Origin of the sequence: Halarchaeum nitratireducens (assembly GCF_014647155.1) — an archaeon.
Lineage (GTDB): Archaea > Halobacteriota > Halobacteria > Halobacteriales > Halobacteriaceae > Halarchaeum > Halarchaeum nitratireducens.
In genome coordinates this window covers 269,748-378,877 of record NZ_BMOQ01000003.1, presented here as the reverse complement: position 1 = coordinate 378,877, position 109,130 = coordinate 269,748, and the positions used below count along the sequence as shown (strand labels likewise).

The following is a 109,130-nucleotide window of genomic DNA, read 5'->3' as shown; positions in this document are numbered from 1 at the left end:
TGCCATGCGGACACATACCACGATGTAATGGGAGATACGAAGCGCGGTCGCGAACGGAAGGGCATGGGCAAACGCCAGCAGCGTCGCGAGCGCGAGATCTATCGAGCGCTCCGCGAGGACGACGGTCCGTCGGAGCCGTTCGTGCCCGAGGACACCGAGCTCTCCATCGGAAGCGACTAAGGGAGTCCCCGGCCGCGGCGTCCCCCGCCGCGGCCACCGTCGGTGTCGGTCGCTGGTCTGGCCATTGTTTTCGCGCGCCGGGAAGGTAGGTCCCGGCGACGCGGTCGTCGTTACGGTTCGAAGGGGTTCTCGCCGTCGCGCCACGCCCACCCGGGGAGTCGCGTCTGAACGCCCGCCGCGAGCGCCGCGTCGAGATCGTCGAGTCCCGCACGGCCCGGCGTGTCCGCGACCGCCGTCACGTCCGCGTAGTGGAACGTCGCCTCCGCGAGCAGTCGGAGGGGCTGCTCGCCGGCGATCGTCGCGGCGAGCTCGCGGCCCAACAGCTCGTCCACGACGAACCCCGGGTAGTCGCCCCGGACGTCGAGCTCGCGGAGACAGAGCGCGAGTCCGGTGACGTTGACCGCCCGATCCCCGTCGGCGAAGGCCGCGTCGATCGCGTCGCGGTAGTCGTCGGCGTCGATCCCGGGCACGTCGGTGTCGAACGCCGCACCGAGGTCCGCGCGGACGGCGTTCACGACCGGAACGACCGCGTCCGCGCGGCCGCAGAGCCGCTCGCGTTCCGCGCGGACTGTCGTCGGTGTCACGTCCATACCCCACCTCGCGCGGCGGCGACCGTCTACCTTGCGAAGGTGTTTTATAACCGCACGGGTATATAACTGGGCAAGCGGGTTTTCACGACTGCTCCCGCGGGATCCACGGGCATCTCCCGTGGGTCGACCGCACTCACTACGATGTCATCTCTCGGCCAGTCACCGAGCACGGGACGCGCGGCCGGGCCGTCTCGTCCGCGCCGCGCCGTGCCGTGACACCCCGACGAAGCCCGCCAAGTTCACTATGAGCTCCGTAGACACGCAACTCGAAGAACTACAACAGACGATCGCGGACGAAGTGCCACCGGACATCTCGGTCACCGAGGTCAAGTACGAGGGTCCCGAACTCGTCGTCTACACCCGCGACCCGAAGAAGTTCGCGGAGAACGGCGACCTCATCCGCCGACTCGCCTCCCAGCTGCGAAAGCGAATCACCGTCCGCCCCGATCCGGACGTCCTCTCTCCGCCCCGCGAGGCCCGCGGGGAGATCATGGACGTCGTCCCGGAGGACGCCGGCGTCACCGACCTCGACTTCCACGAGGACACGGGCGAAGTGGTCATCGAGGCCTCGAAGCCGGGCATGGTCATCGGCCGACACGGCTCGACCCTGCGCGAGATCACCCAGCGCGCGGGCTGGACCCCCGAGGTCGTCCGCACGCCGCCGATCGAGTCGTCCACCGTCCGGAACGTGCGGAACTTCCTGAAGACCGAGCGCGACGACCGACGCGACATCCTCGAAAAGGTCGGCCGACAGATCCACCGAGAGGAGATGTCCGACGACGAGTACGTCCGCATCACGACGCTCGGCTGCTGCCGCGAGGTCGGGCGCGCGAGCTTCATCCTCAGCACGCCCGAGACGCGCATCCTCATCGACTGCGGCGACAAGCCCGGGAGCGAGGACGAAGTGCCCTACCTCCAAGTCTCCGAGGCGCTCGGCGCCGGCGCGAACACCATCGACGCCGTCGTCCTCACCCACGCGCACCTCGATCACTCCGCCTTCATCCCGCTGCTGTTCAAATACGGCTACGACGGCCCGATCTACTGCACGGAGCCGACGCGCGATCTGATGGGCCTGCTCACGCTCGACTATCTCGACGTCGCGGCCAAGGAGGGACGAACGCCGCCCTACGACTCCGAGATGGTTCGAGAAGCCATCAAACACTGTATCACGCTCGACTACGGCGACGTGACGGACATCGCGCCGGACGTCAAGCTCACCTTCCACAACGCCGGTCACATCCTCGGGAGCGCCGTCACGCACTTCCACATCGGCGACGGCCTCTACAACGTCGCGTTCAGCGGCGACATCCACTACGAGGACACCCGCCTGTTCAACGGCGCGGTCAACGACTTCCCGCGCGTCGAGACGCTCGTCCTCGAGTCGACGTACGGCGGTCGGAACGACTACCAGACCGATCAGGAGGACTCCGAGCGCAAGCTCCTCGAAGTCATCAACGAGGCCTACGAGCGCGGGGGCAAAGTCGTCATCCCGGCGTTCGCCGTCGGGCGCTCGCAGGAGCTCATGCTCGTCCTCGAAGAGGCGATGCGCAACGACAAGATCCCGACCATGCCCATCCACCTCGACGGCATGATCTGGGAGGCCACCGCCATCCACACCACCTACCCCGAGTACCTCCGCGACGACCTCCGCGATCGGATCTTCCACGACGACGAGAACCCATTCCTCGCCGAGCAGTTCAACCACATCGACGGCGGCGAGGAGGAGCGCATGGACGTCGCCGAGGGCGAGGAGTGCATCGTCCTCTCCACGTCCGGGATGGTCACCGGCGGCCCCATCATGTCGTGGCTCGAACACCTCGGTCCGCAGGAGGACAACCAGATGATCTTCGTCGGCTACCAGGCCCAGGGGACGATGGGGCGGCGCATCCAGAGCGGGTGGGACGAGATCCCCGTCGGGGGCTCCGGGGGCCGCACCCAGCACCTCCAGCTCAACATGGACGTCGAGACCGTCGACGGCTTCTCCGGCCACGCCGACCGGCAGGGCCTCGAGAACTTCGTGCGCACGATGAACCCGCGCCCCGAGAAGGTGCTGTGCGTCCACGGCGACGAGCGCTCCACGCAGGACCTCTCGAGCGCGCTCTACCACGACTACAACATGCGGACGTTCGCGCCGAAGAACCTCGAAACGTTCCGTTTCCTCTGACTCTACCCGGCCGTTCACAGCGCCCCGGCCTCGCCGAGGCCGGAGGGCGAGCACGGCCCGACGAGACGGGCTCCGTCGGGGAGTCCATCACCGCGCGAGCGCGCGACGTTCCGGTGCACGCGAAGCCGCGTCTTCGGCGCGAGGCGACCGGCCGCCGTCAGTGGTCGGCGCCGCGTCCGCGTGCGAGAGGGCGAAGTCGCGGTTCGAGACGACGACGCCCTCTCGTCACTGCGCGAGACCACCCGTCCGGTCAGAGCGCGAGGGCGGGCGCTGGCACACGAAGGCGGTCGCGTACCAAGCTTCTTACTGCCACCACCCGGAGTGTCGATATGCGTATCGCGCTCATCGCGCACGACGAGAAGAAACCGGACCTCATCGACTTCGCGCAGAACCACGAGGAGCGACTGGCGCAGTTCGACCTCATCGGGACGGGGACGACGGGGAAGCGGATCATGGAGGAGACGAATCTGGAGGTGGAGCGCAAGGCCTCGGGACCGTACGGCGGCGACATGATGATCGGTGCGGAGGTGGCGGAGGGGACGTGCGAGGCGATCATCTTCATCCGCGACGTGCTGACCTCCCAGCCGCACGAACCGGACATCTCGGCGCTGTTGCGTATCTGCGACGTGCACGACGTCCCGCTGGCGACGAATCTCTCGTCGGCCGAACACGTCATCGACGGCCTCGCCGACGAGATCGGCGCGGACGAGTAGGAGCGGCCGCGGACGCTTAGTCGGTCGCGTCCGCGGGGTCGACGACGTCGCCGGCGTCGGGGTAGACGCCGACCTGCGCGCAGACGTCGGCCATCGGGCAGGCCTCGGGATCGTCGAGACACGCGGGTTTACGGGCGGTGCAGAAATCCCGACCGAACTGGATCATCGCCGTGTGGCCGAAGCCGCACTTCTCGGCGGGGAGCTCGCGCTCGATCGCCTCGCGGACGCCCTCGTGGTCGGCGTCAGGCGGCGCGAACCCCATCCGTCGCGCGATCCGATGGACGTGCGTGTCGACCGGGAAGACGCCGTCGCGCCCGCCGGCGAAGAGCAGGACGCAGTCGGCGGTCTTCGGCCCGACGCCCTTCATGTCGAGGAGAGCGGCGCGCACCTCGGCGTAGTCGGCCTCGCGGACGAAGCCGTCGAACGCGTCGGCGCCGCCGTACTCCGTCAGGACGCGCTCGGCGAGTCTGATGATCGTCTCCGACTTCTGGTTGTAGAGCCCGGCAGACGAGATCGTCTCGGCGAGGTCGGGCTGGTGGGCGTCCGCCAGCGCCTCGGCGAGGTCGGCGTCGCCGTCGGCGTAGCGCGCCATCAAGGAATCGTGGGCGGGCTGACTGGCCTCGTCGGACGTGTTCTGCGAGAGGACCGTGCGGACGAGGCACTCGAAGGCGTCCCGTCCGCCGTAGGTCTTCTGCCAGTAGCGCTCGCCGAGGCGGTCGACGACGCGTTCGACGAGCGGCGTGTCGGGATGGTCGCTCGCGTCGAAGGCCGCGCTCACGCCGCCGCCCGCGTCGCCCCCGGAGATGTTTCGAGTCGGCTCGTCGTCGCTCATGTGAGGAGGATAGCCGGCCGGCAGTAAAAGCGGGGCGGCCCGCGCCCGCTACGCGCCGAGGGCGTTCACGATGTCGTTCACGGCGTCGATCTCGTCCGCGAAGATCCCGTGCGGGGCGTCCGGGTAGAGACGCTCGTCGACGTCCGCCCCGAGGTCGCTGAGGACGGCGGTCGTCTCGCGGACGCGCTCTTCGGGGATATGAGGGTCGGAGTCGCTACAGCCGACGAACGCGGGCGTCCCGTCGAAGTCGCCGCCGTAGCGCTCGCGCTCGACGGTCTCGCCGATGAGGCCGCCGGAGAAGGCGGCGAGGCCGCCGTATCGGCGGGCGTCGCGCGCGGCGTACTCGGTCGTGAGACACGCTCCCTGCGAGAAGCCGAGCAGGAGGACGTCCTCGCACGCGATCCCGGCGTCCGTGAGCGTGCCGACGGCGCGCTCGACGGTGGCGAGCGCGGAGTCGAGGTGCGGCTGATTCGCTTCAGTCGGCGCGGTGAACGGATTTGGGTACCACGTCCGGTTCGCGGCCTGCGGGGCGAGGTACGCGACGTCGTCGCGCTCGAACTCCTCGGCGAGGCCGAGGACGCTCTGCGCGGTGGCACCGCGGCCGTGGATCAGCACCGCACCGACGCCGGCGTCGGCCGGGTCGGGACCCGCAGTGGCGAGTCCAGCGTCCGCGTGAGGGTCGGTGGCCGCCACCTAGAACACCCCGACGTTGAGGGCGTACTGCCAGTCGACGCCGCCGAGCGCGAGGAAGCAGAGCGCGCCGCCGGCGAGCCCGACGTTCTTCAGGAACGACGTCTGCTCGTCGCTCCGCTGGTCCTCGGGCGCGGCCCAGTAGTCGTGGATGGTGACCGCGGAGACGAGCAGGAAGACGGCGAGCGCGCCCGCCGCGAGCACCGGGAACGCGCCGACGACAATGGCGAGACCGCCGAGGACGAGCATCCCCCCGGAGACGAGGACGCCCGCCGTCGGCGCGGGGATTCCCTTCGACGCCGCGTAGCCCGCCATGTAGTCCGTCGCCCGGAAGTGGTTGAGCCCCATGTAGGCCAGCGTGAGCCCGAAGCAGAGCCGTGCGAGGAGGAAGATCTCGCCGGCAAGCGGCGTGTTCGCGATCGTCATCGCGACCCCCCGTCCGTCCGGCCGCCGATTCCGTTCCAATCCGCCGCGATGTCGTACACTGATTGCATCGTGTTACCTGATACGGTAGCGAACTACTTATTCCCCCGCGAACGTACCGGTAAGTAGGTGACATCCGTGTCAGTAGGCACCGAGATCGAGGCGGAGAACGAGGAGGCCTGTGCGGCCGTCGATTCGTTGGAGCTGATCGGCTCGCAGTGGCGACTCATCGTCCTCTACGCCCTCCAAGACGGCGAGAAGCGCTTCAACGAACTCAAACGCGCGACCGGCGCGAACGCGCGCACGCTCTCGCGCGTCCTCGACGACCTCGGTGACGCCGGACTCGTCTCCCGGCGCGTCGAGGAGGACGCGCCCGTCGCCACCTACTACGCCCTCACCGAGAAGGGCGGCGCGCTCTGCCCCGTCTTCGACGAGATCGAGGCGTGGGCGGACGAGTGGCTCTAGACGATCTTTTACTGCGAGCGCGCCTGCGGGCGCGCTCTGGCAAAAGCTCGGCCAAAAGCCCAGCGACCCACCTTCGGTGGGTCTCGGGCCTCGCGGCTTCGCCGCGAGTGAACCGCTTCGCTCGGGCTTTTCAAGCCACTCGCTCGCGGATGCTCGCCGCGTTGTTTGTCCGTCTTCGGTAGCGACACTCGATGAACAAGCCACGTGGCTAGCGTTCGGCAACCGAGCGGCTCGAGGAGTCCACGCGAGCGGAGCGAGTGTGGGCGAGCGAGAACTTTGTTCTCGCCCGGCGCCCGGAAGGTCGCCGATTCGCTCGCCGAAGGCGAGGCCGAAGAGGGTGCGAAGCACCCGACGACGGCTTTTGTCGTCAGAACGCCCCGCGTTCTGACTGAACAGTAGGAAGCCTCGCTTCCTACGGTGGCCGAGCTTTTACCAGAGCGTCCGAAGGGCGCTCGCAGTAAAAGGTCGTGGGACAGACTTTTGCTCGTCCTCTCAAATTGCGCCGGTATGGCCGAGGACGGAGCCGACGGCGAGCGAGGACTGCGCACGACGAGCGTTCACGCGGGCGCGAAACCCGATCCGGTGACCGGGGCGCGGGCGACGCCCATCTACCAGACGACGTCCTACGAGTTCGACGACGCGGAGGACGCCGCGGGGCAGTTCGCCCTGGAGAAACCGGGCCACATCTACGCGCGGTTGATGAACCCGACGGTGGACGTGTTGCAGGAGCGCCTCGCGGCGCTCGAAGGCGGGGTCGGCGCGGTGGCGACCGCCTCAGGAATGGGCGCACTCAACCTCGCGACGTTCATCCTCGCGGAGGCCGGGGACAACATCGTCTCCGCCTCGGCGCTCTACGGCGGCACGTACACGTACCTCACGCACACCGTCGAGCGCCGCGGCGTCACCACGCGGTTCGTGGACACGCTGGACGTCGAGGCGTACGCCGAGGCGATCGACGAGGACACCGCGTTCGTCCACCTGGAGACGATCGGCAACCCCGCGCTCGTCACGCCGGACATCGAGGCGATCGCCGAGGTGGCCCACGAGCACGACACGCCGCTGCTCGTCGACAATACCTTCGCCACGCCGTATCTCTGCAACCCGATCGAACACGGCGCGGACCTCGTCTGGCACTCCACGACGAAGTGGCTCCACGGCGCCGGCACCACGGTCGGCGGCGCGATCGTCGACTCGGGGAACTTCGACTGGGCGGCGCACGCGGACGACTACCCGGAGGTCGGCGCGGACAACCCCGCCTACCACGGCGTGAACTTCGCCGAGCGCTTCGGCGACGCCGCGTTCACGTACGCCGCGATCGCGCGCGGCCTCCGCGATCTGGGCAATCAGCAATCGCCCTTCGACGCGTGGCAGACCCTCCAGGGCGTCCAGACGCTCCCCCTGCGGATGGAGCGCCACTGCGAGAACGCCGCGATCGTCGCGGAGTACCTCGACGATCACGACGACGTCGCGTGGGTGAACTACCCCGGCCTCGACTCCCACGAGACCCACGAGACGGCGAGCGAGTACCTGGACGGCGGCTACGGCGGCATGATCACGTTCGGCCTCGCGGCGGGCTACGACGCCGCGCGCGCGACCGTGGAGAACGCGGAGATGGCGTCGCTGCTGGCGAACGTCGGCGACGCGAAGACGCTCATCATCCACCCGGCGAGCACGACGCACCAGCAACTCACGGAGGAAGAACAGGAGGCCGCGGGCGTCACGCCGGACATGGTGCGGCTCTCCGTCGGCATCGAGGACCCCGAGGACGTCCTCGCGGACCTCGACCGGGCCATCGAGGACGCGACGGCGTAACGCCTAGTCGACGGTGAGCGTGACCGTCGCCTCGGCGCCGTCGGCGAGCGCGCTGACGAGGCCGCGATCGATTCCCTCGGCGGCGTGCGTTGCGTCGAGGAGGATCGTCCGGTCGTCGACGTAGTCGCTCGTGCGCCCGACCATGGAGCGGTCGCTCGCGTAGGTGAGCGCGGGGTCGCCGCGTCCCGTGACGGTGTGTTCGTGCCCGCCGGCTTCGAGCGTCGCCGTGATGGTCGCGTCGGCGTCGCTCGCGGCGGCGACGAACGCCTCGTCGAAGTCGGCGGGGGCGCGATCGGCCTCCACGGCGAGGATGCAGTCGCCGGCGGGCGTGAGGTAGTCGTCGGTCGTGACTTCGAACGTGCTCGCGTGCGCGGCGGTGACGTTCCCGTGACCGGACGCGCGGACGACCTCGCGGTGCATACGCCGCGTAGCCCGCGGGGCTATTTCAGTCCGTCCGTTCGGCGCGACGGGGACCGGCGAAGGCGGTACGTACGCGTGGTGTGCTAGCTGTTTACAACACCTCAGACAGCGGAAACTTTAAGTGCGGAAACGACGTACAGTCTGGTACCAGAACGCTGCGGGCGTTCGTCAGCACCGCTCGAGAATGAACCGACGCTCTCCTTACGACGGGCAACAGGACACGACGAGCGGTCGCCGTACGCGACGCTCCGGCGGAATGGAACCGAGGATCAAACAATGGTAGAGGAAGCAACTCTCGAAGTATCCGACGCGGACGAACTGATCACCGACGAAGAGCTCCAGGAGAAGTCCAAGGGGCAGCTCATCAAGAAGGCGGGTCAGTTCCGCGACCGACGTAACGAACTCAACCAACTCGCTTCTTCGCGCGCCTCCGACCGCGACGACCTCAACGCCAAGACGCGCGAGAAGGTCGACGAGGCCCAGGAACACCGCGAGAAGCGCGACGAGCTCAACGAGCGCGTCCAAGAGCACAAGGAGCAGCGCAACGAGCTGAACGCGAAGGCCAACGAGCTCTTCGACAAGGTCGACGAGCGCAAGGGCGATCTCGAACTCGACGAGGGCAAGGACCTCGACGAGCTCAAAGAGGACATCGAGCAGCTGGAGTTCAAACAGCAGACCGAGGTCCTCTCTCCCGAGGACGAGCGCGAGCTCATCGAGAAGATCGAGAACAAGCGCGAGGAGTACCAGACGCGCAAGGAGACCCTCGAGGACAACGACGACCTCGAAGACCTCGTCGACGAGGCCGAGGAGGTCCGCGCCGAGGCCTCGAACCACCACGAGAAGGTCACGGAGCTCGCCGACGAGGCCCAGCAGCACCACAACCAGATGATCGAGGCCTATCGGGAGGCCGACGACATCCGCGACGAGGCCGACGAGATGCACGAGAGCTTCGTCGAGGCTCAGGAGTCCGCCGACGCCCACCACGAGGCGTTCGTCCGCGTCCAGAAGCGCCTGCGCGAACTCGACAAGCAGGAGGAAGAAGAGCGCAAGGACGAGCGCGCCGCGAAGCAGGAGGAGGCCCGCGAAGAGGCCGAGGAGATCTACGAGCGGTTCAAGGAGGGCGAGACGGTCGACACCGAGGACCTCCGCAAGCTCCAGAAGTCGGGCCTGCTGTAAGCCTCCGACGCCGACGCGACGTTTTCCCGTTTTTCACCCGATCGGTAGTGGCCACGCGACGCTCCGCGTAACGCTTGACGCGTGACCCGTGCGTTTAGGTGACTCGCGACCCCGAGAGGCGATATGGACACCTTCGGGAAGCGAGCCGGGCGGGCTCTCCTCGTGCTGGGAGCCGTCTTCGTCGCGCTCGTCGTCGGCTGGACCGTCTTCGTGCGGGTGCCGAGGGACGTCGCCGACCTGCTCGGCGTCCTGCTCGTCCTCGGACTCGGGGTCGTCGTCGCGCGGGCGGCCGCGCGCGTCGGTCGGCGGTGGTTCGCCGCGTACGACGTCGCGGAAGTCGCAGTCGAGGGGCCGATCAGCCGCGACGGGAGCACGGGCGGGGTGACGGGCGGCGTGGTGACGCCGCCGGCCGACGCCGTCGTCGAACAGATCGAGCGGGCGGACAACGATCGGAACGTCGAGGGCCTGCTCGTGGCGCTGAACACGCCGGGGGGCGAGATCGTGCCGAGCGACGACATCCGGCTCGCCGTAGAGCGCTTCGACGGGCCGGTCGTCGCCTACGCGACCGACCAGTGTGCGAGCGGCGGCTACTGGATCGCGTCTGCGTGCGATCGGCTGTTCGCCCGCGAGGGCAGCCTCGTCGGAAGCATCGGCGTGATCGGCTCGACGGTGAACGCGACGGAGCTCGCGGAGGAGCTCGGCGTCTCGTACGAGCGCTTCGCCGCGGGGAAGTACAAGGACGCGGGCCAGCCGCTCAAGGAGCTCGACGAGGACGACCGATCGTACCTCCAGGGGATCGTCGACGACTACTACGACGACTTCGTCGAGCGGGTCGCGGCGGGCCGCGGCCTCGATCCGGAGACCGTCCGGGAGACGGAGGCGCGCGTCTTCCTCGGCACCGAGGCGGAATCGCGCGGCCTCGTGGACGAGATCGGGACGGCGCGCGACGCCGAGGACGCGCTCGCCGACGAGCTGGGCCACGAGGTGACGGTGGAGGCGTTCCACGCGTCGCCCGGCCTGATCCGCCGGCTGCAGGGCGGCGGGCGCGCGCTCGCGCGGGCCGCGGGTGCCGGCGTCGCGGACGCGCTCGCCGGCGACGACGACGCGGGGTTCCGTCTCCGCTGACGCGCGTGCGGCGCGCGAGGCGACGATGTGAGTCTTTTTACGCGCCGCGCGCGACGGTCGAACCGTTCGATGCGTACGTTGGTCGTGTGCGTCGACCGCGCGGGTGACGTCGCCCGGTCGACGGGAGTGGCGCCGCCGGTCGTCGGCCGGGACGCCGTCGAGTCTCTGGTCCTCGACCTCGGGCGTCACGACCCCGAGGACGCGACCGTCAACTGCCTCTTGGAGGCGTTGCGGGTCGGTGCGGACGTCGAGGACGGCGACGGCGAGGCCGTCGTCGCGGTCGTTTCGGGGTCGGCGGACACCGCCGTCGGGGCGGATCGCGCGCTCGCCGCGCAGCTCGACGAGCTCGTCGCCGCGCACGACCCGGACACGGCGGTGGTCGTGATCGACACCGCGGGCGATGGGGGCGTCGTCCCCATCGTGGAGAGCCGAGTCCCCGTGGACGCCGTCGACCGCGTCGTCGTCCGGCAGGCCCGCGACATCGAGAGCACGTATTACCTCCTGAAGCAGTTCCTCGCCGACGAGGAGCTCCGCGAGAGCGTTCTCGTTCCCCTCGGGGTCGTCCTCCTCGTCTTCCCCGTCCTCCTCACGGTCACGGGGAGCCTCGCGCTCGCCATCGCCTCGATCACGGCCGTCATCGGTGCGTTCCTCCTCTACAAGGGGTTGAGCGTCGACGAGCGTCTCGGAAGCCTCTCGACGCAGGCCCGCGAGGCGCTCTACTCGGGGCGGGTCTCCATCGTCACCTACGTCATCGCGGTCGGGCTGACGCTCGTCGGGGCGTTCGCGGGCGCGCTCGGCGTCTCGGGGCTCGGCGACGCGGGCGCGTTCGTCGCCGCGATGGCGTTCGTCTATCACAGCGTGCCGTGGCTCGCGCTCGCCGCGCTCGCGGGTGCGACCGGTCGGCTCATCGACGAGTTCATCCGGGAGGAGGGGGTGCGCGCCTCCTACCTCAACCTCCCCTTCGGCGCGATCGCGGTCGGCCTCGTCGTCCGGGGGTTCAGCGCGTACTTCGTCGAGCAGGCGGGTGTCATCCCGCCCGTGCACACGCCCGCGTTCCCGCTCGTCACGGCGGGGGCCATCTCGCCCGAGGAGCGCCTCACGGCGTACGTGTTGCTCGGCGTCCTCGTCAGCCTCGTCGGCATCCGGGTGTCGAGTCGGCTCACCGCCGACGACCGCGACCGCGGCCGCGACGAGACGCCGTAGCGCGGGACCTTTAGCCGTCGGCGCGTACGGGGGCGTATGCACGACGGCGACGCGAACGGCGGAAGCGCGAGCGGCGGGGGCGCGAGCGGCGGCGAGTGGGTGGCGCTGTTCTCCGGCGGGAAGGACTCCAGCTGGGCGCTCTACGAGGCCCTGCGGGCGGACATGAACGTCACGCGCCTGCTCACGGTCCACCCGAGCGAGGACTCCTACATGTACCACGTGCCGGCGACGCGCCTCACGAGCCTCGCGGCGGAGAGCATCGGCATCGAGCACGTGAACGTCCGTCCCGACGACTTCGACGCGCCGAACGCGGTAGACGCGAGCGCGCAGGGCGACGCCGAGCTCGAACCGCTGGAGCGCGCACTGCGCGGCCTCACCGACGACTTGGAGGGGGGGCTCGCGGGCGTCACCGCGGGCGCGATCGAGAGCGAGTTCCAGACCTCGCGCATCGAGGCGATGGCCGATCGGCTCGGCTGCGAGGTGTTCGCGCCGCTCTGGGGGGAGGACCCGCGCGAGCTCGGCGAGGCGATGCTCGATGCGGGATTCGAGATCACGATCCTCCAAGTCGCCGCGTACGGCCTCGACGAATCGTGGCTCGGCCGGACGCTCGATCGGGGCGCGCTCGACGAACTCGGCGCGCTCAACGACGAGTACGGCGTCCACCCGCTCGGTGAGGGGGGCGAGTTCGAGACGTTCGTCACCGACGGCCCGCACATGGATCGTCCGATCGAATTGGCGTACGACACCGTCTGGGAGGGGAACCGCGGTCACGTCGAGATCACCGACGCGCGGCTCGCGTGATCGCCGCCCGGCGCGCTCCGTGCGCCGTCTCGTCAGTCCGGTTCTTTCGAGATCGGGGCGGTGCGGACGCCTCGGCGACGAGAAGCGTCGGTCCGGAAACCCTAACCGCCACTGCGCCGAGTACGTCGGTATGGGGGACGTCGCCGATTTCGTTCGGGACGGAGGATCGCTCCGCGATGAGTCGGAGTTCCTTCGCGTGCTCGTCGAGAACAGTTCACAGGGGATACTGACGATCGACACGGACAGCGTCGTGCTGTTCGCCAATCCGTCGATCGAGCGGATCCTCGGCTACACGCCCGAGGAGCTGATCGGGAGCTCGAAGATGACGATCATCCCCGAGCGGCTGCGCTCGGCGCACCAGAACGGGCTGGACGCGTTCGTCGAGACGGGCGAGCGGCACATCGACTGGAACGGGACGGAGCTCCCGGCGCTCCACAAGGACGGCCACGAGGTCCCCGTCTCCGTGAGCATCCGAACCCACGAGTACGACGGCGAGCGGGTGTTCACCGGAATGTTCACGGACATCACGGAGCGCAAACACCGCGAGGCGACGCTCCGCGAGCAGAAGGCGGAACTGGAGGAGTTCGCGGACGTGCTCTCGCACGACCTGCGCAATCCGCTTCAGGTGGCGAAGGCGCAACTCGCGCTCGGCCGCCACGCGGACGACACCGCGGAGCGCGAGGAGTTCTTCGACACCGTCGACGAATCGCTAGATCGGATCGACACGATCATCGAGGACATGCTGGCGCGCGCCCGCGACGAGGGGGAGGCGCGGGCACCCGACACGCTCTTACTCCACGCGATCGGGCGGGCGGCGTGGGAGACGGTGGCGACGCGGAACGCGACGCTGACGCTCCCCGATGGGGCGTGGCAGGTGCGGGCGAGTCGGAGCCGGCTTCGGCAGCTCTTCGAGAACCTCTTTCGCAACGCGGTGGAGCACGGCGGCGACGACGTGACGGTCCGCGTCGACGTGCTCGACGACGGACGGGGGTTCTACGTCGCCGACGACGGGCCGGGGTTCGACGACGACGTGAAGGCCGAGGCGGTGACGGGCGACGGGCCGATCGGCGGACACTACGGTCTCCACATCGTCGGGACGGTCGCGTCCGAGCACGGCTGGGAGATGCGACTCGCGGACGCCGCCGAGGGCGGGGCGCGGATCGAGTTCCACGACGTGATGCTGATGGAGAAGGAGTAGGCCCGCTATTCTTCGTTCGTGATGTGCGTGTGTGCGCCGACGAGCGCGCCCGAGAAGTCGATGTTCTCCAGGCGGGTGTCGCGATCGATGATGGAGTTTCGAACGTCGCACTCGTAGAGGCTGGCGTCCGGGAAGACGACAGCGCGATCGAGACTGGAGTCGACCACCTCCGCCCCGCCCATGACGTGGACGTCGTCGCCGACGATGGTGTTCTTGACGGTGGCGTCGTCCTCGACGAGCGAGTCGCCGCCGAGGGTCCACGCGACGGCGTCGAGGTAGGACTCGGGCGTCCCGATGTCGAACCACGCGCCCTCGAAGGTGTAGGCGTGGACGCCGGTGCGACCCTGCAGCCACTGGATGAACCACCCGGGCTCGTCGGGGTTCTCGCCTTCGCTGAGATACGTCTCGAAGAGCGGCACGACGTCCGCCGGGAAGGCGTAGCAGGCGATGGAGACGAGCGTGCTCTTCGGGTCGTCCGGTTTCTCTTGGAAGTCGACGACTTCGTCGCCGTCGAGGTCGACGAGTCCGTAGGACTTCGCGCGCTCGTAGCTGCCGACGTCGTACGCGGCGAGCGTCGGCGCTTCCTTCGACTCGAAGAAGTCGAGGAAGTCAGAGACGTCGAAGCTGATGAGGTTGTCGCCGGCGATGACGAGCGTGTCGTCCGCGACGTTCTCGCGCTCGAAGAGCTGCGCGAGCGCGCCGACGACGCCGAACTTCTCGTCCTCCTCGCTGGTCTCCTCCACGGAGAGCGTCGGCTTCTCGTACTCCGAGTCGGCGAGGTGGTAACGGAAGTCGTCGGCGAAGCGCTCGTTCGTCGAGACGAACACCTCGTCGATCCGGTCGTCGGCCTCCAGCTCGTCGAATATCCGATCGATGACGGTGGACTCGCCGACGGGGAGGAACATCTTCGGGCGGTTCTTGGTGATGGGCCAGAGACGCGTCGCGTACCCGCCCGCCAGCACGACGGCTTTCATACGCTCACCGATCATCGCGGTCGGTAAGTCCTTTTTGCTCCCCATCCGACAGATCACCGCTAGCGCTAAACCCCGAGACGCCCCAGGTGGGCGTATGGAGTCACGGACGACGCGCGAGCGCATCGCCGACGCGCTTCACGAGGGACCGGAGACGCCGAGTTCGCTCGCCGAGCGGTTCGAGGTGACGCCGCACGCCGCGCTCGGACACGTCGAGCACGTCGCACAGTCCGTCCGGGGCGCCCCGAACGAGGAACTGCTCGTCCGCCCACCCGAGTGCCGCGAGTGCGGTTTCACCGGGTTCGACGACCCGCTGAACCTCCCCTCGCGCTGTCCGGAGTGCAAACACGAGGGCATCGAGGAACCCGCGTTCGTCGTCGAGGACTAGAACCCGAGGCGTTCGCCGGGGTTCGTCGAGCGATCGCGCCCCGCGTGGGCCTCGCTCTCGCCGACGCGAACGAAGTCGTAGTCGCCGTCGACGAGGTGGACGGCGCCGTCGGCGACCGCGACGGCCGCCTCGTCGAGCGTCGCGCCCTCGGGCGGTCCGAAGTCGCAGTAGCCGCTATCGCGGTCGAAGGTCGCCCCGTGTTTCCCGCAGACGAGGTCGTCGTCGCGGATCGTGGCCCCGTCGCCCGTGTCGAAGCGGACGTCCGTCCAGTGGGGACAGACGTTGCGCCACGCGGCGACCTCGCCGCCGCCGACGCGCACGAGGACGAACTCGACCTCCTCGCCCGCGGCGTTCCGGAGCGTGACGAGGAGCGTCGAGTCGGGCGGGACGTCGTCGAGGTCGACCAGCCGGGTGCCCGGGGCCATCAGTCGAGTCGATCGGTCGCGTCGTCCACCCAGCGGCCGACGCGCTTGGGCGAGAGACCGATCTCGTCGGCGAGGTCGGCGACGTCGGCCGCGGCGAGATCGGCCACGGTCTCGACGCCGGCGTCGGCGAGGCGCTCCGCGTACGCGGGGCCGACGCCGGAGATGATCTCGACGGACTCGGCGCCCTCGGTGTCGGGGACGTCGTCGCCCGCGTCGGGATCGACGTCCTCGATGTCGGTCTCCATGTCGACCTCGCTCGGCCCGGCGGCCTCCGCGGGTTCGGCGGCGTCCGCGGGGGACTCGGGGTCGGCCTCCTCGACGGCGTCGTCGACGAGGGATTCCGTTGACGCCGCGGCGTCCGTCCCCGCGGCCGACGGGGAAGCCGACGCGTCGTCGCTCTCGGTGGCGTCCGTGGCCTCGGAGTCGCCGCCCTCCTGCTCGCCGTCGGCGTCGCTCGCAGCGTCCGCCGCGGTCGGGTCGACGGCGTCGACGTCGGTCGTCACGTCGTCCGCACCGGGTCCGGCGGCCTCGGCCGGCTCGGCCGCCTCTGCGGGCGATGCGGGTTCTCCCGCCTCGACCGACTCCTCGACGAGGGACTCCGTTGACGCCGCGGCGTCCGTCGCCGCGGCGGGCGGTTCGTCGACGTGGTCGTCCGTCTCGGTAACGGCGACGTCGTGACCCCGGCCGGACCCCTCGGTGCCGAGTCCGAGCACCGTCTTCAGCTTCGAGATGAGGCTCATACACCCGGCTAACACCCGGAGATGACTTAAACCCGGTCCCGAAGCGCGTCGTTCATCGCGTCGACGGGCGCGTCGCTCCCCGTCCAGCGCTCGAAGGCGGCGACGCCCTGATAGAGGAGCATCCACGCGCCGTCGATGGTCGTCGCGCCCGCCGCGGCGGCCTCGCGGAGGAGGCGCGTGTCGAGCGGCGAGTAAACGGCGTCGAGCACGGCGAGATCGGCGTGGAGCGCCGCCGCGGGAACGGGCGAGACGTCCTCCGCCATGCCGACGCTCGTCGCGTTCACGAGGACGTCCGCGTCCGCGAGCACGTCGGGGAGGGTGTCGAGACCGGACGCCGTCCCGCCGACGTCGTCCGCGAGGGCCTCGGCGCGCTCGACGGTCCGATTAGCGACGTGGACGCTCGCGCCGTCCTCGACGAGCGCGACGGCGGCCGCTCTCGCCGCCCCGCCCGCGCCGACGAGCACCGCGTCGGCGCCCGCGAGAGGGACGTCGAAGCGCTCGAAGGAGCGTCTGACGCCCGCGACGTCGGTGTTGTGTCCCGTCGGGACCGGCCCGGAGAAGTCGACGGTGTTGACCGCGCCGACGCGGCGGGCGAGGTCGTCGGGCTCGACGGCGTCGAGGGCGTCCCGCTTAAACGGGATGGTGACGTTGAGACCGGCGAGGTCGAGCGTGTCGGCGGCGTCGATCGCGGCCGCGCCGTCGGCGGCGTCGGGTTCGAGCGTGACGTAGCGCGCGTCCATGCCGCGCTCGGCGTACGCGGCCTCGTGCATCGGCGGGGAGAGCGAGTGCCCCACGGGGTTGCCGATCAGTCCGTAGACGTCCATGGCGGTCCGGGGACGCCCGGCGGCAAAAGTCCCCCGCTCGCGCGGCGGCGACCCGTCGGCGGCGGTCGCGGCGTCAGTGGCCGCCGGCGGTGACGCCGAGGGCGAGCACGAAGTAGACGACGACGGCGATGAAGACGGCGTAGAGGAGTCCGCCGATCAGGAAGGGGCGGGGCTTCATCGGACGCTCGGCGGCGGAGCGCGCGCGGAGGTAGAGGATCCCCCCGGAGACGACCGCGAGGACGACCGAGAGGGCGTTGAGGAAGCCGGACGTCCCCCACGCGAGCGAGAGGTCCCAATCGGTGAAGACGATGCCGAGGGTGACGGGGAGCGTCCCTTGGAACGCCATCGCGCCCGTGATGTTGCCGAGCGCGAGCGTGTCCTTGTCGCGCGAGATCCAGAGGATGGAGTTGAACTTCTCCGGGAGTTCGGTGGCGAGCGGCGCGATGAGGAGCGCCACGATGGCGATGGGGACGTCGAGGACGTGCGTGGAGAGCCACTGGACCTCGCTGACGAAGAGATGCGCCCCGGTGACGATGATCACGAGCGCGAACGCCGTCTGGCCGGCGACGAGGGCGAGCCGGGGGTTCTCGCCGTGCTCGCGCGGGTCGTAGCCGACCGCGGCGAGGGCGCGCTCGACGAGGAGGCCGAGGTGGAGCGCGTCGATGTCCTCGCTCTCGGCGAGTTCGCCGCTGCGGAGCGAGCGGACGAGGTAGACGAGGTAGAGGAGGAGGAGGAGCGCGCCCATGGCGTACTCGACGGGGCGGGAGTGGACGAACGCCGCGGCGAACGCGACGACGTAGCCCACGAGGAAGAAGGAGAGGTCGCGGCGGGTCGCGGCGTCGTTGAAGTGCATCTCGTCGCCGAACGTCCGCCGGTCGCGGAAGTGGAGGACGCTCGCGCCGACGAGGAACATGGCGATGGTGGCGAGCATGAACGGCGCGCCGAGGATCGCGCCGACGCCGACGTGTGCGGCCTCCTCGCCCCCGTGGAGGATGGCGATGACGGGGATGAGGGTCTCGGGGAGCGCGGTGCCGACGGCCGCGAGGATGCTCCCCGTGGCGGACTCGCTGACGCCGAGGCGGTGGCCGAGCCACTCGACGCCGTTCGTGAAGACCTCCGCGCCGAGCAGGAGGAGCGCGAACGCGCCGAGCAGGAGGAGCGAGCGGTCGGCCGTCGCGGAGAGGAGCGCCGGCGCGAGACCGGGGTACATGCCTGCGCGTAGCGAGAGCGCTCTTGTAAGCGCGTTCATTCCACCACCCGCTGGCCGAGACTCGACGGTCCTAAGCGCGCCCGCGCCGTTCGCCCGATATGACCGTCGGGATCGTCGTGAGTCGCGCGGACAGCGCGTCGGTACGGATCGGCGAACAGCTACGCGAGCGCGCCGACTGGGAGCGAGTCGACGACGGAGACGGGGCGTCGGGTTCGGGCACGGGCGCTGGCGACGGTCCGGCTCCCGTCGCCCGCTACGCCACCGAGGGGTTCGAGCTCGCGGAGTTCGAGCCGTGGCACCTCGAACTCGACGGGGTCGCCGCGGCGTTCGACGACCCGGACTGCCTCGTCTTCGCGTCGCGCCACGCCGGCGAGACCGGCCCGCTCCTGACCGCCCACTTCACGGGCAACTTCGGCGCGGCGGAACACGGCGGGTCGGATCGCGCGCTCGCCGAGGCGTGCCCGAACGCCCACCGCGCGGTCGTGCGCGCGCTCGCCGACCACGCCCCCGAGGGGTACGACGTCGGGATGGAGTGCACGCACCACGGGCCGACGTCGGTCGGCGCGCCCTCGATGTTCGTCGAACTCGGCTCCACCGAGGCCGAGTGGACGGATGACGCCGGCGCGGCGGCGGTGGCGGACGCCGTCTTGGACCTCCGCGGCGTCGCCCCCGACACCGAGCGCGCGGTCGCGGCGTTCGGCGGCGGGCACTACGTCCCGCGCCCCACCCGGATCGTCGAGGAGACGGACTGGGCTGTCGGGCACGTCGCCGCGGACTGGTGTCTCGACGACCTCGGCGACCCGCGGGAGCACCGGGACGTGATCGAGCGCGTCTTCGCCGCGAGCGGCGCGACGCGCGCCGTCGTCGACGGCGAGAAGCCGCGGCTCCGCGACGTGATCGACGAGGCGGGCTACGGGGTCATGAGCGAGACGTGGCTCCGCGAGACGACGGGCGTCGCCCTCGATCTCGTCGCGGCGCTCGAAACCGAGCTCGGGAGCGTCGACGACGGCCTGCGCTTCGGCGATCCGGCGCGGGCGGCGGACGCGACCGCGGACTACGTCGTCGTCGACCACCCGGACGCCCTCTGGGCGGACGCGCACAGCGTCGATCCGGACGCGGCGCGCGCGGCGGCGCGCGAGCGCACACTGGCGTACACGACGGAGGAGAACGGTAACCGCGTCGCCGGCGCGCTCGCGGTTCCCGACACGGCGGCGTACGACGCGTACGTCGACGCGCTCGCGGCGCTGCTGCGTGAGAAGTACGACGAGGTGACGCGCGCGGACCGGTCGGTCCAGATCACCGACACCGGGTTCGACCCCGCGGCGGCGGCCGAACGCGGCGTTCCGGAGGGGCCGAAGTTCGGTCGGCTGGCGAACGGGGAGGCAGTCGAGGTGGACGGCGAGACGATCGCGCCCGCCGACGTCGCGCGCGAGCGGACGGAGACGTACGGGCTCGCGGACCCGAGCGAGGGAAAAGGTAATTAAACACTTCTCGTTTACTGTATAGGCAAATGGACTCCATCGTGCAGGACGCAATCGACGAGGCCGAGGAGGACGACGCGTCCTCCACGGGCGTCTCCCCCGACACAGACGGCGGTGGGGGCGACTCCGGGCGGATGTCTGACGAGGAGCTGCTCGGGGTACTCGAAGAGCTCCAGACGAACATCACGGTCGTCGGCTGCGGCGGCGCCGGATCGAACACCGTCAACCGGATGTTCGAGGAGGGAATCGAGGGGGCGAAGCTGGTCGCCGCGAACACGGACGTCCAACACCTCGTCGACATCGAGGCGGACACGAAGATCCTCATCGGTCAGGAGAAGACCCGCGGACGCGGTGCCGGGTCGCTCCCGCAGGTCGGTGAGGAGGCTGCACTGGAGTCCCAAGACGACATCAAGGAGGCCATCGCCGGCTCCGATATGGTCTTCGTCACCGCGGGCTTGGGCGGCGGGACCGGCACGGGGAGCGCCCCCGTCGTCGCCGAGGCCGCCCGGGAGGCCGGCGCGCTCACCATCAGCATCGTCACGACGCCGTTCACCGCGGAGGGCGAAGTGCGACGGAACAACGCCGAGGCCGGCCTCGAACGCCTGCGCGACGTTTCTGACACAGTTATCGTCGTCCCGAACGACCGCCTGCTCGACTCCGTGGGTAAGCTCCCGGTCCGACAGGCGTTCAAGGTCTCCGACGAGGTGCTCATGCGCTCCGTGAAGGGGATCACCGAGCTCATCACGAAACCCGGCCTCGTCAACCTCGACTTCGCGGACGTGCGCACCGTCATGGAGAAGGGCGGGGTCGCCATGATCGGCCTCGGGGAGTCCGATAGCGACTCCAAGGCCGTCGACTCGGTCAAGAGCGCGCTCCGGAGTCCGTTGCTCGACGTGGACATCGGGCAGGCGAACTCCGCGCTCGTGAACGTCACCGGTGGGCCGGACATGAGCATCGAAGAGGCGGAGGGCGTCGTCGAGGAGATCTACGACCGCATCGACCCGGACGCGCGCATCATCTGGGGGACGTCGGTGGACGAGGAGCTCGACGGCGAGATGCGCACGATGGTCGTCGTCACCGGCGTCGAGTCGCCGCAGATCTACGGCCACAGCGACGACGCCGAACTCGAGACGAGCGGGAGCGGCCGCGACATCGACTACGTCGAGTAACGCCGTCGCCGCCTTCGGGTTCGCGTCGGCCGCCGCGCGCGGCAGAATCGTTATGTGCCGAGACGCTCACCCTCGGGTATGCGCGAAACCGACGTGTTCTGTCCGCTCGTCACGCCGATGGACGCCGAGGGAGAGATCGACTACGACGGGCTCGAATCCGTGGTTCGTAGCGTCCGCGATGCCGGCCTGGACGGGTTCGTCCCCTCCGGGACCACGGGCGAGTTTGCGAGCCTGACGCGCGAGGAGAACCGGGCGGTCGTCGAGCGCGTGCGGGCGGTGGCGGGAGACGACGCGACGGTGATCGCCGGGGCGGGCGCGACGTCCGTCCCGGACACCGTCTCGGCGCTGACCGACGCCGCGGAGTCGGGCGCGGACGCGGGTCTCGTCGTCGTCCCCTACTTCCACACCGCGAACGCGGCCGACGGGAACGCCCGCTTCCTCCGCCGCGTCGCCGACCGGAGCCCCCTGCCGCTCTATCTCTACAACATCCCGGCGTGTACGGGAAGCGAGATCCCGGTCGAGACCGTCGTCGAGCTCGCCGACCGCGACGACGTCCACGGGCTGAAGGATTCGAGCGGCGACTTCGGCTACGTGACCGACGTCCTCGCGGCGGCGCCGGACGACTTCGCGGTGTACCAGGGCGTCGACGACCAGCTCGTCCCCGCGGGACTGATGGGGGCGACGGGCGGGATCAACGCGCTCTCGAACGCGGTGCCGGAGGTGTTCGCAGCCGTTCGTGACGCGCTGAACGCGGGCGACGACGAGCGGGCGCGCGAACTCCACCGCGGTGGACTCAAGCCGCTGTTCTCGTTCTGTGCGGATCACGGCTTCGCGCCGGCGACCAAGGCGGCGCTCGCGGCGCGCGGACGGATCGACGAGGACGCGGTCCGGCCGCCGCTTGTCGAGCTCGACGAGGGCGCGCGCGCGGCGATCGCGGCGGCCGTCGACGACGCCCTCACGCTCGTGTCGTGAGCTGAAGCGGGCGCGTCCGCCGTCCGCGGATCACGGGACGCGGCCGAGGACGACGCGCCCGCCGTATTCGGCCGCGAGGAACGTCGCCGCGGCGGTGAGGCCGATCGTGGCGTACTCGCCGAACGCGAGCGCGAGAGTCAGCGCGCCGACGGCACAGCCGACGACGATCCCGGCGAGCCCGGCGACGATGCCGTGCGCGATCGCGCGGTCGCGTTCCGCGGGGACCGTCTCGGGGTTGAGCGCGACGTCCATGACGGGGACGGCGACGGCGAAGCCGACGGCGAACGGGAACGGCGCGGGCGCGACGGTCGAGACGACGGCGGCGAGCGCACCGGCGAGGAGCGCTCCCAGGACGAAGACCGCGGCGCGGACGTGGCGGGCGGGAGTGTTCACGGCCCCGCGTTCGCGGGCCACGGCCTAAAAGCGGTGGTCGGGGGAGGCGCGGCTACGCGGTGGGCGTCCGAGAGGATCGAGGCGACGAGACGCGACGGAAGACGCGGAGGGTTACGCCGGGAGGGTGTCCTCGGCTTCGAGGAGCTCGTGGTAGCGGTTGCGGATCGTCACTTCGCTGATGTCGGCGACCTCGCTGACCTTCGCCTGCGTCGTCTTCTCGTTGGTGAGGAGCGCGGCGGCGTAGACGGCGGCGGCGGCGAGACCGACCGGCGACTTCCCGGAGTGAACGCCCTTGTCCTTCGCGGTCTTCAGCAGGTCGCGGGCGCGGTGTTCGGCCTCGTCGCTGAGACCGAGGGAGGACGCGAAGCGCGGGACGTAGCTCTCGGGGTCCGCGGGGCGGACTTCGAGGCCGAGCTCTCGGATCACGTAGCGGTACGTGCGGGCGATCTCGGCCTTCTCGACGCGCGAGACGTCGGTGATCTCGTCGAGGCTGCGCGGGACGCCGGCCTGTCGGGCGGCGGCGTAGACGCAGGAGGTGGAGACCCCCTCGATGGAGCGACCGGGGAGGAGGTCCTCCTCCAGCGCGCGGCGGTAGATGACGGAGGCGGTCTCCCGGACGTTGTCGGGGAGGCCGAGCGCGCTCGCCATCCGGTCGATCTCGCCGAGTGCCTGCTTCAGGTTGCGCTCCTTGGCGTCGCGGGTGCGAAAGCGCTCGTTCCACTTGCGCAGGCGCTGCATCTTCTGGCGCTGATTCGAGGAGAGGCTGTTACCGTAGGCGTCCTTATCGCGCCAGTCGATGTTCGTCGAGAGCCCCTTGTCGTGCATCGTGTTCGTCGTCGGCGCTCCCACCCGACTCTTCTGGTCCTTCTCCTGCGAGTCGAACGCGCGCCACTCGGGGCCGCGATCGATGTCGTCCTCGTCGACGACGAGACCGCAGTCCATACAGACGGACTCGCCGTGCTCCTCGTCGGCGACGACGAGGCCGCCGCACTCGGGGCATTCGTCGGTCGATTCGGTGGTGTCTTCCTGCTCCGTTTCGCGCTCTCCGCGCTGTCGTGCTCTGGTGCGTGCGTTTTGCATACTGCGTGTGCCCCCGGAAAACCCGGAAATCGTCGTGACGCCTTTCTTTTCGCAAAACGCACTTAACGGTTCCGTAATAGACCGACAGCGGTATGCGTAGGCGCCACATACGGCAGTATCGTTCGTGAGAGTCTGTTCGCTCGCGCCGGCCGCGACGGCGACCGTCGTCGCGCTCGGTGCCGGAGCCGATCTCGTCGGCGTGACGCACAACGCGACCGTGGACATCGATGCGCCCCCGGTCGGCGGCTGGCTGAACCCCGACTACGACCGAGTCGCCGAGTGCGATCCCGACGTCGTCCTCACCGGCGACGCCCTCCAGCGCGACGTCCGAGACGAACTCGCCGCTCGGGGACACGACGTCCGACACCGCGAACCGACGCGCCTCGACGACGTCCTCGCGGGGTTCGCGATCCGGGGCGACGACGTGGGCAGGGCCGCCGCCGGCGAGCGCCTCGAAGCCGACTGCCGCGAGCGCGTCGCGGCGATACGTACGGCCGTCGAGGGGGCCACACGGCCGGTCGTCTACTGCGAGGAGTGGGACGATCCGCCGATGGCGGCGGGAAACTGGGTCCCGGACGCCGTGCGGGCGGCGGGCGGACGCCACCCCTTCGTCGACCCGGGAGACCGCTCGCGCGAGGTCGAACGGGAGACGGTCGAGGCCGCCGGCCCCGACCACGTCGTCGCGCACTACTGCGGGCGTGGCGGTCGGGACGGCCGCGCTCGGCCGGACTTCGACGCGCGCGGTTGGCGCCTCGACGCCGAGGTGCACGTCCTCGACGACGCGCTCCTCAATCAGCCGAGTCCGGCGCTCATTGATGGGATCGAGGCACTGGCGCGACGACTCCACCCCGAGCGGATGTGAGAGACGGGGCGGGTCTCGGGGGGATCGCGCTCGAACGGTCGGCGGTCGTCGGAGCGTCGAGCCCCCGGTCCCCACACCGGACGCGCGATCCCGTGGCGGCGAGGACCGCCGAGAGAACGCGACGGTGGGCGGTCCGGGGGCGGTTCACAGTCGGTCCTCGGCCCGCTTGGCGACGCGAGCGAGGCGGGTGCGCTCGAAGTAGGTGAGTTCGACGACGAAGACGGCGGCGAGGGTGAGGACGACGAAGCCGAAGGTCTGTGGTTCGTGGACCGCGAGGTGGTAGCAGAGCAGCGGGAAGAGACAGGCGGCGCCGACGGCCCCGAGGAGCGGCGGGAGCGGATGGACCCGGTCGCGGTCGCGCTCGGCGAACGCGAGCGCGCTCATGGTGCCGAAGACGACGAGGAAGGCGAAGGACGCGAGCGCCGTGATCCCGTCGAGCGTGCCGTAGACGGTGAGCCCGAGCGTGACGATCCCGAGGAGAAGGACGGTGCGCTGGGGGACGCCGTCGCCGTCGCTCGAAGCAATACGGTCCGGGAGGACGTTCTCGTCGGTCATCCCGTCCGCGAAGTGGGCGGCGGAGAAGAGTGTCGCGTTGATCGCGCTCCCCGTCGAGACGACCGCCGCGACGGCGATGATCGTGAACCCGAGCGATCCGAGGACCGGTTGGGCGGCCTTCGCCAGCGCGATCTCGCCGTACTGGGCGATCTGCGCGGGCGTGAGGAGACTCGTCGTCGTGACGCCGACGAGGACGTACGTGGCGACGGCGACCGGGACGGCGACGTAGACGGCGCGCGGGATCGTCGTCTCGGGGTCAGCGATGCTCTCCCGATCGTAGAAGAGCAGCTGCCACCCCTGGAAGGCGACGAAGGAGACGCCGGCGGCGACGACCGGCGCGACCGTCGCGGCCCCGGTGATACCGAAGTCGAGCAGGCCGTTCGCGTGCCCGTAGACCGCCGCGAGGACACCGAACCCGAGCAGGACGGCCATCTTCGCGGCGACGAGGACGTTCTCCGCGGTACCGGTTGCGCGCGCGCCCATGCGGTTGAGCGCGACGAAGCCGACGACGGCGAGCGCGGAGACGAGCGGTCGCGCGAGCCCACCCAGCGTCTCGCGGAGTCCGAGGAGACCGACGGAGTACTCGCCGAAGGCGTAGGCGTACATCGCCATCGAGCCGATGTAGCCGAAGAGCAGCGTCCACCCGACCATCCCCGCGATCGTCGTGTTGTTCGTGTAGCGCTGGACGAACGTGACCGACGCGCCGGTCCGGTCGGACACCGCGTTGAGTCGATTGTACGAGTAGCCCGCGCAGAGCGCGACGACGCCGGCGACGACGAACGCGAGCCACGTCCGCGTGCCGGCGATCCGCGCGACGACGCCGAGTACCGAGAAGATCCCGCCGCCGATCATCCCGCCGAGCGCGATGGAGACCGCGGACGGCATGCCGAGTCGATCCGACATCACGCCACGGTACGGCGAGGATCGTCTTAGGGACACGGGCCGCGGCCGGCCCGACGCCGCGCGGCGAACCCCGGGGCGTTCGACGCCCGCGCGGGTGAAGGCGGACACCGGGCGCGTCAAGGACGAGGGTGCGGGCCCGCCGCAGAGAACGAGGAGCGACCGGCGAACGGTTCGGAGGCGGAGTGCGTCTTTCGACGCTGCGCGGGCCGGGGAGTCGCGGGGTCTGCGAACGAGATGCGTTCGCCCGGCCTCGCGGGAGCGACGTCCCGCCGCCGACGGCAGACGCCGCGTTACTCGGCGGCGATCACGTCGTCGATGCGGACGATCATGGTCGCGGCCTCGGTCGCGGCGGCGAGCGCTTCGTGCTTGACGGCGGCGGGGTCGAGCACGCCGTGCGCGACCGGGTCGCCGATCTCGCCGCGGTCGCCGACGGTGACGACGCCGGCGCGGCCGGTCTCGTTCTCGGCGCGGAGGTCGACGAGGGCGTCGATGGGGTCCATGCCGGTGTTCTCGGCGAGGGTGCGCGGGAGGACGTCGAGGGCGTCGGCGAAGGCCTCGGCGGCGAGCTGCGCACGGCCGTCGATGCGCGCGGCCTCGTCGCGGATGCGGTCGGCGACGACGATCTCGACGTAGCCGGCGCCGGGGACGACGACGCCGTCGTCGAGAGCGACGGCGACGACGTCGAGGGCGTCGCCGATGGCGCGTTCGAGTTCGTCGAGGACGTGTTCGGTGCTGCCGCGGACGAGGAGAGTGACGGTGCTGGCGTCGGCCCCGCCTTCGACGAGCGCGAGGTCGTCCTCGCCGTAGCGTTCGACACGGACGGACTCGGCGTATCCGAGGTCGGCGTCTTCGACGAGCATCTGCGCGGTGGGGTGTTCGATGTCCATCTCCGCCAGGATGGTCACGCCGTCGTTCGTGATGACGACGGTACCCGTCGAGTCGACGAGCATCTTGTCCATGCCGCGGGGGCCGAGGGTCGTGCGAACCGCGTCGGCGACCGCCTTCCCGGCGGCGATGTTCGCCGTCTGCGCGTCGCGCCCGCGGGTGCGCCGGGCGTCGTCACCGAGGATGAACACCGGACTTCGGGTACCCTGATGGGACATGGATGACCGGAAGGCTCGCAGTTCCACATATAGTTTTCGCGGCACGTGCTGTGAAAGAACGCACGAGCGGTACGAGCGCGGGTCAGCATGGCGGCTACAGGTCGTAGCGGGACATCGCGCGGTCCATCCGCGAGGAGACGCCGTTCGGGTTCCGAGTCGGCGTCCGGTCACGTCGGCGGGCGCGGAGGCCGGCCTCGACACCGCTGACGGCGTTCGTCAGGACCGCGCGTCCCCGCGAGAGCCACGACGACGGGGTCTCGTCGCCGTCGAGCACGTCGCGCGCCGCGGCGCCCGCCTCGCGGAGCGCGTGGCGGACGGCGCGCCACGCGACGGAGAGACTGACGCCGTAGTTCTTAGCGAGGCGGTAGGCGAGCGCGCGGTACTTGAGGCCCGTCGCGGACCCCTCCGGGGTCTCGGCGACGCGGTCGGGCACGTCGTCGCCGTCCGCGCGGAGGACGGCGAAGGCGGGTTCCCAGACGACGCGCGTGTCGAGGCCCGCGAGGCGGTGGGCGGCGTCGCGGGCCGCGCCGGTCTCCAGGTACTCGTCGAAGCCGTCGAGGGCCTCGGCGGCCGCGCGCGTGAACGCGACGTTCCCGCCGTCGAAGTAGCGGACGTCGCGGCCGGCGACGGTCTCGCGTTCGCACTCCTCCGTCGTGACGCCGCCGGAGACGGCGCGGTGGACGGGGCCGGTGACGACGTCCGCGCCCGCCTCGATCGCCGCCGCGAGCGCGTCGTACCACCCTTCACGGACGACCGAGCGGTGATCGACGAACGCGACGACGTCGCCCGTCGCGGCCGCGAGTCCGGCGTTTCGGGAGGCGTTGAGGTTCCGTTCGGGAATTTCGAGGAGGACGTCGGCGGCCGGGTGGTCGCGGACGAGCCCCGAGGTCCCGTCGCTCGACGGGCCGTTGACGACGACGACCTCGACGTCGGGGAGGTGCGTATCGAGGGCGTCGAGGGCGCGCGCGAGACGGCGGCGCGCGTTCAGGGTGGGGACGACCACCGATAACTCCATAGCCCTACCGAACGGGGCCGGGCGTAAAAGCGACGCGACACGGCGTCAGACGTGCGCGTGCCAGTAGGAGACGGACGCGAGGCGATCGCCGAACGGGGTGTCGCCGACGGCGACGTCGGCGTCGCGGATGGGGTCGGCGAGCCACCCGGGGAGCTTCCGGTAGAAGCCGTACGGGAGGACGAAGTCGTGGGCGTCGCTGCGAAGCGTGAGGCCGGCGCCCCCGAGGAGGTCGCGGACTTCGCTCGTCGAGTAGAGCCGGGACCCCATCGGGAGGAGGGAGTTGTAGAGCGAGCGCGTGCTGTATCGGTTGAAGGTGTCGAAGAAGACGTCGCCCTTCGAGACGCGCGCCATCTCGCTGAGGAACTTCGCGGGGGTGTCGGCGAGGTGGAAGAACCGCATGGCGAAGACGGCGTCGAAGTGGTCGTCGGGGAAGGGGAGTCGGGCGGCGTCGCCCCGCATGAACTCCAGGTGGTCGTCGACGCCGACCTGACGGGCCTTCGTGCGCCCCTCGCGGAGCATCGCGGCGGAGATGTCCATCCCGGTGATGTCGGCCCCCCGTTGAGCGCAGAGGACGGTGAATCGGCCGGTCCCGCACGCGACTTCGAGCACCCGCTTGCCGTCGAGTGGGCCGAGGGCGTCGAGGACGGCCTGCTTCTCGCGGCGGTCGATGAGCCGGCCGCCGCCGGAGAACCGCTTGTCCTCGTACTCCGCCGCGACCTCGTCGGCCTGGTACCACTCCTGTCCCTTCACGGTCTACACGACTCTACATCTGCGGGAATGTAAAACGATACTGGATGCGCGTCGGGGGACCCCGCGACGGTCGTCCGACGACGACGCGTGCGGCTCACTGGTACGACCTTATACAGTATAAGGTAGCCGTCGTTCGAAGTACCAACCTTTATCTACGGGTGTGTGCGATTTACTGCCATGAGTACGACGGGAGAGCAGCGACCATCACCGATAAAAGACGACGAGGAGTTCCGCGAGCGGCTCCGCGAACTCCCGCCGAGCGCGAAGCTCGTGGCGAAAGTCCTCGAAACCGAGGAGCCCCTCTCACAGGGCCAGCTCGCCGAGGAGTCGCTGCTGCCGGATCGAACCGTCCGATACGCCCTCAACCGCCTCGACGAGGCTGATCTCGTCGACTCGCGGTACAGCTTCCGCGACGCGCGCAAGCAGGTCTACTTCCTCGATCACTGACCGGCGCGTGTCCGGCATCGAGCGCGTCCCCGTCCCCGTCGACCGCCGCGTCCCGAGCGGCCGGACGAACGCGTACGTCGTCGATACCGTCCTCGTCGATCCCGCCGCGCGCTGCGCTCGACTGGACGGCGTCGGCGGGATCGAACACGTCGTCGCCACGCACACGCACCCGGATCACGTGGGCGCGCTCGCGCGCTACGCCGAGCGGAACGGGGCCACCGTCTGGGCGTACGCCCCCTACGCCGATCGCTTCGCCGACGCCACCGGCGTCGCTCCCGATCGGACGTACCGCGAGGGCGACTCGGTGGGACCGCTCGACGTCGTGGCGACGCCCGGCCACGCGCCCGATCACGTCGCGTTCGTGTGCGGCGACGCCGCCCTCGTCGGCGACTGCTGTCGCGCGCGCGGGAGCACCGCCATCGCCGACGAGGGCGACCTACGGGCGTACCTCACGAGCCTCCGGCGGCTCTACGCCCGCGATCCGGGAACGCTCTACCCCGGACACGGCGACCCGATCGACCGCCCGCGCGAACGCCTCGCCGCGGTCGTCGCGCACCGCCGCGAGCGCGACCGGGACGTCCGTGCGGCCGTGGCGGGCGGCGCACGGACCGTCCCCGAGATCGTCGAGGCCGTCTACGACCGCGACCTCGGTGCGTTCCGGTCCCTCGCCGCCGCCACCGTCCGCGCACACCTCGACAAGCTCGTCGTCGAGGGACGCGTGACGCGCGAGGAGACGCCGGACGGGCCGCGATATCGCGCCTGAGAGCACGACACGGCGCGCGCCGCGCGGCTCGGCGTCGAGAGCCGGGGGACACGGGAGGCTTTTGGCGGTCGAGCGCCGATCCGTGCGCATGGAACGCCTCGAAGACGAGCTCGAGCGCGCGCGGGAGTTGGACGTGGCCGCGCTCGCGGACGCCATCGAGGCGATCGGCTTCGAGTGCACGCGCTGTGGCGGGTGCTGTAAGGGCGTGGGCGAGGAGCACACGGCGACGGTGTTCCCGGACGAGGCCCGAGCGATAGCCGACGCCGAGACGTTGGAGTGGCGCGACGTCGCGCGCCCGATGCCGTACGGCCTCGACGCCGACGGGGCCGGGGAAACGTTCGAGTGGGCCCTGCAGACCGACGACTGCGGGGACTGTACCTTCTACGAGGAGGAGGGGAGCGCGACGAGCGACTCCGCGGGAACCGGCGCCTGTACCGTCCACGACCACCGACCGCTCATCTGTCGGACCTACCCGTTCTCGGTGGCGCTCGGCGGCACGAGCCAGCCGATGGGCGAGGCCGTCGACGAGGCGGGGATGGTTCGCGCCCACGAGTGCGAGGGACTCGGCCGCGACATCTCGCGGGCCGACGCCGAGGAGCTCGCCGCGGCGCTCAAGGAGCGCGCCGTGACGGAGTTAGAGGAGGCGATCGACGTCCGCGACGCGTACGCGCCCGTCGATCCCGACCCCGGCGAGACGGTCGTCCACGACTCCGAGGGCGCAAAGCGGCCGGACGGGACGCGATACGAGGGGTAGACCCCCCGCGAGCGGCGGGGGGAAGACGGAGACGGTGCGGGTACGGAGATCGGACGGTCAGGCGTCGGCGTCGTCCTCGATGGTCTCGCCGACCGCGAAGTTGGACTTCACCTGTGTGATCTCGACTTTGACGCGATCGCCGATCTCGACGTCGGGGACGATGATGACGTAGCCGCGTTCGACGCGGGCGATACCGTCGCCCTGCTTGCCGATGTCCTCGATCTCGACGTACCGGATCTCGCCCTCCTCGACGGGGGGCTGTGGCCCCCCGCCGGTGGCGTCACCCGTCGCGGGCGTGGAGCCACTCGAAGCGGCATCGCTCGATGAGTCGGCGCTCGCCCCGTCGTCGTCGCGTTCGATGAGCGCGACGCGGTACACCTCACCGGGATCGACGGCACCGGCCTCGATCTCGCTTGTCGGGACGCGGACGACGTACTCGTCGTCGCTGACGGTAACTTCGGCGTTGAACAGACAGAGGAGCTGATCGGAGATTTCCACTGTGAGACCCTCGTGGGAGCATCGGCATCGTCCATAATAGTTCTACCCCACCCCTAGCGGGTGAAGCGCGCGAGGTCGGCGTCCCCCGGTGCCTCCGCCGGGGTCTCGTACGGGCGGTTGACGACGATGTCGCCGGCGGTGCCCGAACCGACGCCGGGGAGCGCACGGAGCTCGTCCATCGACGCCTCGTTGAGGTCGAGGGGATGGGGGACGCCGGTGACGGAGCGATAGCCGTGATCGGTGACGGCGACGTCCGTGACGGTCCCGAGCTCGCGTTCACCGGGGACGGCGACGAGGAGCGCGTACGTCCCGAGCGAGCGCCCGAAGGTCTTCCCGTCCTGGTGGTACTCGAAGTGGACGTCCTCCAACACGGTGCCAGGCGGACAGACGCGTTCGAGCATCGGCTGGTCGACCTCCTCGCGGACCGCGCTCTTGTATCGCTTGAAGCGCTTCTTGTTCTGCCTCGCCACGTCCGCGCCCGTCTCCGCCATCTCCGTCCCCTCGAACGCCATCACCTGCCGGATGTTGATACGGCGGAGCATCAGCCCCGCCTCGTAGACGCGTTCGAGGAAGCGCCTGTTGTGCTCGTAGGTCTCCTCGCGTTCGCCCTTCAGCCCGTGCAGGAGATTGATGCCGGGGAGGAGCTTGGGGAGACGGCTCACCTCGTCGCCCGTCGAGGGGCCGACTTTCTCCGACTCGCCGGGCCGCCAACCGCCCTCCTCGTTGACGATGCGGACGGCCTCAAGGCACTCGTCGGCGTCCACGAGGAGGTTGTTCTCCTCCTGGACGACGGGGTCCGCGGATTCGAGGCCGAAGGCCGCGGTGTCGCCCGGCGTGTTGTGCTCGGCGATGACTCGGATCGCCTCGCGGGACTTCTCGGGATAGTCCACGATGGTCACCGGGTTCATGTTGTCGAGGTGGAGCGTCCCGAGGTCCGGGACGGCCGCGCGGATGCCGCCGTAGAGCTCGCGGAGGGCGTCGGGGTTCGGCGCCTCGCCGTCCCCCCCATAGGCGAGGATGTCGGCCTGCCGGCCGATGCGGAAGTCGTTCACGCCGGCGTCCGCGAGCGCGGCGACCTCGGAGACGACGGAGTCGGGCGTCCGGAAGTCCGGGTCGCCGTACATCGGCTCCGTGCAGAACGAACAGCGGTACGCACAGCCCCGGGAGGTTTCGAGTTCCGCGATGAGGTACTCCGGGTGGTTCGGGTGTTGCTCGACGACGAACGCACCCGCCTCCGCCCAACGATCGAGTTCCGCGTTGTCCCGATAGCGGTCCTCGAATCCCTCGAGACCGCTCGCAACGAGGTCGTGGGCGGCCGCCTCGACGTCCGCCATAGCGAGGAAGTCGAAGTCGAGGTCGTCGCGCGCCATGTCCTGCGCGCCCGCGTTCTCCTCGCCGACGCCGAACCTGATCGGGCCGCCCATCAGCGAGGTGCCGTTCGCCGTCCACGCGAGTTCGCGCACCTCGTCGGGTTCGGCGGGCGTGCCACCCACGTATTTCCCCGGAACCGTCATCCCGCCGAGGTAGATCATGAGGTCCGCGTCCTCGACGTCCAGCCAGCGCGAGCGGTCGTCGCGGAGCGCGTCGATCGTGTGGTAGGTGATCTGCGACTCGGGGACGCCCGCCTCACGGAGCGCACCCGCCGTGTAGCGCGGATAGGTGGAGATGTACGGCGGCACCCCGAAGTGGGCCGGCTCGTCGACGTAGCCGTCCACGATGGTCACGGAAAGCGTCGCGGGGTCGGTCATGAGCGGGGAAGGGGTTCGACGCGTAAAAACGCGACCGTCGCGGCGCGCCGCGCGAGCGGACCGGCCGAATCCGCGGAAGCCCGCGTGTTTATTGACCTCCCGGGCGAACGCACGAGCATGCCCGCGACGATGGAAGTCGAGTGCACGGCCGACGACTGCGAGCTCGACATGGCGGAACTCCACTACACGTACGACGTCCCGGACGACGTCTCGACCGCCGACCTCCGGTGTCCCTACTGCGGGTCGGAGACGTCGCTCGCGGAGATCGAACTGTGAGCGACCTCGTGACGTACGGCGCGGCCGCGAGTCGCGCCGTTCTGAAGCGCGTCGGTCGCGCGATGAGCCGCGTCCAAGAGCGCACCGCGCTCGCCGTCGACGTCCTCGAAAGCGACGACGAGTACCTCCTCGTCTTCGACGCGCCGGGCGTCGAGACCCGAGACGTCGAGGTCACGGCGGAGGACGGGGGCGTCACCGTTCACTTCGATCGGTACCGGGAGTATCGCGACGGGTTCCGGACGCTGCTCGCCGGCCGCGGCCTCGCGCTCGACGGTCACGCGGAGCTACCGGCGGACGCCGCGGTCGACGATCCGGGCGCGCGCGCCGAGCTCCGAGACGACGGGACGCTCCACGTCTACGTGCCGAAGGGCGACGCCGTCGCCATCGAGTAGCGGGGAACCCCGGACGGGCGCCGCGTCACCCGCATCGAACCGGTTCAGAACCGCGTCGGATCGAACGCGCCGACGCCGTCACGTTCTCCCAACACGTCTTCCGCGAGTCGCTCGCCGGCGGCCGGCGCGCGCATCAGCCCGTGACCGTTCCACCCGGCCCCGACGTAGAGACCGTCCGCGACCTCGCCGAGCAGGGGATCGTTGTCCGGCGTCCGCGCACAGACGCCCGCCCACGAGCGCTCGATCGGGACGTTCGCGTTCACGACGCGCTCGCGGAGGCGCTCGACGATCCGATCGCGGAACGCGTCGTCGGCCTCGCCGTCGTAGTCGTCGGGATCGACCGGCGTCGTGACGCCGTCGCCCGCGATGATCCCCTGCGCGTGCGGCCGGGCGTAGTACTCCCGCGTCGCGTCGTAGAGGATCGGGATCGCCGGCCCGCCGGCGACGGCCGCCTGGACGCGATACGGCTCCACGGGCACGGAGACGCCCGCGTCCGCGAGTACGTCGCCCGTCCACGCGCCCGCGGCGACGACGACCGCGTCGTACGCCGCGCCGTTCACCCGGGGCGGGTCGAGGGCGACGGACGCGGTCGTGTGCGTTCGCACGTCCGCGCCCGCGTCGCGGGCCTTCGCCGCGAGCAGGTCGACGTAGCCCGCAGGATCGACCGTACCCGCCGTCCGCGCGAGGCCGGCGACGACGACGTCGTCCGCGCGCAACACCGGAAACCGCCGTCGGATCGCCTCGGCGTCGACGAGTTCGACGTCGCGGTCGTGGTGGCGCATTCGCTCGACTTGTTCCCGGATCGCGCCCGCGGCCGCTCCGCCCTCCGTTGCGAACCAGAGGTACGGCGTGCGTGCGAAGCGGAAGTCGCGTTCGCCCGAGAAGGAGCGAAAGCGCTCGATTGCGCGCTCGGCGAGCGCGACGTCGACGTCCTCCGCGTAGGCGTCGTACGCGATGCCGGCCGCGCGCGACGTGCTCCCAGCCCCGAGGTCGTCGCGCTCGTACAGCGTCACGTCCGCGTCCCGACAAGCGAGATCGTACGCGGCCGTCAGTCCGACCGCGCCGCCGCCGACGACCGCGACCGAGCGCGCCGTCATCGCGGCCACCCCGTCGACGCGCGACCACCCGGCCGTCCCGTCGACGCCCGACTACCCGGCCGTCCCGGGGCCCGCCGCCCGTCGCCCGCGCGTCCGTGTCCGTGCATATCCGATGGGGTGGCGCGGCGGCCACTTCAACGGACACGGTCGCGCGGCGTGCTCGGTGCGTGCGAACCCCCGGTTGAGCGGAGAGGAAATAAAATTATACTGATACGTGACCGGAGGACCGGGGTCTGAGGCCACGACGCGACCACTTTCACTTTCACCACGCGCACGGGTGAGCTGTTAGCAACGAGGGATCGTAGGCCGGTGTATGAGTGCCGATGGAGCGGCCGTCGTCGGGGAGTCGAGTCGTGAGGAAGCGCGAATCGACGTCACGGAGGCGTCGTTCGCGTGGGTGCGCTCGTTCGTCCGCGGGCGCGACGCGCACTTCGAACGCGACGGCGAGCGGACGTATCTCGTGCTCGACTAGCGGAACGCGTCGGGGCCGCGGGCGGGGTAGCCGACGACAGTGTCCGCGCCGGCGTCCTTCAGTTCCGCGACGCGCTCGCCGACCGTCTCGGCGTCACCGACGAGCGCGTAGTCGCGCACGGCGGCGGAGAGCACCTCGCGGGCACGGCCGGTCGCCGACCCGTCAGTCGCGGCGTCGTCCGGGAGCGCTCGCCGGACGGGACCGCGTCGAGCCGTGTAGTCGCCGAGCGCGTCCAAGATGGCCTCCTCGTCGTCGTCGAGAACGACGGGTGCGTAGAGCGAGACCTGCCCCTCGTAGCCCGCCACGCGGAGCGCGCGGAGGTCGCGGTCGGTCGAGCGCGAGAGCAGTTCGAACTGACCGGCGCCGGTGGCGAGCGCGACGCGCTCGATACCCTCGGTGCCGACCCACGCGTCCGGGTAGGCCTCGACGGCCGCGCCGAGGCGCGGCGCGATGCGCTTCTCCTGCTCGTCGTCGTCGAGGTACGCGCCGTGGCCGGCGACGAGAACGCGGCCGGCGTCCTCCGGGAGCGTCGCGGCGAGCTCGTCGTCGCCGAGCGGGTCGAACCCCGCCGCCCGAACGGGCGTGGTGAGCCGGAGGTCGCGCCGGGCCGCGATGTCGGCGAGGACGTCCGATTCGGGGAGGTGCGCGCGACCCTCGTAGTCGATGACGACCGTGTCGAAGGGGAGGTCGGCGGCGACGCTGACGTCGCACTCCATCGGCTTCAGCGCCACCGCGTCGATGCCGGTCTCGCGGGCGCGGGCCGCGGCGCTCAGCACGCTGTGCCCTCCGCGACGCGTCGGCGACGTGTCTCGCTCACGGCTGCGGTCTCAGAACGGTGCTGGAACGCGACCACTCGTCTGGGCGACCATGTACGTCCGCACTAGGCCGCGTCCCGGCAAAAGCGTAGCGGATTCACGGCTCGGCGTCGGGATCGACGACGCGATCCGGCGTCGTCGGTCGCTCCCACCCGCAAGCGAGTTCGAGGAACTGGACGAGGATGCGCCCGGTCGCTCCCCAGACGGTGTATCCGTCGACCCGGAAGAAGTGAACGTCGAGCTCGCCGTATTCGGGGTGGTCGCGGCGCTCCAGTTCGTGGTTCGCGGGGTCGAGCAGGGCCGCGAGCGGGAGGACGGCGATCTCCGCCACCTCGCGGCGATCCGGGTCGTACGTCCGGTCGGGAACGCGAGCGACGATGGGCGTGATCGCGTAATCGGTCACCGTCTCGATGTCGTCGAGGCGTCCGACGACGCGCGCCTCCTCGGGGCGGAGACCGATCTCCTCGTCGGCCTCTCGGAGCGCCGTCGCGGTCGCGTCGGCGTCGCTCGGTTCGCGGCCGCCCCCGGGAAAGCTCATCTGTCCCGGATGTTCGCCGAGGTGATCCGCGCGCTTCGTGAAGAGGAGCGCGGGACCGTCGGACGCCTCGACGACCGGGACGAGGACGGCCGCCTCGCGCTCCGCGCCCGCGCTCGTCTCGGGACGGCGGGTGGCGATGCGACCGAGGTCCATGCCGGTGTGCAGACGCCTCGCCCCCTTAATCGTTCCTCGGGACGCGTCACCGCGCATCGGCGATGCGCTCCCGGACGTCGGTGAAGTCGGTCCCGGTCAGCGCCGCGGCGTCGTACGTGACGTCGATCAACACCGCCGGGTCGGGCGCCTCGATCCCCGCCTCGTCCCCGCTCTCGTCCTCGCCGTCCGCGTCGCCTCCGCTCTCATCGAGCGCGGCGACGTCGGCCGCGAGGCGCGCGCGGAGCGCCGTCTCGACGGCGTCGCTCGGCACGTCGCGCCGCGGTGCGTCGAGCAGGTGAGGGAGGTCCTCGCCGCCCTCGGGGGTCACCGGGAACGCCCGCGGCCCGGGGACGAGGAGAGATGCGTCGGCGTCGAGCGTCCCGAGGCCCGCCGGATCGACTTCGAGGAGCGCGTACGCCTCGCGGGCGTCCGCGACGGCCCGATCGTGCGACTCGCGGTCGTGATCGTCCCCCCGGCGCGCGGCGAGATCGGCGACGGCACCGGCGAGCTCCTCGCGTGTCAGGCCGCCGAAGAGGTCGCAGACGCCCGCGAGTTCGTCTGAATCGAGGGACATGGAGGGGAGTGGGCGTCGCGGGCGCTTCAACGTACCGCGTCGAGGTCCGCCGCGGCGGCCTCGCGGACCTCCGCGATCGAGAGCGGCGCGTCGTCCCACGCGGGGAGGCGGGTGTCGGGCCCCGGTTCGCTCACGGCCGCACGGTACGTCTCGACCTGTTCGCGCTCGGCGGCCGCGTCGTGCGCGAACCCGTTGAACGCCGCGTCGGCCGCGTAGCCGCGCTCGAAACGCTCGGCGGCCGCGACGTAGCGCTCCGGGAGCGTGTCGTACTCCGGGCTGACGCCCGCCTCCTCGACCACGCGGAGGAGCGCGTCGCCGACGCCCTCGCTCATGTCGCCGAGCCCCGTGGGGCCCGAGACGGCGCGGTGGTCGTGTTCGTAGAACCCGAGGTCCACCTGCGCGACGCCGTCGGGTCCGGTCGTCCGGTAGGCCTCGCCGAGCGTCCCGACTTCGAGCCCCCAGCGCCGCTGGACGCGCAGCGAGCGCGCGACGTCGCCGGTCATCGCGCACTCGCCGGCGAGCGCGTAGCGGAACGCGCCGAGATAGTCGAGGATCTCGTGATCGTGGCGGTCGGCGAGCGCCGCGATCAGCGGCTCGTAGAAGAGCCGAAAGAGCCGCCCGTAGAGCCGGCCGGACTCCACGCGGGCGTAATACCCCTTCGTGAAGTCGAAGTCGCCGGCGAGCGGCGCGAGGAGTTTCGGCACGTCGCGCTCGCTGTAGCTCTCCGCGTCCGCGTCGTGGAGGGCGACGTGCGCCGAGTCGGCCGCGAGCCCGAGCGCCAGCCAGATGTCCCGGCCCTTGCCCGTCTCGCCGTCGAGACCGACCCCGTCCAACAGGTCGGCGAGGCGCGTCCCTGAACACCAGAGCACCTCCAGGGGGAGATCGAAGCCGTCGAGCCAGTCGCAGAAGGCCGGGACGCGCTCGGCCGGGGCGCGAAGCGGCACGAGCACGCGCTCAGGGTCGAGCGACGCGAGCGTCGAGAGGACGCCCTCGGCGGCCAGCCCCGCGTACTCCCGTTCGGTCATCGGGACGATCACCGTCGTGCGGCCCACGGGGGCGTCCGGGGCCGCCCCGCCGTAGTCGTGGAGCGTCGCCACCCGCTCCTGCGTGTACTCCATACGGGGCGTGGGCGCGCCGACGGCAAAAAGTCGGGCGAAGCGGGCGCGCCGGCCGACGACGAACGCGTTATCGTCCGGCCCGGTACGCACGGACCGCGTCCATGTACCCCTCGCGGTACGTCGGATACGCGTACTCGTAGCCGAGATCGCGCACCAACGCGTTCGAGCAGCGCTTACTGGTCGTGAGTCGCCGGCGCGCCGCCTCGGAGAGGTCGTCGGCGGCGAGGCGGTCGGCCCGCGGGACCGTCGCCGGCCGCGCGACGCCACACGCGTCCGCCAGCCACGCCGCGAGATCGCGCCGATCCACCGGCTCGTCGTCCACCGCGAGCAACAGCGGTTCGTCCGTCTCCGTCAGCGCGAAGCGGACGATCCCCGCGGCGTCGTCGCGGTGGAGCATGTTCAGGTACCCCTCGACGACCGAACCCGTGGTGTAGCGTTCCAGCCGGTAGCGATCGGGGCCGTAGAGGCCGGCGAAACGGACGACGCGCCCCGCCATCCCGTGTTCGGCCGGGCGCTCGCGGGCGACGCGCTCGGCCTCGACGAGCACCTCGGTCTTCTCCGTCGTCGGCCGGAGGGGCGTGTCCTCGTCCACCCACTCCCCGTCGTGGTCGCCGTAGACCCCCGTGCTCGACGTGTAGACGAGCTGGGTCGGCGCGTGCTCGCGCTCGCCGAAGGCGTCGATCGCGGTGCGCAGACCCTCGACGTAGACCTGTCGGGCGGCGTCGGCGTCGCGCCCGCCCGAGGAGGCGGCGAAGACGACCGCGTCGACGTCCGGGACGGCATCGAGGCTCTCGGCGTCCGTCACGTCCGCGCGCACGGCGTCGAAGCCCGCCTCGCGGATCGCCGCGAGGCCGTCGTCGGAGCGCCGAACGCCGATCGGTTCGTGGCCGGTCGCGGCGAGCTGGCGGCCGAGTTCGAGGCCGACGTAGCCGCAGCCGAGGATGGCGACCCGCATCGTCACCACGGGTTCTCGACCGCGAGGTGGTGAACGACGCGCGCGTACTCCGCGAGCGTCATCTCGCGGCGCCCCTCGACCTTCTGCTGGAGCACCTTCGGGTCGAGATCGGTGTCGATGGCGCGCTGGAGCGCGCCGATGTCGACGACCGCGGAGCTCATCTGGAGCATCAGGTGATCCCGGACTTCGAGCAAGTAGTCGTCGGCCGCGGGATAGTCCGGCGAACAGGACAGGACGGCCGCGGCCTCCGCGAGGGTCACGTCGTCGGGGTTGTCGAGGATCACCTCGACGCGTTCGGTCGAGAGGTCCGTCTCCGCGGCGACGGGCTCGATCCCGCGTTCCTCAATGACGGCCGTGAGCGCGGCCAGATACTGGGTTCGGAGCGCCTCCGGGGCTGTCGCCGCTGGATCGGCGATCTCCTCTGTGAGCATACTCGACGTTAGCGCTCGGGCTAAATGGGGGTTTCTCACTCGCCGCGCGCCGCCCACCCCGCCGAGGTCTCGCTCAGCCGCCCGACGTCGCCGACGCCACGCGGACCCGGCGGGACGACCGCGACGACGCCCGTCCGATAGTCGAAGGCGAGCGCGGTGTCGCGGCCGAGGCGATCCGCGCGACCGTCGCCGTCCACGTCGAGCGCCACGGGGGCGTCGGCGCGGACGTAGCGGCCGGGCTCAGCCCTTGACGAGGCTACCGCCGTCGAAGTCGGTGGCGTCGAAGTCGATGTCGAGGAGGTCGAGCATCGTCGGCGTCAGATCGAAGAGGTTGGCCTCGTCGATGGCGACCTCGGGCGCGTCGGTGACGAGCGTCGCGTTGTCGAAGGAGTGCATCCCGTTGCGCGGGCCCTTATCGAAGACCGTCTCGCTCCCGCGGAAGCCGGCCTTCAGGTCGAACCCGTGGTTCGGGATGGCGACGAGGTCTGGCGCGATCTCGTCGTGATCGCCCGCGAAGGCGTCCTCCTTCTCGACGACGCGCGCGACGACCGGTTCGCCGTTCGGTCCTTCGAGCGCCTCGATCTCGGCCTTCAGCTCGTCGCGGACCTCGTAGTAGTCCTCCTGTGCGACGCTTCCGCGCGGCTCGCGCCCCTCGAGGTTGAGGTAGAAGCGCCCGGGAACGAAAGCGTACGCGCGCGTGTCGTCGTCGATGTCAGCGAGGCTGTCGTGCTCGTCGTCCTCGAAGGAGAGCCACCCGCGCTCTTCGAGCCAGTGGTTGAGGTGGACCTCGTAGTCGAGCGTCGTGAAGCCGTGATCGGAGGCGACGACGAAGGTCACGTCGTCGGGCGCGGCCTCGCGGAGCTTCCCGATGTAGTCGTCGACCTGATCGTAGAAGTCGAGGAATTCCTCTTTGTTCTCGCCGTCGCGCTCGTAGTCCTCGAAGAGGAAGTGGTTGACCCGGTCGGTCGTCATGAAGACGCCGAAGAAGAGGTCCCAGTCGTCCCCCGTGAGGTAGTGGTCGAAGGCCTCGTAGCGCTTGTCGAGGGTGTGGTGGGCGTCCTCGACGAACTCCGTCTTGTCCTCGTCGTGACCGAGTTTGGCGTTGACGTCGATGCGATACCCCAGCTCGTCGAGGTAGTCGCCGACGTCGCTCGGGTGGGAGGCCTTCTTCACGCCAGGGGAGAGGAACCCCGAGACCATCCGGTCGACGTTGCGCTGGGGCGGGAAGGTGACGGGGACGTTGAACACGGAGGCGCGCCGGTCGGCGTCGGTGACGCGATCCCAGAGACGGGTCGCCTGTACGTCGCGGCCCATCGGGACGTACGTGTCGTACGTCCCGGTCTCTCGGTCCTGAAAGCCGTATACGCCCGTCTTGCCGGGGTTGACGCCGGTCGTGAGGGAGGGCCAGCAGGCGCTGGATTCGGGAGGCACGATGCTCTCGATGGCGCCACCGGCACCGTCCTGTGCCATCGCCGTGAGGTTCTCGAACACCTCGGGGTGGTCCGCGACGAGCGAGTAGGGCACGCCGTCGATTCCGATGAACGCGACCCGCGGACCGTCGTCGCCGCGGAGTCGGTCGAAGAGTCCCATATCGCCTTTGTCCGCTCGCGCGGCTTAAGAACGTTCGTTCGCGTCGGCTTTCGCCCCTGTCTACGAGCGGGTCGCCGACGAGCGAAACGGGAGCGGCGCGGCGGGAGGCGAGCCACGGACGGCGATCGGTGGCGACGGGGCAGCAGCGACGCGACGTTATACGTCGTCGGTGGCGGTGGCGACGGGGCAGCAGCGACGCGACGTTATACGTCGTCGGTAGCGGTGGCGTCCCCGTCCGCGGTGTCGTCGGCGTCGGCGGCGTCGTCGGCGTCGTCGTCGTAGTTCGTCGGGACGACGGTGAGGTGATCGAGGCCGACCGCGGGACGGTTCGTGGACATACGCGACCGTCGGGCCGCCACGCCCAAAGTATTACCCATGCGCATACCTCATCGGCGTGCCGGCGGCGGATACCCGATGGTAATCGGCGCCACGACGCGGCACAAAGAAGCGGGGCGGGTGCGTTAGAAGTTCTCGTCGTAGAGGTGCTGGGCGTGCTCGATGGCGTCCTTCGCCGTCTGCGCGTCCTCCCAGTCGCCGACGGAGACCTCCTTGCCCTCCTCGAGGTTCTTGTAGGTCTCGAAGAACTCGGCGATCTCGGCCTTCTTCTGCTCGGTGAGGTCCTCAACGTCGGTGATGTGGTCGTAGCGCGGGTCCTCCTCGGGGACGGCGATGACCTTGTCGTCCTTCTCGCCGTCGTCGTCCATCCGCATGAGGGCGACGGGGCGAGCTTCGATGACGCACTCGGGGAACGTCTGATCTTTCACGAGGACGAGGACGTCGAAGGGGTCCCCGTCGTCGTAGTAGGTCTGCGGCATGAAGCCGTAGTCCGAGGGGTAGTGGACGTTGCTGTGGAGGACGCGATCGAGCACCGTGCCCGGGATGTCCTTATCGTACTCGTACTTGTTGCGCTCGCCCTTCAGACACTCGACGACCGCGTAGACGGTGTCGGGCGCGTCGGGTCCGGTTTCGAGGTCTTCCCAGAGGTTGACCATAACGATTTGGTGTGCGATTGACGCCGTAAAGGGCCTTTCGGGTCACCGGAGCGGGACTCAACGCCGGAATCGTGAGAAGCGTTTAAATACCGTCTGTGTCATTAAGTACAACTATGTCAGAGGCACAACGCGCGGCGCGTACCGGCGTCCGCGATCTGACAGCGTTCCAGAAGAACATCCTCGTGGTCCTCGCCGAAGAACCACGATACGGGCTCGCGGTCAAGCGGGAGCTCGAAGAGTACTACGGCGAGGAAGTCAACCACGGCCGACTCTACCCGAACCTCGACGACCTCGTCGAGGAGGGGATGGTCGAGAAAAGCGAACTCGACAAGCGGACCAACCAGTACGCGCTGACGGACGCCGGCGTCGAGGCCGTCTTCGACGACCTCTCGTGGGCGCTCGAGAAGTTCGTCGCGACCGGCGAGCGCGCCGCGCGGATCCGCGACGTCGTCGCCGAGTACGAATAACGGGGCGGTGCGGACGTCCCGCTACGGCACCTCTTCGTCTACGAGTGCGAACGCGTAGCGCAGCGACTCTGAGAGCCGATCAAGCTGTGCGTCGCTCGGCCACGCGTTGCGCACGAGGTACTCCTCGCGGAACTCGTCGAGCTCGTCGCGCGTGAGCGCCTCGATCGGCTTCGCGTAGTGATTGCTGGCGAAGTCGGCGAGCGCCGTCACCGTCTCGCCGTGGACGCTCCCGTGCGCCTCGTGGACCGCGCGGGCGATCCCGCGGTTGTGCGTGGCGACCTCGTCCCACTCGTCGGGGTCGCCCGGGCCGCCGAGGGGGCGCTCGACGGCCTCCTCGGGGTCGAAGCGGTCCATCCGGATCGTCCCCGCCTCGTCGAGCCACGCTTCGGGGTAGCAGACGAGCGTGACGGTGCCGCCGTCCTCGCGCTCGCGGGCCGCGTACCCCGCCTCGGCGAGCAGGGCGTCGCGCTCCGATCGATAGGCGTCGGCCTCGTCGGGGTCGCTCGCGCGCAGAGCGAGACGGGTGAGACGTTCGGCCTCGGCGACCGTCTCCGCGGATAGCTCAGGCACGATCGAGCGCCTCGTTCGCCAGGTCGTCCGCGCGCTCGTTCACTTCCCGGGGGACGTGCGTGATCGACCAGTCGTCGAACTCGCCCAGCAGTTCCCGGACGCGCACACGACGCTCGCGGAGGGCGGGGTCGTTCGTGTCCCACGCGCCCGTCACCTGCTTGGCGACGAGTTGAGAGTCCCCGCGGATCTCGATCTCGTCGAAGCCGAAGTCGGTCGCGGCCTCGAGGACGGTGATGAGCGCGTCGTACTCCGCGCGGTTGTTCGTCGTCGACCCGATCGTCTCCGACCCCTCGGCGACGATGCCGTCGCCGGGCGAGACGAGCACCCAACCGACCGCCGCGGGGCCGGGGTTACCCCGGGACGCGCCGTCGAAGTACGCGTGGACGCGGCCGCCGTGCTCGCGGAGGACGGCGGTGACGTCCGCAGGGCGTGCGCCCTGCACGACCACCTGATCGTCGTAGGCGACGGCGCTCGCGTCGCCGAGCGTCGCCCGCCAGCGCTCGTGCTCGGTGTTCCCCTCGGCGAACGTCGCGCCCGCCTCGTCGAGGCGCGTGCGGGCCGCGTCGGGGTCGCAGTCGATGACCGGCATTCGGGTGAACGTCGGGGCGGTGCGAGTAAAGGGGTTACCGTTCGGCGCGCGGCGCCCGAACGACGGCGGGCGGGCGGACACCGCGAGCGGACGGGCGCGGGCGGCGTTCGTGCCGGCGAGCGCGCCGAGCCGGCGGTCCGAAGGGGTTTTGCTGGCCCGGATTTATACCCCGAGCATGCACTCCCCGTGGGCCGACTGGGACCACGTCCTCAAGGTCGACCCGGACAAGGACCTCGTCGACGGCGAGACCTTCGACGACGTCTGCGAGACCGGGACGGACGCCATCGAGATCGGCGGCACCCTCGACGTGACGAGCGACAAGATGCGCCGCGTCATCGACGCCTGCCGGACGCACGACGTCCCGCTCTATCAGGAGCCGTCGAACCCCGCGGTCGTCGTCGAGGACGACGCGCTCGACGGCTATCTCGTTCCGGTCGTAATGAACGCGGGCGACGTCGCGTGGATCACGGGCGCGCACAAGGAGTGGGTCCGCATCGACGACGTCGACTGGGCGCGTACCGCGACCGAGGCCTACATCGTCCTGAACCCGGAGGCCTCCGTCGCCGAGCTCACGGACGCCGACTGCGAGCAGAACGCGGACGACATCGCGGCGTACGCGGAAGTCGCGGAGCGGATGCTCGGACAGGACGTCGTCTACGTCGAGTACTCGGGAACGCTCGGCGATCCCGAGAAGGTCGCGGCGGCCTACGACGCTCTGGAGGAGGCGACGCTGTTCTACGGCGGCGGCATCCACGACTACGACGACGCCTACCTGATGGGCCAGCGCTCGGACGTCGTCGTCGTCGGGGACCTGCTCCACGAGGAGGGGTGTGAGGCGGTCCGCGAGACGGTCGAGGGCGCCCGCGACGGGAAGGCCGCGCGATAGGCGGACGTCCCCGCCGACGCGAAGGGCGGCATTTAAGCGCGCCACGCCGATATGGGCGCGTATGGACGAGAGAACGTACACGGCAGACGCCGAACCGGGCGACCACGTGACGGTCGCCGGGTGGGTTCACGAGGTCCGCGACCTCGGCGGGATCGCCTTCCTCATCCTCCGAGACAAGTCCGGCAAGATCCAAGTGAAGTTCGAGAAGGACGAGATGGACGAGGACCTCGTCGAGACGGGGCTCAACGTCCACCGCGAGTCCGTCATCAGCGTCACCGGCGAGGTGGAGGCGGAGGATCGCGCCCCGACGGGCGTCGAGATGCTCCCCGGGTCGGTGGAGGTCCTGAACGAGGCGGACGCGGAGCTCCCCCTCGACCCCTCCGGGAAGGTCGACGCCGACCTCTCGACGCGCCTCGACAACCGGACGCTCGACCTCCGGAAGAAGGAGGTACAGGCGATCTTCGAGATCCGAGCCGAGGTCCTGCGCGCGGTCCGCGACTACTTCCGAAGCATCGGCAGCACGGAGATCAACACGCCGAAGATCGTCGCCACCGGCACCGAGGGCGGTACGGAGCTCTTCCCGATCACGTACTTCGGCGAGGAGGCGTTCATGAACCAGAGCCCGCAGCTCTTCAAGCAGCTGATGGTCGGCTCCGGGCTGGAGCGCGTCTTCGAGGTCGGCCCGATCTTCCGCGCGGAGGAGCACAACACGCCCCGACACCTGAACGAGGCGACGATGATCGACTTCGAGTCCGCGTTCATCGACCACGAGGAGGCGATGGACGTCTGTGAGGGCACGCTGAAGGCGGCCTACGAGGCCGTCGCCGAGAACTGCACCGAGGAGCTCGACCTGCTCGGCTACGACGACTTCGAGACGCCGGACGGCGACTTCCCGCGGCTCACCTACGAGGAGGCCATCGAGCGCATCAACGCGACGGGCGAGCTCGACGAGCAGCTCGTCTACGGCGACGACCTCTCGACGGAGGCCGAGCGCGCGCTCGGCGACGACGTCGGCGGACACTACTTCATCACGGACTGGCCGAGCGAGATCAAGCCGTTCTACATCCAGGACTACGAGGACGACCCCACGACCTCGAAGGGGTTCGACCTGATGCACCCCCGCATGGAGCTCGTCTCCGGCGGGCAGCGCGAGCACCGCTACGGGGCGCTCGTCGAGGGCTTCGAACAGCAAGGGCTCGACCCGGAGCAGTTCGACTACTACACGAAGATGTTCAAATACGGCATGCCGCCCCACGCGGGGTGGGCGTACGGCGTCGAGCGCCTCATCATGACGATGCTCGGCTTGGAGAACATCCGGGAGGCGGTGCTGTTCCCGCGAGACCGGCAGCGTCTCAGCCCGTAGGGCTGGACGCGGTCCGGCGAGCGGGAGCCAGAGAGGTGAGCGTAGCGAGTCTCTCGTTGTTCCCGCGAGACCGGCAGCCTCTGAGTCCGTAGACGAAGACCTGCTGAGCCGAGAAGACGCCCCAGCGTCTTCCGCGACCGGAACCGGCTCTCGCCGTGAGGCGAGCACGTTGACGAGCCAGTGAGGCACGCGAAGCGTGTCTCACGCGATCGGCAGCGCCTGTCGCCGTAAGGCGACGGCGTGGCCCGGCGGGCGGGAGCGGGGAGTGAAGCGGAACGGACCGAGCGGGGTCCCGCGAGATCGACACCGGCCCCCGCAGAGGCGCGCACGTCGAACCACGTTCACGTCGCTCCGATCCGCGCCGGCGACGTCTCTGACGTGGCGGTCGCTCGCGGTTTTGCGGTCTGCGGTGCCTCGGACGTGTGACGACCCCGGGCCGGGAAGGGAACGACCGCACGAGTGCGGACGCAACGAGGCCGAGACGGCCCCGCCGCGTTCCCCCGGTGGTCGATGGCTCCCCCCTCGAAGGAGTGACCGGATTCTACGGTCGTCGTAATCCGTCTCGCGCGGGAGCTCCGACAATCGACGCCTCCGGTCGCGGGCTGGTGTCGCTACTTCGACCGCGCGGATGACGGTTTTGGCGGCGGGACGACAGATCGACGGGCGTACTGGTCGCGCACCGCGGCGGTCGGGACGAACTGCAAGCCTTAACCGGGGGCCGCACTCACCACGGAACGATGATCGACGAGGCCGCGGCGTTCGTCCCCGGACACATCACGGGATTCTTCTCCGTCCACCGGGCCGGGACGCCGGCGAAGACCGGGTCGCGGGGGGCGGGCGTGACGCTCGCGGACGGCGTCAGGGTCCGGGTCGCGCCGGCGAGCGAGCGGACGGTGACGCTGAACGGCCGCGAGACGACCGTGCCAGCGGCCGAACACGTGTTGGACGCGCTCGACGCCACCGCGTCGGTGACGGCGTCGACCGACCTCCCGGTGGGGGCGGGCTTCGGCGTCTCGGGCGGGATCGCGCTCGGCGCGGCGCTAGCGGCGAACGGCGCGTTCGAGACGGGGCGCTCGGAGAACGACCTCGTGCGACTCGCTCACGAGGGCGAAGTCGCGGCGGGGACCGGGCTCGGCGACGTGGTCGCCCAAGCGCGCGGCGGCGTCCCGATCCGCCTCGATCCGGGGGCGCCGCCCCACGGGCAGCTCGACGGCGTGCCGGCGACGGGCCGGATCGAGTACGTCTCGCTCGGCGAGCTCTCGACGGCGGACGTGCTCGCGGGCTCGACGGCACGGCTGTCGTCGGCCGGCGTGCGGGCGCTGGAGTCGCTGCGCGAGCGGCCGACGATCGAGGGGTTCGTCCGGGAGTCGCGGCGGTTCGCGGAGGAGGCGGATCTCCTCACGCCGGAGGTCGAGCAGATCGTCGCGGACGTCGTCGAGGCGGGCGGCGAGGCGTCGATGGCGATGCTCGGACACACGGTGTTCGCGCTCGGACACGGGCTGAGCGACGCGGGGTACGATGCGGCAATGACGCGCGTGCACGACGCGGGCGCGAGTCTCACGGGCGAGTAAGGCGACGACCCCGGGTAAGACGAGGAGTCGGGAGCGAGAGACGCGGCGCTTTTGACGGTACGCGGCCGAACCGAGGGTATGAGCGACGAGGTCGACGTCCCGGAGGACCACCCCCGATATCAGTCACTGGTGACACGCCACCGAATCGAGGACGGCGTGGAGAAGGGGATCACGAGCACGCAGGGGCTGATCGCGGAGGGGCGCGGGGAGGCCTTCGACTACCTGCTCGGCGAGGAGACGATCCCGAGCGCGGATCGGGCGGCGCGCGCGGCGGCGGCGCACTTCCTGCTCGCCGAACACCCCGTGATCAGCGTGAACGGGAACGTCGCGGCGCTGGTGCCCGAGGAAGTGGTGGCCCTGGCCGGCGCGACCGGTGCCGACATCGAGGTGAACCTCTTCGGACGGACGGCAGAGCGTGTGCAGGCCATCGCCGACCACCTCCGCGAGCACGGCGCGACGGAGGTGAAGGGGCTGACGGCGGACGCGCGCATCCCCGGGCTCTCCCACGAGCGCGCGAAGGTCGACGCGGACGGGATCTACGACGCCGACGTCGTGCTCGTGCCCCTCGAAGACGGCGACCGCGCGGAGGCGCTGGGCGAGATGGGGAAGACGGAGATCGTGATCGACCTGAACCCGCTCTCGCGGAGCGCCCGGACCGCCGCGGTCCCCATCGTCGACAACATCCTGCGCGCGCTCCCGAACGTCACGCGCCACGCGCGCGACCTCGCGGGGTCGTCGCGCGAGGAGTTGGAGGCGATCGTCGCGGAGTTCGACCGCGACGCGGCGCTCGAAGCCGCGGAGCGTCGCCTCAGGGAGGGCGCGCTCGCGGACGGCGAGTGAGTCCGGGACCACAACACCCATTACGTTTTAGGCTAGCCTAAACACATGGCGCGACACTCGGAACGGGTGGTGGTGTAGATGGTCGGGCGGACACTCGACGAGATCCGCGAGCGCCTGGAAGGGTACGCCTGCGACGACGGCTCGTACTACCTCGCGTGCGCTCGAACGGGGGAGCGGCCGATTCCCTCGGGCGATCGCCGCTTTCCGGACCGCGGGACGGCGACGCAGGCCGCCGACCTCGTGGACGCCTACCGGGCGGAGTTACGGCAGTACGACCCGCACCTACCACACCGGGACGTCATCGTCCGACAGCTTCCGCGGGAGCCGACGGGCGACGCCACCGTCCACACGCCGACGGACCGGAGCGAGTTCTGCCACGAGGTCGCCGCCGCGGTCTTCGAGACGCTCTCGGGGGGTGGCTTCCGCGACGCGGAGCGCGCCGTGATGGACGCCTACCTCGACGCCGCGGAGACCGTCGACGACCCCGACGACCTCTGTCTGCTCCTCCTGCGGAGCATGGGCGCGGTGCTCGACGAGATGCTGAGCGTCCACGAACAGGAGGTCGTCCTGAACCGGGCGGCGGGGCGACTCGATCCCGTCGCCGAGCCGACCGACGCGCTCACGGACAGCCTCGACAGCGTCGCGGCGGCCGGCCTGCTCGACGCGTACCGCGTCGACGGCCCGGCGGAGTCGCCGACGGTCGCCCTCGACGGCTACGCGCTCGGACGCGGTCAGCGGGTGCTCACGCTCCCGCTCGCGGTCGAGTTGCTACGGCGACGCCCGGGCGCGGACGTCCGCTTCGAACCGACCGACGACGACGAACCGGGCTTTCGCGTCACCGTCGTCGATCGGGCGTGTCACAGCCCGCGGGGGCTCTTGCGCGTCGGCACCTCGTAGTCAGAATCAGCAGAAGGACCGGACGGCCGCGGCGACGCTCGGCGCGTCGTCGCCGAGCACGTAGACGATGGGTTCGACGCCGTAGCCGCCGGTCTGGTAGAGCGCGCGCGTGTCCGGCGCGTCCGCGACGGCGTCGCGCACCGCGCTTCGCGTGTCGTCGGATTCGGACTCCGCGGGGAACTCGACCGGGGCGTAGCCCGCCTCGGCGAGGGAATCGATCAGGTCGGGGGAGTACGCGACGTTGATCGCGGCGCGCGCGTCGCTCCCGGCGTCGCGGGCCGCGAGGAGCACGGTAGCGACGTGCGCGGAGACGCCGAACTCGGGGTCCGAGGGGACGGTCGTCCGTCCCATCACGTCGAAGATCCGCCCGGGGACGCCAGCGACGTCCTCCGGCGTCTCGGCGTCCGGGAGACACTCGACGAGGTTCGAGCCGACCGCGGGGATGAGCGTGGCGAACCCCGAGGCGCGCTCCAGGAACTTGACGCCGCGGCGGAGGTCCGCGAGGACGTGTTCGCGCTCCCGGAGCGCCCCCTCGCCCGTCCCGCGGAAGTCGACGCCCGCCCCCGCGAGCTCGGGCATCTGCTCGGCGTGGATGTCCGCGAGCACGTCGCCCGGCGCTTCGAGGTCGCGCACGAGCGCCTCGGCCTCCGCGAGCGCGCCGACGCGCGAGAGCGTTCCGTCCGCGAGGCCGTCGGCCACCTCCGCGACGTGATCGGTGACGCGCTCGTCCGTCTCTATCTCCGCGCGCGTCCCGACCTCTCCCTTCGCGTACTTCGAGACCGCGCTCTGGCTCACCCCGAGCAGGTCGGCGACCGCCTGCTGGGTGAGCCCGCGCTCCCGGAGCGCCGCCGCGAGCAGCGAGCGGTACGTCGGGAGGAACTCGTCGACGACGACCTCCTCGAGAAAGCGCATCTACGCGTCCCCCCCGCCTCCGCCCCCGGACTGGTCGCCGCCGAACTCCGCGTCGCCCTGGATGCGCGAGGCCTGCGGGCCGTCTTGGTCCTGGTACTTCGAGCCGCGCGCGGCGCCGTAGGGTCGTTCGGCCGGCGAGGAGAGCTCCGTGAAGACGAGCTGGCTGATCCGCATGTCGGGCGTGAGCGCGACAGGTGCGGTTCCGAGGTTCGAGAGTTCGAGCGTGATCTTGCCGTGGAAACCGGGGTCGATGAAGCCGGCGGTGTTGGAGAGGAACACGCCACCGAATCCACCGAGGAAGTTCTCCACGCGCCGGCCCCGCGGCTGGACTTCGAGGTCGTACGTCGTCTCGACGCGGCCGGTGTCCTCGACGGACTCCACGCGGTCGAACCGGACGTTCCCATTGAGAATCGCGTCGAGGCGACTCACGTCGGCATCGTGGTCGGCGTAGCAGTCACGGAGTCGGGCGAGCGTCTCGCGTGTGACCACGTCGTACGTTCGGTTCTCGACGTTCGAGACGGACGACTTCGAGGAACGCCCGATGGCGTCCGCGACGTCCGCCATGGTGAGACCGGCGTCCTCGCGCAGATCTCGGAGGAGGGCGGACGGGTTCGGAACGTACTGCCCGCGTTTGTGGGCATCCTCGTAGAAGTCGACTGCCCACTCGTCGCTCTGCGCATCGTTATCGCGCTGACGGTGGTACGTCGACGTCGCGTAGCCGAGGCGACTCCCGAGATAGGTCGCCCTGTCGGCGAGGGCTTCATTCGCGGTGTAGAGCGTATCGCGTCCGTCTCTTCGGTGGCCATCCCCATCGAGGAGCCCCTCGTAGAACGCCTCGACGACCTCGTCCGACCAGTTCCAGAGGCGTGCGGGGATGTTTTTCTCCGAGCCGGCCGCTGCGAGGGTTCGGAATATCCGGGACCAGAGCGCGGAGCAGATCGTCAGCTGGTGGACACCGTCCGAAGTCTGCGACCAAGAGACTGGCGTGTCGTACCGGGCAAACCAGTCCGCGACGCGCTCGAGTGGCTCGTGCTCCTTCTGACCGAGCACGACTTGTTTCCGCCTCGCGTACCCCTCCGCGACGTAGAACCCGAGTAGCCACCCGAGTTCGGGCGTGACGGGGATCGTCCTCGGGAGGCGTGTGTCACTCCCCTTGAACGCGAGCTCCGCGTCGGCCGGAACCGTCGTCCGCTTCGTCGCGGAGAGCGGAGCGCTGCCCCGAGAGCGATAATGCCGTCGAGACCCCGAGGGGACCCCTTCCCAGTCGACCGTCCCGACGCCGTCGGTCGCGTAGACCGTGACGTCGTCGGTGTGATCGCCGAGCACGTCGAGCAAGTCGAGTTCTGTCTCCGGCGTGGACGCGCTCGGAAGCGTCCCCGGGACCATCACGTACTCGCCGACCGCGTCCTCGCTCGCGAGCCGCGCCGTACGGCCGCGTTCGTCCAGCGTGAAGAGATTGTGGTCGCGCGTCACGCGGACGGTTCGGCCGGAGTCAAGCGTGACCTCGAAGACGCGCTTGGCGGGGTTCGTAATGAAATCAGTGATCGGGAACGTGTGAACTCCGAGCGAGTTCGGATCGAACGAGACGGCGTGCGCGTTCGGTTCCGCGGCGACGACGTCACCGATACGGTGGAACCCGAAGCCGTCCTCGGGCGTCCAGAGGAATATCTGCTCGTCAGCGGGGAGGGAGGCATGCACCACGACGGCGAGGCGGCCGAGCGAGGAGCGGCCCTCGACCTGCGCGACGAGGTCCGGGGGGACTTCGACGCGCTCTTTCGTCGTTCCGAGGACGAAGTCACCGGGGTGGAGGATGAACTCCTCGTCGGCCTCGACGTACGTCTCGCTCACGTACTCCTCGACCTCCGTCTGATCCGTCGGGTGGATACAGGGGATGTTCGCGTGTTGGAATTCGAGGAAGCGCTTGCCGAGCCGGACGTCGATGCTCGCGGGCTGGATCTGGAGTTCGGGATCGTCGAGCGGCTCGACGACGAGGTCGCCGGACTCCATGCGATCGAGGAGATCGGCGTCGGAGAGGATCATACGCACGGGGAGACGCCGGGGCGTGTTAAGCGAACCTCTCTGCGTCCGCTCCCGTGGCGGGTCGCCACGCCTATGCCGCCTTGGTCGCTTCCTCGGGTATGAAGCAGGTCATCGCCGCCCGGACGGATCTCGGGATGGGGCGGGGGAAGCTCGCCGCGCAGGTCGCGCACGCCGCCATGAACGCCGCGGAGAACGCCGGTCCGGACGCGGTGCGCGCGTGGAGGGACGCGGGCCAGCCGAAGATCGTCGTGAAGGTCGGCTCCGAGTCCGAGCTCCTCGAGGTCGCTGAGAACGCCCGGCGCCGCGGCCTCCCGACGTCGATCGTCCGCGACGCCGGGCGCACGCAACTCGACTCGGGGACGGCGACGACGTGCGGTGTCGGACCCGCGCAGGACAACGAGGTGGACGCCGTCACGGGCGACCTCTCGCTCTACTGATGCGCGCCGCCCACGAGATCGAGCGCGCCGTCGGGATCGACTACTACGTGAGCGACGCGCCCGGCACCGGGGGGTCGCTCCGGGAGTCCGCCGCGGACTTCCGCGTGCGCGAGCTCGAAGCGTTCGACACCGAGCCCGCGGACGCCGACGCGGGCGCCTACCCGCACCTCGTCTTCCGCGCGACGCTGACGAACTGGGACACGAACGGCTTCGCTCGCGACCTCTCGAACAAGCTCGGGATCAGCCGCGAGCGCGTCTCGTGGGCGGGGACGAAGGACCGCAACGCCGTCACGACCCAGCTGTTCAGCGTGCGCGGCGTCGCCCCCGACGACCTGCCGGAGATCGGGAACGCGGAGCTCGACGTGGTCGGACGCGCGGGCCGCCCGATCCGCTTCGGCGACCTCCGGGGGAACGAGTTCCGAATCGTCGTCCGCGAGGCCGATCCAGGCCCCGTCGACGACGTGACGCGCGACCTCGCGGCGTTCGGCGGTGCGAACGGGGAGGCGAGTGCGAACGCGAGCGAGGAGGGTCACGCGGACGGTTCGGGCGAGGGCGCGACGAGCGTCGGGGTCCCGAACCTCTTCGGACAACAGCGTTTCGGCAGCTATCGGCCCGTGACTCACGAAGTCGGCCTCGCGGTCCTCCGCGGCGACTGGGAGGGGGCGGTGATGGCGTACGTCGGGAACCCCTCGACGGCGGAGCCCCCGGAGACGCGCGAGGCGCGGTCGTTCGTCGAGGAGACGCGCGACTGGAGCGGGGCCATCGAGCGCTTCCCGCGACGCCTGCGCTACGAGCGCGCGGTGTTGAACGCGCTCGCGGAGAACGGGGGAGAGCGTCCCGAGGAGTTCCGCGAGGCCCTGGAGACGTTCCCGTCGAACCTCCAGCGGCTCTTCGTCCACGCCGCCCAATCGTACGTGTTCAATCGGATCTGCTCCGAGCGCCTCGAACGCGGTCTGCCGTTCGACCGGGCGGTCGCGGGCGACGTCGTCTGCTTCGCGGACGCGGACGGCGAACCGGTGCTTCCGGACGCGGATCGGACGCAGCGCGTCACGGCGGGCCGCGTGGAAGTCGTGAACCGCCACCTCGAACGCGGGCGGGCGTTCGTCACCGCGCCGCTCGTCGGTACGGACACCGAGTTCGGCGAGGGCGAACCCGGCGAGATCGAGCGAGAGGTCTGCGCGGACGTCGGAATCGAACCCGCCGACTTCGACCTCCCGGGGTCGTTCGACTCGACGGGGACGCGGCGCGCGATCCTCGTTCGGAGTGCCCTCACGGTCGAGCGCGATCCGCTCACGTTCGAGTTCGCGCTCCCGAAGGGGAGTTACGCGACCGTTCTCCTGCGCGAGTACCTCAAGAGCGGGCCGCTCTCGCTCTGAGGAAGCAGGGCGGTTTTACGTCACGCCCGCGTTCTCGCCGGCATGGAGTGTTCGCGTTGCGGGACCCCACTCGAGAAGCCGGGCGACTACTGCCTGGTGTGCGAGACCCGCAACGCGGACGCCGTCGTCGTCCACGCCGCGCCCGACCACGCGACGCTCACCTTCCTCGACGAGGACGAGGTGGTAGGACAGACGGACATCGCGACGACGCCGGAGGCGGACGCCGACCTCGAAGGCAGGCGGATCCGGAACTTCGCGGGGCGGATCGCGGACGAGGTGCGCCGGAAACGCCCCGAGGAGGTGTACGTCGCGGGCGACCGGGCGGTCGTACAGGCCGTGCGCGCCGACCTCCGCTACGACGTCTACCGCGTGCCGGCCGACGACCCCGTCGAGACCGTCGTCGAACGCCGCGGGGAGCGCGAGCTCGACGTCGTGGAGAAGGCGCCCGCGGAGAAGATCGGCGGGACGCACAGCACGCTGATCGGTGGTCGGGTCGGCCAGCGCGCGATCCGGGAAGTGGCCGCCCACCCGCACGTGAAGAAGGTGATCCCGGGTCCGATCGACGCGAGCGGGTCGGGCGCGCGCGGCGGCGTCCGGGCGAAGGTGACGCGGGCGGACGGCAACGGGAACGTCCGGCTGTTGATCCGCGACGGCTCCAGCGTGCAGGAGAACCGCGTCGTCACGACGGCGATGGACCGCGAGACTGGCGAGCGCGTCCGCGACGACCTCAACGAGGCGTTAGAGGACGCGGAGCTCACGGGATAGCGCGCGGTCGTCGACTCGTAGGGCTTATGTGCGCGCTGGAGCTAGTGGTCGATATCATGGCCAGCAAGGGCTCCAACAACACCGGTAGCGCGGGGCGCTTCGGTGCGCGCTACGGTCGCGTCGCACGACGCCGCGTCAGCGAGATCGAGAGCGACACGAACGACGACCACAGCTGTCCGGACTGTGGCTCCGACGCCGTCGACCGCAAGGGGACGGGCATCTGGCAGTGCGGCAAGTGCGGTTACAAGTTCGCGGGCGGCGCGTACCGGCCCTCGACGCCCGGGGGCGAGGCCGTCACGCGCTCCATCCGGACCGCCCTCGCCGAGGAGGAGTCCGAGGCGTAACGGTCGATGTCGTACAAGTGCTCCCGCTGTAAGCGAGACGTCGAACTGGACGCCTACGGCGGCGTCCGCTGTCCCTACTGCGGGCACCGCGTCCTGCTGAAGGAGCGCAGCCGCGACGTCAAGGAAGTCGACGTCCAGTAACGCGCCGTCGAGAGACGTGCGAGCGATGCATCGGACGTCACTCGTCTTCTCGTACGAGACCGAGCGCGTAGCCGCGGCCGTCGCCGACGCGGTGCGCGTCGAGGCCGGCGACATCGAGAGCGAGCGGACGCGAGCGAGCGTCGAGCGCGACGGCGAGACGGTACGCGTCGCGGTGACGGCGGCGGACCTGACCGCCCTGCGCGCCGGGACGAACACGTGGACGACGCTCGTGGCCGTCGCCGAGCGGGCGAACGAGACCGGGCGAACTCACGCGGCCCTGCGGAGATAGGTCTAGCTATTTTTGCGTGGAGCGCATCGTCCCGTGCGCCGGTTCGATAGGCGGGTCGGGTCCGCACTCCTCGGACCCGGTCCGCGCGACTCCCCCTCTCCCCCCTCAACCGGCGTTTTCGGACCGACGAGCGCCAGCGACGGCGTCCGGCAAAGCGGGGGTTTTTACCTCCGGGCGTGCACGTTTCGGGCATGCAGGGCAACCTTCCGCCCGAGGCGCAGGAGAAGCTCGAAGAGCTGCAGGACCTTCAGGAGAAGGCCCAGACGGTCGCGGCGCAGAAGCAGCAGGCCGAGACGCAGCTCAGCGAGGCCGAGACGGCGCTCGACGAGCTCGACGAGATCGACGAGGACACCGTCATGTACCGCGAGGTCGGCGAGCTCCTCGTCCAGACCGACTACGACGAGGCCGCGGAGGACCTCGAAGAGAAGGTCGACAACCTCGAGATCCGCGTGCAGTCCCTGGAGAAACAGGAGACGCGCGTCGAAGACCAGTTCGAGGAGCTCCAGGAGGAGCTGCAGGGCATGCTCGGCGGCGCGGGCGGCATGATGGGCGGCGGGCCCGGCGGCGCGTAAGGCGATGGTCGACGACGAGACGGTCGTCCGAACCGCCGCGGAAGCCGCAGAAGGCCATCTCTTCTCGCGGGTGAAGCAATCCTACGTCCGCGACCTCGACGTCGCGGTGACGTTCGAGGACGGCGTGCTCACGGTGGACGTCTACGTGAACGCGCCCGAAGCGGGCGTCGACGAGGACGAGCTCGCGGACGACGCCGCGCGTGTCGGGCGTGAGGCGGTGGACGAGCTGTTCGCGGCCGAGGAGTAGGTCGCGACGCAGCGTTCTCGCGGTTCTTTCGTGTCGTGAGCCGTGCGCGTGGCGAAACAGCCGGCCGTCTCTCGGCGCGCGGCGGTCGGCCGGTGTCTCGCGAGGCCCCCGCGCGGTCTTCGTGGCGCTACACGGGGAGCGGTGGGTCCATCGTCACTGAAGAACCCGCGGATCGGCGCGCTCAGTCGGGTGAGAGCCGAGCGGCGAAGAAGTTCAGGTGAGCAGGAAGATGAGCGCGCTGACGAGCACGGTCGCGGCGACGACGACGGCGCCGAGGACGCTGCCGAGGGCGATGACGGCGTTGGCGTGGCTGGCGAGCGTCTCGGTGCGGTCGTTGCCGAAGACGGTGACTTCGGCGTGTTCGGTGGCGATGCCGGCCTCGACGGGTTCGAGGTCCGCGACGGCGTCGCCGGCGAGGTCGCCGACGAGAGTCGTGAGCTCGCGCTGGTCGATGACGTCGCCGACCTGATTCTCGGATTTGACGGTGTTGACGATGTGGGTGTCGGTCGTCATGATCTCGACGGCGTCGGGGTCGAAGCCGTGCGCGTCGACGAGCGCGTCGACGATGTCGCCGCGGAGACCGGGTTCCATGTTGTTGCCGTCGACGAGGACGTAGCACGCTCTCGTGCCCGCGACATCGGTGACGGCGACGCGAACGCCGAGCGGTCCGATACCCTCCTGTGGCGTCCAGACGGTGCGATCCCAGGCGACGCCGAGGGAGAGCGGCCCGCGCTCGGCGTCGGCGAGGCGCGAGCCGAGGTCGCCGGCCCCCTCGATGAGATTGAACGACCGGGGGGAGCCGGGGACGACGTGGCCGAGATCGTCGCCTTGGAGGCCGTTGTTCGAGTTGTGGGCGTCGGCGAGGAGGACGTCGTCGAGGCCGGCACAGCGCGCTTCGGCGGCGGCGGCGAGGCCGACGGCGTACTCGATGTCGTCGGCGAATCCGGGCGCGAAGGTGGCGACGAGGAGCGCGCCGTCGTCGCCGAAGCCCTGTCCGAGGAGGCTGGCGTCGCCGTGCGCGGTGCGGATCCGGGGGGTCGCCTCGCGGTCGTACTCGATGGACGCGGCGGCGCGTTCGGCGGCGTCGACGAGCGTATCGACCTCGCGTTCGGTGACGAGGTTGAAGTCGTGGCCGGCGGTGGCGTGCGGCGGGAAGGCGAGGCCCGTCGCGGTCTCGGCGACGCGTTGGGGGAGGTTGCCGCCGCCGATCTCGCCCATCGGGCCCGGGTGGATCATCGGGAGGACGAAGCGGGCTTTCTCCTCGCCGCCGGGGCGACGGAACGAGAGGACGGTGACGGGAACGATGGCGTCCTCGCCGATCTGCTCGAAGAAGTCCTCCAGTTCGCGGGTGCCCTCGGCGATGTGGCCGATGAACCCGCGGAGGAAGTCGAGGCCCGAGACCCCCAGACTCTGTCGCCACGGTCGGTCCATGGTGCGGACGAACCCGTAGGCGACGAGCGCGTAGAGGACGCTCATGCCGACGAGGAGGAGGAGGTCGTCGGGGGTGACGAGGAGGAGACGCGAGGGCGCGCTCTGCGGGCGCGAGAGGTAGGCGTTGAGCAGCGGGACGTCGATGGTGAGATAGCGCATCGTCCCGCTGTAGACGAAGAGGAGAACGCCCGCGGTGCCGGTCTGGAGGCTCGCGGGGATCGCGGCGAGCAGGAGGCTGTTGCGCGAGACGGCGAGCACGACGAGCAGGCGCAGGGCGAAGACGAGCGCGAGCGCGGCGATGAGGACGTCGAAGACGAAGTTCTGCCCGAGGCGCGTGAGGACGGCGAGGACGCTGGCGACGGCGAGCAGCGCGACGACGATGAGCTCACAGCAGAGCGCGAGGAGCGACGAGCGGTTGTACGTGAGTTGACCGTCGAGCCAGCCGTCGACCGGCGTGGTGAGGAGGCTGGCGACGACGGTGGGGATCCCGATGAAGAAGACTCCCTGCCAGGCGTCCTCCAGGGGGAACGAGGAGGTGAACGCGCCGACGCCGGCCAGCGCGGCGACGAGGAGGGCGAAGGTGAGGCTGGCGTACCAGTTCGGCGCGCGGAAGATGAACCGCGAGAGCGCCGCGAGGTCGCCCTGCGTCTCGGTCATGGACGCCTACTCGCAGCGCGCGAGGAAGTTCTCGAAGACGACGTCGCCGGCTTCGGTGTGTGCGACCTCCGGGTGCCACTGGACGCCGTAGCGCTCGCGCTCGGTGTCGCTCATGGCCTCGATGTCGCAGACGTCGCTCGTCGCGGTGCGAGCGAAGCCGTCGGGGACCGCTGTCACTTCGTCGGCGTGACTCGCCCACACGCGCGTCTCGGGGGCGAGCGAGCCGACGAGCGGGTCGTCCTCGTCGACGATCTCCACCGTGACGTCGGCGTAGCCGCCGTAGTCGCCGGAGCCGACGTCGCCGCCGTACTCCGCGGCGACGAACTGCATCCCGAGACAGATGCCGAGGATCGGAACGTCGAGGGAGAGGTACTCGTCGCAGCGACCGGTGCGGTCCATGCTCGGGCCGCCCGAGAGGACGAGGCCGTCGTACGCGGCGAGGTCGCTCGGCGCGGTGTCGTTGTCGACGAGGTCGGTGTCGACGCCGAGATCGCGGAGCGCCCGGTGTTCCAGGTGCGTGAACTGGCCGTGGTTGTCCACGACGGCGATTCGCGTCATGGCGTCCCCTATCGGCCGTCGCCGTAAAAAGTCCTCGTAGTCGCGTTGGAACGTGAGACCGGCGTCAGACGACGCGGAGTCGACGGGAGAGCGAGGGACACCGCCGCCGGACGCCGTCGGCCCACTTCCCGAGGTAGCGCCGGGCCGGGACCCGAGAGCCGACGGCGCGCGTCCGGCCGGCGCGCATCGCGGCGTCGTCACTCGTCGTCGCGTCGCTCCGCGGCCGTCTCGAAGCCGAGTTCGTCGAGTTCGTCGCTCCGCCGGTCCTCGGCTTCGGCGAGCGCGTCGGGGCTCGGACTCGCGTCGTCGTCGATCCGCGCCCACGAGTCGTGAACGGCGGCGTGACACCACCGGCAGAGCGTCACCGTGATCTCGTGGTCGACGTCCCCGTTCGCGCGGTGCGCGGACTCGCTCCGGTCATCCGCGTAAGAGAAGTGGTGTTCTTCGAGGAGCGGGCGGGCGTCCGTGTGGGCGTCGCGGCGCGCTTCGAGGCCGCAGCGCGCGCACTCGCGGGCGGTCGAGGTCGAACGGTAGTGCGGGCAGTCGCGCCACTCCCAGTCGCCCGCGGCGACCGGACAGTGGTAGTCGTCGCCCGCGCGCTCAGCGGCGAAGTCGCGGTCGTGCTCGGGGTGCTCGAAGGCGTATCGACACTTCCCGTCGCCCGTGACGTGATCGCAGACCCCGGCGTGAGCGTAGGGATCGTCGACGCCGACGGCGGTCCCGGTCGGGGTCTTCTTCACCGGCTTCGTCTCGCGACGGGAGCGTCAAAGTCCTTTCCGCGCACCCCGAAGAGCCAAGCGCGTCGCCCTCCTCCCGTCCGACGTGCACGTCGTCCACGACCGCGACGGCGCGACGGAAACGCTCGCCGCGACGGTCGACGTCGCCGAGTCGTTCCTCGCCCGGGCCCGCGGACTGATGTTCCGGGCGTCGGTCCCGTCGGACTACGCCCTCGTCTTCGAGTTCGACGAGCGGAAGCGCCGCGACGTCCACATGGTGTTCGTCCCCTTCGACATCGACGTCCTCTGGCTCGTCGACGACGAGGTGCAGGCGACGGAGACGCTGTCGGCGTGGACCGGCCTCGGCGCGGCGGCGGCAGATCGGCTCGTCGAGCTCCCGGCGGGCGCGGCGTCGGACGTCGCCGTGGGCGACACGGTGCGCGTGACGCGACGGGACGCGTAGGCGAGGCGGATTCCCGGGACGCGAGACGGGGGCGAGCGACGCGTGGGGCCCGCGTACCATCACGGTCGTTCCCGACCGTTCCGACCGGTTTAAGAGGCTCGACGCCGTCGGTGGAGGTACGATGACGTCAGACACGACGACGTCGGAGGATAGGGGAAGTCGCCGCAAGGCGGCTGGCCGTGAAATCCGACGGTAACGAAACCACACCAACCGACAGCGAGTTCTCGATGGACTTCTTCTCGAACACCACCCTCAGCGACGGCGACGTACAGTTCCTCGACACGACCCTCCGCGACGGCGAACAGGCCCCGGGGGTGTCGCTCAGTCCGGACCAGAAGGCGGACATCGCCCGTCGCCTCGACGACGCCGGCGTCGCCGCCATCGAGGCCGGCAGCGCCTGCACGAGCGCCGCCGAGCGCGAGACGATTCGGCGCGTGACGAGCCTCGGCCTCGACGCCCGCGTCACGAGCTTCTGCCGCGGCGTCCAGCGGGACGTCGATCTCGCGCTCGACTGCGACGTCGACGGCGTCCACATCGTCGTGCCGGCGAGCGACCGGCACGTCGAGGGGAAGGTCGGTTCGAGCCGCGAGGAGGTCGTCGAGAAGACCGGCGAGCTCGTCGCCTACGCGAAAGCGCAGGGGCTCTGGGTCGAGGTGATCGGCGAGGACGGGTCCCGCGCCGACTACGACTACCTCGAAGCGCAGGCCGAGGCCGCGTTCGACGCGGGCGCCGATCGCTTCTGTTTCGCGGACACGGTCGGCCACGCCTCGCCCGAGGCGGTCTACGAGGGGGTGGCGCGCCTCGCCGAGCACGGCCCGGTGAGCGTCCACACGCACGACGACCTCGGACTGGCGGTGACGAACGCGCTCGCGGGCCTCGCCGCGGGGGCCGACCTCGTCCACGGGACGATCAACGGCATCGGCGAGCGCGCCGGCAACGTCGCCCTCGAAGAGGTTGCCATCGCGCTCTGGCACTGCTACGACGTCGAGCCGATGGAGACCGAATCGCTCTACGACCTCGCCACGGCGGTCTCCGAGGCTACAGGCGTCCGCCTGCCGCCGAACAAGGCGGTCTCGGGCGAGAACGCCTTCGCCCACGAGTCCGGCATTCACACCGACGGTACGCTGAAAGACGAGCGGATGTACGAGCCCTACCCGCCGGAGGCGGTGGGTCGGGAACGCCGCCTCGTCCTCGGGAAACACGCCGGCCGGGCGGGCGTCCGCGCGGCGCTCGCCGAACACGACGTCGAGCTGGACGACGAGGCGCTCGCGGCGGTCGTCGAGCGCGTGAAGACCCTCGGCGAGAAGGGCCGGCGCGTCACGGACGCGGACCTCCTCACGATCGCCGAGGACGTCCGCGGGCGCTCGCGCGAGCGCCGCGTCGAACTGCTCGACCTCACCGCGGCGAGCGGGCAGGGGACGCCGTCGGCGAGCGTCCGCCTGCGCGTCGACGACGACGAGCGCAGCGCCGCGGGGACGGGGAGCGGACCCGTCGACGCCGCGATGAGCGCCGTTCGGCAGGCGCTCGGATCCGAGTTCTCCTTCCACCTCGAATCGTACCACGTCGATGCGATCACGGGCGGGACGGACGCCGTCGTCACCGTCGACGTCGAAGTCTCTCGCGGCGATCGCTCGGTCTCCGTCTCCGCGAGCGACGCCGACATCACGGTCGCCAGCGTCACGGCCGTCCTCGACGCCCTCGATCGCCTCCTCCCGGGAGCCGACGCGGAGGCGGGCGACACCGTTCCCGCCGACGACTGATCCCGTTCCGATCGGTGGGAAGAGGGCGGGACGCGAGCGAGCGCGATCGGCGTGAGGGCGCGCCGACGCCCCGCTATCCACGGTACGACACCCCATACGTTTACCTGTGGGAGTGCGTATCACGGATGAGCCATGAACGACAGGGTACGGGAGGAACTGCGGCGCGCGTGTCGGAGCGCGATCGGCGATTCGCTTCGGAGCATCGTCTACTTCACCGCGGACGACTACGAACAGCTCTACTTGCGCGAGGACCTGGACGCGTCTGCGGATCTGGCGTCGTTCGTCGAGAACGAGCGACGCGGGTTCGAACGCCGCGAGACCGGTGTGAACTCCGAGCTCGGGGGCTACGAGTACACGATCCACAGCCACGAGGACGGCGCGCTGACCCGGGTCATCACCGCCGATCACGGCGTGTTCGTCACGACCGATCCGCTCTCGACGGCGCGCTTCGAGGAGGTGGCGACGGCGATCCGGGAGGTACTCGCCCAGACGCCTGAGCGGTGAGTATCGACACGAGGTGAGCGGAGCGTGAACGACCGAGGGAGGAAACAGCGTGGAGCGCCGAGGGTGAGATTCGAACTCACGAGTCCGTGTGGACAGTTGCTTTCGAGGCAACCGCCTTGGCCAGGCTAGGCTACCTCGGCTCACTTCAGCGTAGTCGCCTTCCGAATTTAGCCGTTTCGATTCGCGGCGGCGACGGCGCGGGCTACTCCTCGTCGCCGTACATCCCGACGTCGAGCTTGCGGGCGGCCCGCGAGATGAGGTGTGCGCCCGTGGGGGCGGTGACGAAGAGGAAGACGATGCCGACGAGAGAGGTGAGCCCGGCGCCGAACGGCCCGAAGCGGACGAAGCCGGCGAGGAACATGGAGGCCGCGCCGAGCGTCGTCGCCTTCGAGGTGGCGTGCATCCGGTTGTAGACGTCCGGGAAGCGCAGGAGTCCGATCGTGCCGACGCAGAGGAAGAACGTCCCGACGACGACGAGCGCGGCGACGACGGCGAGTCGGAGCGCGGAGGGCCCGGCGGCGGCGTGGCCGGCTTCGCTGGCGCCTTCCGTCGCGGCGACGGCCACGGACGCGCCGAGGGAGAGGAAGAGGTTCATTCGATGATCGCCCCCTCGGTGAGGTACTTCGCGGCGACGACCGTCGTCACGAAGCCGACGATGGCGAGCATCACGGCGACGAGGACGAAGAACGACCGATCGGCCTCCAAGGCGTGGACGACGACGATCCCGACGACGCACGTCGAGATCGTGTCGAGCGCGACCGCCCGGTCGGGGACGGTCGGGCCGACGACGACGCGATACGTGCAGGCGAGCGTGCAGAGCGCCGCGATCGCGCCGCAGGCGACGAGGACGAGGTGGTAGAGTTCGGGGACGTTCATCGCTCCACCCCCGTATCCGCCGAATCCGAACCATCGGCGTCCGCGTCCTCGGTGTCGTCGGCCTCCCCTTCGCCGTCCGCCGGTGGCTCCCACGCGCCTTCGAGGGCGGCATCGCGCGGCGCGCTCTCGGGGTCGACGTCCTCGCCGAAGATGTCGATGGCATAGCGCTCCCAGCGCCGGATCGGCGCGACGAGCCCATCGACGTCCGCGATGTCGACCGCGTGGACGGTGAGGGCGTTCACCTCCGCGTCGTAGTCCATGGTCAGGGTGCCGGGCGTGAGCGTGATGGAGTTAGCGATCGTCGTGATCGCGGCGTTGCTCTCGACGCGCAGCGGGACGACGACGACGCCGGGATTGAGGCGGGGGGACGGCGAGAGCACGCGCTTTGCGACGTCGATGTTCGCCGTGAGGAGCTCGTACAGGAAGTCGAGGACGTAGACGACGCCGGCGCGGACGAGCGTCGGCGTCCGCCCGAGATCGCTGCGCCCCGGGAAGAGCACGCGGAAGGTGTACGCGACGGGCAGCGAGAGGACGAGACCGGCGACGAGGCCGGCGGCGATCCCCTGGAGCGTCCCGGGGGCCTCCGCGACGAAGATCCAGACGACGGCGAAGCCGACGCCCGCCGTCACCCAGCGGGGGACGGACGTCACGCCGACCACCCCCGGTCGGGCGCGTGGGCTGGACGAACCCGACGGACGGCCGCTCCGACGCGATTCACGCGACACCACCTCCGAGCACCGCACGGATGTACGCGTCGCGGCCCGCACCGGTGGCGACGTGGCCCGCCGCCTCGGCGAGGCCGTAGACCGGAGCGAAACCGACGCCGACGGCGACGATACAGCCCGCGAACGCGACGACGACGGCGAGCCGAACCGGGTCGGGGGCGGTCATCGACGCGACGACGTCGGTGCGCTCGCCCCAGAACGCACGGTTCCACGTCCGGGAGACGTACGCGATGGTGAGCACGGCACCGAGGACGGCGACGCCGAGCGCGACGGCGGCGTCGCCGAGCGCGGCCGTGCGGAAGACGAGGAGCTTTCCGAAGAAGCCGGCGAGGGGCGGGATGCCGACGAGTGAGAGCGCGCCGACGAGGAAGACTCCGGCGAGCGTCGGCGAGCGGCCGGCGAGGCCGCCGAGAACGTCGAGCTCGGTCGTCCCCGTCGCGTCCTCGACGATTCCCCCGACGAGGAAGAGCAGGGGCTTGGCGAGCGCGTGGTTGAGCGCGTAGACGAGCGCGGCGGCGACCCCGGCCGTCCGAAGGGTGGGGACGGCAGCGGCGACGGCCAGGGGGAGGACGATGAACCCCACCTGTCCGATACTGGAGTAAGCGAGCGTCTCCTCGAACGTCGGGCGATCGAGCGCGGCGAGGCCGCCGACGAGGATCGACGCGCCGGCGAGCGCGAAGAGGACGGGACCGTAGGCGGCGAAGAGGTCTCCGGCGAGGCCGCCGAACGTGAACGTGGGATCGGCGGCGGCGAAGACGACGAAGCCGACGCGGATGATCGCGTAGACGCCGACCTTCTTGGCGACGCCGGCGAGCATGGCCGCGGCGGGCGCGGGCGCGGCCGCGTACGCCGAGGGCACCCACCACTGGAAGGGGACGAGGCCGGCCTTCAGTCCGAAGACCGCAAGCAGGAGGAGCGAGAGCCCGAGGACGGGCGTCGCCTCCGCGGGGGAGGCCGCCGCGAGCCAGCGGGCCATGTCGGCCATGTTGAGCGTGCCCGTGACGCCGTAGAGGCCCCCGACGGCGAGGAGCATCAGGCTGGAGCCGACGAGGTTGAGCACGACGTAGCGCGTCGCGGCGAGCGTCCCGTCGCTGTCGCTGTAGAAGGCGACGAGGCCGTAGGAGGCGATGAGCGTCACCTCGAACCAGACGAAGAGGTTGAACAGGTCGCCAGTGAGGAAGGCCCCCGTGGCGCCGACGAGGAGGAAGTGGAACAGCGTGTGGTAGGAGACGCGCTGGCCGGGCGGTTTCAGATGCCGAACGCTGTAGACGAGCGTGAGCGGCGCGACGACGGCCGTGAGCGCGAGCATGAAGCCCGAGAGTGGGTCGGCGACGAGCGTGATGCCGTACGGCGCGGGCCAGTTGCCGACCTGATAGGCGAGGGTGTCCGCGGGCCAGACCCGCGCGAGGAGAGCGAAGACGGCGGCGCTGTAGCCGACGACGCCGACGATGCTGCACGCGCGCTGGACGCGGGGGTTGAAGCGGACGAAGATGCACGTGATCGAGGTGACGAGCGCCACGAGCACCGGCGCGACGACGAGGGTCGTCGTCATCGAACCGCCCCCTGGATGTCGTCGAGGTCGATCGAGCCGTGCTCCTGGTACGTCCGGTAGACGAGGACGAGGAGGAGCGCCGTCGTGGCGAAGCCGATGACGACGGCGGTGAGGACGAGCGCCTGCACGAGCGGATCGGTGGTCTCGCCGCCGTGCCCGAGGATGGGCGCGACGCCCCCGATGCCGCCCATCGTGATGAGGTAGACGTTCGTCGCCTGCGAGAGCACGAGCACGCCGAAGACGACGCGCACGAGGTCGCGGCGCAGGACGAGGAACGTCCCGGCGGCGAACAGCACGCCGAGGGCGAGCGCGAGGACGACTTCCGCGTCACCAGTCATTCCGCACCCACCACCGAGATGATCGTGAGGAGCGCGCCGACGACGACGGCGTAGACGCCGAGGTCGAAGACGATCGCCGAGGCGAGTTCGATGTGTCCGAAGAGCGGGACGGTCGCGTAGCGGAACGTCTGTGTCATGAAGGGAATGGTCGTGTCCGTGAGGTAGCCGTAGACGATCGCGGCGAGGCCGCCGGCGACGGCGACGGCGAGCCCGCTCGCGTAGAGCGTCTGGTAGTCCCGAACGACGCCGTGTTGGACGTGTTCGACCGCGGCCTCGACCTCGCGGCCGAAGACGTCGTCCTCGACGACGTCGAGGCCGTACGCGAGGTAGGCGAGCGCGACGACGGAGGCGGTGAGCACGCCGGCGATGAAGCCGCCGCCCGGGAGGTTGTGCCCCTGCAGGAAGAACGCGAAGGAGACGACGAACCCGAGCGGGAGAACGAGGCGCGTGATCGTGCGCAGGATGACGGTGGTCACGCGAGCCACCCCCGCGTGGCGAGTGTGGCCCGGCCAGACCGCCGTCTGGCGTCGGTCACGCGGACCACCCCGTGTGGTCGGCGTGACTCAGTCGGGCCGTCGGTCCGACGCTAGTCACGCGAGCCACCTCCGCGTGGCGAGCGTGGACTCGGCCGGATCGCGACGCCTCGCGTCGCTCGGTGTCTCGGCTCACGGCGTCTCACCTCGCTCACGCATGACGATGAGCGTGAGCACCGTCACGGCGGCCATGGCGACGACGCTGATCTCGCCGAGCGTGTCGAGGCCGCGGAAGTCGACGAGGATGACGTTCACGATGTTGTGACCACCGGCCTGCTCGACCGTATTCTCCACGAAGTAGGAGGCGATCGCGTCGGGCGTCGCGTCGGTGGCGACGAGCGTCGTGATGGTGACGAGCGCGCCGACGAGCACCGAGATGACGACGTCGCGGGCGGCCCGCGAGCGCTCGATGCGTCCGTAGTAGCTCGGGAGCTTGTCGAGGATGACGAGGAAGACGACGAACGTCACCGTCTCGACGACGACCTGCGTGAGCGCGACGTCGGGGGCGCTGGCGAGGACGAAGAAGACCGTGACGGCGAAGCCGACGACGGAGAGCGCCATGACGCCCGCGACGTGTGAGGGCGCGCGGACGGCGGCGATGGCGGCGACGGCAGCGACGGCGAGGATGATCGTGAGCGTCGCGCCAAGCGACGGCGTGGCGTTCGGGACGGCGACGCCGGTTGCGACGTAGCCGAAGCCGGCGAGCGCGACCGCACCGACGAACGTCCACGCGGCGTACGTCCGCAGGTGGCCGGTCCAGAGGGCGCGCTGGACGCGCGTGCTCGCGTGGTTCGCGCCGTAGACGAGTCGGTCGTACCAGCCGTCGGCGCGCAGAACCGGGAGCGCGTCGAGCAGGCCGCGCGTCGCCCACCGGACGCGGCGCCAGCGGAGGAAACAGGCGACGCCCCCGACGATGGCGAGCGCGCTCATGACGACGGCGGGCGAGACGTACGTCGGGAGGTAGTAGTGGAAGCTCGCGGCGTGACCGGCGGCGTCGGGCCCGAGCGTCGAGGCGACGACCCAGCCGACGAACGACTCGACGGGGGCGAGCGGCGCGCCGAGCGCGGCGGTGATCCCGCCGAGGCCGATGACGCCCGCAATGGCGGCGAGGACGACCGGCGGGCCGGTCATCGGCCACGGCGCCCGGTGGACGCTCCCGAGCGTCTCGGGGCGCTCGCCGAAGAAGATGCTGAGGAAGCGCAGCGAGTAGGCGAGCGTGAAGACGCTGCCGACGACGGCGACGACGGGGGCGAGCCACGCCAGCCCCCCGGCGTGGTGGGCGAACTCGTAGCTCGCCTCGAAGAGGAGTTCCTTCGAGTAGAAGCCGTTGAACGGGGGGACGCCGCCCATGCCGAGCGCGGCGACGACGGTGACGCCCGCGGTGATCGGGAGGTCGTGTCGGAGGCCGCTGAGGTCGTCGAACGCCCGCGTGCCGGCCTCGTGGGCGACGATCCCGGCGACGAGGAAGAGCGCGGCCTTGAACGCGGCGTGGTTGAGAATGTGGAAGACCGCGGTCTCCGAGCCGAGCGCACCCGAGAAGCCGAATCCGGCGACGATGAGGCCGAGGTGGCTCACCGTCGAGTACGCGAGCAGCTCCTTCAGCTCGCTCGCACAGACGGCGAGGACCGCGGCGACGAGCATCGTGAGGAGGCCGAGCGCGACGAAGGCGGTCGTCCAGTCGCCGCCGACGAGGATCGGACGCACGCGCCCGAGGAGGAAGACGCCGGCCTTCACCATCGTCGCGGAGTGGAGGAAGGCGGAGACGGGCGTCGGGGCGGCCATCGCGTCCGGGAGCCAGACGTGGAAGGGGACCTGAGCGGACTTGGCGGCCGCGCCGATCCCGACGAGCGAGAGGATCGGCAGGAGCAAGCCGGCCCCCTCGACGGCGGCGCGGGTCGCGGCGGGCTCGGCGAGCATCGCCGTCAGCGAGTAGGTGCCGACGGTGCTCGCCAACAGCACGAAGCCGACGAGCATGAACAGCCCGCCGCCGACGGTGACGAGCATGGCTTTGCGTGCGGCGTACCGCGACTCCCGCCGGTCCGAGTAGTGGCCGACGAGGAGGAAGGAGGCGATGCTCGTCAGCTCCCAGAAGCAGAAGAGGACGACGAGGTCGCCGGCGTAGACGACGCCGAGCATCGATCCCATGAACGCGAGCATCGTCGCGTAATACTTCGGCTGGCCGGGCTCGCCGCGCATGTACCCCGCGGAGTAGCAGAAGACGAGGACGCCGACGCCGCTGGCGAGCGCGCCGACGAGCGTGGCGAGCCCGTCGACGTAGAAGCCGAGCGAGATGGAGAGCGGGCCGACCCACGTGACGGCCGCGCCGCCGTGCGTCCCGGCGAGCGTGACGACCAACCCGAAGCAGACCGCGGCGACCGCGGCCGCGTAGTACGCAGTCCGGTTCCCGAGGGCCCGCGCCACGAGCGGCGTGGCCGCCGCCGCGACGAACGGCAGCCCCACCGCGGCGATGAGAACCCACAGGTCGGGTGTCGATTGCACGTTCGACTCGTAGGGGAGTCCGAGTATAAAGGTGACCACGATCCGTCCCGTCGTAGGATCCCGGCGTGGCGAAGTGGGGACGCGCCCTCGATACGAGGGCCCGCCGCTCCGGCGACGATCGCCGGCGGTCACCTCGGGAGGTCGAGTCGGCCGCGTATTGACGTCGGGTCACGGCGGGGAGAAACGACGGACGGGACGGCGGTGAGAACAGGCGGAACACGGAGCGGTCTGGAAGGACACGTTGGAGAACAGAGCGGTGCCGGGCTACCGAGTGCACGGAGCCACGAGGGCGTGTCCACGCTGAGCCCACGGCTCCACACCGGGAGACGGACGACCGACTGCTCGTCGCCATCCCCGCCGCGCTCCTCGCGAATAGTACGGCCGCCGTATCGTTCGCCGTCGGAACGGCCGGAGAAAGCCTCGCCGCCGCCATCGTCGTCTGGTACGCCGTCTTCCGCGTCCCGCCCGGGTACGAGCGATCTTTAAGTGCTTCTCGCCACAAGCAATAGATACGAGCGAGGGACGGCCCGTCGGGGCCGTCCCGATTCTATCGCGTTCTCACTGCGGGTAGTCGTGCGTTTATCCGTCTGCGCACGATAGCGGATGGCGATGACCGACGCCGCCACGTCGGCCCCCGAGTTCGAGGTGGTCGACGAGGAACAGTTCAGCCAGCGGCCGGGCGACGGCGCGCTCGCGCGCGCGGCGCACAGGCGAGACACGACGGTCGGGCGATGGGGGCCGACGAGCCCGAGCGCGACGCAGATCGGCCGCGCGCGCTCGCCCGAAGCGGACGTCTCGGAGAACCTGCGACGCCTCCACGAGGAGCGCCACCCCGCGACGGAGGGACACGGCGCGCGCCAACACCGACTGGAGAAGCTACGGATCACGCACGCGCTCTGTAACGACCTCGACGTGACGCCGTGGCAGCGCGACCGCGCGCTCGGCGTGATGGTCGACCTCGAATTGACGGCGTTCGGCAGTCAGCGCGCGATCGAGAAGGTCGCGCTCGTCACGATCCGGCACGTCGTCGACGACGAACGCGAGCGCTATCTGGGCCTCCAGGATCAGGCGTGGCTCGCCGAGCAACCCCCCGAACGCCTCGAAAGCCTCTACGAACAGTTCACCTCGCTCACGGACGACCCCCGATTCGAGGCGCTCGCGGAGAAACACGGCCTCACGATCACGTCGCTCAACCGTCTCCGTCGGGTGTTGCGCGAGCAGCTCGACGCACAGGACCTCCACGGCGCCGTCTACGGCCGCAACCCCTACCGCGACCCGAACCTCCCGAGCGGCGACGTCCGCCCCGACGAGTAGCGCGGCGGTCGCCCCGACCGGGCGCGCGAGCGCCCTTTCACTCCTTATACACTCCCTACACCCTCCAGGGGACCAAGGGAGTGTGAACGGTTTCCGTCTGTTGAGTGTGTATCCGAGAAACTAAACAGCCTCAGGATAAGTCCTTTATGTCTGGTTGATTGCCGTACCTCCGTGGAAGATATGCACGCGTTCGTCAATCAAATATCAGAGGAACGTGGCGAAGTTCGCGTATCGGGTCGAGATCGGTGGACGGTTCAGCGGGGGTGGACCTCGTGACCCCGATCGTCATCGGGCTGATCGGGATCGTCGCCGTGATGCTCGGCGTCGGGTTCTACGTCTCCCGGAAGGTGAAGGGGGACAGCGTGAACTACATCGTCGCCGGCCGGGGGTTGATCCTCCCGCTGGCGGCGGCGACGCTGATGGCGCAGTCGCTCGACTCGAACGCGACGCTCGGGAACACGGACCTCGTCGCGTCCGCCGGCTTCTGGGCGGGCGCGGCGCTCCCCGTCGGGCTCGCCACCTGCCTGTTCCTCACGGGGCTGTTCTTCGCGAAGCCGATGAACCGGATGAACCTCGTGACGCTCCCCGACTTCTACCGGCGCAAGTACGGCCGCGTCGTCGAGGTGCTCTCCTCGGGCGTCATGCTCCTCGCGTACGCTTTCCTGCTCGCCGGCAACCTCGTCGCCGGCGGCTACCTCTTCCAGATCTTCCTCGGCTTCGACTACACGATCGGCGTCGTCGCCATCGCCGCGATCATCTTCAGCTACACCGTCGCCGGCGGGCTCTTCTCGGTCGCGTACACCGACGTCATTCAGGCCGGCATCGCGCTCGTCGGCTCGCTCGCCCTCATCGTCTACGTCGCCACCAACTACGGGATCACCGTTCCGAGCGGGATGGGCCCGACCGCGTTCGGCCAGCTCACCAACCCCGCGCAGGGCGCGTACATCAACTGGGCGTCGATCATCGCGCTCGGTCTCGGCGACATCGTCGCCATCGACTTCATGGAGCGCGTCTTCGCCGCCGACGACCCGGAGACGGCGCAGAAGGCCTGCTTCATCGGGAGCGCCGGCACGCTCATCATCGGCATCCCGTTCTCCGTCGTCGCGCTCTCGATGCCGTCGATCCTCTCCTCGATCGGCGTTCAGTCCGGGAGCGAGGCGATGCTCTACACGCTCCTCCAGACCGGCGTGCCGACGTGGCTCGCCATCCTCGTCCTGGGGGGGATCGTCGCCGCCTCCTTCTCGACGGGCGACGGCGCGATCCTCGGGACGTCCGCCGTCCTCGCTCGGAACGTCGTCGGCATCCGCGTCGACGAGAACGCCCCCGACGACGAACACGAGGCGGCCGACGCGGACGACGACCTCGTGGACACGGACGCCGACAAACTGCTCACGACGACGCGGATCATGGCGGTGCCCGTGACGGTGCTCGGGGTCTTCTTCGCCCTCCAGGTCGCCCAGACCGGGATGCTCCTCCTGCTCGCTTTCGACGTGATGCTCGCCGCGCTGCTCGTGCCGTTCGTCTTCGGGCTGTTCAAGCCGGACTTCGCCACGCGACAGGCCGCGCTCGCGTCGATCCTCGCGGGCTCACTCACCCGCCTCGTGCTGTTCGCGCTCGTCCCGACGACGTACGCGATCCCGAACTCCCTGCTCTACATCCAGAACCCGTGGTTCACGCCCGCGTTCGACGGCCTTCCGACGTTCATCGCGCCCGCGCTCGCGCTCGTCACCTACGTCGGCGTCGCCGCGGTGACCGAGGACGCGGAGGTCGAGCGGACGTCGCGCGCCCGCACGACCGCCGCCGAGCCGACGGACGACTGATCGGCCTCCGCGTTCGAAGCGTGCGGTCTTTCGCGTTCGCTTTTGGACCGAGATAGCGAATGTCGCGGACACGAATAGGCGTATATGGTTTCAGCACACACAGCTATAACGAGTATGGATGGTCGTTCGTGAGAAAGCATCGGGGTGGATGGCGTCGTGACCGGTGAGGACGTCCGCATCACGCGGAAGGTCCAACAGCTCGGGTCCTCGACGCTCGCGGTCACGCTCCCCGCCGAGTGGGCGCGCGAGCACGAAGTCGAGAAGGGCGACTCCGTCGTCGTCCAGCGCGACGAGAGCAGCGGGTCGCTCCTCGTCGTCCCCGACCGCACGCTGATCGACGACGCGGAGACGACGGTGGACGCGAGCGGCCTCGACGCCGACGCGCTACGGCGGGCGGTCATCGCCCAGTACGTCCTCGGGCGGCGACTCGTCCACGTCACCGACGACGGCCCGATCGCGCCCGGCCACCGCGACGCCGTCCTCGACGCCGAGCGCGGCCTGATGGGCGTCGGCGTCGTCGAGGAGACCGCGGAGGCGATGACGCTCCGGTGCTCGATCGCCGCCGACGACTTCGAACTCCCGACGCTCCTCGGCCGCCTCGATCGCACGGAGACGACGATGCGTAGCGAAGCGCTCGCGGCGTTCCTCGACGGCGACGCGGAACGCGCCCGCGCGATCGAGCAGCGACACGCGCAGGTGGACAAGCTCTTCTACCTCCTCTTGCGCGTCCTCTTCGCCACGTATCGAAACCCCGACCTCAACCGCGCGGTCGGCGTCGACACCGGGTTCCCGCTGATCGGCTATCGCTCCGTCGCCCAGGACGTCGTCCTGATGGCGGACGCCGCGACGGACCTCGCCGGGCTGACCGGCGAGCCGATCCCCGACGGCGCGCGCGAACGCCTGCGCGACCTGGCCGACGCAATCGACGACGCCGCGGACGCCGCGCGGAACGCGGTCGTCGAACCGTCATATAGCGACGTCACACGCGCACGCGCGGCGCTCGATCGGGCGCGCGAGCGCACCGACGCCGCGAACGACTACCTCGAAGCGGAGCGCCCCGAGCCCCTGCTTCGCCTCCAGCGCGCCGTCTGCGCCCTCAGCGGCGACGCCCGCCACGTCCGGGACACCCTCGACGTCGCCACCCGGCTCACCTTCCGGGACGGCAGCGGCGCGACTCCGGAGTGAGTCGGCCACCCGCGCCCTCTTCTCCGTGCCGACTCGCCATACGCCGAGCGACGGGTCTATCACCGGACGGAGGACGGCGTTCGCGTGACCTTATATTCTCGTAGGTGTAGGAGGCGACTCGAACGGTGGGAGGACGAACCAATCCCGCATACGAAACAGTACACATCCAAATCAAAGCTTTTCATACCGGATAGAAAAGGAGATATCGTCGAAGGAAGCGCACGATACGGTGCGTGGAACGGAGAAAGACACACAATGACGGAAAACGAACGCGACGGAGAGGACATCTACGGCGAGGCGCACAAGGAGGCGAACGAACCGATCTTCAGCGGCATCCCCTCGTTCCTGAAGCTCCCCGAGGTCGATCGAGACGCGCTCGACGAGGAGGACGTCGACGTCGGCATCCTCGGCGCGCCGCTCGACACCGCGACGACGATCCGGCCGGGGACGCGCTACGGCCCGCGTGCGGTCCGCGCGGCCTCCACCGTCCCCTCGCCGCCCTACGAGCACTTCAACATCGAGACCGGCGTCGACCCCTTCGATCACTTCAGCGTCGCGGACACCGGCGACGCGACCGTCTCGCCGGGCGACACCCGAGGGAGCCAGTTGAACATCGAGGACGCCGTCGCGGAGATCAGCGAGCAGGCGACGCCCGTCGTCATCGGCGGCGACCACTCGATCAGCTACCCCGACATCAAGGGGTGGGCGGAGGCCAACGGCTACGAGGACATCGGCCTCATTCACTTCGACTGTCACGCGGACACGGGCGACGACGGTCTCACCGGCTTCGAGTACGATCACGGCGCGTGGGTCAAACGGGTCTACGACGAGGGCATCATGGCCGGCGAGAACTACACGCTCATCGGACCGCGCGGCTTCTGGCCGGGTCCCGACACCTACCGCGACATGCGCGACGCCGGCATGAAGTGGTACACCGCCGACGACGTCGCCGCGATGGACCTCTCCGAGATCGTCGCGGACGCCGTCCGCCGCGCGACCGACGGCACGGACGCCGTCTGGATCTCCTTCGACGTCGACGTCATGGAGCCCGCGTACGCGCCCGGTACCGGCGAACCCGAGCCCGGCGGCCTCATTCCCCGCGAGGCGATCTACATGGTCCGAGAGTGCGTGAAGGAGCTCGACCCCGAGGCCTTCGGCTTCGACGTCGTCGAGGTCTCGCCCGCCTACGACACGAGCGACACCAACTCCTACAACGGCGGCATCACCTCCGGCCTCGCCAACCGCCTCATCATCGAGGTCCTCGGCAGCATGGCGCTCGCCGCACAGGGCAAGGAGTCCGGCGAGCCGATCACCCCGAAGGAACCGCTCGGCGTCCCGCCGGAGGCCGAGAGCCCCGCGGACGATTAGGGCGAGAGACGCATCCCGGTGGTACGAGCAGCACCAACGGCCGTGAAACCACTCCTTTTAGCGGAAAGGGTCGTCGGCTACTCGTCGTCTCTCCTCCCACGTGAGAGTATCCTCGCCGACAGCTATTCTACTTCCATATTAGCCACAACTGGAACATATATTTCCGATAGAACGGTGCGACGATCTATACGGGCGACGCGAGGACAGTGCTGTTCGACGCGATCCGTGAGCGCCGTATCGACGCACCGTGTCGCCTCCAGCCGAATACCACCACACGACCGCTCGTCGTGGACGCGAGCGAGGCCGGGAGTGTCTTCCTCCTCGACGAGACGGCGCTCACTGTCGCGGGCGCACGAGCGGTCGCGCCGACGCCCGAGGAGGCGACGACGCTCTCGCGCGGTGATCCCGACAGTGACCTGCCACTCACGGATGCAGACGAGCGGGCGTGCACAGTCGCACTCACGAGCATCGAAGAACACATACGAACCGCTATCGGGAACACACTCCGGATCGCGACACGAGTCGAGCAGACCCAACACCCCGGGGAACCTCGTCTCCGACGTATTCGGGCATTCGCTCAGTCCGCGCCGTCGCGTCACTCATCTCCATACGCATCTTCACGGGGGATTCTTCTGGAGATGGACGCGGATTATGAACGGGAGAGGGCCGAAATGGAGGCACTATGAGTCTTATAATCGGTTGCTGTCTATCGGTTTGACTGGGTCGGGGATGACAGCGCTGCGGAAGCGATCGGCGAGCGCGTCGACCTCGCCCCCATCGACGTCGATCGCGGCCGCGGCGTCGCGGTACGCGGCCGCGGCGGGGCTGTCGGGGGCGTAGGCGAGGAGGGGTTGGCCGGCGCGACGGGCGGCACGGGCGGCGTCGTCGTCCGGGACCGCGCCGATGATCGGCCCCTCGAAGTAGCGTTCAGCCTTCGGGGTGATGCGTTCGATGGCGTCGGCGGGCCCGACCTCGGTGAAGAGGACGCCGGCGACCCCCGTCCCGTACGACATCGCGTACTCCTGGACCTTGAGAGCGACAGAGAGTGCCAGATCCGTCGGCTGCGTGACGAGGACGACGCGATCAGCGAGGACGATGGGGAGGACGGAGGCGGCGGAGTCGAGCGCCGCCGGCGAATCGAGGAGGAGGACGTCGGTGTCGGCGGCGAGTTCGGCGATGACGTCGTGCAGGCGCGTGGGATCGGCCTCGCGGAATCCCGCGAGGTCTGTGCCGCAGGGGACGACGGTGAGCCCGAAGCGCTCGTAACACGCGTCGGCGACCGGGATGTCGCGCTCGCCGAGCAGGAGATCGTGGAGGGTGACGTCGGCGTCGTCCAGGCCGGCGTGGAAGAGGAGGTTCGCCATCCCGGTGTCGGCGTCGACGACCGTCACGTCGTACGTCTCGGCGAGCGCCAGCCCGAGCGCGAGCGTGCTCGTCGTCTTCCCCGTGCCGCCCTTGCCGCTGGCGACGGCGAACGCTTCGACCATTTGCTACCTCTCCGACGCCGGCGCGTAAAAGGACGCTGGTCGGCGTGTGCGGGCGTGAAAACCCGAATTCCGGCGTCTCGGTCGTCGCCGTCGGTCACGGCGGGAGTGGCGCGCCGGCGACGGGTCGGGACGACGGCGGTGCGGGTGGATCGAGGGGAGACACGGCGGCCAGCGCCCCGGACCGCACGCGTCAGGCCGGCGTTTGACGCTCGTGGCTCTCCTCTGTCCGGTGGCGGCCGTGGCGGGGTCGCTCGTCGCGGTCGCCACGCGAACGACATGTCAAGTCAAACCGACAGCCCGTCTCTCGCGTGGGACGGCACACGATCGGTGTACAGCACGCTCGCGGCCCTCTTTGCGTACGGGGTGCGAGCGAAAAACGCGCTGGTGTACAGTTCGGCGTATCTCGTGTTCATCGCCGGGGTCGAAGTCGCCACGACGATGATCGCGCTCTCGCTCCCCCTGAGTCCGGCGCCGCTCGTCATCGCGCTGCTCACGTTCGCCGTGTACGTCGGCGATCGGATCGCTGACGCGGAGGCGGACGCCGCGACGAGCCCGGAGCGGGCGGCGTTCGTCACGCGCTACCGCCGGCTGTTCTCGATCGGGACCGCGGCGGCGTACGGACTCGCCGTCGCCCTCTCGATCCTCGGCGGGCCGACGGCGCTCGCCATCGCGCTCATCCCGGGCGCGTTCTGGATCCTCTACGCCTCCGACTGGCTCCCGTCGCTCGGCCGGTACTTCAGTCGGCTGAAGGAGATCCTCGTCGTCAACTCCGCGGTCGTCGCGCTCGCGTGGGCGGTCTGCGTCGTCTGCCTCCCGCTCGCCTACGCGGACCGGGCGTTCACGCCGACGGCCGCCGTCATCTTCGGCTACTTCTTCCTCGACACCTTCGTCAACACGGAGATCCCGAACCTCCGTGATCGGGAGGGCGACGCCGCGAACGGCGTCTCGACGCTCCCCGTCGTCTTCGGCGTTCGCCGCACTCGACACGTCCTCTACGCGCTCGATCTCTGCCTCGTCGCGGGGATCGCGCTCGCGTTCTACGCGGGCGTCCTCGACGCGGCGATGACCGTCGGGATCCTCGTCGGACTCGCCTACGCGCTCTGTCTCGCGTGGTTCGTCGGGCGGACCGAACGGTACGGGCGACTCGCCATCGCCGGCGAGGCGAAACACCTCCTCGTCGTGGCCGTCGTCGTCGTGCTCGGCGCGGTCGGGTTCTGAGTCAGGCGCTGACACCGCGTCCAGTTGCCTGACTGAAACGTTTATTTCTCGCCCGTCGGCGGTTGATTCATATGGGTGTGGTGGCTTATCTCCGGCCGTAATACTGTGTTGCTCACCACGCTCCTGCTCGTCTCGATCGCCGTCGGGACGGGGGCCGCGATCCTCGCGTGGCGGGAGCGGCCCAAGCCGGGGGCGTTACCGCTCGTCGCGCTCCTCGCCGCACAGGCGTGGTGGTCTACGTGCATCGTCTTTCGCCTCCAAGCCGACACGATCCCCGCGAAGCTCCAGTGGCTGCAGCTCGGGTGGATCGGCGTTGTCTGCGTCCCCGTGGCGTGGCTCTGCTTCGCGCTCGAATACACCGGCCGGGATCGCTATCTACGCGCGCCGTACGTCGCGGCGCTCGCCATCGTGCCCGCGATCACGGTGGTGCTCGCCGCGTTCGGCGGCCACGACCTGCTCGTCGTCGAGTCGTACACCACCGGGCCGGGCGACGTCGTCCACTTCGAGCAGGGCGGACCGTGGTACGCCGTCGTCGCGGGCTACACGTACCTCCTCGGGCTCTTCGGCGTCGCGGCGATCGTCGAACTCGTCACGAGCGACGCGATCGCCTTCCGCGGGCAGGGCATCACGCTCCTGATCGGACTGGCCGCCCCGTGGGTGACGAACGTCGGCTTCCTCCTCGGCGCCTTCGGGACGGGGGGCGTCGACCCGACGCCGATCGCCTTCGCCGTCTCCGGCGTCGCCTACCTCGGCGCGATCACCCGCTATCAGCTCCTCGAAACGAACCCCGCACCGCGGCGTCGCGCCCGCAGGCTCGTCTTCGACGGGATGCGCGAGGGCGCGATCGTCCTCGACACGGACGGGCACGTCGTCGACGCGAACGGCTACGCGATCGACGCCCTCGGCATTCCGCGGGGGGCGGTGCTCGGCGAGCCCGTCGAGCGGATCGTCCCCGAGTACGACCACCTACGCGACGAAAGCACGGCCGGACACCTGCGGCTCGGCGACGACGACGGGCGGACGTACGACGCAGCGGTCACGGACGTAACCGACGTCCACGACCGCCACATCGGCTCCATCGTCACGTTCCACGACGTCAGCACGTACGTCAGACAGCGCCAGCGCCTGGAGGTGCTCAACCGCATCCTGCGTCACAACATCCGCACGGAGACGAACGTCATCCACGGCTACGCCGAGCGCTTCGCTGACGGCGACGCCAGCCGGATCGTCCAAGAGCGCGCCGAGCGCATCGAAGCGGTCGGCGAGAAGGGCCGACAGGCCGTCGAGCTCTTCGAGCGGACGCGCGGGACGCACACCGCCCGACCGCTCGCCGTCATCCTCGACGAGTGCGTCGAGGCCGTCCGCGAGTCGTACCCCGACATCGACGTGTCGTACGATCGGCCCGCCGATCACATCGCGGTCGCGAGCGTCCTCGCCGCCGTCTTCGACAACCTGATCGAGAACGCCGCGACGCACAACGAGGGCGACGAACGCACCGTGATGATCGAGACCCGCGCCGACGCCGACGACGTCACGGTCGTCATCGCCGACGACGGCCCCGGGATCGACGCCCAGGAGACCGACGTCATCCGCGACGGCGGCGAGAGCGCGCTTCGACACGGGAGTGGGCTCGGCCTCTGGATCGTCCGCTGGGGCACGGAGATCGCCGACGGTCGGACGGAGTTCAACGATCGGGACCCGACCGGGACCGAAGTCACCGTCACCGTCCCGCGGCTCGACGGTGCGTGAGCGAAGCGGCGTCGCGCACCCGATACCGGGGAATACGGGCGCGTCAGTCCGGCCGGAGGATCGCGGCGACGTCGTCGTCGTCGAGGTCGTCGGGGAGGGCGGCGAAGCGGTCCATCGCGCGTTCGCGCGCCGCCGTGATCCCCTCACCGCGCTCGGCCTCGTAGAGGGCCGCGACCGCGTTTCGGTACGCCGCGATCCGGCGCGCACGATCGACGATCCGGCGGACCGTCGCCTCACCGGCGTCCGGCGCGAGGACGCCGTCGTACGCGGACGCGTCGAAGGCGTCCGACCCCGCGACGGCGACGACGGCGAGCGATCCGTCGGCGCGCTCCCGGACCGTCCGCACGAACTCGCGGGAGGCGGCGACGGCGTCCGGGTCCAAGAGGAGCAGCGTTCCACCCGGAACGCGCTCCGGTACGGCAGCGAGCGACTCGACGTGGACGCACCGCTCGTCGAACCCAGCGACGAGAGACGCGTCCGGACCGGCAACCAGGATCACTGCACCGGGACGGTTTCGCCCCACCGAGGATAATACTTCGGTATGCAGAGAGTGAAAAATTACCACTCGTCAACGGTTTGACGCCGTCTGCGTCGAATGAGAGGAAATGATTGACCCGACAGGTCTCCCGTTCGACTCACCGTTTCGGGTGCTCGTCGAAGATAGATAAACAGACGCCAAAGGGCCACCTACGGGAAGTTTACGGCGTTTCCACTTCTGCGTGGAATCGACGGGAAGGAGGATCCGCCCTCCCCGATTTGAACGGGGGGCAAGCCGATCTACAGTCGGCTGCTCTACCAGTCTGAGCTAAGGGCGGGCGCATCGAAACGTAGGCCGCGGTACGAATTTAAGACTTCTCATTCGCCACCGGTGTCAGGGTGTAGTTTCAAATGGGCGGGCGTCGTACGACCCGATATCGCATGTCGAAGATCACGTTCCGGGCCGACGCGGACCTCGTCGAGCGCGTCGAGGCGCTCGATGCGTCGAAGAGCGAGGTGATGCGCCGCGCGCTCCGGGCGTACCTTGACGACGACCCGGGCGAGGCGACGTCGGACGCGGGGTCGGGAAGTCTCGACGCGCTGCTCGACGCGCGGATCGACGAACGGGTGGACGAGCGGGTCGCGCGTCACCGCAAGGGGGACGACGGCGACGTGACCGTGAACGTGAACGTCGGCGAGATGTCGGACGCGCCCGCGACGGCGAGCGAACGCGCACGCGGGGGCGTGCGCAGGACCGACGACGGCTCGAAGTCCGTGTCGGACGCGGCGGGCGCGGCGGAGTCGGACGCGCGAACGTGTCCACAGTGCGGCGAGGAGCTGGCGGCGGCGCACTCGTTCTGCCCGAACTGCGGGGAGCGGGCGGCCGGACGGCCGGCGTGCGAGTGCGGCGCGGACCTCCGCTCGGATTGGGCGTTCTGCCCGGACTGCGGGCGTCGGACGATGGCGGGCGACGTCCTCGATCGGTAAGACACAATCGTTTACACAGCCATTAACTATTTATGCAGGTCCGTTGTCGTTGTGCGTACGTAAGACGGAGGTCTTACGGTAGATCGGCCGGGTCCGCGTCGGTGCGCCCGGTTCGGGATGCTGTGTAAGACACCGAAGGACCGTCCGTCTTGCAGGGGAAGATCAACAATGGAGCGTGTGACACTCCGGATTCCGAAGCAGCAGATCGAGGAGGTCGAGGAGATGGTCGAGCTCGGGAAGTACCCGAATCGCTCGGAGGCCATCCGCTCGGCGGTCCGCGAGATGCTAGATGAACAGACCGACTCGAAGTCGAACGAAAAGCGCAGCTGGGCGAAGGTGTAAGAGATGCAAGATATCGTCAACGACGCCCTCGAAAACGCCGAGGCAGAACAGCGGGACCTGAGCGACGTCGACAGCGATGACAGCGAGTTCGGGGATCCCCGAATCGTCATCATCGGCTGTGGCGGCGCCGGGAACAACACGGTCAATCGGCTGTACAACATCGGGGTCGAGGGCGCGGACACCGTCGCCATCAACACCGACAAACAGCACCTGCAGATGATCGAGGCCGACACGAAGATCCTCGTCGGGAAATCCCTGACGAACGGCCTCGGTGCGGGTGGGGACCCCTCGATGGGCGAGCGCGCCACCGAGATGGCCCAGGGCACGATCAAGGAGGTCCTCGGCGACGCCGACCTCGTCTTCGTCACCGCGGGCATGGGCGGCGGGACGGGCACCGGCGCGGCGCCCGTCGTCTCCAAGATCGCCAAAGAACAGGGCGCCATCGTCGTCGGGATGGTCTCGACGCCGTTCAACGTCGAGCGCGCCCGCACGGTGAAAGCCGAGGAAGGACTGGAGAAGCTCCGCGACGAGGCGGACTCCATCATCGTCCTCGACAACAACCGACTCCTCGACTACGTCCCGAACCTCCCGATCGGCAAGGCGTTCTCCGTGATGGACCAGATCATCGCGGAGACCGTCAAAGGGATCTCGGAGACGATCACCCAACCCTCGCTCATCAACCTCGACTACGCCGACATGACCGCGATCATGAACCAGGGCGGCGTCGCGGTGATGCTCGTCGGCGAGACGCAGGACAAGAACAAGACCGACGAGGTCGTGAAGGACGCGATGAGCCACCCGCTCCTCGACGTCGACTACCGCGGCGCGTCGGGCGGGCTCGTCCACATCACCGGTGGACCGGACCTCACGCTCAAAGAGGCCGAGGGCATCGCGGACAACATCACCGAGCGCCTCGATAACTCCGCGAACGTCATCTGGGGCGCGCGTATCCAGGACAACTACAAGGGCAAGGTCCGCGTCATGGCGATCATGACCGGCGTCCAGTCCGCGCAGGTGCTCGGTCCGTCCACGCAGAAGCAGGCCGATAAGTCCCGCGCGGAACTGCAGGGCTTCGAGGCCGACGACAGCGGCGGGTCCGAGTGGGAGGGCGCGCACAGCGACGGCGGGCAGAGCGAGCTCGAACAGAACAACGGCCTCGACGTCATCCGCTGACGCCGTTTCACCACACGTCCCTTTTTGCGTGCGCTCGTCGACGGCCAGCGGCGCACGCGCGTCTTACACGTCGGACGCGCGACCGTCACGTCAGTCCGCGGCGTGGACGGCCTCGACGAGGTAACACTTGCGACAGATCTCGCGCGTCGTCGGCGCGCCGCACGACGCGCACTCGTCGAGGTCGGATTCGCTCCCCGCGCTCCGGTAGCGGTCGGCGGCCATCGCGGCCAGCTCCTCGTAGCCGGCCATGATGCTGTGTCGGGTGCCCGGGTGGGCCTCCTCCAGGGAGAGGAGGAGGTCCTGGATCTCGCCCCGGAACGCCTCGCTCGAATGCGGGCACTCGGCCATGTGGACGGGGAGGTCGCGCAGTTGGGCGTAGAGGGCGACCTCCTTCTCGGGGACGTCGCGCAGCGGCTTCGCGCGCGGCGTCATCCCGCCCTGGGCGTTGCGCTCGTCGAAGGGGCCCAGCGAGGCGTCGAAGTGCTTCGCCATCTGCTCGACGTTCCCTTCGAGGACGTTCATCAGCGCGGTCTCGGCCTCGTCGTCGAGGTTGTGGCCGGTGAGGAGTTTGTCCGCCTCGTACCCCTGCGCGTACGTGGAGAGGAGATCGCGTCGGAAGACGCCGCAGTAGGCGCAGGCGGCCATGTTCTCCGGGTCGGAGTCGACGACGTCGTCCATCTCGACGTCGAACTCCTCAGCGTACGAGACGATCTCGTGGTCGATGTCGAGTTCGTCGGTGAGCGCCTCGCAGGCGTCGACGCTCTTGTCCCGGTAGCCGGCGATCCCCTCGTGGACGGTGAGCGCGACGAGCTCGACGCGGGGGTCGTCGGCGAACGTCTCGTGGAGGATCTGCGTGAGCACGACCGAGTCCTTCCCGCCGGAGAGGCCGATCAGCCACGTCTGGGGGTCCGCGGGCGTCGCCGAGCTCGACAGGAGGTCGTCCTCGCGGACGCGGCGGCGGACGCGGCGCTCGACGGACTCGCGGAAGTGACGTTCGCACAGGTGATTCCCCGAGTACGCCGCGTGCATGACCGCCTCGCGGTCGCACTTCGTGCACTCCATCGCGTCCCCGTTGTCGACGCGCGCGTTTGACCGTTGCGGAGACGCGGGCGGGCACGGAAGACGGCGGGAACCGATACGCTTTCGTGTTTGATTAATCGATTAGTCAAGCAATGGGCGAGGATATGGGAGCGGAACGCTCGGAGACGCAGACGGCCATCATGGAGGCGACGTACCGAGCGCTGTGCGAACACGGGTACGCGGACCTGACGATGCAGGCCATCGCCGACGAGTTCTCGAAGTCGAAGTCGCTCATCCACTACCACTACGACACGAAAGAGGAGCTGTTGGTAGCGTTCCTCGACTACCTCCTCGACGGCTTTCTCACGAAGGTCGAGGAGACGGACGACAGCGACGACCCGCGCGAGCGACTCACCACCCTCGTCGACATCCTCCTCTCGGGGCCCGAGAAGTCCGAGGAGTTCCAGATAGCGATGCTCGAATTCCGCTCGCAGGTCCCGTACGTCGAGGCGTATCAAGAGGCGTTCACGGCGAACGATCGCCGGCTCGTCACGCTGCTCGCCGACACGATCGCCGAGGGAATCGAGACGGGCGCGTTCCGGGACGTCGATCCCGAGCGCGCCGCCGAGACGATCCTCGTGATGATCGACGGTGCGCGCTCGCGGAGCGTGCTCTTCGGGGACGGCGACACCGTCGCGCACACCAGAGAGGCGATCGACAGCTACGTCCGCTCGCACCTCGTCGCCGGCGGCGAGTGACCCGGGGCCGGAGGGAAAACGCGTTGTGGCGCGAGCACGTCGAGCGGGTATGGACCGCGACGCCGCGCTGGATCGCGTCGAGGCCGTCCTCGATGCGGTGAGCGACGGCGACCTCCCCGTCCCCGTCACCGAGTGTTGGGTGTACGGCGAGGTCGCGCTCGGGAAGGACCCGCTCACCCGCCTCGACGTGTACGTCACGAAGGACCTCCTCCTCGGGGGCGAGCCCGCCCCGGACCTCGACGCCGAGTACGGCGTGGAGGGGATCGGCCGCACCGTCGACGCCGAGTGGGCGCGCGAACACCCCGAGTGGGTACGCACGGACGACAGCGGCTACGTCGCCCCGGAGAGGTGTCTCGCCGCACAGCTCCTCCCCGAGGGCGAACCCGTGCACCTGGAAGTGTGTAATACGGGCTTCGAGCGCAACGTCACACAGCGCGCGGACGGCGCGCGGGAGAGCGGGCGCTACGAGCAGGTGATCGACCCGCGGGGCGTCTGCCTCTATGCGGAGGGCCGCCGCGACGACGAGACGCTCGACGAACTCCGCGCGGGCGCGCTCGCCTTCCCGACGCTCGAAGACGCCCTCGGGATGCTCGGCTTCGACGGCGACGAGGCCGCGACGGCCGCCGAGGCGATGCGCGCCTACGAGGCGCAACGGGACGGCGCGACGGTGCGCGGCGACGTCGTGTGAGCGCCGTTCTTGCCCGCTGTCCGTTCAGCGCTCGGGCGCGTCGGTGGCGTCGCGTCCGACGTCGGTCTCCGTCACGTCGCGCGCCTCGCTCGCGCGCTCGGCATCGTCGGCGCGTCCGCCATCCGTCGTTCTCTCCACCGGTCCGTCATCCGTCGGTCGCTCCGCGTCGTCTCCGTGTCCGTCTCCGTCGACGCGGGTGGCGTCGCTCGCCTCGACCCGCCCCGCGACGACGTAGAAGGGGACGACGGCGCGGCGCTCGTACTCTCCGGCGGCCATCGCGTCGACGACGTCGCGTCCCATGGCCTTCCACTCGCTTTTGAGGTCGTCGACGTCGGTCCGCGAGAGGCCGCCGCGGCGGAGCGTCGGCGCTTGCTCCTCGATCCGGGTGCCCGCGGCCTTCGCCTTCGCGGCGTCGAGCGCCGGCGCGTCGTACGGCGGTTGGACGGTGCGCTCGTGTTCGTACCGGCGACCCTCGACGTCCGAAAGACCGGCCTCGCGGAGGAGCGCGGTCGCGCTCGATCCGAGCGTGACGTCCGTCTCGACGCCCGCGATGTAGGTGTCGCGTGCGCGCTTCGCCAGCGGGGCCTCGGCCGCGACGCTCGACTCCACGACGACCCCGGCGTTGTCGGGTTCGACGCAGGCGACCAGATCCGCGGAGACGCGCGCGAACTCCTCGATCGCGCGCCGGGGGTCCGGGAGATTGATCAGGAGCGCCTGGCAGACGACGAGGTCGAAGGCGTCGTCGCGGAATGGGAGGCGCGTCGCGTCGCCCATCGCGCGCGCGTCGGCCTCGGCCTCGGCGAGGAGCGCGCAGTCGGCGTCGACGGCGACCACCTCGGCGTCGCTCTCCTCGCGGAGGACGCGCGTCAACTCGCCCGTGCCACACCCGACGTCGAGGATGCGGGTCCGCGAGTCGAGGGCGAGCGGCGCGAGCGCCGACCGATCGTCCCACATCCCGCGACGGGTGGCCGTCAGGTAGTCGGCGGAGAACCGTCTCACTGCGAGGGCGTAAGTACGGGAGGGAAGAAACGCTTACTGCTCGACGACGGGACGCTCCCCGAGTCGGCGGAGAGTCGGACCGCGCGCTCGTCGAGTCGCGACGGCCCTCTACCGGTCGCCGTCACGCAGCTCTCGAACGTGCTCGATGTTCCACGGGTAGGAGCGTCCGTCCTCCGTCGGCGTCTCCAAGGCGAGCGGGACGTCGCGGATCGCGTCGTGGTTCAGGAACGCCTCGAAGCCGTCGTCACCGATGTAGCCGTCCCCGATGTGGGCGTGTTCGTCCTTGTTGGTGCCACACTCGTGTTTCGAGTCGTTGAGGTGGACGTACTGCAGACGATCGAGGCCGACGACGTCGTCGAGTTCGGCGAGGGTGGCCTCGACGCCCTCGGGGGTCGAGAGGTCGTAGCCCGCGGCGAAGGCGTGGGCGGTGTCGAGGCAGATGTCGAGGTGCGTGTCGGCGAGGTCGAGGACGGTGGCGAGGTGCTCGAAGTCGCCGCCGAGCTTCGTGCCGCTGCCCGCGTCGGACTCGATGAGGATCGTGACGTCGTCGGGGACGTCGAGGGAGTCGATGACGCCGGCGGCGTTTTCGAGGCCCCGCTCGACGCCCGCGCCGGTGTGCGCGCCGAGGTGGACGTTCACGTAGGGGATCCCGAGCGCGTGGGCGGCGTCGACCTCCTCTTGCATCGCGGTGCGGGACTTCTCGCGGAGGTCCTCCTTGGGCGTGCAGAGGTTGACGAGGTAGGAGGTGTGGACGACCCACGGGCCGACGTCGTGCTCCTCGCTGGCCGTGCGGAACGCCGCGGCCTCGTCGGCGTCGACGTCCGGCGACTGCCAGACCTGCGGGGAGTGCGTGAAGATCTGCCCGCAGGTGCCACCGACGTTCCGCTGGCGCCAGACGGCGTTCTCGATGCCGTCACCGGGCGGGGATTCGGGATCGCCCGAGGTCTTCGAGCCCGCGATGGAGACGTGTGCGCCGACGTTGAGAGACATGCTCGTGGGGAGGGGGGCGGCGAGCAAAGGGGCTTCGGAGTCCGCCGAGCGCCGGAACGCACTTGGGCGACGACGCCCTGTGTCGGGCCAATGAGCCAGCCGCTCGCCGTGGGTGACGTCGCGCCGGACGTGACCGCCCCGCTCGTCCGCCCGGACGGGAGCACGGCGGACGTCTCGCTCTCGTCGCTGACCGACGACCGGCCGACGATCCTCGCCTTCTACACGAACGACTTCAGCCCCGACTGCATGGCGGAGTGGTGTTCCTTCCGCGACTACGGCTGGTTCGCAAACGACGAGCGCGTACAGGTCGTCGGCGTCTCGCGATCGCACGCGGCGACACACCGGTGGTTCATCGATTACCTCGACCTCAGCTTCGCGCTGTACGCCGACCGGGACCTCGACCTCGCCGAGGCGTTCGGCGTCGACTACCGGACGTTCGGCCTCTTCCGGCGCGCGAAGCGCTCCGTCTTCTTCCTCGGAACGGACCGGACGATCCGCTATCGGTGGGTCGGCGACCACCCCATCGATCCGGCGCGCGATCAACCGCCGCTGGCGGAGGTCCGGGCGGCCGTCGAGGACGCCCTCGGCGGAGCTGAGACGGAGACGTTCGGGTTCGAGTGAGGTGGCCGAAACGCTTTTGTTGTTTTAGGCGAACCTAAAGAACGGGTGAGGTGCGGCCGCGCGGTCACTGTTCAGACTCATACCGACCGCGCGACTCCCCCGTCCCATAGCACTTCTGCGCGTCAGTAGAGATCGCCGCCGAGCGGCACGGCTTCGTCGGGCGCGACGAGCACCGGGTGGCCCTCGTCGTCCGGGACGCCGAGCGTGAGCGCGTCGGACTCGAAGCCCGCGATGTTCACGGTGCCGAGGTCGATCGCGCAGAGCACCTGTCGCCCGACGACCGCGTCGGGGTCGTGGTTGTAGCCGAGCTGCGCGGCGGAGTGTCTGATCTCGTCGCCGAGGTCGATCTCCAGTTTGAACAGCTCTGGTTTGCGGGCCTCCTCGAAGCGTTCGGCGGCGCGGATCTCACCGACGCGAACCGTCGTGTCGAGCGGACTGCTCATGCCTCGTGGCGCGGACCGACGGGGCTTGAACCTTCGCGTCGCGGCCGGTTTTCGAACGACGCTTCAGGGTCGAGACCCACGTGCGCGTATGGCTTTCGAGTCGCTGCCGTCGCGCCCGCTCTCCCACGACGAGGTGATGGCGCTTTCGGCCTCCGGTCGGTTCGTCGACGTTCGCCCCGTGAACGCCTTTCACTACCCGGAGCGCGAGACGCAGTTGATCACCGCGATCGTCTTCGTCACGAAGAGCGGCCTGCGCGCCGTCGACTACGACCCGACGGCCAGGGAGTGGCGCGTCGTCCGCGAGGCGTCGCTCGACGAACCGGACGACGTCACGGACGTCCCGGACGCGCTGTTGAGCGACGTGCAGGCCGAGATCGAGCAGCGCGTCAGCGAGATGGAGGACGCGGGTGTCGTCGGCGGGGCCACGGCGCGCGACGACACGACCGAAGTCCGGGACGCCACCAGCCTCGGGAGCGTCCTCTACGATCAGTACACGGACGACGACGCGTAGGGACCGCGCAGGAGAAAGGGGCTCGTGAGTCGGTCTAGACGAGTCGCTCGGTGGCGATCTCGGCGCCCTTGACGAGCGCTTCGAGTTTCGCCCACGCGATCTCGGGGCTGACCATGCCGAGGCCGGCCTGTGTGCCGAACCCGCAGTCCGGTGCGGCGACGATCGGCGTGTCGTCCGGGGCGGCGTTCGCCACGCGCTCGATACGGTCCGCGATCGTCTCCGGGTGGTCGATGATGTTCGTCTTCACGTCGACGACGCCGGGAATGAGCGTCCAGCCGTCCGGGATCGGCTCGTCGGCGAACGCGCGATACTCGTGTTGGTGACGCGGGTTCGCCTGTTCGACGCTCAGCCCCGTGATGTCCGCCTCGTAGATGACCGGCAACATGTCGACGAGGTCGATGTCGAGGTGGCCCGGTCCCTCGTAGCTCCCCCAGCAGGTGTGGAGGCGGACCTGCTCTGCGGGGACGTTTTCGAGGGCGTCGTTGAGCGCCTCGACGTGGCGGCGGGTCGCGCTCTTGATGTCCTCGATGGACGCGTCCCGGAAGGCCTCGGTCTGCCCGGCCGTGAGCAGCTCGGGGGCGTCGATCTGGAGGGTGAAGCCCGCGTCCGCGACGAGCTCGTACTCCTCCTGCATCGCGTCGGCGACGTCCGCGAGGTAGTCGTCGTAGGCGTCGTAGTAGTCGTTGACGTGCGTCGAGGTGACGACGCTCGGCGACGCGGCGGTCATGAAGGTGTCCTCCGCGGTCGCGTCGAGGTCCGAGAGCGCGTCGCGGAAGCCCTGGATCTCCGCTCGGGCCTCCTCGTAGCCCGTGTACTCGATGGGGCCGGTGACGACCGGCTGCTCGGAGAGGTCGATGACGTCCGTCTTGAACGTCTCGTCCGCGTACTCCGGGTAGTCCTGGAGGTCGGCCCAGAGCTCCGTCTCGCGCGTTCCCTCGATCCCGCTGAGACGGTTCTGGACGTACCAGTTGAACGAGACGCGGGGCTGCTCGCCGTTGTTGATCGAGTCGAGGCCGACGTCGAGTTGCCGCTGGACGACGTCGTGCGTCGCCTCGGTCGTCGCGCGCTCCCACTCCTCGGCGTCGACGTCCTCGCCGTCCTGTTTCGCGGTCAGGAGCTCGAGGAGTTCGGGCGGTCGGGGGAGGCTACCGATGTGCGTCGTTCCGATCTCGTCGTCCGTCATGATGTACTCTGAGAATAATTCCCCGTCATAATATAACTAGTGGTATTGACGCGGGGGCGTACGCCGGGACGGCCGATAGGTTATCAAGCGACGCTCGCGGAGTCTCGGTCGTGAGCGACGAGGGGGCACTCAGGGTCGTCCGCGTGACGGGTGACGCGACGGAGCACGCCGGATCGGGGGTGGGGGACGCCGACGGCGTCACCGTCTCGCACCGGCGGATCGGCGACGCCGCGGGAGCGGCGGCGGACGCGGACGCGATACTCGCCGGGGAGGACGTCGCGCGCAGTGAGGCGCTCGCGGGGCTGATCCGCGCGAGCGACGCGGTCTGCGTGGTGGCCGACGCGGACGCCGACGCCGGCACGGCCGCCCGAACGCTCCGGCGCGCCGTCGAGGAGGAGTGGCGCGACTTCCCGGTCCCGGCGGGCGAGCGCGCGCGCCTCCGCGCCCTCAGCGCCCGCGACTTCGACGATCCGACGCTCCGCGCGCACCTCGGCGGGATGACGACGACGGCGCGCGAGTGCCTCGACGCCCGCGCGGGGTTCATCGGGCTGGTCGACGAGCGCCACGAGACGTTCCTCACCGCCGAGGGCGTCGACCTCCCCGACCGTGAGCGCGGGCGCGCGATCTGCGCGCACGGCATCACCGGTGACGGTGCGCTGATCGTCGACGACGCCGCGGTCTCGGATCGGGGTGCGCGCGTCGCCCCGGACCTCGGCCGTTACGCGGGCGCGCCGGTGATCGCCGGCGGCGAACGCGTCGGGATGCTCTGCGTCGCGGACGACGAGGGGGCGTTCGACGAAGCGGACGGGGTCGTGCTCGAACGCCTCGCCGAACAGACCTCGCGGTACGTCGAACGCTACGGGACGACCTGACGACCGGCGGCGTCTCGGGGGGTGTCGCGGGGCTTTTATCGCGTGCCGACCTACCCGAGGAGAGATGGTACGGAACGTCGCCGAGGACGTCGCGGCGCTCGAACAGGAGGATTTCAACCTCCTCTCGGGCGTCGAACACGGGATGCGCTTCTCGGAGTGGGTGGCCCGCGAGAAGCTCCCGGACTTCGCGCGCCTCACCGCCGAGGAGGTCGACTACCGCCTCGATAGGGTGGAAGACCGCGGGCTGGTCGAACGCCAGACGATCCAGTACGAGGGGTTCCGACTCACCTTCGAGGGGTACGACGTCCTCGCGCTGAAGGCCTTCGCCGAGCGCGAGACCGTCTCCGGGTTCGGCGCGCCCCTCGGCGTCGGCAAGGAGAGCGACGTCTTCGAGGTGGAGTCGTACAAGCCGCTCGCGCTCAAGTTCCACCGCGAGGGGTACACGAACTTCCGCGAGGTGCAAAAAGAGCGCGACTACACGAGCGACAACGATCACGTCTCGTGGTTTTACACCGCGAGGAAGGCCGCCGAGCGCGAGCACGAGGCGCTCCACGCCCTCTACCCGGACGTGAGCGTCCCGCGTCCGATCGACCAGAACCGCCACGCGATCGTGATGGAGAAGATCGATGGCGTCGAGCTCAACCGCGCGAAACTCGAAGACGAGCAGGTCGTCGGCGTCCTCGATCTGATCCTCCGGGAGATCGCCAACGCGTACGACGAGGGGTACGTCCACGCGGACATCAGCGAGTACAACGTCTTCGTCCGCGAGGACGGCGTGTTGCTCTTCGATTGGCCCCAGTCCGTCCCGACGGACCACGAGAACGCCCGGGAGTTCCTGGGACGGGACGTCCGCAACATCGTCGCTTACTTCCGCCGGAAGTATCCGAACCCGACGCCCGAGACGGACGCCGAGGCCGTCGCCGACGCGGTCGCCGCCGACGACTTCGAGACGGTGCGGGAGTACCCCGAGTAGCGCGGGACATTCCGGTCGAATTTGGGTCCGATTCGGACCGAACTCCGGCACGATCTCGAAAAACCGGTATATACCCGTGGCCCGACGGATCGGATGGAGGCTCGTTCGTGGCATACACATGGACGACGGCGCGTCGTGGTAGCGTCGCCGTGGTGGGGCCCGCGAGCTGATCGACGCTCGATCGGCCCCGGAGGCCTCCCCGGGTCGTTCAGCCGCGACCCGGTCCTCGCTGTACGCTCTCCTTCCCCTGCGTTTCATCGTCGCGAGGACGGCGTTCGCTCGGTCCTCGCAGCCGTTTCCGAAGGCCTTAACCCCGTCACGGGGGAAGAGCCACTAACTCGTCGGCGCGGGCCCGACGGGCACCCGCCGCGGCATCGCCGCGACGGGACGAAATGTGGTGCGCACCGCGCACTGAATCGCAAGCGCCCGCGGACACACTATGGCACGAAGCTTCTACTCCCACATCAAGGACGCGTGGAAGCAGCCCGGCGAGGGGAAGCTCGCCGAGCTGCAGTGGCAACGAAAGCAGGAGTGGCGCGAGCAGGGCGCCATCGAGCGCGTCGAGCGACCGACGCGCCTCGACAAGGCGCGCGAGCTCGGCTACAAGGCCAAGCAGGGCGTCGTCGTCGCGCGCGTCTCCGTCCGCAAGGGGACGGCGCGCCAGCAGCGCCACAAGGCCGGTCGTCGCTCGAAGCGCCAGGGCGTCAACCGCATCGGTCGCGCGAAGAACCTCCAGCGCATCTCCGAGGAGCGCGCCTCCCGGAAGTACCGCAACCTCCGCGTGCTCAACTCCTACTGGGTGGGTGAGGACGGCTCGCAGAAGTGGTTCGAAGTCATCCTCCTCGACCCGGAGCACCCCGCGATCCAGAACGACGACGATCTCGGTTGGATCGCAAACAACAGCCAGGAGAACCGCGCGTTCCGCGGGCTCACCTCCGCCGGCCGCAAGGGCCGCGGTCTCCGCAAGCGCGGGAAGGGCACCGAGAAGACCCGCCCCTCGAAGAGCGGCGGCACGCAGCGTAAGAAGTAACGCCGCGAGTCGCAGTTTCTCCCGCTTTTCCGTTTTTCGCGCGTCGAGGAGCGACCGCGCCCGCGTCTCAGCGTCCCCGCCAGACGACCTCGTCGGCCACGTCAGAGCGCGTGACGACGCCCACCGTCCGGTTCTGCGAGTCGGTGACGACGGCGAGCGACGCGCCGGTCTCCCGGAGTTCGGTGAGCAGGTCGTCGACCGTCCACGACTCGCGGGCGCGGGTGACGGCCGCGGTGATCGCGTCGAGCGACGCGTCGGTACCGACGGCGCGTTCGGCGTCCGCGAGCGAGACGACGCCGCGCACGTCGTCGAGGTCGTCGCCGTAGACGGGGACGGCGGCGACGTCGGCGGCGAGACAGGCGTCGCGGACGTCCGCGGGGGTGGCGCTCGCCGGGACGGCGACGACGGCCTCGCGGGGCGACATCACCTCCTCGACCGCGGTCTGTTCGAGGTCCAGGACGGCGTGGACCATCTCGCGTTCGTCGGCGTTGACGACGCCGAGTTGTGCGCCCGTGACGAGGAGCGCGCGGATCTCCTCGCGGGTGACGTACGGCGGGACGGCGTCCGTGGCCCCGAGGAGTGACGTGAGAGCGTCGGAGGCGACGTCGAACGCCCAGACGACGGGCGAGAGCGCGCGTTCGAGGACCGCGACGGGACGGGCGACGGCGAGCGCCCACGATTCGGCGTGCGCGACGCCGTAGGCCTTCGGGGCGACCTCGCCGAAGAGGAGGACGAGCACGCTCGTGACGACGGTCGCGGCGACGATCGCGGGGCCCGGGGGGAGGAGCGCGATGGTGAGCGTGGCGATCACCGTCGAGAAGGCGACGTTGACGACGTTGTTGCCGACGAGGATCGTGACGAGCAGTCGGTTCGGGTCCTCGCGGAGGTCGCGGAGGGCGCCGGCGCGCGGGTCGCCGCCGGCGGCGAGCGACTGGATGCGGTGCCACTGCAGGGAGAACGCGGCGATCTCGGCGGACGAGAAGAACGCGCTACAGACGAGGAAGAAGAGACAGAGCGCGCCCGCGAGCGCGAGGAACGTGGCTTCGACCATGCGACACCCGTCGGGCGCGCGGACCGTAAGCGCTCGCCCGGGCTAGTCGTCGGCGTCGTCGGCGGCCGCGAGCGCGTCGCGGAGGGTGCCGAACGCCTCACGGTCGGCGTCGTCGGCGTTCGCCACGAGGCGCTCGACGATGAACTCCGGCGTCGAGCGCCCGACGACGCCGAATCGGGGCTGGTAGTCGACTTCGAGCGCGAGGTCGTCCGCGAGCCCCTCGGCGAAGATGCCGTCGATCCGCGCGACGCCGGGGAGCGGGTCGAGGTCGTCCGCGAGGTGGGTGACGTAGACGCCGAGGGCGTCGCGCTCGGCGGTGAGCGAGACGAGGCCGTGCAGGAGGTCGGCGGCGCTCCCGGGTTCGGTGATCGCCTCGAACTCGTCGACGAGCATGAGGGTTCGTCCCTCGGCGGCGAGCGGCGGGACGACGGAGCGCAGCGTCGTCTCCAGCACGCCGGCGTTGAAACTCGCGTGGCGGCGGTGGAAGACGAGGCGATCGAAGTCGCCGACGAGGGCGTGCTCGGCGGGCACGGGCAGACCGAGCGACGCGAGCGTCGCCACCTCCGCGAGGGTTTCGAGGAGCGTCGTCTTCCCGCCGGAGTTCGCGCCCGTGAGCACGCTCACGCGGTCGCCGGACGGCAGTCCGGCGAAGTACTGGGATGCGTCGCCGTCGGCACCGGCCCCGTCCGCTCCGACGGTGTCGTGCGCGCCGAGCGCGTACGACACGGGCTGGACCGCGACGCCCTCGGTGAGCAGGTCGAGGTTTCGCGCGCCGACGACCGCGAGCGCCGCGTCCTCGGTGTACTCGGGTCGCGTCAGGTCGTAGGCGATGGCGAAGCGCGCGAGCGAGCAGGCGAAGGCGGCGTCCGGCACGGCGTCCGCGGCCGCCTCGACGTCCGCTTCGGCCTCGTCGATGGCCGCGTCGAGGTCGGCGCGGACCGTGGCTTCGCGCTCGGCGGCGGCCTCGCGGCGCGCGTCGGCGAGCGAGCGCAGCGTCGTGCTCACGAAGTCGGCGGCGTCGCTCGCCTCCGTCGCGGCGTGCTCGCGGACGGCCGCGGCCTCGACGCCCGTCGCGTCGACGACGTGCTCGATGACCGCCTCGCGGAAGGCGTCGGGACCCCGGAGGTCGCCCGAGCGGACGTCGTCGAGGACCGCGACGGTGTCGGTCGCGAGGCGCTCGACGGCGGCGGCCTGCTCGCGGAGGGCGTCGAGGCGGTCGTCGTATCCCTCTCGAACGCCGTCGTCGCCGTCGCGTGCGCGGAGCGCGGCCGCGGCGTCGCGCAGCGCGTCGGCGTCGAGGTCGGCGAACGCGGCGAAGGTGCCGGTGGTGAGGCCGGCCTCGATGAGCGCGAGCGCGGTCTCGACGGCCGCCCGGTCGCCCGCATCGCGGCTCTCGTGCTCCGCGAAGGCGTCGACGGCGGCCTCGCGCTCGGCGTCGCTCAGCCCGCGCCACGTCTCGATCGCGGCGTCGATCTCGTCGAGGCGGCGCTCGGCGGCCGCGTGCGTGTCGAGCGGCGCGAGCACGCGGATGCGATCGCGGGCGCGATCGGTGAGCGCGTGCGCCGTCGCGGCGTCGAGCACGCGGTTGTAAACGTCGCGCGCGTCGTCGGTCGCGAAGACGTCCGCGTCGCCGTCGTCGGTGGCGCGTCGGAGGATCCGCGTGGCGCGCCCCGCGGGGACGCCCGCCTCGACGAGCGCACCGACGTCCGCGGACTCGACGGCTCGGATCGCCGCCGTCTCGCCGAGCGACTCCGTGAGGAGCGCGGCGGTCTTCGGGCCGATCCCCCAGTAGTCCTGTAGTCCCATACGGGACCCGTGGCTCGCGGAGCGAAAAACCGTTCCCCTACGACGTCAACGCGTACCACTCGCACCCGACGTAGTTGCAGAGCCCACCGCCGGTGACGGCGGAGAGCGACGCGAGCCACTGCGGGACGGCGAGCCACTGTAGGCCGACGGTGAGAACGGCCGTGTAGACGACGTACCCGAACGTGCAGACGCCGAGGTAGCGGACGAAGCGTCGCCGGAGGCGATCGGTCGCCGCGAAGGTGTAGCGGCTGTTGAGCGCGAACGTCCACGTCGCGGCGCCGAAGAAGGCGACGAAGGCCGAGACGACGTACGGGGCGTCGCCGAGCAGCGCGAGGAGGAGGAGGACGTTCAGGATCGCGCCGGAGGAACCGACGGCGCCGAACTCGAAGAGGCGGACGGCGCGCGCGGGCCGACAGAACCGCCCGACGCCGACACGCTCGGCGGCGGTTTCGAGCCCCGCCTCGACGCGCGCGAGCGAGGAGTCGGTCATGACCCGGAATGGACGACGGTATCGCCGTGAGAGTGAAAAAAGTTGCCGCGAGCCGGCGGTGAACGCGTCGCGGCTCGACGGAGAGAGCGCAGGGGAAAGAGTGGGGGTCGGCCCCATCGACGGCCGACCCGGTCGATCAGGGGTGGCGTGTGGTCGCGGTGTGCGGCGTTATTCGAGGTCGAAGCGGTCGAGCGTCATGACCTTGTGCCAGGCCTCGACGAAGTCCTCGACGAGCTTCTCCTCGCCGTCCTCGGCCGCGTAGACGTCGGCGTGCGCGCGGAGGCGGGCGTTGGCGCCGAAGACGAGGTCGAAGCGGGTGGCCTCCCACACCTTCTCGCCGCTCGCGCGGTCGTAGCCCTCGAAGACCTCCTCGTCGTCGTCGACGGCCTCCCACTCGTAGTCCATGTCGAGCAGGTTGGCGAAGAAGTCGTTCGTGAGCGCGCCGGGATCGTCGGTGAGGACGCCGCGATCGGTGTCGTCGTAGGTCGCGCCGATCGCGCGCATCCCGCCGACGAGCACGGTCAGCTCCGCGACGGAGAGGGTGAGGAGGTCGGCCTTGTCGACCATGCGCTCCTCGAGGGAGTCGTAGAGGTCGTTCCAGTCGCCGTCGCCGATGTAGTTGCGGAAGCCGTCGGCCTTCGGCTTCAGCGGCTCGAAGGAGTCGGCGTCGGTCTGCTCGGCGCTGGCGTCCGTCCGGCCCGGTTCGAAGGGAACGTCCACGTCGTAGCCGGCGTCCGCGGCCGCGTCCTCGACGCCGACGTTACCGCCGAGGACGATCAGGTCCGCGAGGGAGACGCGGACGTCGTCGTCACGCGACTCGTTGAAGTCGGCCTGGATCTCCTCGTAGGTGTCGAGGACGTCGGCGAGCGTCTCGGGCTCGTTGGCCTCCCAGTTCTTCTGGGGTTCGAGGCGGACGCGCGCGCCGTTCGCGCCGCCGCGCTTGTCGCTGTCGCGGTACGTCGAGGCGGACGCCCACGCGGTCTTGACGAGGTCGGTGCGCGAGAGGTCGGCGTCGCGGATCGCGGCTTCGAGCTCGGCGACCTCCTCGGCGCCGACGGTCTCGTAGTCGGCCTCCGGGATCGGGTCCTGCCAGACGAACTCCTCCTCGGGCACCTCGGGGCCGGCGAGGCGCTGCTTCGGACCCATGTCGCGGTGGATCAGCTTGTACCACGCGCGGGCGAACGCCTGCTGGAAGTGATCGGGGTTCTCCTGGAAGTCCTCGAGGATCGCGCGGTAGTCGTCGTCGCGCTTCAGGGCGACGTCCGTGGTCAGCATCATCGGCTCCTCGGACTCGTCGAAGTCCTGGGCGGCCGGGGCCTTCTCGATGTCCTCGCGCTCCTCCTCGGTGGCCGGCCGCCACTGCCACGCGCCGCCGGGGCCCTTGTGGGGCTCCCACTCGTATTCGAGGAGGTTGTCGACGTAGCCCGTGTCCCACACGGTCGGCGTGGCGTTCCACGGTCCCTCGATGCCGCTCGTGATCATGCCGGCCTTCTCGAAGTCGTGGTCCCAGCCGAGACCCTGATCCTCGATGGGCGCGGCGTCGGGCTCGGGACCGACTTCGGTCTCGTCGTCGGCGCCGTGGACCTTCCCGAAGGTGTGCCCGCCGGCGATGAGGGCGACCGTCTCCTCGTCGTCCATCGCCATGCGGTCGAACTCCTCGCGGATGTTCGCGGCGGAGCCATCGACGTCGGGCTCGCCGTAGGGGCCCTCGGGGTTCACGTAGATGAGACCCATGACGGTGTTGGCGAGCGGGTCCTTGAGGTTCCCGACCTCGCCGTCCTCGAAGCGGTCGGGCGACGTCGTCTCCCACTCGGTCTCGGGGCCCCACTCGATGGCCTCGTTGGACTTGTACGCGTCCTCGCGACCGCCGCCGAAGCCGTACGTCTCGAAGCCCATCGTCTCGAGGGCGACGTTCCCCGCGAGGATGATGAGGTCGCCCCACGAGAGCTTCCGGCCGTACTTCTGCTTGACCGGCTGGAGCAGGCGGCGGGCCTTATCGAGGTTGACGTTGTCCGGCCAGCTGCTCTCCGGCGGGAGGCGCTGGCGGGCGCCGGCCGCACCCGCGCGGCCGTCGAGGGTGCGATAGGTGCCGGCGCTGTGCCACGCCATCCGGATGAACAGCGGACCGTAGTTGCCGTAGTCGGCGGGCCACCACTCCTGCGAGTCCATCATCACCTCCTGAATGTCCGACTTCACCTCGTCGAGATCGAGGGAGTCGAACGCCTCGGCGTAGTCGAAGTCGTCGCCGTACGGATCGAGCTCCGCGGCGTTGTCGTCGAGGATGTCCAGTCGCAGCATCTCGGGCCACCACTCCTGGTTTGACCAAGTCATCTTGTACGCGATTGCACACGCGTTATGAGCATAAACATACCGATCGCTTTCGATACGCCACCCAAACTTCATCTATGGAGGCCAGTATTTTTCGTAGAGAAAACAATAGTTCCCGTATGGCGTTCGCGGATGTGTGGATCGGCCCTCGTGACGGGAGGCGTGGACGCTCGAAACGGACGGCAGCCGTCGTGGAAAGGATACTGGGGGTCGGGTCGTTACTCGCCTTCGACGAGTCGGCGGAGCTGCTCGGGCGGGACCGCGCCCCGCGCCGCGTACCCGTCGTAGGCGAACGTCGGGACGCCCGTGATCCCCATCTCGTGGGCCTCGCCGAACTTCGTCCGGACCGTCTCGCGCAGGTCGTTGTCAGCCACCGCCTCGCGGACCGCCTCGGCGTCGATGCCGACCTCGTCCGCGACGGCCGCGAGCACGTCGACGTCGCCGATGTCGCGCTCGTCCTCCCAGAGCGCCGCGAAGAGCGCGCGGTCGAAGTCGAGCCACGTCTCGTACTCTTCGGTCTCTCGCACGTGGTAGGAGGCGATCTGCGCGTCGAGGGAGTCGACGTCGTCGCCCGCGAACGTCGTCGCCATCTCGTCCGCGCCGTACTCCTCGCGGAGGCGTTCGACGTTCTCGCGGGCCTGCTCGTAATACTCGTCGTCGTGCCCGCTCTCGCGGACGACCTCCCCCTCGTCGTTCCGCTGATTCGAGCGCAGGTCGAAGGGGTGCCAGTCGATCTCGAGGGCCTCGTCGCGGCTCTCCTGGTACTCGTCGAGCGAGCGCCGTCCGAGGTAGCAGAACGGACAGACGTAATCGGAGAAGACGGTGATTGTCTCGGCCATGGGGGACGAACGCGCCGAGGCGGAAAGAAGCCGGCGGCACCGGCACGGACGGCGGGTAGCCGCGCGACGGTGTCGCTGAGGGCGTTCGGGACGCGTGGTCCCGGCGGGGCCGGACCGCGCGGGGCCCGACGCGACGGGTATTTCCGAACCGGCGCGCTGGATACGGGTATGGACGCGGCACTGGGACCGCCGGCGGCGATGGCCGATCACCGCGAGGAGCTGACGCCGATGATGGCCCAGTATCACGACCTCTGCGACGAGTACGACGACTCGCTCGTGCTCTTTCAGGTCGGGGACTTCTACGAGCTCTTCTGCGAGGCGGCGGAGACGGCGGCGCGGATCCTCGAGATCACGCTGACGAAACGCGAGGACTCGACGGGCTCCTACCCGATGGCGGGCATCCCGATCGACAGCGCCGCCTCCTACATCGAGGGGCTCTTGGAGGCGGGCTATCGCGTCGCGGTCGCGGATCAGGTCGAGGACCCGGACGAGGCGAGCGGGATCGTCGAGCGCTCCGTGACGCGCGTCGTGACGCCGGGGACGCTGACGGAGACCGAGCTCCTGCGCTCCGACGACAACAACTTCGTCGCCAGCCTGACGCGGGGCGACGAGGGATACGGCCTCGCCTTCCTCGACGTCTCGACGGGGGACTTCGTGGCGACGGGCCCGGACGCCGCGGCGACGGTGCGCGACGAGATCGCGCGCTTCGACCCCGCGGAGGCCATCGTCGGGCCCGACGCGGACGGCGAGTGTTTCGCCGACGACTGCATGGTCACGGCGTACGATCCCGCGGCGTTCGCGGACGACGCCGCGCGCGGACGCGTCGCGGACTACTTCGGATCGCCGGACGCCCACCTCGGCGGCGAGGCGGAGGTGCGGGCCTGCGGCGCGCTGCTCGCGTACGCGGAGTACACCCGCGGCGGCGAGGGCGACGGCGCGGGCGACCGCCTCGACTACCTCACGCATCTGACGCGCTACGACCCCCGCGAGTACATGGTGCTCGACGGCGTGGCGCTGCGCTCGCTCGAACTCTTCGAGCGCCGGAGCGTCCACGGGAGCGAGGGGGCGGCGTTGATCGACGTCCTCGACGAGACGGCGTGCGCGCTCGGCGGCCGCCGGCTGAAGGACTGGCTCCGCCGCCCGCTCGTCGACGCGGATCGGATCGAGGCGCGCCACGACGCCGTCGAGGAGCTCGTCGCGGACCCGCTCACGCGCGACGCGCTCGGGACGGATCTCGCGGACGTGTACGACCTCGAACGGCTCATCTCGAAGGTCTCGCGCCGCCGCGCGGACGCCCGCGACCTCCGCTCGCTGAAGGCGACGCTCGACGTCGTCCCCGAGATCCGGGCGACGCTGGCGGAGGTCGAGAGCGAGCGCCTCCGCGACCTCCGCGCGCGACTCGACGGCCTCGACGACGTCCGCGGGCTCATCGGGAACGCGATCCGCGAGAACCCCGAGCGCGAACTGACCGAGGGCGGCATCATCGCGGACGGCTACGACGAGACGCTCGACGAGCTGCGCGAGACGCGTCGCGCGGGCGAACAGTGGATCGACGACCTCGAAGCACAGGAGCGCGAGCGCACCGGCGTCGACTCGCTGAAGGTCGGACACAACTCCGTCCACGGCTACTACATCGAGGTGACGAACCCGAACCTCGATGCGGTCCCCGAGAACTACGAGCGCCGACAGACGCTGAAGAACTCGGAGCGCTTCGTCACGCCGGAGCTGAAAGAGCGCGAGGAGGAGATCATGAACGCGTCGGCGCGCGCGGACGACCGCGAGCTCGATCTCTTCCGCGAGGTGCGCCGGGAGGTCGGCGAAGCCGCCGAGCGCGTCCAGCGGGTCGCGGACGCCCTCGCGACGGTGGACGCGCTCTGCTCGCTCGCGGCGGTCGCGGCCCAGTACGACTACTGTCGGCCGACGGTCGGCGCGGACGGCTTCGAGATCGAGGGCGGGCGCCACCCGGTCGTCGAGCGGACCGAAGAGTCGTTCGTTCCGAACGATCTGACGCTCACGCGCGAGTCGCCGCTCGCGGTCGTGACGGGCCCGAACATGAGCGGGAAGAGCACCTACATGCGGCAGGCGGCGCTCGTCGCGGTGCTCGCCCAGCTCGGGAGTTTCGTGCCCGCGCGCCGAGCACGCGTCCCCCTCGTCGATCGGGTGTTCACGCGCGTCGGCGCGAGCGACGACATCGCGGGCGGCCGCTCGACGTTCATGGTCGAGATGACGGAGCTCGCGGACATCCTCCGCGACGCGACCGCGGACTCGCTCGTCGTCCTCGACGAGGTGGGCCGCGGGACGAGCACCGCGGACGGCTACGCGATCGCGCAGGCCGTCACGGAGCGTCTGCACGACGAGGTGGGGGCGTACACGCTGTTCGCCACGCACCACCACGACCTCACGGTGGTCGCCGAGGCGCTCGACGGCGCGCGCAACCTCCACTTCCGCGCGGCGCGCGACGGCGACGACGTGACGTTCGTCCACGAGGTCGCCGAGGGCGCGGCGAGCGCCTCGTACGGCATCGAGGTGGCCGAGCAGGCCGGCGTCCCGCCCGGGGTCGTCGAGCGGGCGCGCGATGTCGTCGCCGAGCGCGCGGAGGACGCGGGCGGGAAGGACGCGGGAGAAGGAGGGGAACAGGGGGCGTCGAAGGACGCGATCGACGCCGCGGGGGCGGACGCGAGCGCCACCGCGGACGGCGGGAGCGCCGACGCCGACAGCGTGGTGCTCGACGAGCTGGCGGCGCTGAACCTCGCGGAGATGACGCCCATTCAGGCGCTGACGACGCTGAACAGGCTCCAGCGCGAGCTACAGTAGGGGCGTCAGAGGAGGTCGTAGTCGCGCTCCTCGTGTTGGACGGAGATCCACTTCGTTTCGAGGAGTTCGTCCATCACCCACTCGCCGTTGTAGCGGCCGAGGCCGGACTGTTTCATGCCCCCGAAGGGCGCCTTCGGATCGTCGTAGACCGGGTGGTCGTTGACGTGGACCATCCCCGCGTCGATCCGGTCCGCGATGGACCGACCGGTCTCCTCGTCGCCGGCCTGCACGGCGGCGGCGAGGCCGTACTCGGTGTCGTTGGCGATCTCGATCGCCTCCTCGGTCGAGGAGACGGGGATGACGGGCGCGACGGGACCGAAGTGCTCGTTGCACGCCGCGGCCATCTCGTTCGTCACGCCGGAGAGGACGGTCGGCTCGACGAACAGGCCGTCGGCCTCGCCGCCGGTTTCGAGCGTCGCGCCGGCCTCGACGGTTCGCTCGACGTAGTCGAGGATCTCGTCGCGCTGACCCTCGTTGACGATCGGGCCGAGGTCGGCGTCGCTCTCCGCGGGGTTACCGAGGGAGAGCGACTCCGCGTGCTCGACGAGGCGCTCGACGTACTCGTCGTAGACGTCCTCGTGGACCACGTGGCGGTTGATCGAGATGCAGACCTGGCCCTGGTGGGTGAAGGAGCCGACGGCACCGGCGCGCGCGGCCTGCGCCACGTCTGCATCGGCCGTGACGACGTTCGGACCGTTGCCCCCGAGTTCGAGCGCGGGGAGGGCGATCGTCTCGGCGGCTTGCGAGGCGACGCGCCGCCCGACGGCGGTCGAGCCGGTGAACGAGACGGTTCGCGGGATCGGATGGCCGGCCATCCGGTCGCCGATCTCAGAGCCGTGGCCGGTGACGACGTTGACGACGCCGTCCGGGATGCCGACCTCGTCCGCGATCTTCGCGAGCAGGAGGCCGCCCGTGATCGGCGTATCGGAGGCGGGCTTGACGACGACGGTGTTCCCGAGGACGAGCGCGGGGGCGAGCGCGCGCGTCGTGAGGTGGATGGGGTAGTTCCACGGCGAGATGATGCCGACGACGCCGACCGGCTCCGAGACGACGTGGTTCGCTTTGCCCTCGACGAAGGTGGCGTCCCGCACCTCCTCGCCCGGCGGTTCGAGGTCGAGGGCGTTCTCGAAGTCACCGGTCGCGAGCCCGACCTCGGTCCGCGCTTTCGCGCGCGGGCTCCCGCTCTCCGCGGCGAGGAGCGTCGCGATCGCCGTCGACTCCTCGCGGATGCGTTCGAGGGCGTCCGCGACGAGCTCGCGGCGCTCCTCGATCGGCGTCGCCGCCCACGCCGACTGCGCGTCCGCCGCGGCCTCGTACGCCGCGTCGACGTCCGCTTCCGTCCCCGCCGGGACCTCGGCGATCGTCGCTCGGGTCGCGGGGTTCTCGACGGTCAGCGTCTCGCCGTCGGCCGACGGCCGCCACTCACCGTCGACGTACTGGCGATCCCACTCCGCGTCGATCGTGTACTCGTGTGAAGCCACACCTCATCGCACAGCCGTGGACACCATAACGGACCGGAAGGGTTTGGCCGATGCCGATTCCGCGTCACCTATACGCATCAGTCGTCCCGCGACGGCGCGAGGCTCACGAACTCGTGGCCGTCGCGGGCGAGCACGCGCCGCGTTCGGGGCGTACAGGAGGGCGCGACGAGGATCCCCCGGACGTCGGCGTCCGCGTGCAGGTCGCGTTCGAGGGCGTCGACGTATCTGGCGAGTTGGCTCGCGGCGTCCGGGCCGGCGCGGACGGCCTTCAGTTCGACGGCGACCGGGTTCCCGGCTCGGTCGCGTCCGAAGACGTCGACGGGGCCGGCGGGCGTGTCGCGCTCGGCCGCGAGCGCGCTGAAGCCGTCCTCGACGAGCTCGGGGGCGGCGAGGACGCGCTCCTTGAGGTCCGCCTCGGTCCCGGACACCTCGACGTCGGCGTCGCGCTTCTCCGCGGACATCGCGCTCGCGCGGGCGACGCGCTCGAAGGTCACGACGAGCTCCTCCGCGGGCGACTCGCGCGTGGCGACGAGGCGGACGGTCCCGTCCTCGTGCGTCACGTCGAGGGCGTCGGCGGCGAGGCGGTTCTGCGGCGTCGGGCCGTCGGCGGCGTGCACGAGGAGCGTGCGGTCGGGCTTGAGCGCGACGAGTCGATCGGCGGGACCGGCGTGCGAACGCGTCCGTCCGTCGTAGGCGACGTGACAGCGGCCGAGGAGGGTACAGAAGGCCCCGCGATCGCGCGCGTCGCGGACGAACGCGGCGGCGACGGCGGGCGCGGGATCGGCGAGCGCGTCGGGCGTATCGGACACGCCACGCACTCGGCGACCGAGGGGGAAAAGCGTCCCCCCGCCGGCGGGTCGGGGTCGCGCGGGGGCGGACACGGTGTGAAACGGCGAGGCGCAGACCTAAGTAGCCGGTCCGCGAACGCGGGCGTATGTCGGAGTGCCCCGAATGCGGTTCGGAACTGGAGCTGTCGGAATCGGTCGAAACGGGCGAAATCGTCGACTGCGGGACGTGCGGTGCGGAGCTCGAAGTGACGGGCGAGGACCCGGTGACGCTCGACCTCGCCCCCGAACTCGACGAGGACTGGGGCGAGTAGATGCGGCTGGGTTTCTGCTACTCGCGGATCCGGAAGGACGAGACCCTCCTGCTCGAGACGCTCCGCGAGCGCGGCCACGACGTGGCGAAGATCGACGTCCGCGAGCCGCGTTTCGCCATCGGCGATCGACCCGACGAGTTCGACGACCTCGACCTCGTGTTGAACCGGTGCCAGGAGTCCTCGCGGGTGCGCTACGTGAGTCGGTTCTGCGAGCATTACGACCTCCCCGTCGTGAACGGCTCGGAGCCGACCTCGACGTGCGCGGACAAGGTCCGCGGGAGTATCGCGCTCGCCGACGCGGGCGTCCCGACGCCCCGCACGGAGGTCGCCTTCGACGTCGAGAGCGCCCTCGACGTCATCGAGGCCTTCGGCTATCCCTGCGTGCTGAAGCCCGTGACGGGATCGTGGGGGCGGCTGATGGCGAAGATCGACACGCGCGACGCCGCCGAGGCGATCCTCGAACACAAACAGACCCTCGGGAGCTACGAGCACTCGGTCTTCTACGTCCAGGAGTTCGTCCCGAAACCCGATCGCGACATCCGGGTCGTGGCGGCGGACGGCGAGCCCATCGCGGCGATGACGCGCTCCTCCGAGCACTGGATCACGAACGCCGCACGCGGCGGCGAGGCGACGGCCTTCGCGATCGACGACGAGATCGCGGCTCTCGTCGCGCGAGCGAGCGACGCGGTCGGCGGCGGCCTCCTCGGCGTCGACCTGATGGAGACGGGAGACGGATACACCGTCCACGAGGTGAACGCGACCTGCGAGTTCAAGGCGCTGAACGACGCCGTGCCCGAGGTGGATGTCCCCGCGCGGATCGTCGACTGGCTTGAGACGAAACCGGGGGTGAGCGCCGCATGACGGCCGTCGACCGGCGTTCGACGACGTCACACTCAACGCCGGCGGCGTCTCGCGCGACCAACGCCAGAGCGCGCTCTGGCTGGGCCACGCTCGCCGCGAACGCGTCTCGCGCGACCAGCGTTGGACCGACGGTCCGACTGGGCCACGCGAACCACGGGGGGTGGTTCGCGTGACGGTCGTCGTCAAGATCGGCGGCGCGAGGGCCGTCGACCCCGAGGGCGCGCTCGCGGACGTCGCCGCCCTGCGAGAGGAGGGCGAGGACGTCGTCGTCGTCCACGGCGGGTCGACGATGGTCGACGAGACGCTGGAGCGCCTCGGCATCGAACCGGAGTACGTGGAGACGCCGGGCGGCGTCGTCGGACGCTTCACCGACGAGGCGACGATGGAGGCGTTCAAGATGGCGATGCCGGGCGTCGTGAACACCGACCTCGTCGCCGGCCTGCAGAATCAGGGGGTGGACGCCGTCGGTCTCTCCGGCGTCGACGGCGGCCTCCTGACGGGCCCGCGGAAGTCCGCGGTGCGCGTCGTCGAAAATGGAAAAAAGAAGATCAAGCGCGGCGATCACTCCGGGACCATCGAGGACGTGAACGACGACCTCCTCGAACGATTGCTCGACGGCGGCTACACGCCGGTCGCGTCGGTCCCGATGCTCGGCGTCGAGGACGACGGCTCTTACACCCCGGTCAACAGCGACGCGGACCGCTCGGCGGCGGCGGTGGCGGGCGCGCTCGACGCCGACCTCGTCCTCCTCACCGACACCCGCGGCGTCTACCGCGACCCCGACGATCCCGAGACGCTCATCGATCGCGTGACGACGCCCGACGAGTACGACGGACTGCGGACGGCCGCGGAGGGGTTCATGAAGCGGAAGGTGATGGCCGCGGAGGAGGCCCTGCGCGGCGGCGCGCCCTCCGTCGTCGTCGCGGACGCGAACGCCGACGAGCCGATCCGGTCGGCGCTCCGCGGCGCGGGGACGACGATCGAGCGCGACGCGCTGCCCGAGGAGTAGCGGCGCGGGCGACGCGCCCCCGTCGTCGGTGCGGGCGCGGGAAGCGCAGACGCTAACCGCCCGGGCACCGCCCCGTCCGGTATGGATCCGGGAAAGGTGGACGGCGCGTTCTTCGCGGAGCACATCTACCCGCGCCTCGGCGCCGACCGGGCGGACGTCCGCCTCGGCCCGACGCACGGCGCGGACTTCGGCGTCGTGGACGTCGGGTCTCACGTCGTAGCGCTCGCGACCGACCCCGTCTTCGTCCTGCGTGAACTCGGCGCCGAGCGCGCGGCGTGGTTCGCCTTCCACGTCGCCGTGAGCGACGCCGCCCTCTCCGGTATCCCGCCGAGCCACCTCAGTATCGATCTGAACCTCCCGCCGGACACGACGAAGGCGGCGTTCGGGACGCTCTGGGAGGTCTTCGACCGCGAGGCGCGCGAACTCGGGATCTCGATCGCGACGGGCCACACGGGGACCTACGCGGGCTGCGCGTGGCCGACGGTCGGCGCGGCGACCGCGCTCGCGGTCGGCGACCCGGACGACCTCGTGCTGCCGACGGGCGCGACGCCGGGCGACCGACTCGTCTGCACGAAGGGGCCGGCAATCGAGACGACGGGGATCCTGAGCGTGCTCTACGGCGACGCGCTCGACCTCGATTCCGGGACCGTCGACGCGGGGACGGCGCGCTTCCGCGAGGCGAGTCCCGTTCGGGACGCGCTCACCGCCGCCGCGGCGGGGCCGGTGACGGCGATGCACGACGCGACCGAGCGCGGCGTCGACAACGCCCTACACGAGCTCGCCGCGGCGTCCGGGGTGCGACTCGCCGCCGAGCGCGAGCGCTTCCCCGTGGGCGAGGGCGTCCGCGAAGTCTGCGACGCCTTCGGCGTCGACCCGTGGACGGCGTCGAGCGAGGGAACGGTGCTCGTGAGCGTGCGCCCGGACGGGGTGGACGACGTGCTGGACGCGCTCGCCGACGAGGGGGTCCGGGCGGCCGCGGTCGGCGACGTGCGGGAGGGTGGGGGCGTCGAGATGGACGGTGCGGAGCTCGACGAACCGTCGAACGACCCGTTCTGGGGCGCCTACGAGCGCGGGAGGGAGCGCTACGGGGTGCGGACGGGGTGGGACGCGGCGGAGTGAGAGAGGGAGGGAGAACGAAACGGAGAGACGGCAGGTAGGTGGAAGAGGGGAGAAGCGGACGTGGGATCGTCCGTCACGCGCCCGTCGTATCCGCTGTGCGTGTCGAGAGGTACGCAAAAGGAGACGGCGGGAGACCGGGGGGAGTCGTCAGCGGCGTCGTCGCACGGCCACGACCGCGAGGAGCGCGACGACGACGAGCGCGACGAGCGCGCCCGCGATCGTCTGGAGCGCCGGGAGCCCCGACGCGGAGGCCGAATCGGCGTCCGGCGACTCGACGGCCGCGCTCGTGCGTTGCGTGGACGACGAGCCGTCGTCGGGCGTCCCGGACGTCACGGTGACCGTGCCGACCGCCGTGTCGGGCTCGACGGGCCCGCCGCCGTCGGCGTCGAACTGCAGCGGCTCGGCGCTCAGTTCGGCGGAGCCCGCGCTGACGCCGGTGAGCTCGACCGTGCCGAGGACGACGTCGGAGGCGCCCGGCTGGACGCGCTCGTTCAGGTCCGCGGCTTCGAGGCGGACCTGTCGGCCGTCGTCGGAGAGCGCCGGCTCGCTCGTCAGCCCGTACGTCTCGGGGTAGCTCGCGTTCGTGATGCGCGCGGCCGACCCCTCGACCGAGACGTCGACGGCGAAGCCGGCGAGACCCTGCGGCGCCGACGACAGGACGACGGTCGCCGTCGCCGTGCCGTCCGACGCGACGTCCACGTCGGTGACGCTGACGGTAGGCGCGTCCGCGGTGTCGGCGGTCGCCGCGTGGCCGGCCCCGGCGGCGATCGGCGCAGCGACGACGACGAACAGGGCGAGCGCGAGCAGGCGCCGGGTGCGTCGCGTGGTGTTCGGACTCATGTCTTATGCGTGCCGTCGGGTCACGCGCCGGCCCCAGTCTCCTGGTAGAGCTGTACGATGTCGGCGTAGTCGAGGCGCTCGTTGCCGTTGAAATCGAAGCTCCGCGTGTTCGAGGAGATGCTCTTCGAGTCCATGCGCTGGAAGAAGAGGACGACGTCGTCGTAGTCGACGCGACCGTTGCCGTTGACGTCCTCGAACAGCCCGTCGCCGTCCGGGTCGCTCGGCGGGGCGCCGCTGGGGGCGACGCTCGCCGGACCGGTGAGCGCGATCCCGGAGCGGGTCTCGACCGCGATGTCGTTGCCCGCGTCGTCATCGAGCGCGGCCTGCACGTCGAGGCCGGTCGCGCCGCCGCGGACGCCGGAGAGCGTGAGGGTCGCGAGCGTGAACTCGACGCCGTCGGCCTGCATCGCCTCCTGCACGTCCGCGAACTCGAAGGCGGCCGTCGAGCCGTCGTCGGCGACCTGCGGGGCCTTGGTGAGACCGGCCGCATCGGGGTAGCTCGCGCTCGTGATCTGGGCGACGTCGGGGTCGGCGACGGAGACGGAGAACGTCCCGCCGGCGATGCCGTCCGGGATGTGCTTCGCGCGAACGTCGACGGTGACGGAGTCGCCCTGCGCGACGGCGGCGGAGCCGGCGGCGACCGTCGGGTTCGGCTGGTAGACCCAGAGGCAGTCGTTCGGGTAGGAGCGTTTGGACTCGTTGAAGCCGTCCTCACAGCAGAGGACGCGGCCGTCGTCCATCACGTTCACGTTGTCGACGTTCCGGAGCGCGTCGTTCGCGGCCTGCGGGCCGTCGGTGAAGTCCGGGCCGACGATGACGGGTTCGAGGCGACTGATGTCGTAGTGGGTGTCGAGTTCGCCGCGATAGACGACGCCGCCGTCGACGCGGTCCATCTGGAGGTCGCCCGTGTCGTCCGCCATGTCGTCGTTGAACTCGGAGATGCCGAAGTAGACGTAGTCGCCGGGGCCGGCGTCGTCGGCGCTGTCGACGCCCTCGGCCTTGTTGAACTCGATGGAGGCGC

At 70.2% G+C, this 109,130-nt stretch carries 119 protein-coding genes, 2 tRNA genes and 2 pseudogenes (1 of these 123 only partly in view); 60 read left to right on the top strand and 63 right to left on the bottom strand.

The window, feature by feature from the left end:
* Positions 1-27: 27 nt before the first annotated feature.
* Positions 28-180 carry a hypothetical protein gene (locus IEX91_RS06570; protein ID WP_188877827.1) on the top strand — a complete coding sequence of 51 codons (153 nt, stop codon included), beginning with the start codon at positions 28-30 and terminating at the stop codon, positions 178-180.
* A 110-nt stretch (positions 181-290) separates the two neighbouring features.
* Here IEX91_RS06570 and IEX91_RS06565 read toward each other — a convergent pair whose 3' ends face one another.
* On the bottom strand, positions 291-770 hold the full coding sequence (locus IEX91_RS06565; protein ID WP_188877826.1) for a hypothetical protein: 480 nt from the start codon (positions 768-770) through the stop codon (positions 291-293).
* A gap of 244 nt (positions 771-1,014) precedes the next feature.
* On the opposite strand from IEX91_RS06565, the gene IEX91_RS06560 reads away from it, so the two are divergent.
* Together IEX91_RS06560 and IEX91_RS06555 are read left to right on the top strand one after the other, a co-directional pair.
* Complete coding sequence (locus IEX91_RS06560) at positions 1,015-2,934, top strand: beta-CASP ribonuclease aCPSF1 (protein ID WP_188877825.1); 1,920 nt, start codon at positions 1,015-1,017, stop codon at positions 2,932-2,934.
* 329 nt (positions 2,935-3,263) lie between these two features.
* Complete coding sequence (locus tag IEX91_RS06555) at positions 3,264-3,647, top strand: methylglyoxal synthase (protein WP_188877824.1); 384 nt, start codon at positions 3,264-3,266, stop codon at positions 3,645-3,647.
* A 16-nt stretch (positions 3,648-3,663) separates the two neighbouring features.
* Here IEX91_RS06555 and IEX91_RS06550 read toward each other — a convergent pair whose 3' ends face one another.
* Genes IEX91_RS06550 through IEX91_RS06540 form a run of 3 tightly spaced genes read right to left on the bottom strand, consistent with a single transcriptional unit; the run spans position 3,664 to position 5,595 of the window.
* The gene (locus IEX91_RS06550) at positions 3,664-4,479 is read right to left on the bottom strand and encodes an endonuclease III domain-containing protein (protein ID WP_188877822.1); all 816 of its coding nucleotides are present in this window, start codon (positions 4,477-4,479) and stop codon (positions 3,664-3,666) included.
* A 48-nt stretch (positions 4,480-4,527) separates the two neighbouring features.
* Entirely contained in the window at positions 4,528-5,172 is a 645-nt protein-coding gene (locus IEX91_RS06545) for an alpha/beta hydrolase (protein WP_188877821.1), read from the bottom strand.
* Positions 5,173-5,595, bottom strand: a complete 423-nt coding sequence (locus tag IEX91_RS06540) for a DoxX family protein (protein WP_188877820.1) — start codon at positions 5,593-5,595, stop codon at positions 5,173-5,175. It lies immediately after the preceding gene.
* A gap of 135 nt (positions 5,596-5,730) precedes the next feature.
* On the opposite strand from IEX91_RS06540, the gene IEX91_RS06535 reads away from it, so the two are divergent.
* Positions 5,731-6,057, top strand: coding sequence for a winged helix-turn-helix transcriptional regulator (locus IEX91_RS06535; protein ID WP_188877934.1), 327 nt, complete (start codon positions 5,731-5,733; stop codon positions 6,055-6,057).
* Between the two features lie 507 nt (positions 6,058-6,564).
* Positions 6,565-7,869 carry an O-acetylhomoserine aminocarboxypropyltransferase/cysteine synthase family protein gene (locus IEX91_RS06530; protein WP_188877818.1) on the top strand — a complete coding sequence of 435 codons (1,305 nt, stop codon included), beginning with the start codon at positions 6,565-6,567 and terminating at the stop codon, positions 7,867-7,869.
* Between the two features lie 3 nt (positions 7,870-7,872).
* Here the strand turns inward: IEX91_RS06530 and IEX91_RS06525 are convergent, their stop codons facing one another.
* The gene (locus tag IEX91_RS06525) at positions 7,873-8,289 is read right to left on the bottom strand and encodes a DUF371 domain-containing protein (RefSeq protein ID WP_188877817.1); all 417 of its coding nucleotides are present in this window, start codon (positions 8,287-8,289) and stop codon (positions 7,873-7,875) included.
* A gap of 276 nt (positions 8,290-8,565) precedes the next feature.
* Here IEX91_RS06525 and IEX91_RS06520 point away from each other — a divergent pair, with 276 nt between their 5' ends.
* The 5 genes from IEX91_RS06520 to IEX91_RS06500 all read left to right on the top strand — a co-directional run bounded on the left by IEX91_RS06520 (position 8,566) and on the right by IEX91_RS06500 (position 13,792).
* Positions 8,566-9,465, top strand: coding sequence for a coiled-coil protein (locus IEX91_RS06520; protein ID WP_188877816.1), 900 nt, complete (start codon positions 8,566-8,568; stop codon positions 9,463-9,465).
* A gap of 123 nt (positions 9,466-9,588) precedes the next feature.
* The gene (sppA, locus tag IEX91_RS06515) at positions 9,589-10,590 is read left to right on the top strand and encodes a signal peptide peptidase SppA (RefSeq protein WP_188877815.1); all 1,002 of its coding nucleotides are present in this window, start codon (positions 9,589-9,591) and stop codon (positions 10,588-10,590) included.
* 69 nt (positions 10,591-10,659) lie between these two features.
* Positions 10,660-11,793, top strand: a complete 1,134-nt coding sequence (locus tag IEX91_RS06510) for a DUF373 family protein (RefSeq protein ID WP_188877814.1) — start codon at positions 10,660-10,662, stop codon at positions 11,791-11,793.
* Between the two features lie 36 nt (positions 11,794-11,829).
* Positions 11,830-12,594 (top strand): diphthine--ammonia ligase, encoded by a 765-nt coding sequence (locus IEX91_RS06505; RefSeq protein WP_188877812.1) that lies wholly within the window; start codon positions 11,830-11,832, stop codon positions 12,592-12,594.
* A gap of 130 nt (positions 12,595-12,724) precedes the next feature.
* Positions 12,725-13,792 (top strand): PAS domain S-box protein, encoded by a 1,068-nt coding sequence (locus IEX91_RS06500; protein ID WP_188877811.1) that lies wholly within the window; start codon positions 12,725-12,727, stop codon positions 13,790-13,792.
* Positions 13,793-13,797: 5 nt separating this feature from the next.
* Here IEX91_RS06500 and IEX91_RS06495 read toward each other — a convergent pair whose 3' ends face one another.
* Positions 13,798-14,766 carry a sugar phosphate nucleotidyltransferase gene (locus IEX91_RS06495; RefSeq protein ID WP_188877810.1) on the bottom strand — a complete coding sequence of 323 codons (969 nt, stop codon included), beginning with the start codon at positions 14,764-14,766 and terminating at the stop codon, positions 13,798-13,800.
* A gap of 94 nt (positions 14,767-14,860) precedes the next feature.
* On the opposite strand from IEX91_RS06495, the gene IEX91_RS06490 reads away from it, so the two are divergent.
* The gene (locus IEX91_RS06490) at positions 14,861-15,151 is read left to right on the top strand and encodes a transcriptional regulator (protein WP_188877809.1); all 291 of its coding nucleotides are present in this window, start codon (positions 14,861-14,863) and stop codon (positions 15,149-15,151) included.
* Here IEX91_RS06490 and IEX91_RS06485 read toward each other — a convergent pair.
* The 4 genes from IEX91_RS06485 to IEX91_RS06470 all read right to left on the bottom strand — a co-directional run bounded on the left by IEX91_RS06485 (position 15,148) and on the right by IEX91_RS06470 (position 18,350).
* Positions 15,148-15,576: a Rieske (2Fe-2S) protein gene (locus tag IEX91_RS06485; protein WP_188877808.1), complete on the bottom strand. Its 429-nt coding sequence runs from the start codon at positions 15,574-15,576 to the stop codon at positions 15,148-15,150. The genes IEX91_RS06490 and IEX91_RS06485 overlap by 4 nt on opposite strands.
* Complete coding sequence (locus tag IEX91_RS06480; protein WP_188877807.1) at positions 15,576-16,316, bottom strand: helix-hairpin-helix domain-containing protein; 741 nt, start codon at positions 16,314-16,316, stop codon at positions 15,576-15,578. Before IEX91_RS06480 ends, IEX91_RS06485 begins: the two co-directional genes overlap by 1 nt.
* A gap of 26 nt (positions 16,317-16,342) precedes the next feature.
* The gene (locus IEX91_RS06475) at positions 16,343-17,140 is read right to left on the bottom strand and encodes a shikimate dehydrogenase (RefSeq protein ID WP_188877806.1); all 798 of its coding nucleotides are present in this window, start codon (positions 17,138-17,140) and stop codon (positions 16,343-16,345) included.
* Positions 17,141-17,213: 73 nt separating this feature from the next.
* Positions 17,214-18,350, bottom strand: coding sequence for a sodium:calcium antiporter (locus tag IEX91_RS06470; protein WP_188877805.1), 1,137 nt, complete (start codon positions 18,348-18,350; stop codon positions 17,214-17,216).
* A 98-nt stretch (positions 18,351-18,448) separates the two neighbouring features.
* On the opposite strand from IEX91_RS06470, the gene IEX91_RS06465 reads away from it, so the two are divergent.
* The 3 genes from IEX91_RS06465 (at position 18,449) to IEX91_RS06455 (ending at position 21,972) form a co-directional block, all read left to right on the top strand.
* Positions 18,449-19,834, top strand: a complete 1,386-nt coding sequence (locus IEX91_RS06465; RefSeq protein ID WP_188877803.1) for a D-aminoacyl-tRNA deacylase — start codon at positions 18,449-18,451, stop codon at positions 19,832-19,834.
* A gap of 26 nt (positions 19,835-19,860) precedes the next feature.
* On the top strand, positions 19,861-21,000 hold the full coding sequence (ftsZ, locus tag IEX91_RS06460; protein WP_188877802.1) for a cell division protein FtsZ: 1,140 nt from the start codon (positions 19,861-19,863) through the stop codon (positions 20,998-21,000).
* Positions 21,001-21,078: 78 nt separating this feature from the next.
* Positions 21,079-21,972: a dihydrodipicolinate synthase family protein gene (locus IEX91_RS06455; protein ID WP_188877801.1), complete on the top strand. Its 894-nt coding sequence runs from the start codon at positions 21,079-21,081 to the stop codon at positions 21,970-21,972.
* A 30-nt stretch (positions 21,973-22,002) separates the two neighbouring features.
* On the opposite strand, the gene IEX91_RS06450 is transcribed toward IEX91_RS06455, so the two are convergent.
* Both IEX91_RS06450 and IEX91_RS06445 read right to left on the bottom strand, forming a co-directional pair.
* Positions 22,003-22,365, bottom strand: a complete 363-nt coding sequence (locus IEX91_RS06450) for a hypothetical protein (RefSeq protein WP_188877800.1) — start codon at positions 22,363-22,365, stop codon at positions 22,003-22,005.
* A 111-nt stretch (positions 22,366-22,476) separates the two neighbouring features.
* On the bottom strand, positions 22,477-23,445 hold the full coding sequence (locus IEX91_RS06445) for a transcription initiation factor IIB (RefSeq protein WP_188877799.1): 969 nt from the start codon (positions 23,443-23,445) through the stop codon (positions 22,477-22,479).
* Between the two features lie 124 nt (positions 23,446-23,569).
* Here IEX91_RS06445 and IEX91_RS06440 point away from each other — a divergent pair, with 124 nt between their 5' ends.
* Positions 23,570-24,307, top strand: coding sequence for a helical backbone metal receptor (locus tag IEX91_RS06440; RefSeq protein ID WP_188877798.1), 738 nt, complete (start codon positions 23,570-23,572; stop codon positions 24,305-24,307).
* Between the two features lie 144 nt (positions 24,308-24,451).
* On the opposite strand, the gene IEX91_RS06435 is transcribed toward IEX91_RS06440, so the two are convergent.
* From IEX91_RS06435 to IEX91_RS06420, 4 genes are all read right to left on the bottom strand, one after another.
* Entirely contained in the window at positions 24,452-25,765 is a 1,314-nt protein-coding gene (locus IEX91_RS06435) for an APC family permease (protein WP_188877797.1), read from the bottom strand.
* A gap of 290 nt (positions 25,766-26,055) precedes the next feature.
* A complete protein-coding gene (locus IEX91_RS06430; protein ID WP_188877795.1) occupies positions 26,056-26,868 on the bottom strand; it encodes a TCP-1/cpn60 chaperonin family protein in 813 nt (270 codons plus the stop codon).
* Positions 26,869-26,962: 94 nt separating this feature from the next.
* Entirely contained in the window at positions 26,963-27,883 is a 921-nt protein-coding gene (locus IEX91_RS06425; RefSeq protein WP_188877794.1) for a glycosyltransferase family 2 protein, read from the bottom strand.
* Positions 27,884-27,928: 45 nt separating this feature from the next.
* A complete protein-coding gene (locus IEX91_RS06420; protein ID WP_188877793.1) occupies positions 27,929-28,633 on the bottom strand; it encodes a class I SAM-dependent methyltransferase in 705 nt (234 codons plus the stop codon).
* 177 nt (positions 28,634-28,810) lie between these two features.
* Here IEX91_RS06420 and IEX91_RS06415 point away from each other — a divergent pair, with 177 nt between their 5' ends.
* The 3 genes from IEX91_RS06415 (at position 28,811) to IEX91_RS06405 (ending at position 30,597) form a co-directional block, all read left to right on the top strand.
* On the top strand, positions 28,811-29,080 hold the full coding sequence (locus tag IEX91_RS06415; RefSeq protein WP_188877792.1) for a MarR family transcriptional regulator: 270 nt from the start codon (positions 28,811-28,813) through the stop codon (positions 29,078-29,080).
* Between the two features lie 7 nt (positions 29,081-29,087).
* Positions 29,088-29,843 (top strand): MBL fold metallo-hydrolase, encoded by a 756-nt coding sequence (locus IEX91_RS06410; protein ID WP_229772811.1) that lies wholly within the window; start codon positions 29,088-29,090, stop codon positions 29,841-29,843.
* A gap of 88 nt (positions 29,844-29,931) precedes the next feature.
* Positions 29,932-30,597, top strand: a complete 666-nt coding sequence (locus IEX91_RS06405; RefSeq protein ID WP_188877790.1) for a YkgJ family cysteine cluster protein — start codon at positions 29,932-29,934, stop codon at positions 30,595-30,597.
* A 57-nt stretch (positions 30,598-30,654) separates the two neighbouring features.
* Here IEX91_RS06405 and IEX91_RS06400 read toward each other — a convergent pair whose 3' ends face one another.
* Together IEX91_RS06400 and IEX91_RS06395 are read right to left on the bottom strand one after the other, a co-directional pair.
* On the bottom strand, positions 30,655-31,095 hold the full coding sequence (locus IEX91_RS06400) for a TRAM domain-containing protein (protein WP_188877789.1): 441 nt from the start codon (positions 31,093-31,095) through the stop codon (positions 30,655-30,657).
* Positions 31,096-31,148: 53 nt separating this feature from the next.
* Entirely contained in the window at positions 31,149-32,843 is a 1,695-nt protein-coding gene (locus IEX91_RS06395; RefSeq protein ID WP_188877788.1) for a radical SAM protein, read from the bottom strand.
* 117 nt (positions 32,844-32,960) lie between these two features.
* Here IEX91_RS06395 and IEX91_RS06390 point away from each other — a divergent pair, with 117 nt between their 5' ends.
* Both IEX91_RS06390 and IEX91_RS06385 read left to right on the top strand, forming a co-directional pair.
* Positions 32,961-33,119 (top strand): DUF7559 family protein, encoded by a 159-nt coding sequence (locus IEX91_RS06390; protein ID WP_188877787.1) that lies wholly within the window; start codon positions 32,961-32,963, stop codon positions 33,117-33,119.
* Complete coding sequence (locus IEX91_RS06385) at positions 33,116-33,511, top strand: Hsp20/alpha crystallin family protein (RefSeq protein ID WP_229772810.1); 396 nt, start codon at positions 33,116-33,118, stop codon at positions 33,509-33,511. The genes IEX91_RS06390 and IEX91_RS06385 overlap by 4 nt, the downstream gene beginning before the upstream one ends.
* 44 nt (positions 33,512-33,555) lie before the next feature.
* Here IEX91_RS06385 and IEX91_RS06380 read toward each other — a convergent pair whose 3' ends face one another.
* Positions 33,556-34,608, bottom strand: coding sequence for an NAD(P)/FAD-dependent oxidoreductase (locus IEX91_RS06380; protein ID WP_188877786.1), 1,053 nt, complete (start codon positions 34,606-34,608; stop codon positions 33,556-33,558).
* 313 nt (positions 34,609-34,921) lie between these two features.
* On the opposite strand from IEX91_RS06380, the gene IEX91_RS06375 reads away from it, so the two are divergent.
* Positions 34,922-35,080: a hypothetical protein gene (locus IEX91_RS06375; RefSeq protein ID WP_188877784.1), complete on the top strand. Its 159-nt coding sequence runs from the start codon at positions 34,922-34,924 to the stop codon at positions 35,078-35,080.
* Here IEX91_RS06375 and IEX91_RS06370 read toward each other — a convergent pair.
* The 10 genes from IEX91_RS06370 to IEX91_RS06330 form a co-directional block, all read right to left on the bottom strand.
* Positions 35,077-35,856: a DUF7388 family protein gene (locus tag IEX91_RS06370; RefSeq protein WP_211087252.1), complete on the bottom strand. Its 780-nt coding sequence runs from the start codon at positions 35,854-35,856 to the stop codon at positions 35,077-35,079. The two genes, IEX91_RS06375 and IEX91_RS06370, sit on opposite strands and share 4 nt — an antisense overlap.
* A gap of 136 nt (positions 35,857-35,992) precedes the next feature.
* Positions 35,993-36,586: an NUDIX hydrolase gene (locus IEX91_RS06365; RefSeq protein ID WP_188877782.1), complete on the bottom strand. Its 594-nt coding sequence runs from the start codon at positions 36,584-36,586 to the stop codon at positions 35,993-35,995.
* A gap of 46 nt (positions 36,587-36,632) precedes the next feature.
* The gene (locus IEX91_RS06360) at positions 36,633-37,160 is read right to left on the bottom strand and encodes a DUF7109 family protein (RefSeq protein WP_188877781.1); all 528 of its coding nucleotides are present in this window, start codon (positions 37,158-37,160) and stop codon (positions 36,633-36,635) included.
* A 26-nt stretch (positions 37,161-37,186) separates the two neighbouring features.
* The gene (locus IEX91_RS06355) at positions 37,187-38,278 is read right to left on the bottom strand and encodes a glycosyltransferase family protein (RefSeq protein WP_188877779.1); all 1,092 of its coding nucleotides are present in this window, start codon (positions 38,276-38,278) and stop codon (positions 37,187-37,189) included.
* Between the two features lie 67 nt (positions 38,279-38,345).
* Complete coding sequence (locus tag IEX91_RS06350; RefSeq protein ID WP_188877930.1) at positions 38,346-39,233, bottom strand: SDR family oxidoreductase; 888 nt, start codon at positions 39,231-39,233, stop codon at positions 38,346-38,348.
* 2 nt (positions 39,234-39,235) lie between these two features.
* Complete coding sequence (locus IEX91_RS06345) at positions 39,236-39,664, bottom strand: DUF5791 family protein (RefSeq protein ID WP_188877778.1); 429 nt, start codon at positions 39,662-39,664, stop codon at positions 39,236-39,238.
* Positions 39,665-39,699: 35 nt separating this feature from the next.
* Complete coding sequence (locus tag IEX91_RS06340) at positions 39,700-39,873, bottom strand: DUF7286 family protein (protein WP_188877777.1); 174 nt, start codon at positions 39,871-39,873, stop codon at positions 39,700-39,702.
* Positions 39,874-39,904: 31 nt separating this feature from the next.
* Positions 39,905-41,254: an alkaline phosphatase family protein gene (locus IEX91_RS06335; RefSeq protein ID WP_188877776.1), complete on the bottom strand. Its 1,350-nt coding sequence runs from the start codon at positions 41,252-41,254 to the stop codon at positions 39,905-39,907.
* A 203-nt stretch (positions 41,255-41,457) separates the two neighbouring features.
* A complete protein-coding gene (locus tag IEX91_RS16490; protein WP_268238672.1) occupies positions 41,458-41,592 on the bottom strand; it encodes a hypothetical protein in 135 nt (44 codons plus the stop codon).
* A 123-nt stretch (positions 41,593-41,715) separates the two neighbouring features.
* The gene (locus tag IEX91_RS06330) at positions 41,716-42,246 is read right to left on the bottom strand and encodes an inorganic diphosphatase (RefSeq protein WP_188877775.1); all 531 of its coding nucleotides are present in this window, start codon (positions 42,244-42,246) and stop codon (positions 41,716-41,718) included.
* Positions 42,247-42,359: 113 nt separating this feature from the next.
* On the opposite strand from IEX91_RS06330, the gene IEX91_RS06325 reads away from it, so the two are divergent.
* The gene (locus tag IEX91_RS06325; protein WP_188877774.1) at positions 42,360-42,713 is read left to right on the top strand and encodes a PadR family transcriptional regulator; all 354 of its coding nucleotides are present in this window, start codon (positions 42,360-42,362) and stop codon (positions 42,711-42,713) included.
* A gap of 21 nt (positions 42,714-42,734) precedes the next feature.
* Here the strand turns inward: IEX91_RS06325 and IEX91_RS06320 are convergent, their stop codons facing one another.
* Positions 42,735-43,283 carry a DUF7108 family protein gene (locus IEX91_RS06320; protein ID WP_229772809.1) on the bottom strand — a complete coding sequence of 183 codons (549 nt, stop codon included), beginning with the start codon at positions 43,281-43,283 and terminating at the stop codon, positions 42,735-42,737.
* Positions 43,276-43,872, bottom strand: a complete 597-nt coding sequence (gene rnhA, locus IEX91_RS06315; RefSeq protein ID WP_188877773.1) for a ribonuclease HI — start codon at positions 43,870-43,872, stop codon at positions 43,276-43,278. The genes IEX91_RS06320 and rnhA overlap by 8 nt, the downstream gene beginning before the upstream one ends.
* A gap of 175 nt (positions 43,873-44,047) precedes the next feature.
* On the opposite strand from rnhA, the gene IEX91_RS06310 reads away from it, so the two are divergent.
* The 5 genes from IEX91_RS06310 to IEX91_RS06290 all read left to right on the top strand — a co-directional run bounded on the left by IEX91_RS06310 (position 44,048) and on the right by IEX91_RS06290 (position 49,429).
* Positions 44,048-44,758 (top strand): phosphoglycerol geranylgeranyltransferase, encoded by a 711-nt coding sequence (locus IEX91_RS06310; protein ID WP_188877772.1) that lies wholly within the window; start codon positions 44,048-44,050, stop codon positions 44,756-44,758.
* A 61-nt stretch (positions 44,759-44,819) separates the two neighbouring features.
* Positions 44,820-46,121, top strand: a complete 1,302-nt coding sequence (aspS, locus tag IEX91_RS06305) for an aspartate--tRNA(Asn) ligase (RefSeq protein ID WP_188877771.1) — start codon at positions 44,820-44,822, stop codon at positions 46,119-46,121.
* Positions 46,122-46,858: 737 nt separating this feature from the next.
* Complete coding sequence (locus IEX91_RS06300) at positions 46,859-47,692, top strand: pantoate kinase (protein WP_188877769.1); 834 nt, start codon at positions 46,859-46,861, stop codon at positions 47,690-47,692.
* A 78-nt stretch (positions 47,693-47,770) separates the two neighbouring features.
* A complete protein-coding gene (locus IEX91_RS06295; RefSeq protein ID WP_188877768.1) occupies positions 47,771-48,532 on the top strand; it encodes a 4-phosphopantoate--beta-alanine ligase in 762 nt (253 codons plus the stop codon).
* 78 nt (positions 48,533-48,610) lie between these two features.
* The gene (locus IEX91_RS06290) at positions 48,611-49,429 is read left to right on the top strand and encodes a DUF7551 domain-containing protein (RefSeq protein ID WP_188877767.1); all 819 of its coding nucleotides are present in this window, start codon (positions 48,611-48,613) and stop codon (positions 49,427-49,429) included.
* A gap of 6 nt (positions 49,430-49,435) precedes the next feature.
* Here IEX91_RS06290 and IEX91_RS06285 read toward each other — a convergent pair whose 3' ends face one another.
* The 3 genes and pseudogenes from IEX91_RS06285 to dcd all read right to left on the bottom strand — a co-directional run.
* Positions 49,436-50,341: a thiamine-phosphate synthase family protein gene (locus IEX91_RS06285; RefSeq protein WP_188877766.1), complete on the bottom strand. Its 906-nt coding sequence runs from the start codon at positions 50,339-50,341 to the stop codon at positions 49,436-49,438.
* Positions 50,342-52,039: a dCTP deaminase domain-containing protein gene (locus IEX91_RS16485; protein ID WP_407647945.1), complete on the bottom strand. Its 1,698-nt coding sequence runs from the start codon at positions 52,037-52,039 to the stop codon at positions 50,342-50,344. It lies immediately after the preceding gene.
* Positions 52,028-52,381 (bottom strand): annotated as a pseudogene (dcd, locus tag IEX91_RS16715) (dCTP deaminase); the annotation flags it as partial. The pseudogene dcd and the gene IEX91_RS16485, both read right to left, overlap by 12 nt.
* A gap of 98 nt (positions 52,382-52,479) precedes the next feature.
* Here dcd and pth2 point away from each other — a divergent pair.
* The 8 genes from pth2 to IEX91_RS06240 all read left to right on the top strand — a co-directional run bounded on the left by pth2 (position 52,480) and on the right by IEX91_RS06240 (position 56,552).
* Positions 52,480-52,818, top strand: coding sequence for a peptidyl-tRNA hydrolase Pth2 (pth2, locus tag IEX91_RS06275; RefSeq protein WP_188877764.1), 339 nt, complete (start codon positions 52,480-52,482; stop codon positions 52,816-52,818).
* Positions 52,818-54,194, top strand: coding sequence for a tRNA pseudouridine(13) synthase TruD (gene truD, locus IEX91_RS06270; RefSeq protein WP_188877763.1), 1,377 nt, complete (start codon positions 52,818-52,820; stop codon positions 54,192-54,194). Before pth2 ends, truD begins: the two co-directional genes overlap by 1 nt.
* A 42-nt stretch (positions 54,195-54,236) precedes the next feature.
* Complete coding sequence (locus tag IEX91_RS06265; RefSeq protein ID WP_188877762.1) at positions 54,237-54,959, top strand: DUF2103 domain-containing protein; 723 nt, start codon at positions 54,237-54,239, stop codon at positions 54,957-54,959.
* 56 nt (positions 54,960-55,015) lie between these two features.
* Positions 55,016-55,303 carry a 50S ribosomal protein L37ae gene (locus tag IEX91_RS06260; protein WP_188877761.1) on the top strand — a complete coding sequence of 96 codons (288 nt, stop codon included), beginning with the start codon at positions 55,016-55,018 and terminating at the stop codon, positions 55,301-55,303.
* 6 nt (positions 55,304-55,309) lie between these two features.
* Positions 55,310-55,444 carry a DNA-directed RNA polymerase subunit P gene (locus IEX91_RS06255; protein WP_123074201.1) on the top strand — a complete coding sequence of 45 codons (135 nt, stop codon included), beginning with the start codon at positions 55,310-55,312 and terminating at the stop codon, positions 55,442-55,444.
* A gap of 25 nt (positions 55,445-55,469) precedes the next feature.
* On the top strand, positions 55,470-55,733 hold the full coding sequence (locus IEX91_RS06250) for a KEOPS complex subunit Pcc1 (RefSeq protein WP_188877760.1): 264 nt from the start codon (positions 55,470-55,472) through the stop codon (positions 55,731-55,733).
* 191 nt (positions 55,734-55,924) lie between these two features.
* Positions 55,925-56,305, top strand: a complete 381-nt coding sequence (locus IEX91_RS06245; RefSeq protein ID WP_188877759.1) for a prefoldin subunit beta — start codon at positions 55,925-55,927, stop codon at positions 56,303-56,305.
* 4 nt (positions 56,306-56,309) lie between these two features.
* A complete protein-coding gene (locus IEX91_RS06240; protein WP_188877758.1) occupies positions 56,310-56,552 on the top strand; it encodes a DUF3194 domain-containing protein in 243 nt (80 codons plus the stop codon).
* A 213-nt stretch (positions 56,553-56,765) separates the two neighbouring features.
* Here IEX91_RS06240 and IEX91_RS06235 read toward each other — a convergent pair whose 3' ends face one another.
* The 4 genes from IEX91_RS06235 to IEX91_RS06225 all read right to left on the bottom strand — a co-directional run bounded on the left by IEX91_RS06235 (position 56,766) and on the right by IEX91_RS06225 (position 59,938).
* Positions 56,766-58,640, bottom strand: coding sequence for a DUF2070 family protein (locus IEX91_RS06235; RefSeq protein WP_188877757.1), 1,875 nt, complete (start codon positions 58,638-58,640; stop codon positions 56,766-56,768).
* 6 nt (positions 58,641-58,646) lie between these two features.
* Positions 58,647-59,198 (bottom strand): GMP synthase subunit A, encoded by a 552-nt coding sequence (locus IEX91_RS06230; protein ID WP_188877756.1) that lies wholly within the window; start codon positions 59,196-59,198, stop codon positions 58,647-58,649.
* Positions 59,199-59,262: 64 nt separating this feature from the next.
* On the bottom strand, positions 59,263-59,385 hold the full coding sequence (locus IEX91_RS16480) for a hypothetical protein (protein ID WP_268238671.1): 123 nt from the start codon (positions 59,383-59,385) through the stop codon (positions 59,263-59,265).
* A gap of 10 nt (positions 59,386-59,395) precedes the next feature.
* Positions 59,396-59,938 (bottom strand): DUF7097 family protein, encoded by a 543-nt coding sequence (locus tag IEX91_RS06225; protein ID WP_188877754.1) that lies wholly within the window; start codon positions 59,936-59,938, stop codon positions 59,396-59,398.
* An 82-nt stretch (positions 59,939-60,020) separates the two neighbouring features.
* Between IEX91_RS06225 and IEX91_RS06220 the strand changes: the two genes are divergently transcribed.
* From IEX91_RS06220 to IEX91_RS06210, 3 genes are all read left to right on the top strand, one after another.
* Positions 60,021-60,377, top strand: a complete 357-nt coding sequence (locus tag IEX91_RS06220; protein ID WP_188877753.1) for a DUF192 domain-containing protein — start codon at positions 60,021-60,023, stop codon at positions 60,375-60,377.
* A gap of 227 nt (positions 60,378-60,604) precedes the next feature.
* The gene (locus IEX91_RS06215) at positions 60,605-62,137 is read left to right on the top strand and encodes a 2-isopropylmalate synthase (RefSeq protein ID WP_188877928.1); all 1,533 of its coding nucleotides are present in this window, start codon (positions 60,605-60,607) and stop codon (positions 62,135-62,137) included.
* A 132-nt stretch (positions 62,138-62,269) separates the two neighbouring features.
* Positions 62,270-62,641 (top strand): DUF7522 family protein, encoded by a 372-nt coding sequence (locus IEX91_RS06210; protein WP_188877752.1) that lies wholly within the window; start codon positions 62,270-62,272, stop codon positions 62,639-62,641.
* A 55-nt stretch (positions 62,642-62,696) separates the two neighbouring features.
* Here the strand turns inward: IEX91_RS06210 and IEX91_RS06205 are convergent.
* The 8 genes from IEX91_RS06205 to mbhE form a co-directional block, all read right to left on the bottom strand.
* Positions 62,697-62,781 (bottom strand) — tRNA-Ser (locus IEX91_RS06205).
* A gap of 62 nt (positions 62,782-62,843) precedes the next feature.
* On the bottom strand, positions 62,844-63,206 hold the full coding sequence (gene mnhG, locus IEX91_RS06200; RefSeq protein ID WP_407647944.1) for a monovalent cation/H(+) antiporter subunit G: 363 nt from the start codon (positions 63,204-63,206) through the stop codon (positions 62,844-62,846).
* A gap of 26 nt (positions 63,207-63,232) precedes the next feature.
* A complete protein-coding gene (locus IEX91_RS06195) occupies positions 63,233-63,517 on the bottom strand; it encodes a monovalent cation/H+ antiporter complex subunit F (RefSeq protein ID WP_188877749.1) in 285 nt (94 codons plus the stop codon).
* Positions 63,514-64,167: a Na+/H+ antiporter subunit E gene (locus IEX91_RS06190; protein WP_229772808.1), complete on the bottom strand. Its 654-nt coding sequence runs from the start codon at positions 64,165-64,167 to the stop codon at positions 63,514-63,516. Before IEX91_RS06190 ends, IEX91_RS06195 begins: the two co-directional genes overlap by 4 nt.
* A gap of 64 nt (positions 64,168-64,231) precedes the next feature.
* The gene (locus IEX91_RS06185; RefSeq protein WP_188877748.1) at positions 64,232-65,794 is read right to left on the bottom strand and encodes a complex I subunit 5 family protein; all 1,563 of its coding nucleotides are present in this window, start codon (positions 65,792-65,794) and stop codon (positions 64,232-64,234) included.
* Positions 65,791-66,132, bottom strand: a complete 342-nt coding sequence (locus tag IEX91_RS06180) for a sodium:proton antiporter (RefSeq protein WP_188877746.1) — start codon at positions 66,130-66,132, stop codon at positions 65,791-65,793. The genes IEX91_RS06185 and IEX91_RS06180 overlap by 4 nt, the downstream gene beginning before the upstream one ends.
* Positions 66,129-66,608 carry an MnhB domain-containing protein gene (locus IEX91_RS06175; RefSeq protein ID WP_188877745.1) on the bottom strand — a complete coding sequence of 160 codons (480 nt, stop codon included), beginning with the start codon at positions 66,606-66,608 and terminating at the stop codon, positions 66,129-66,131. The genes IEX91_RS06180 and IEX91_RS06175 overlap by 4 nt, the downstream gene beginning before the upstream one ends.
* Positions 66,609-66,797: 189 nt before the next feature.
* Positions 66,798-69,164 carry a hydrogen gas-evolving membrane-bound hydrogenase subunit E gene (gene mbhE, locus IEX91_RS06170; protein WP_188877744.1) on the bottom strand — a complete coding sequence of 789 codons (2,367 nt, stop codon included), beginning with the start codon at positions 69,162-69,164 and terminating at the stop codon, positions 66,798-66,800.
* 609 nt (positions 69,165-69,773) lie between these two features.
* Between mbhE and IEX91_RS06165 the strand changes: the two genes are divergently transcribed.
* The 5 genes from IEX91_RS06165 to IEX91_RS06145 all read left to right on the top strand — a co-directional run bounded on the left by IEX91_RS06165 (position 69,774) and on the right by IEX91_RS06145 (position 75,537).
* Positions 69,774-70,478 carry a DNA-directed RNA polymerase subunit epsilon gene (locus IEX91_RS06165; protein WP_229772807.1) on the top strand — a complete coding sequence of 235 codons (705 nt, stop codon included), beginning with the start codon at positions 69,774-69,776 and terminating at the stop codon, positions 70,476-70,478.
* 263 nt (positions 70,479-70,741) lie between these two features.
* Positions 70,742-72,298, top strand: a complete 1,557-nt coding sequence (locus IEX91_RS06160; protein ID WP_229772806.1) for a sodium:solute symporter family protein — start codon at positions 70,742-70,744, stop codon at positions 72,296-72,298.
* Positions 72,299-72,454: 156 nt separating this feature from the next.
* On the top strand, positions 72,455-73,483 hold the full coding sequence (locus tag IEX91_RS06155; RefSeq protein WP_229772805.1) for a phosphate signaling complex PhoU family protein: 1,029 nt from the start codon (positions 72,455-72,457) through the stop codon (positions 73,481-73,483).
* Between the two features lie 255 nt (positions 73,484-73,738).
* Positions 73,739-74,851: an agmatinase family protein gene (locus IEX91_RS06150; RefSeq protein WP_188877741.1), complete on the top strand. Its 1,113-nt coding sequence runs from the start codon at positions 73,739-73,741 to the stop codon at positions 74,849-74,851.
* Positions 74,852-75,138: 287 nt separating this feature from the next.
* Positions 75,139-75,537, top strand: coding sequence for a hypothetical protein (locus tag IEX91_RS06145; protein ID WP_229772804.1), 399 nt, complete (start codon positions 75,139-75,141; stop codon positions 75,535-75,537).
* Between the two features lie 3 nt (positions 75,538-75,540).
* On the opposite strand, the gene IEX91_RS06140 is transcribed toward IEX91_RS06145, so the two are convergent.
* Positions 75,541-76,338 (bottom strand): nucleotide-binding protein, encoded by a 798-nt coding sequence (locus IEX91_RS06140; RefSeq protein WP_188877739.1) that lies wholly within the window; start codon positions 76,336-76,338, stop codon positions 75,541-75,543.
* Between the two features lie 276 nt (positions 76,339-76,614).
* On the opposite strand from IEX91_RS06140, the gene IEX91_RS06135 reads away from it, so the two are divergent.
* The gene (locus IEX91_RS06135) at positions 76,615-77,556 is read left to right on the top strand and encodes a UbiA family prenyltransferase (RefSeq protein ID WP_188877738.1); all 942 of its coding nucleotides are present in this window, start codon (positions 76,615-76,617) and stop codon (positions 77,554-77,556) included.
* A 105-nt stretch (positions 77,557-77,661) separates the two neighbouring features.
* Entirely contained in the window at positions 77,662-79,305 is a 1,644-nt protein-coding gene (locus tag IEX91_RS06130; protein WP_229772803.1) for a histidine kinase N-terminal 7TM domain-containing protein, read from the top strand.
* Positions 79,306-79,348: 43 nt separating this feature from the next.
* Here IEX91_RS06130 and IEX91_RS06125 read toward each other — a convergent pair whose 3' ends face one another.
* Both IEX91_RS06125 and IEX91_RS06120 read right to left on the bottom strand, forming a co-directional pair.
* Positions 79,349-79,804, bottom strand: coding sequence for a hypothetical protein (locus IEX91_RS06125; protein WP_188877737.1), 456 nt, complete (start codon positions 79,802-79,804; stop codon positions 79,349-79,351).
* Between the two features lie 242 nt (positions 79,805-80,046).
* A tRNA-Tyr gene (locus IEX91_RS06120) sits at positions 80,047-80,120 on the bottom strand.
* Positions 80,121-80,223: 103 nt separating this feature from the next.
* Here IEX91_RS06120 and IEX91_RS06115 point away from each other — a divergent pair.
* From IEX91_RS06115 to ftsZ (IEX91_RS06105), 3 genes are all read left to right on the top strand, one after another.
* Entirely contained in the window at positions 80,224-80,769 is a 546-nt protein-coding gene (locus tag IEX91_RS06115; protein WP_188877736.1) for a double zinc ribbon domain-containing protein, read from the top strand.
* Positions 80,770-80,937: 168 nt separating this feature from the next.
* Positions 80,938-81,111 (top strand): ribbon-helix-helix domain-containing protein, encoded by a 174-nt coding sequence (locus tag IEX91_RS06110; RefSeq protein ID WP_188877735.1) that lies wholly within the window; start codon positions 80,938-80,940, stop codon positions 81,109-81,111.
* 3 nt (positions 81,112-81,114) lie between these two features.
* Positions 81,115-82,284, top strand: coding sequence for a cell division protein FtsZ (gene ftsZ / locus IEX91_RS06105; RefSeq protein ID WP_188877734.1), 1,170 nt, complete (start codon positions 81,115-81,117; stop codon positions 82,282-82,284).
* Positions 82,285-82,374: 90 nt separating this feature from the next.
* Here the strand turns inward: ftsZ (IEX91_RS06105) and ncsA are convergent, their stop codons facing one another.
* On the bottom strand, positions 82,375-83,346 hold the full coding sequence (gene ncsA, locus IEX91_RS06100; protein ID WP_188877732.1) for a tRNA 2-thiolation protein NcsA: 972 nt from the start codon (positions 83,344-83,346) through the stop codon (positions 82,375-82,377).
* Between the two features lie 110 nt (positions 83,347-83,456).
* Here ncsA and IEX91_RS06095 point away from each other — a divergent pair, with 110 nt between their 5' ends.
* Both IEX91_RS06095 and IEX91_RS06090 read left to right on the top strand, forming a co-directional pair.
* Positions 83,457-84,062, top strand: a complete 606-nt coding sequence (locus IEX91_RS06095) for a TetR/AcrR family transcriptional regulator (protein ID WP_229772802.1) — start codon at positions 83,457-83,459, stop codon at positions 84,060-84,062.
* Between the two features lie 49 nt (positions 84,063-84,111).
* Positions 84,112-84,750, top strand: a complete 639-nt coding sequence (locus tag IEX91_RS06090) for a DUF7095 family protein (RefSeq protein ID WP_188877731.1) — start codon at positions 84,112-84,114, stop codon at positions 84,748-84,750.
* Positions 84,751-84,963: 213 nt separating this feature from the next.
* Here IEX91_RS06090 and IEX91_RS06085 read toward each other — a convergent pair.
* Together IEX91_RS06085 and IEX91_RS06080 are read right to left on the bottom strand one after the other, a co-directional pair.
* Positions 84,964-85,749, bottom strand: a pseudogene (locus IEX91_RS06085) (class I SAM-dependent methyltransferase); the annotation flags it as partial.
* Positions 85,750-85,857: 108 nt separating this feature from the next.
* The gene (locus IEX91_RS06080) at positions 85,858-86,739 is read right to left on the bottom strand and encodes a deoxyribonuclease IV (protein ID WP_188877729.1); all 882 of its coding nucleotides are present in this window, start codon (positions 86,737-86,739) and stop codon (positions 85,858-85,860) included.
* 90 nt (positions 86,740-86,829) lie between these two features.
* Here IEX91_RS06080 and IEX91_RS06075 point away from each other — a divergent pair, with 90 nt between their 5' ends.
* Positions 86,830-87,360 (top strand): redoxin domain-containing protein, encoded by a 531-nt coding sequence (locus tag IEX91_RS06075; RefSeq protein WP_188877728.1) that lies wholly within the window; start codon positions 86,830-86,832, stop codon positions 87,358-87,360.
* A 122-nt stretch (positions 87,361-87,482) separates the two neighbouring features.
* Here the strand turns inward: IEX91_RS06075 and IEX91_RS06070 are convergent, their stop codons facing one another.
* Positions 87,483-87,803 (bottom strand): tRNA-binding protein, encoded by a 321-nt coding sequence (locus IEX91_RS06070; RefSeq protein ID WP_188877726.1) that lies wholly within the window; start codon positions 87,801-87,803, stop codon positions 87,483-87,485.
* A gap of 88 nt (positions 87,804-87,891) precedes the next feature.
* Between IEX91_RS06070 and IEX91_RS06065 the strand changes: the two genes are divergently transcribed.
* A complete protein-coding gene (locus tag IEX91_RS06065) occupies positions 87,892-88,314 on the top strand; it encodes a hypothetical protein (protein ID WP_188877725.1) in 423 nt (140 codons plus the stop codon).
* 34 nt (positions 88,315-88,348) lie between these two features.
* Here the strand turns inward: IEX91_RS06065 and IEX91_RS06060 are convergent, their stop codons facing one another.
* A complete protein-coding gene (locus IEX91_RS06060) occupies positions 88,349-89,497 on the bottom strand; it encodes a methionine synthase (RefSeq protein WP_188877724.1) in 1,149 nt (382 codons plus the stop codon).
* 110 nt (positions 89,498-89,607) lie between these two features.
* Between IEX91_RS06060 and IEX91_RS06055 the strand changes: the two genes are divergently transcribed.
* From IEX91_RS06055 to IEX91_RS06045, 3 genes are all read left to right on the top strand, one after another.
* The gene (locus IEX91_RS06055) at positions 89,608-90,369 is read left to right on the top strand and encodes a GAF domain-containing protein (RefSeq protein ID WP_188877723.1); all 762 of its coding nucleotides are present in this window, start codon (positions 89,608-89,610) and stop codon (positions 90,367-90,369) included.
* Between the two features lie 64 nt (positions 90,370-90,433).
* Positions 90,434-91,342 carry a serine/threonine-protein kinase RIO2 gene (locus IEX91_RS06050; RefSeq protein WP_188877721.1) on the top strand — a complete coding sequence of 303 codons (909 nt, stop codon included), beginning with the start codon at positions 90,434-90,436 and terminating at the stop codon, positions 91,340-91,342.
* 439 nt (positions 91,343-91,781) lie between these two features.
* Positions 91,782-92,372: a 50S ribosomal protein L15e gene (locus IEX91_RS06045; protein ID WP_188877720.1), complete on the top strand. Its 591-nt coding sequence runs from the start codon at positions 91,782-91,784 to the stop codon at positions 92,370-92,372.
* A 67-nt stretch (positions 92,373-92,439) separates the two neighbouring features.
* Here IEX91_RS06045 and IEX91_RS06040 read toward each other — a convergent pair whose 3' ends face one another.
* From IEX91_RS06040 to IEX91_RS06020, 5 genes are all read right to left on the bottom strand, one after another.
* Positions 92,440-93,423: a hemolysin family protein gene (locus IEX91_RS06040; protein ID WP_188877719.1), complete on the bottom strand. Its 984-nt coding sequence runs from the start codon at positions 93,421-93,423 to the stop codon at positions 92,440-92,442.
* Positions 93,424-93,465: 42 nt separating this feature from the next.
* Entirely contained in the window at positions 93,466-95,229 is a 1,764-nt protein-coding gene (locus IEX91_RS06035; RefSeq protein WP_188877718.1) for a P-loop NTPase family protein, read from the bottom strand.
* A 37-nt stretch (positions 95,230-95,266) separates the two neighbouring features.
* Positions 95,267-95,719, bottom strand: coding sequence for a GtrA family protein (locus IEX91_RS06030; RefSeq protein WP_188877716.1), 453 nt, complete (start codon positions 95,717-95,719; stop codon positions 95,267-95,269).
* A gap of 168 nt (positions 95,720-95,887) precedes the next feature.
* Complete coding sequence (katG, locus tag IEX91_RS06025; protein ID WP_188877715.1) at positions 95,888-98,050, bottom strand: catalase/peroxidase HPI; 2,163 nt, start codon at positions 98,048-98,050, stop codon at positions 95,888-95,890.
* Between the two features lie 215 nt (positions 98,051-98,265).
* Complete coding sequence (locus IEX91_RS06020) at positions 98,266-98,886, bottom strand: DsbA family oxidoreductase (RefSeq protein WP_188877714.1); 621 nt, start codon at positions 98,884-98,886, stop codon at positions 98,266-98,268.
* 168 nt (positions 98,887-99,054) lie between these two features.
* Between IEX91_RS06020 and mutS the strand changes: the two genes are divergently transcribed.
* The gene (gene mutS, locus IEX91_RS06015; protein WP_188877713.1) at positions 99,055-101,700 is read left to right on the top strand and encodes a DNA mismatch repair protein MutS; all 2,646 of its coding nucleotides are present in this window, start codon (positions 99,055-99,057) and stop codon (positions 101,698-101,700) included.
* 5 nt (positions 101,701-101,705) lie between these two features.
* Here the strand turns inward: mutS and IEX91_RS06010 are convergent, their stop codons facing one another.
* Positions 101,706-103,181 carry an aldehyde dehydrogenase family protein gene (locus tag IEX91_RS06010; protein ID WP_188877712.1) on the bottom strand — a complete coding sequence of 492 codons (1,476 nt, stop codon included), beginning with the start codon at positions 103,179-103,181 and terminating at the stop codon, positions 101,706-101,708.
* Between the two features lie 77 nt (positions 103,182-103,258).
* Entirely contained in the window at positions 103,259-103,990 is a 732-nt protein-coding gene (gene nucS / locus IEX91_RS06005; protein ID WP_229772801.1) for an endonuclease NucS, read from the bottom strand.
* A gap of 125 nt (positions 103,991-104,115) precedes the next feature.
* Between nucS and lysW the strand changes: the two genes are divergently transcribed.
* The 4 genes from lysW (at position 104,116) to IEX91_RS05985 (ending at position 107,269) form a co-directional block, all read left to right on the top strand.
* On the top strand, positions 104,116-104,280 hold the full coding sequence (lysW, locus tag IEX91_RS06000; RefSeq protein ID WP_188877710.1) for a lysine biosynthesis protein LysW: 165 nt from the start codon (positions 104,116-104,118) through the stop codon (positions 104,278-104,280).
* The gene (gene lysX, locus IEX91_RS05995) at positions 104,281-105,141 is read left to right on the top strand and encodes a lysine biosynthesis protein LysX (RefSeq protein WP_188877708.1); all 861 of its coding nucleotides are present in this window, start codon (positions 104,281-104,283) and stop codon (positions 105,139-105,141) included.
* Positions 105,142-105,310: 169 nt separating this feature from the next.
* Positions 105,311-106,150, top strand: a complete 840-nt coding sequence (locus tag IEX91_RS05990) for an acetylglutamate/acetylaminoadipate kinase (protein WP_188877707.1) — start codon at positions 105,311-105,313, stop codon at positions 106,148-106,150.
* 81 nt (positions 106,151-106,231) lie between these two features.
* Positions 106,232-107,269: an AIR synthase family protein gene (locus IEX91_RS05985; RefSeq protein ID WP_188877706.1), complete on the top strand. Its 1,038-nt coding sequence runs from the start codon at positions 106,232-106,234 to the stop codon at positions 107,267-107,269.
* Between the two features lie 147 nt (positions 107,270-107,416).
* Here IEX91_RS05985 and IEX91_RS05980 read toward each other — a convergent pair whose 3' ends face one another.
* Together IEX91_RS05980 and IEX91_RS05975 are read right to left on the bottom strand one after the other, a co-directional pair.
* Entirely contained in the window at positions 107,417-108,109 is a 693-nt protein-coding gene (locus tag IEX91_RS05980) for a hypothetical protein (RefSeq protein ID WP_188877704.1), read from the bottom strand.
* A 20-nt stretch (positions 108,110-108,129) separates the two neighbouring features.
* Positions 108,130-109,130: the 3' portion of an alkaline phosphatase PhoX gene (locus IEX91_RS05975; RefSeq protein WP_188877703.1), read on the bottom strand. 1,726 nt of this gene lie beyond the right edge of the window; the window shows 1,001 of its 2,727 coding nt (coding positions 1,727-2,727); its start codon lies beyond the right edge, outside the window — the gene reads right to left on this strand; the stop codon is at positions 108,130-108,132.

Excerpts from the sequence above, each read along its gene's own strand:
- IEX91_RS06285 (WP_188877766.1), bottom strand. The coding sequence starts at position 50,341 with ATGCGCTTTCTCGAGGAGGTCGTCGTCGACGAGTTCCTCCCGACGTAC.
- IEX91_RS06210 (WP_188877752.1), top strand. The coding sequence starts at position 62,270 with ATGAACGACAGGGTACGGGAGGAACTGCGGCGCGCGTGTCGGAGCGCG.
- IEX91_RS06050 (WP_188877721.1), top strand. The coding sequence starts at position 90,434 with ATGGTACGGAACGTCGCCGAGGACGTCGCGGCGCTCGAACAGGAGGAT.
- IEX91_RS06430 (WP_188877795.1), bottom strand. The coding sequence starts at position 26,868 with ATGTCCCATCAGGGTACCCGAAGTCCGGTGTTCATCCTCGGTGACGAC.
- IEX91_RS06195 (WP_188877749.1), bottom strand. The coding sequence starts at position 63,517 with ATGAACGTCCCCGAACTCTACCACCTCGTCCTCGTCGCCTGCGGCGCG.
- IEX91_RS06110 (WP_188877735.1), top strand. The coding sequence starts at position 80,938 with ATGGAGCGTGTGACACTCCGGATTCCGAAGCAGCAGATCGAGGAGGTC.
- IEX91_RS06345 (WP_188877778.1), bottom strand. The coding sequence starts at position 39,664 with ATGCTCACAGAGGAGATCGCCGATCCAGCGGCGACAGCCCCGGAGGCG.
- IEX91_RS06540 (WP_188877820.1), bottom strand. The coding sequence starts at position 5,595 with ATGACGATCGCGAACACGCCGCTTGCCGGCGAGATCTTCCTCCTCGCA.
- IEX91_RS06020 (WP_188877714.1), bottom strand. The coding sequence starts at position 98,886 with ATGGCCGAGACAATCACCGTCTTCTCCGATTACGTCTGTCCGTTCTGC.
- IEX91_RS06480 (WP_188877807.1), bottom strand. The coding sequence starts at position 16,316 with ATGAGCCTCATCTCGAAGCTGAAGACGGTGCTCGGACTCGGCACCGAG.
- IEX91_RS06335 (WP_188877776.1), bottom strand. The coding sequence starts at position 41,254 with ATGGGACTCTTCGACCGACTCCGCGGCGACGACGGTCCGCGGGTCGCG.
- IEX91_RS06445 (WP_188877799.1), bottom strand. The coding sequence starts at position 23,445 with ATGCAAAACGCACGCACCAGAGCACGACAGCGCGGAGAGCGCGAAACG.
- IEX91_RS06505 (WP_188877812.1), top strand. The coding sequence starts at position 11,830 with ATGCACGACGGCGACGCGAACGGCGGAAGCGCGAGCGGCGGGGGCGCG.
- aspS (WP_188877771.1), top strand. The coding sequence starts at position 44,820 with ATGGACGAGAGAACGTACACGGCAGACGCCGAACCGGGCGACCACGTG.
- IEX91_RS06235 (WP_188877757.1), bottom strand. The coding sequence starts at position 58,640 with ATGACCGAGACGCAGGGCGACCTCGCGGCGCTCTCGCGGTTCATCTTC.
- IEX91_RS06375 (WP_188877784.1), top strand. The coding sequence starts at position 34,922 with ATGAGTGCCGATGGAGCGGCCGTCGTCGGGGAGTCGAGTCGTGAGGAA.
- IEX91_RS06365 (WP_188877782.1), bottom strand. The coding sequence starts at position 36,586 with ATGGACCTCGGTCGCATCGCCACCCGCCGTCCCGAGACGAGCGCGGGC.
- IEX91_RS06135 (WP_188877738.1), top strand. The coding sequence starts at position 76,615 with ATGTCAAGTCAAACCGACAGCCCGTCTCTCGCGTGGGACGGCACACGA.
- IEX91_RS06485 (WP_188877808.1), bottom strand. The coding sequence starts at position 15,576 with ATGGCCCCGGGCACCCGGCTGGTCGACCTCGACGACGTCCCGCCCGAC.
- IEX91_RS06090 (WP_188877731.1), top strand. The coding sequence starts at position 84,112 with ATGGACCGCGACGCCGCGCTGGATCGCGTCGAGGCCGTCCTCGATGCG.
- IEX91_RS06290 (WP_188877767.1), top strand. The coding sequence starts at position 48,611 with ATGGTCGGGCGGACACTCGACGAGATCCGCGAGCGCCTGGAAGGGTAC.
- IEX91_RS06140 (WP_188877739.1), bottom strand. The coding sequence starts at position 76,338 with ATGGTCGAAGCGTTCGCCGTCGCCAGCGGCAAGGGCGGCACGGGGAAG.
- IEX91_RS06510 (WP_188877814.1), top strand. The coding sequence starts at position 10,660 with ATGCGTACGTTGGTCGTGTGCGTCGACCGCGCGGGTGACGTCGCCCGG.
- IEX91_RS06240 (WP_188877758.1), top strand. The coding sequence starts at position 56,310 with ATGGTCGACGACGAGACGGTCGTCCGAACCGCCGCGGAAGCCGCAGAA.
- IEX91_RS06380 (WP_188877786.1), bottom strand. The coding sequence starts at position 34,608 with ATGACGGCGCGCTCGGTCGCGGTCGTCGGCGGCGGCGCGGTCGGACTG.
- IEX91_RS16480 (WP_268238671.1), bottom strand. The coding sequence starts at position 59,385 with ATGCGCGCCGGCCGGACGCGCGCCGTCGGCTCTCGGGTCCCGGCCCGG.
- IEX91_RS06035 (WP_188877718.1), bottom strand. The coding sequence starts at position 95,229 with ATGGGACTACAGGACTACTGGGGGATCGGCCCGAAGACCGCCGCGCTC.
- IEX91_RS06530 (WP_188877818.1), top strand. The coding sequence starts at position 6,565 with ATGGCCGAGGACGGAGCCGACGGCGAGCGAGGACTGCGCACGACGAGC.
- ncsA (WP_188877732.1), bottom strand. The coding sequence starts at position 83,346 with ATGGAGTGCACGAAGTGCGACCGCGAGGCGGTCATGCACGCGGCGTAC.
- IEX91_RS06115 (WP_188877736.1), top strand. The coding sequence starts at position 80,224 with ATGTCGAAGATCACGTTCCGGGCCGACGCGGACCTCGTCGAGCGCGTC.
- IEX91_RS06310 (WP_188877772.1), top strand. The coding sequence starts at position 44,048 with ATGCACTCCCCGTGGGCCGACTGGGACCACGTCCTCAAGGTCGACCCG.
- IEX91_RS06415 (WP_188877792.1), top strand. The coding sequence starts at position 28,811 with ATGAGTACGACGGGAGAGCAGCGACCATCACCGATAAAAGACGACGAG.
- IEX91_RS06070 (WP_188877726.1), bottom strand. The coding sequence starts at position 87,803 with ATGAGCAGTCCGCTCGACACGACGGTTCGCGTCGGTGAGATCCGCGCC.
- IEX91_RS06230 (WP_188877756.1), bottom strand. The coding sequence starts at position 59,198 with ATGACGCGAATCGCCGTCGTGGACAACCACGGCCAGTTCACGCACCTG.
- IEX91_RS06185 (WP_188877748.1), bottom strand. The coding sequence starts at position 65,794 with ATGACGACGACCCTCGTCGTCGCGCCGGTGCTCGTGGCGCTCGTCACC.
- IEX91_RS06555 (WP_188877824.1), top strand. The coding sequence starts at position 3,264 with ATGCGTATCGCGCTCATCGCGCACGACGAGAAGAAACCGGACCTCATC.
- IEX91_RS06080 (WP_188877729.1), bottom strand. The coding sequence starts at position 86,739 with ATGTCTCTCAACGTCGGCGCACACGTCTCCATCGCGGGCTCGAAGACC.
- IEX91_RS06060 (WP_188877724.1), bottom strand. The coding sequence starts at position 89,497 with ATGACGGACGACGAGATCGGAACGACGCACATCGGTAGCCTCCCCCGA.
- IEX91_RS06355 (WP_188877779.1), bottom strand. The coding sequence starts at position 38,278 with ATGGAGTACACGCAGGAGCGGGTGGCGACGCTCCACGACTACGGCGGG.
- rnhA (WP_188877773.1), bottom strand. The coding sequence starts at position 43,872 with ATGCCGGTCATCGACTGCGACCCCGACGCGGCCCGCACGCGCCTCGAC.
- IEX91_RS06520 (WP_188877816.1), top strand. The coding sequence starts at position 8,566 with ATGGTAGAGGAAGCAACTCTCGAAGTATCCGACGCGGACGAACTGATC.
- IEX91_RS06360 (WP_188877781.1), bottom strand. The coding sequence starts at position 37,160 with ATGTCCCTCGATTCAGACGAACTCGCGGGCGTCTGCGACCTCTTCGGC.
- IEX91_RS06395 (WP_188877788.1), bottom strand. The coding sequence starts at position 32,843 with ATGACCGACCCCGCGACGCTTTCCGTGACCATCGTGGACGGCTACGTC.
- IEX91_RS06030 (WP_188877716.1), bottom strand. The coding sequence starts at position 95,719 with ATGACCGACTCCTCGCTCGCGCGCGTCGAGGCGGGGCTCGAAACCGCC.
- IEX91_RS06525 (WP_188877817.1), bottom strand. The coding sequence starts at position 8,289 with ATGCACCGCGAGGTCGTCCGCGCGTCCGGTCACGGGAACGTCACCGCC.
- ftsZ (WP_188877802.1), top strand. The coding sequence starts at position 19,861 with ATGGACTCCATCGTGCAGGACGCAATCGACGAGGCCGAGGAGGACGAC.
- IEX91_RS06405 (WP_188877790.1), top strand. The coding sequence starts at position 29,932 with ATGGAACGCCTCGAAGACGAGCTCGAGCGCGCGCGGGAGTTGGACGTG.
- IEX91_RS06045 (WP_188877720.1), top strand. The coding sequence starts at position 91,782 with ATGGCACGAAGCTTCTACTCCCACATCAAGGACGCGTGGAAGCAGCCC.
- IEX91_RS05980 (WP_188877704.1), bottom strand. The coding sequence starts at position 108,109 with ATGAGTCCGAACACCACGCGACGCACCCGGCGCCTGCTCGCGCTCGCC.
- IEX91_RS06255 (WP_123074201.1), top strand. The coding sequence starts at position 55,310 with ATGTCGTACAAGTGCTCCCGCTGTAAGCGAGACGTCGAACTGGACGCC.
- IEX91_RS06425 (WP_188877794.1), bottom strand. The coding sequence starts at position 27,883 with ATGGAGTTATCGGTGGTCGTCCCCACCCTGAACGCGCGCCGCCGTCTC.
- IEX91_RS06435 (WP_188877797.1), bottom strand. The coding sequence starts at position 25,765 with ATGTCGGATCGACTCGGCATGCCGTCCGCGGTCTCCATCGCGCTCGGC.
- IEX91_RS06180 (WP_188877746.1), bottom strand. The coding sequence starts at position 66,132 with ATGACTGGTGACGCGGAAGTCGTCCTCGCGCTCGCCCTCGGCGTGCTG.
- IEX91_RS05985 (WP_188877706.1), top strand. The coding sequence starts at position 106,232 with ATGGATCCGGGAAAGGTGGACGGCGCGTTCTTCGCGGAGCACATCTAC.
- katG (WP_188877715.1), bottom strand. The coding sequence starts at position 98,050 with ATGACTTGGTCAAACCAGGAGTGGTGGCCCGAGATGCTGCGACTGGAC.
- mutS (WP_188877713.1), top strand. The coding sequence starts at position 99,055 with ATGGACGCGGCACTGGGACCGCCGGCGGCGATGGCCGATCACCGCGAG.
- lysW (WP_188877710.1), top strand. The coding sequence starts at position 104,116 with ATGTCGGAGTGCCCCGAATGCGGTTCGGAACTGGAGCTGTCGGAATCG.
- IEX91_RS06260 (WP_188877761.1), top strand. The coding sequence starts at position 55,016 with ATGGCCAGCAAGGGCTCCAACAACACCGGTAGCGCGGGGCGCTTCGGT.
- IEX91_RS06150 (WP_188877741.1), top strand. The coding sequence starts at position 73,739 with ATGACGGAAAACGAACGCGACGGAGAGGACATCTACGGCGAGGCGCAC.
- IEX91_RS06350 (WP_188877930.1), bottom strand. The coding sequence starts at position 39,233 with ATGCGGGTCGCCATCCTCGGCTGCGGCTACGTCGGCCTCGAACTCGGC.
- IEX91_RS06095 (WP_229772802.1), top strand. The coding sequence starts at position 83,457 with ATGGGCGAGGATATGGGAGCGGAACGCTCGGAGACGCAGACGGCCATC.
- IEX91_RS06565 (WP_188877826.1), bottom strand. The coding sequence starts at position 770 with ATGGACGTGACACCGACGACAGTCCGCGCGGAACGCGAGCGGCTCTGC.
- truD (WP_188877763.1), top strand. The coding sequence starts at position 52,818 with ATGCGCGCCGCCCACGAGATCGAGCGCGCCGTCGGGATCGACTACTAC.
- IEX91_RS06490 (WP_188877809.1), top strand. The coding sequence starts at position 14,861 with ATGGAGTCACGGACGACGCGCGAGCGCATCGCCGACGCGCTTCACGAG.
- pth2 (WP_188877764.1), top strand. The coding sequence starts at position 52,480 with ATGAAGCAGGTCATCGCCGCCCGGACGGATCTCGGGATGGGGCGGGGG.
- IEX91_RS06455 (WP_188877801.1), top strand. The coding sequence starts at position 21,079 with ATGCGCGAAACCGACGTGTTCTGTCCGCTCGTCACGCCGATGGACGCC.
- IEX91_RS06500 (WP_188877811.1), top strand. The coding sequence starts at position 12,725 with ATGGGGGACGTCGCCGATTTCGTTCGGGACGGAGGATCGCTCCGCGAT.
- lysX (WP_188877708.1), top strand. The coding sequence starts at position 104,281 with ATGCGGCTGGGTTTCTGCTACTCGCGGATCCGGAAGGACGAGACCCTC.
- IEX91_RS06465 (WP_188877803.1), top strand. The coding sequence starts at position 18,449 with ATGACCGTCGGGATCGTCGTGAGTCGCGCGGACAGCGCGTCGGTACGG.
- IEX91_RS06215 (WP_188877928.1), top strand. The coding sequence starts at position 60,605 with ATGGACTTCTTCTCGAACACCACCCTCAGCGACGGCGACGTACAGTTC.
- IEX91_RS06495 (WP_188877810.1), bottom strand. The coding sequence starts at position 14,766 with ATGAAAGCCGTCGTGCTGGCGGGCGGGTACGCGACGCGTCTCTGGCCC.
- sppA (WP_188877815.1), top strand. The coding sequence starts at position 9,589 with ATGGACACCTTCGGGAAGCGAGCCGGGCGGGCTCTCCTCGTGCTGGGA.
- IEX91_RS06470 (WP_188877805.1), bottom strand. The coding sequence starts at position 18,350 with ATGTACCCCGGTCTCGCGCCGGCGCTCCTCTCCGCGACGGCCGACCGC.
- IEX91_RS06300 (WP_188877769.1), top strand. The coding sequence starts at position 46,859 with ATGATCGACGAGGCCGCGGCGTTCGTCCCCGGACACATCACGGGATTC.
- IEX91_RS06570 (WP_188877827.1), top strand. The coding sequence starts at position 28 with ATGGGAGATACGAAGCGCGGTCGCGAACGGAAGGGCATGGGCAAACGC.
- IEX91_RS06165 (WP_229772807.1), top strand. The coding sequence starts at position 69,774 with ATGACCGACGCCGCCACGTCGGCCCCCGAGTTCGAGGTGGTCGACGAG.
- IEX91_RS06560 (WP_188877825.1), top strand. The coding sequence starts at position 1,015 with ATGAGCTCCGTAGACACGCAACTCGAAGAACTACAACAGACGATCGCG.
- IEX91_RS06075 (WP_188877728.1), top strand. The coding sequence starts at position 86,830 with ATGAGCCAGCCGCTCGCCGTGGGTGACGTCGCGCCGGACGTGACCGCC.
- IEX91_RS06475 (WP_188877806.1), bottom strand. The coding sequence starts at position 17,140 with ATGGACGTCTACGGACTGATCGGCAACCCCGTGGGGCACTCGCTCTCC.
- IEX91_RS06065 (WP_188877725.1), top strand. The coding sequence starts at position 87,892 with ATGGCTTTCGAGTCGCTGCCGTCGCGCCCGCTCTCCCACGACGAGGTG.
- IEX91_RS06550 (WP_188877822.1), bottom strand. The coding sequence starts at position 4,479 with ATGAGCGACGACGAGCCGACTCGAAACATCTCCGGGGGCGACGCGGGC.
- IEX91_RS06265 (WP_188877762.1), top strand. The coding sequence starts at position 54,237 with ATGGAGTGTTCGCGTTGCGGGACCCCACTCGAGAAGCCGGGCGACTAC.
- IEX91_RS06040 (WP_188877719.1), bottom strand. The coding sequence starts at position 93,423 with ATGGTCGAAGCCACGTTCCTCGCGCTCGCGGGCGCGCTCTGTCTCTTC.
- ftsZ (WP_188877734.1), top strand. The coding sequence starts at position 81,115 with ATGCAAGATATCGTCAACGACGCCCTCGAAAACGCCGAGGCAGAACAG.
- IEX91_RS06390 (WP_188877787.1), top strand. The coding sequence starts at position 32,961 with ATGCCCGCGACGATGGAAGTCGAGTGCACGGCCGACGACTGCGAGCTC.
- IEX91_RS16490 (WP_268238672.1), bottom strand. The coding sequence starts at position 41,592 with ATGTCCACGAACCGTCCCGCGGTCGGCCTCGATCACCTCACCGTCGTC.
- IEX91_RS06245 (WP_188877759.1), top strand. The coding sequence starts at position 55,925 with ATGCAGGGCAACCTTCCGCCCGAGGCGCAGGAGAAGCTCGAAGAGCTG.
- IEX91_RS06295 (WP_188877768.1), top strand. The coding sequence starts at position 47,771 with ATGAGCGACGAGGTCGACGTCCCGGAGGACCACCCCCGATATCAGTCA.
- IEX91_RS06250 (WP_188877760.1), top strand. The coding sequence starts at position 55,470 with ATGCATCGGACGTCACTCGTCTTCTCGTACGAGACCGAGCGCGTAGCC.
- IEX91_RS06325 (WP_188877774.1), top strand. The coding sequence starts at position 42,360 with ATGTCAGAGGCACAACGCGCGGCGCGTACCGGCGTCCGCGATCTGACA.
- IEX91_RS06330 (WP_188877775.1), bottom strand. The coding sequence starts at position 42,246 with ATGGTCAACCTCTGGGAAGACCTCGAAACCGGACCCGACGCGCCCGAC.